Origin of the sequence: Streptomyces sp. NPDC048290 (assembly GCF_040652095.1) — a bacterium.
Classification (GTDB): domain Bacteria; phylum Actinomycetota; class Actinomycetes; order Streptomycetales; family Streptomycetaceae; genus Streptomyces.
On record NZ_JBEZLM010000002.1, the window covers coordinates 224,851 to 337,962 of the forward strand.

Genomic DNA, 113,112 nt, shown 5'->3' on the forward strand with positions numbered 1-113,112 from the left:
GCGGCGGGCGGCGCGGAACCCGTCCCGGAGCCGGTCCCCGGGTCTGGGGGGCTCGGGCGGCTCGACCGCGAGATGCTCGGCGAGTATCTGCCCCAGCACCCGTTCGACCATCGTCTCCGGGGCGTCCGGTCCAAAGGTGTCCAGGGAGCGTCCGAGGGAGCGCAGCTCCTCGGGCAGCCCCGGGGGCACCCCGCGTGCCGTACGTTCTCCGTCGTCCGCCCCAGGGGACCCGTCGTCGGTGTGTCCGGGCTCACTCATCCTCGTCACCTCCCCTCCCTGGCCGGAAGTCCGGCAGCAGTCGGCCCAGCTTGCACAGCGCGCGATTCAGCCGGGACTTCACCGTGCCCCGCGGCCAGTCCAGGATCTCGGCCGTCTCGGACTCGTCCATCTCCAGCAGATAGCGGTACGTGACGACCTGGCGGTGCTCCTCGCTGAGCTGCTCCATGGCGGCCAGCAGGGCGTCACGGCGCTCTGTCTCCAGCGTCGCCACCGCGGGGTCCGCCGACTCCGGTATCAACGGCTCGGCCTCCGCGAAGGCCGCCTCACGGCCGGCCAGCGTGCGCTGCCGGGCCGCCGTACGCACTGTGTTCCTTGTCTCATTGGCGACGATGGACATCAGCCAGGGCTTGAACGCCGAGCCGTCCTTGAACCGGCCCAGCGCGCAGTACGCCTTGATGAACGACTGCTGCACCACGTCCTCCGCGTCCGCGCCCGCTCCGAGCGCCGCTGCCGCCCGCAGGGCCGTGCCTGTGTGGGCACGGACCAGCTCCGCGTACGCCTCCTGCTCTCCGGCGCGTACGCGGGCGATCACCGCGGCCTCATCGACGATGCGGACCCCCTCCCGCGTGTTCACATTCTTGGTACACCGCCCGGCCCGGATCGGTTCCCATCACGGCACCACGGATTACGGGAGCCGCGAGGAGTGCGCGCGGGCTCAGGTCGGGAGGAGTGGAGCGGCCAGGGGCGTGCGGAGGGGGAGCACGGGGCGCACACCTACGGAGGAGGGGCGCGCGGCGGCCATCGAGCGCCGGATCATGACCGGAACGGCCGGCACCGGTTCATGACCGGAATCCCTGGGGGTCCGTGCCCGGAATCCCCCGGTGCCGGGCGGTCGCGGAGGGGCGCGGGAGGCCCGTGGTCCGTTCCTGACCGGTCCCGCGCACCTGAGAGAATGAGGGCATGGCCTCTGACAGTCCCCGCGTGCTCTCCGGCATCCAGCCCACCGCAGGCTCGTTCCACCTCGGCAACTACCTGGGCGCGGTGCGCCAGTGGGTGGCGCTCCAGGAGACCCACGACGCGTTCTACATGGTCGTGGACCTGCATGCGATCACGATCCCGCAGGACCCGAAGGAGCTGCGGGCGAACACCAGGCTGGCCGCCGCCCAGCTGCTCGCCGCCGGGCTGGACCCCGACCGCTGCACGCTCTTCGTCCAGAGCCATGTCCCCGAGCACACCCAGCTGGCGTGGGTCATGAACTGCCTCACCGGCTTCGGCGAGGCGTCCCGGATGACCCAGTTCAAGGACAAGTCCGCCAAGCAGGGCGCCGACCGCGCGTCCGTGGGCCTGTTCACGTATCCGATCCTCCAGGTCGCGGACATCCTGCTGTACCAGGCCAACGAGGTGCCGGTGGGCGAGGACCAGCGGCAGCACATCGAGCTGACCCGGGACCTCGCGGAGCGTTTCAACGGCCGCTTCGGCGCCACGTTCACGGTCCCCAAGCCGTACATCCTCCGGGAGACGGCGAAGATCTACGATCTCCAGGACCCGTCGATCAAGATGAGCAAGTCGGCGTCCACGCCGAAGGGCCTGATCAACCTGCTGGACGACCCCAAGGCCACCGCCAAGAAGGTCAAGAGCGCGGTCACCGACACGGACACCGTGATCCGCTACGACGCCGAGCACAAGCCGGGCGTCAGCAACCTCCTCACCATCCACTCGACCCTCACGGGTACGGGCATCGAGGAGCTGGAGAAGCAGTACGACGGCAAGGGCTACGGCGCGCTGAAGACGGACCTCGCGGACATCATGGTCGAGTTCGTCACACCCTTCCGGGAGCGCACCCAGCAGTATCTGGACGACTCCGAGACGCTGGACGCGATCCTGGCCAAGGGCGCGGAGAAGGCCCGCGCGGTGGCCGCCGAGACGCTGGCCGCGGCGTACGACCGGGTGGGCTTCCTGCCGGCCAAGCACTGAGCCCGCGCCGGGCGGGCACGGGGTCGGGCGCCGGGTGAGCGGGGCGTGTGCCCCTTACCCCCGCACAGCGCTGCATATCACCTTGCCTGCGCCTGCCCAGGGCCCCGCCGTGGTCGTACAGTCGATAGCCGGACGGCCGCGCGAGGGGCGGCCCCTGCGCGAAGAGACGGCACGGCGCGACCGGCAGCAGTATCCGATGTATCCGGCACGACGACAGGAGACGACGTGGGGACCGTAACGATCGGTGTGTCGATCGCGGTCCCGGAGCCTCACGGCAGCCTGCTCCAGCAGCGGCGCGCGGGCTTCGGCGACGCCGCGGCGCACGGCATTCCCACCCACGTCACCCTGCTGCCGCCCACCGAGGTGGACGGCGGGCTGCTCCCGGCGATCGAGGCGCATCTCGTCCAGGTCGCGGGCACCGGGCGCCCCTTCCCGATGCGGCTGTCCGGAACCGGTACGTTCCGCCCGCTCTCCCCGGTCGTGTACATCCAGGTCGTGGACGGCGCCGACACCTGCGCCCGGCTCCAGCAGCAGATCCGGGACGCCTCCGGTCCCGTCGCGCGCGAGCTGCTCTTCCCGTACCACCCGCATGTGACGGTGGCCCACGGCATCGACGAGGCCGCCATGGACCGCGCGTACAAGGAGCTGGCGGGTTACGAGGCGCAATGGCCGTGCACCGGCTTCGCCCTCTATGAGCAGGGCCCCGACTCCGTGTGGCGCAAGCTCCGCAAGTTCGCCTTCGGTACGCCGGTCGTGCCGCCGCAGGCGTCCGCCCCTGCCGAGCGGGGTCCCCTGCCCGCGCACTGACGGCGCCCCATGTGCCGCCTCCCGGAGCCGTGCCCCAAGGACCGGGATACGGAGGCCGGGACACGGAGGCCGGGGCGCGGGGTCAGAGCGGCAGCCTTCTGAAGGCGGCCCTGGGCAGATGCCGCAGCGCCGCCATCATCACCCGCAGCCCGCCCGGCACCCACACGGTCTCCGAGCGTCGGCGCAGTCCCCGTTCGACGGCGGTGGCCACGGCTTCCGGGGTGGTCGTCGGCGGGAGCGCCTCCCGCGCGGCGGTGGCTCTGGTCCGGACGAATCCGGGGCGTACGACCATGACGTGCACGCCGGTGCCGTAGAGGGCGTCGCCCAGGCCCTGGGTGAAGACGTCCAGGCCGGCCTTGCTGGAGCCGTAGATGAAGTCCGAGCGGCGGGCCCGCTCACCGGCGACGGAGGAGAGCACGACCAGGGAGCCGTGGGCCTGGTCCTGGAGGGCGCGGGCGCTGATCAGGCCCGCGGAGACCGCGCCGGTGAAGTTGGTCTGGACGACTCGTACGGCGTCGATCGGTTCGCGCTCGTCCCTGGCCTGGTCGCCGAGGACGCCGAAGGCGAGCAGCACCATGTCGACGGTGCCTTCCGCGAAGACCTTGCCGAGCACGGCCTCGTGGGAGGCCGGGTCCAGGGCGTCGAAGGCGACGGTGCGGACGTCCGCGCCGAGTGCGCGCAGAGCGTCGGCGGACTGTTCCAGTGACGGGGAGGGACGTCCGGCGAGCCACACCGTGCGGGTGCGGCGGGCGATCAGACGGCGGGCGGTGGCGAGCGCGATCTCGGACGTGCCGCCGAGCACGAGGAGAGACCGGGGAAGATCGGGGTTTTCCCTCATGAGGCTCCGGACGACGGGGAGACGCGCGGTGTCGGCAAGCATGTCGGTGACCGTATCGCCCTATATGCCGGAGTTCAGTTGGTCGACGCGGTGAACCATGACGCCCCTCCCCGAAACGGGTGATTAGTGGTACGTCCTTCCCTGTTCCCGGGGTTCGGGTGGCCCGTTTTCGGCGTGCTCGGACATCGGCCGCGTACAACGGGGGCAGAGTCGGATCATGGACTGGCTGAAAAAGCTCCCGCTCGTCGGGCCGGTCGTCGCGCGCCTGATGACCACGCACGCCTGGCGGTCGTACGAGCGGCTCGACCGGGTGAAGTGGACGCGCCTGGCTGCCGCGGTGACGTTCATCAGCTTCATCGCGCTGTTCCCGCTGCTCACGGTGGTCGCTGCGATCGCCGCCGGAACACTCAGCGCCAGTCGGCGGGCCGAGCTGGAGGAGAAGATCGCCGACCAGGTGCCCGGCATCTCCGACCAGCTCGACATCGGCAGCCTGGTCGACAACGCCGGCACCGTCGGGCTCGTCGCCGGTGCGGTGCTGCTGTTGACCGGGATCGGCTGGGTCGGCTCCACCCGGGACTGTCTGCGCGCGGTGTGGGAGCTGCCGGACGCCGAGGAGAACCCGATCCTGCGCCGCGGCAAGGACGCGGGGGTGCTGCTGGGGCTCGGCGGCGCGCTGCTGATCACCCTGGTCGCCTCCACCGTCGGCACCGCGCTGGTGGGCTGGATCGTCGACCATCTGGGCATCGACGAGGCGGGCTGGGGGAGTGTGCTGCTGCGCGTCGCCGCGTTCGCCGTCGCCGTCCTCGCGGACTTCCTGGTCCTGCTCTACGTCCTCACCCTGCTGCCCGGCGTCGAGCCGCCACGCCGCCGGCTGATCGAGGCGGCCCTGATCGGCGCCGTCGGCTTCGAACTCCTCAAGCTGCTGCTCAGCGGCTATATCCAGGGCGTCGCCGCGAAGAGCATGTACGGCGCGTTCGGTGTGCCCGTCGCCCTGCTCCTCTGGATCAACTTCACCGCGAAGCTGGTGCTGTTCTGCGCGGCGTGGACGGCTGCGCGGAACGGTGAGGCGGAGGCGCCGCAGGAGACGGAAGCGGCCCGCGAAGCAGGCACACAGGAAGGCGCAAAGGGAGAAGGCGCAGAGGAAGGCGCAAAGGAAGAAGGCGCAGAGGAGGGCGACAGTGAAGCCGCCTCCAAGGGGCCCGCTTCAGCCGAGCAAGAAGACGAGCAAGAAGACGAACAAGGCAAACAAGATGAACTAGGTAAAAGGGGTGAACAGGGCGAACAAGGGGGGTCGGAGTCGCCGAAAGGCCGGGACTGACCCGTCGGCCACCGCGCCCCCCGAACCCGGGCGGAGCCCCCGTCACCGCCTCCGGCGTACCAGCTCCGGCAGCGGCCAGCGGCGGGTCACCAGGAACGCGGCGCCGGCCAGGAGGGCGAGGACGCCGCCCGTGATGCCCAGGGCCACGCCCATGCCGCCCGAGCCGGTGCTCGCGGCGTCGGCGGCGACCGGGGCCCCGGAGGCGTCGCCGGTGCCCCCGGCCTCGCCCGAGCCGCTCCCGGCGCCGGACGCGGTCGATCCGGGCTGTGGCTCGGCGCCCTTGGGGGCGACCAGTTCGCCGATCGGCTGGACCTTGCCCGCCGCCTTGAAGCCCCAGTCGAACAGCTTCGCGGTCTCCTTGTAGACCTGGTTGGTCGCCTTGGTCTCCGGGTTCATGACGGTGACCAGCAGCACCCGGCCGTCCCGCTCGGCGACCCCGGTGAAGGTGGCGCCCGCGTTGGTCGTGTTGCCGTTCTTGACGCCCGCTATGCCCTCGTACTGGGGCAGGCCGTAGTCACCGGTCAGCAGCCGGTTGGTGTTCTGGATCTCGAAGGACCCCCGGGTGGTCTTGCCCTTCTTGTTCTTCTTCGTCTCGCCGGGGAAGTCGGCGGTCGCCGTCGCCGCGTACTCGCGGAAGTCCTTCTTCTGGAGCCCGGACCGGGCGAACAGTGTGAGGTCGTAGGCCGAGGAGACCTGGCCGGGGGCGTCATAGCCGTCCGGGCTGACCACCTGGGTGTCGAGCGCCTGGAGCTCCTCGGCGTGCTCGTTCATCTCCTGGACGGTGTTCTGCACACCGTCGTTCATCGCGGACAGCACATGGACCGCGTCGTTGCCCGAGCGCAGGAAGACACCGAGCCACAGGTCGTGGACCGAGTACGTCTCGTTCTCCTTGATGCCCACCATGCTGGAGCCCGCCCCGATGCCCGCCAGATCGGAAGGGACGACCTTGTGCTTCTCGTCCTTGGGGAACTTCGGCAGCAGAGTGTCCGCGAACAGCATCTTCAGCGTGCTCGCCGGGGCCAGCCGCCAGTGCGCGTTGTGCGCCGCGAGCACCTCGCCGGACTCGGCGTCGGCCACGATCCAGGACCGCGCGGAGACGTCCTTGGGGATCACCGGCACGCCCGGCGCCAGATCCACCTGGGTGCCGGGCCGGCCGAGCCGCTCGCCACCCACCGTGGACATGGTGGCCGGGGGCGTCGCCGACGGGGTGGCCGAGGGGCTGGTGGACGGACTGGGCGCCGCCACCGCCGCGGGTGCGGTCAGCGACAGGGTCAGCAGCGTGGCGGAAGCGACCAACAGGCTGCGCCTGGCGGTCGGCTGGTGAGCGGACACGACCGAGAACGTACAGGGGCGACCTGTGGAAGTCCCACCCCGCTCCTCACCCCGAAAACGGAACCGGACACCTGCCGGTGATACTGAACGTATGAAACTCAGCCGCCCCGTCTCCTGGTTCCTGCTCGCGTTCGGGGTGTGGAGCTGGTTCATCTGGGTCACTTTCGTCAAAAACTTGATCAACGACGGCAGCGGGCTCGCGTTCGACGACGGTCAGCCGACGGCGTACTTCTGGGTGCACCTGACACTGGCGATCGTCTCCTTCGTATTGGGGACGGTCGTCGGGGGGATCGGGTTGCGTTCGGTCCGCGCACTGCGTCACACGTCATAAGGCGCACGTCACAAGGGCCCCGCCCCCCAGCGGAAGAAGCCCCCCACCACCTCACAAGCGGCCCCCACCGCCGCTGAGCAGCCCCCTGCACCGCACAAGGAGCCCCCCCACCGCACCAGCGGCCCCCGTCACGGCACGAGAAGCCCGCCACCCCCGGCGTGCACGCACCACCGCCCCACCCTCATCAAGCGCCCCGACCGGCGCCGCACAGCAAGGGACAACAACAGCGTGGTCTTCGTCTTCGTGTTCGCCGTCGTGGGTGTCCTGATCGCGGCGAACTGGTATCTGTGGCGCCGCCTGGTGCGGGACACCACCAGCGGCCCCGGCTGGCTGCGCCGGGGCGGCGCCCTGCTGATAGCCGGGGGCTGGGTGCTGGCCATCGCAGCCCTGGTCGCCGAGCGCACCGGTGCCCCGTTCGTGGTCCAGCAGATCCTGGCCTGGCCGGGCTTCCTCTGGCTGGCGCTGTCGATCTATCTGCTGCTCGCGGTCCTCGTGGGCGAGATCGTACGGCCGCTGCTGCGCCGCTACCTGGAGCGGCGCAGGCCCGCCGCCGTGCCCGAGGCGGTACGCGACACCCAGCCCGTCCCGGCCACGGCCGCCACGCCGAACGACCCGCCCCGGTCCGTCGGCGACACGCCCGGCCTCCCCGAGGACGCCCCCGACGGCACCGGCGACACGCCGTCCCCGCGTCTGGTGGCCGCCCCCTCGCGCCGCCTGTTCGTCTCCCGTGTGGTCGCCGGTGCCGCCGCGGCGGCGGCCGTCGGGACCGTCGGCTACGGCACCTACGGCGTCCTGAACGGGCCGAGCATCCGCCGGGTCACCGTCCCGCTGGCCAAGCTGCCGCGGTCGGCGCACGGCTTCCGGATCGCCGTGGTCAGCGACGTCCACCTGGGCCCCGTACTCGGCCGCGGCTTCGCCCAGAGGGTCGTGGACACGATCAACTCGACCCAGCCCGATCTGATCGCCGTGGTCGGCGACCTGGTCGACGGCAGTGTCAAGGACCTCGGCCCGGCCGCCGCGCCGCTCGCCGGACTCCGCGCCCGCCACGGCACCTACTTCGTCACCGGCAACCACGAGTACTTCTCCGGCGCCGAGCAGTGGGTCGAGGAGGTCCGGCGGCTCGGTATGACCCCCCTGGAGAACGCCCGCACCGAACTGCCCCACTTCGACCTCGCCGGAGTCAACGACGTGGCGGGCGAGAGCGAGGGCCAGGGCCCGGACTTCGGCAGCGCGCTCGGCGACCGTGACCGCACCCGCGCCTGTGTGCTGCTCGCCCACCAGCCGGTGCAGATCCATGATGCCGTCGACCATGGGGTCGACCTCCAGTTGTCCGGCCACACCCATGGCGGACAGCTCTGGCCCGGCTCCTTCCTCGCCGCCGCGGCGAACCCGACGGTGGCGGGCCTGGAGCGGTACGGCGACACGCAGCTGTACGTCACCCGGGGCGCGGGCGCCTGGGGCCCGCCCACCCGGGTCGGCGCGGAGTCGGACATCACGGTGATCGAACTGGCGTCCCGCCAGGCGTGACCGGCGGTGGCGGGCGGGCCCGGCGACCGACGCCGCCCCGACCACCGGCGTCCCGCGCCCCGAGCCCGGCCGGAACTCGCCCGCACTGCCGTCGCCGCCCTGGTCCCGGTTGGACCCCCCGTCTCGCTATCGCCGTCCCGGTCCCGGTTGGCCCCCCCGTACCGCCGTCGCCGCCCCGGTCCCGGCTGGACCCCCGCACTGCCATCGCCGGCCCGGTCCCGGCCGCCCCCCGTACCGCCGTCACCGCCCTGGACCTGACCGGAACCCGCCAACACAGCCGTAGCCCCCGGCCTGACCGAAACGTGTCCCTGCCAACCGTCGCCGCACAGCCCGCTCACCGCTGATCCGCAATCGGCCCACCCTCGCCGCACAGCCCCGTCCGTGCCGCTCCGGGCGCCGCCCCAGGGTCCTCCTTCAAGTTTCTTCCATGCCACCCCGAAGACCCTTCCCCCGCCGGAAACCTCTGTGATTGGGTGACTTCGCCACCAGGGGAGGTGGCTTCTCGCTGAGGCTCTGGGGAGGGCTGGGCGATGCGATCCGTCCGGATGCGGATTCTCACGCTGATTCTCGTACTGGCCGCGGCCGGGGCCGCCGCCTGGCAGTTGGTGCCGTCGAATGAGGACCACGGCAGGACGATCACCGTCGGCACCACCGACGGGGTCACCTCACTGGACCCGGCCGGGGCCTACGACGCCGGGTCCTGGGCGTTGTTCAGCAATCTCTTCCAGTCACTGCTGACCTTCGATCCCGGCGGCACCGCGCCCGTCCCCGACGCGGCCGAGAGCTGCGCCTTCACCGACACCGGCCTCCAGACCTACCGCTGTGAGCTGCGCTCCGGGCTGACTTTCCCGAGCGGCCGGGAAGTGACCGCGGAGGACGTGAAGTTCTCCATCGACCGGGTGCTGCGGATCAACTCCGACGTCGGCCCCGCGCCCCTCTTCGAGACCCTGGAGGCGGTCGGCGCGCGCGGGAACACCGTCACCTTCCGGCTCTCCGCGGCCGACGCGACCTTCCCCTACCGGCTGGCGACCGGCGCCGGAGCCATCGTCGACCCCACCCGGTACCCGGCGGACGCGCTGCGCACCAAGCCCGGCGCCGACGGCACCGGGCCCTACCGGCTGAAGTCGTACACCAAGGACAAGAGCGCGGTCCTCACGCCGAACACCGCCTACCAGGGCGCGGTGGACGGCACCAGGCGCCCCGTCGAGGTGCGCTACTACACCGACTCCGCCGCCCTCGACCGCGCCTACAAGGCGCGCGAGGTACAGGTCGCCACCCGGCAGCTGCCGCCCGAGACGCTCGCCGGGCTGTCCGCCAGCGACCCCGACCAGCGGGTCTCCGAATCGGACAGCTCCGAGACCCGGAACCTGTACTTCAACACCCGTGACGGCTCCCCGCTGCACGATGTGCGGGTCCGCCAGGCGCTGGCCTGGCTGATCGACCGGGACCGACTGGCCGCCGGTGTCTACCAGGGCACGGTCGACTCGCTGTACTCGCTGATCCCGGCCGGGATCAACGGCCACACCACCTCGTTCTTCGACGAGTACCCCACCCAGGACCCCGGCAAGGCGCGGGAACTGCTCACCGAGGCCGGGGTCTCGCTGCCCGTCTCCTTCACCCTGTCCTACGGCCAGGGCCGGGGCGCCGCCGCCGAGGAGGCCGCCGAGCTGAAGCGGCAACTGGAGGCGGACGGGCTGTTCCGGGTCACGGTCAAGGGCTACGAGTGGACCGAGTTCCAGGAGCGCTGGGCGGACGGGAAGCTCGACGCGTACGCCGTCGGCTGGGTCGCCGACTATCCCGACCCGGACACCTTCGGCGCGCCGCTGATCGGCACCGGCTCGACCATGAACACCGGCTACAGCGACAAGACCGTGGACCGGCTGATCAAGGAGGGCCAGCGGTACGCCGACCGGGGCCGCGCCGCCGACGACTTCAGCGAACTCCAGGACCTCGTGGCCCGTGACGCGCCGGTGATCCCGCTGTGGCAGCGCAAGGAGTACGTGGTGACGGACGAGACGGTCGGCGGTGGCCAGGACCTCACGGACGGCACCGGGGCGTTCCGGCTGTGGCGCCTGGACTGGATCTGACGGGGCCGCCAGCCCACGTGACGGGGCAGGCCGCCCACGAGATGAGGCCGCCCGCCCATGTGACGGGGCAGGCCGCCCACGCGACGGGCCCGCCCGCCCACGCGATGGTGCCGCCCGCCCACGCGATGAGGCAGGCCCCTCCACCGCCGGGGCCGCTCACACCTCCGCCGGAACCCGCGCGGGCAGCGTCACCGTCACCGTCAGCCCTTCCCCCAGTGCCGTCCGCACGCCCACCTCCCCGCCGTGTGCCCGGACCACGCCCTGCACGATCGCCATGCCCAGACCGCTCCCCGCCCCGCCGCCCGCCCGGAAGAACCGGTCGAAGATCCGGGCCGCGTCGGCTTCCTCCAGCCCCGGCCCGTCGTCCGCCACGGACAGCCGCACCACCTCGCCCACCCGCTCCACCGCGAGCCGGACCGGCACCTCCACCGCGGTGTGTATCCGTACGTTGGCCAGCAGATTGCCCAGCACCTGGCGCAGCCCGGACTCGTCGGCGCGGACCAGCAGCGCGCCCTCGGCGACGACGGACACCGGACGCTCCGGCTGCTGCACCCGCAGATCCTCCGCCGCGTCCCGGACCAGCCGGCTCAGATCGACGTTCCTGAACCGGAGTTCGGGCCGCTGGTCGAGCCGGGCCAGGGTGAGCAACTCGTCCACCAGACGGCCCATACGGTCCGCCTCCGCCATCATCCGGTCCCACGCCCGTCTGCGGTCCTCGGGCGCCCGCAGCATTCCCTGGTCATACAGCTGGAGATAGCCGCGGATCGCCGCCAGCGGCGTACGCAGCTCATGTGAGGCGTCTCCGACGAAGCGGCGCAACTGGGCCGCGCTGTCCTCGCGGGTGCGGTACGCCGACTCCACCTGGTGGAGCATGGAGTTGAGGGCCAGCCGTAGCTGCTCGACCTCGGTGGTGGGATCGCGGCGGAAGGGGACCCGCCGGGTGAGATCGCCCTCGGCGATGGCCGTGGAGGTCTCCACCATGTCCTCAAGGGGCCGCAGATGGCGGCGCACCGACCACATCGTCCCGCAGGCCAGGACGGTCAGCAGCAGCGCCCCGACCGCGAGGTCCATCCGCAGGGCGCGCTGCATCCCGTCGTTGAGGGCCTCGACGGACATGGCCATCAGCACGACCGTGCCGTCGTCGAGCTGGACGCCGATCAGCCGCATACGTTCGCCGTCGACATCGAGATCGCGGGGGGTCGGGGAGGCGGCGACGGCGTTCGCGTCGGGCACGGCGGCGGCGATGGCGCGCTGGCGGGGCGTGGGCTCCAGCGGGCCGACGGCGACCGGCCGGCCCTCGGCGTTCACCACCACGAACACCGAGTTGGGGCTCGGCAGGGACTGCCGCTCCCAGGTGCCGCCGAACTTGTCCAGCGCGATGCCGACCTGGCTCAGCGACTCGATCTGGCGCAGGCTGAACCCGCCGGTCTCCAGCGACGCGCGCGAGTTGGTCAGCTCGGAGTCCACCTTGTCCAGCAGATAGTGGTGCGCGGTCTTCAGGCTGATGGCCGTCGCACAGGCGATGCCGAGGGCGAGCAGCAGGACACCGCCCACGGTCAGCTTCAGCCGCAGCGAGCGCCGGCCGTGGCGCCTGGGGCGCAGGAGAGCGCGCAGGATCAGGTTCCGTCCCGTCATGCCAGTCCGTACCCCACGCCCCTGCGGGTGGTGATCAGCGGCGGGCCCAGGGCGGCCAGTTTGCGGCGCAGATAGCTGATGTAGGTCTCCACGACCGTGGACTCCGGCGGGGTGTGCTCGTACTGCCAGACATGGCGCAGGAGTTGCTCCTTGGGGACGATCCGGCCCGCGTTGCGCACCAGGAACCGCAGCAGCGCGTACTCCGTGGGGGTCAGCTCGACGGTCCGGTCCGCGCGGCGCACCGAGTACGTCGTCTCGTCCAGCTCCAGGTCCCCGTACCGCAGGGGCGGGCGCTGGGGGAGGACGTCCACCGGGCGGGTGCGGCGCAGGACCGCGGTGATCCGGGCGACGACCTCGTCGATGTTGAACGGCTTGGTGATGTAGTCGTCGCCGAAGCCGAGGGCGCCGACGATCTCGGCCGGGGAGTCACGGGCGGTGAGGAAGACCAGGGCGAGATCGGGGCGGCGGGTACGCAGCTCACGGCCGAGGGCGCGGCCGTCGCCGTCCGGCAGCATCACGTCCAGCAGGGCCGCGTCCGGACGGACCCGCTCGGTGAGCGCGAGGCCCTCACGGACCGTGCCGGCCGTCATCACCTCGAATCCGTGGAAGCGCAGCGCTATGGCGAGGACGTCCGCGATGGATTCCTCGTCCTCCACGACCAGCACGGTGCCAGCAGCCGTCGACATGCCTCCCAGTATCGGCGGGCGCACTGACAACGGCCCCCGCCCGCGCTTTGGAGTTCCTTGAGAGTCATGGCCGGTTCATGTCGCCGGGCGCCGCCGCGGCCAATTCTGGTGCCGGGACCCGGGGGACAGACCGAGTGAAGGAGTGTGAGCGTGGCGGCATGGGCACGGTGGTGCTATCGACGCGGCCTGGTGGTCCTGGTGTTGTGGGTGGGCGGGCTGGTCGGCCTGGGCTTCGCGGCCACGGCGGCGGGCGCCGACTACGCGGATGTGTTCTCCCTCCCGGACACGGACTCCACGAAGGCCGTCCAGCTGATGGAGCGGGCCTTCCCGCAGACCGCGGGGGACACCGACACGGTGGTCTGGAAGACCGAGTCGGGATCGGTACGGGACGCGGACGTACGGGCCCGGATCGAGCCCGTGCTCGCGGAGATCGGCCGTATGCCGGGCGTCGGCGAGGTCGCCGGGCCCTACGACGGTGACCGGGGCGCGGCCCGGATCAGTGAGGACGGGCGGATCGCGTACGCCCAGATCACCTTCGCCGAGCTGGCGAACGCGATCCCCAAGAGCCTGGTCGAGGACGTGGTCGACACCGCGCGGTCGGCGGAACGCGCCGGGCTCCAGGTGGAGCTGGGCGGCCAGGCCGTCGCCCGGGTCCAGGAGCCGCCGACCGGCACGGCCGAACTGGTCGGGATCGCGGCGGCGGCGATCGTGCTGTTCCTGGCGTTCGGCTCGCTGTTCGCGATGCTGCTGCCGATCGTCGTGGCCATCGCCGGGGTCGGCACCGGCATGTTGGCGACGACGCTGGTCAGCCATGTCGTCGATGTGCCGGAGGTGGCACCGCTGCTGGGCTCGCTGATCGGGCTCGGCGTGGGCATCGACTACGCGCTGTTCATCGTCACCCGGCACCGGCGGGGCCTGCTGCGCGGGATGAAGCCGCAGGAGGCGGCCGTGACCGCGCTGAACACCTCCGGGCGGGCCGTGCTGTTCGCGGGCGGCACGGTGTGCATCGCGCTGGCCGGGATGCTGGTGATGAACATGCGGTTCCTGGACGGCGTCGTCGTCGCGACCTCCCTGACCGTCGTCCTCAGCGTCCTGGCCGCCGTCACGCTGCTGCCCGCGCTGCTGGGGATGCTCGGCACGCGGGTGCTCAGCAGGCGGCAGCGGGCGCGGCTCCGCGCGGCGGGCCCCGAGCCGGCCGAGGCCGGGGGACCGGCGGCGCGCTGGTCGGCGTATGTGCAGCGGCGACCCCGGGCGATCGCCGCCGGGGCGCTGGTGGTGATGGCGGTGCTGGCCGTGCCGGTGCTGTCGCTGCGGCTCGGCGCCACCGACCAGGGCAACCACCAGGACACCACGACCACCCGGCAGGCGTACGACCTGCTCGCCGAGGGCTTCGGACCGGGCTTCAACGGCCCGCTCCAGGTGGTGGTGGACGGCCCGGCGCCCGCCTCGCTCACCGAGGAGATCCGCGCCCTGGAGGGGGTCGCCCAGGTCGAGGCGGCGCCCCCGGCGAACGAGGTGACGGTCATCCAGGTGGTGCCGACGACCTCCCCGCAGTCCGAGGAGACGGACCGGCTGATCGATCTGCTGCGCGACGAGGTCATCCCCGCGTCCGGCGCCGAGGCACATGTGGGCGGGGTCACCGCCGTCTTCAAGGACTTCGCGTCGGTCACCGGGGAGCGGCTGCCGTACTTCGTGGCGGCGATCATCGCGCTGGGGTTCCTGTTGCTGATGGTCGCCTTCCGGTCCCTGGTGGTGCCGTTGACGGCGGCCCTCATGAACCTGATCGCGGCGGCGGCGTCCTTCGGCGTCCTGGTGGCGGTCTTCCAGTGGGGCTGGGGCACGGAGCTGCTCGGTATCGGCAAGGAGGGCCCGATCACCGCGTTCCTGCCGGTCATCATGCTGTCCCTGCTCTTCGGGCTGTCCATGGACTACCAGGTCTTCCTGGTCAGCCGGATGCATGAGGAGTGGGTGCACACCAAGGACAACGCCCGCGCGGTGCGGGTCGGGCTGGCCGAGACCAGCCGGGTGATCAACTGCGCCGCGCTGATCATGATCTGTGTGTTCTCCGCGTTCGTCCTCAGCGGTGACATGGAGGGCGCCATGGCGGGCATGGGCCTGGCGGCGGCGGTCGCCCTGGACGCGTTCATCCTGCGTACGGCCCTGGTCCCGGCGGCGATGCACCTCCTGGGCAAGGCCAACTGGTGGCTCCCGGCGGGTCTGGACAAGCGGCTCCCGCATCTCGCCGTCGAACCGCGCGAGGCCCCGCCCGCGGAGCAGCCTCCTGGTCCGCCCTCCGTGATCCACGGCTTCATCCGGGACGCGGACGGCGCACCGGTCACCGACGTGTCCGTCGCCCTGCTCACCCCGGGCGGCCGTCGGCTCGACCAGGTGGTGTCCCTGGCGGACGGCTCGTACATCGTGGCCGTCCCGGGCCCCGGCCCCTACCTCCTGGCCGCCACGGCGCCTTCGTACGCGCCCCACACCCGTCAGGTACGGGCCGGAGAGGGGCCCGTCGTGTTCGACGTCGAACTGTCCGAGGCGACGGACGACGAGACGGACCCGGTCGGCCACCGGGCGGGCGGCCGGCCCTGAACGGGGCGGCCGGCCCTGAACGGGGCGCGGGAGGGGCGGGACCGTCAGGTTGGCCCGTCCCGCGCGGGCTGGCGCCTGCGAGGCCGCCCGGCTGACCCCTCCCGCGCTACCTGGCGCCTCCGAGGCTGCCCCTGGCTCACCCCCTCCGCGCCCCCGCCACCGCCCCCACCGAGGCCGCCCCCCTCAGCCCCCCACCCGCCCCAGTTCAGGCCGCTTGGAGTAGTCCGTGAAGCCGATGACATTGCCCCACGGGTCGCCGATCTCCACCGTCCACCCCGTGGCCACCGGGAACGGCGGGTCCAGCGGTGCCAGCCCGGCCGCGGCCAGCCGGTCGGCGACGGCCCGCGCGTCCGGCACCTCCAGCCACACCCTCGGCGACGGCCACGGCGGCGGCCGGTGCCCCAGGCCCTCCTCGTGCCGCAGCAGCACCCCGGGCGCCTCGGCGCCCACCCTCAGCAGCGCGATCCCGGCCTCGTCGAAGCGGAACCCGACCGTGAACCCCGCGCGTTCGTAGAACGCCACCGCGGCGCCGACGTCCCCGACCGGCAGCAGGACGTTGTCGAAGCCGAGCAGCTCGTACGACTGGTTGTCTGACATACCGTCAGAGTAGGCCGATCATCGGCCGTCACCCGGGATTGTCAGTGCCGCCCCGTACTGTCGTCGGCATGGGAATGGTGACGTTCGTCGACGAGACGACGACAGGGGACCGTACGGCGTCCTGGGGCCTGGAGATCGCCGAGGAGCGGCTCACCGTGCGGGAGCTGATCCGGCGCCGGGTGTTCCAGGAGGTGGCCGAGTTCAACGCCCGCACACCGGGTGTCTTCCAGGGGCTGGTGCAGCCCACGGACACCGAGCGCGTGCTCAACGGCTACGCGCTGCGCACCCCCCGCCGGATAGATCCCGAGGCCCAGTGCGAGCTGGCCCTCACGGCGTTCGCGGGGAACGGTTTCCTGGTGCTGGTGGGCGACCGCCAGGTCACCGACCCCGACCAGGAGATCGAGCTGACGCTGGGCACGGAGGTCACGTTCCTGAAGCTCGTCCCCCTGGTGGGTGGCTGATGGCCAGGACACCCGGCCGCTTCGCCGACGAAGTCCGCCCCGCGCTGGACCTGATCACCGCACAGCGGCTGGACGGCCTGGTGCCCGAGCTGCTGCGGCTCGCCGCCGTGGTCGAGGACCACTGGGGCTGGGAGGCCGCCCATGTCGTACGCGCCCTCCACAGCGCCGACCAGCCGTTCCGCTCCGCCCTGGTACGCGAGCTGGCCGCCCGCTACCACGCCGCCAGTGCCGGCTCGGCCGACCAGCGCCACATCGTCGTCCTGCTCGGCAACTTCCGGGCCGCCGACCTCGTCGTCGACCAGCCGCTCGACACCCGCGAGGCCCTCATGGAGCTGGCCGCCCAGCAGGAGGTGAACTACGACACCGGCCATCTGGTCCGGCTCGCCGAGTCGGCGCTCACCGAAGGGCGCCCCCTGCCCGCCCTGTTCGTCGCCCTGATCCGCCGCTCCTGCCTGATGGTGTGGCAGGGGAGCAAGGAGCTGGGCCCGCTGGTCGAGCGCATCGCCCCCACCTCCCCGGTCCTCAACCCCGGCGAGGCATGGGCGGACCGGGCGCTCGCCGACCTCGCGGACCTCGGCGAGGACTGGCGCGGGCTGGTCGCCCACGCCACCACGGCCAACTCCGCCCGCCCCAACGCCAAGTGGGAGCGGACGGGCCGCGCCCTGATCGACGCGGTCGGCGCGGGCTCGATGGGCCGGGTCCTGGAGTGGCTCCACCTGGTGGGCCGCCCCCGTACGGTCCCGCTGCTGCCCGCGCAGTACGCGGGCGACCCCAACGCCGGATTCGACCCGTACAACGCGACCGCCCTGCGCGGCCTGATCTGGCTGCTCTCCTTCCTCCCGGTCCCCACGGACTCCGGGACGGTCACTCAGGACCCCGGGACGGCCGCCCAGGACCCCGCCTCAGCCACCCCCGCCGCCGACGCCACGGCCGCCACCACGAACGACCCCGCCCTCACCCCCACCCCCACCACCACCGCCCGCACCCTGGGCACCCTCACCGAGACCGCCCTACGCCGCGTCCCCGGCGTCGGCCCCGTCAACCCCAAGGTCGCCAACGCCGCCGTCAACGCCCTGGCCCGGATCGAGCACCCCTCGGCCCTCGCCGAACTGGCCCGGCTCACCACCCGCGTCACCTACAAGGGCACCCTGAAGATCGTGGACGCGGCCCTGGACACCCGCGCCCAGGCGCTCGGCCTCAGCCGCGAGGAGATCGAGGAACTCGCGGTCCCGGCCTACGGACTGACCGGCGTCGGCCACGCCGAGCACCACCTGGGAGAAGCCAAGGCCCTCCTCCGCGTCCAAGGCGGCAAATCCGTCCTGACCTGGTCCAACGCCTCCGGCAAGACCGTCAAGGCGGTCCCCGCCGCCGTCCGTCGCGACCACGCCGACGAGCTGAAGGAGCTGAAGGCGGCGGTCAAGGACATCGACAAGATGCTCTCCGCCCAGAGCGAGCGCCTCGACCGCCAGTTCCTCGCCCGCCGCACCTGGCCCTACGCCGCCTGGCGTGAGCGCTACCTCGACCACCCCTTGGTCGGCACCCTGGCCCGCCGACTCCTGTGGACCGTCGACGGCACCCCGGTCGGCTTCGCGGACGGCGAGCTGCGCACCCTCGCCGACACCCCCGTCACCGAGGGTCGCGAGGTGACCGTCTGGCACCCGGTCGACCAGGAGCCCGCCGCCATAGCCGCCTGGCGCGACTGGCTGGAGCGGCACGGCATCACCCAGCCGTTCAAGCAGGCCCACCGCGAGGTGTATCTCCTCACCGACGCCGAGCGCGCGACCGGCAGCTACTCCAACCGCTTCGCCGCCCACATCCTGCGCCAGCACCAGTTCCACTCCCTCACCGCGATCCGCGGCTGGCGCAACAAACTCCGGCTCTGTGTGGACGACGAGGCGCCGCCCGCCACCCGCGACCTCCCCGAGTGGGGCCTGCGCGCCGAGTACTGGGTCGCGGGCGACGGCATGGAGTACGGCACCGACACCACCGAGTCCGGCAGCTTCCTGCGGCTCCGTACCGACCAGGTCCGCTTCTACCCGATCGACGCCCCGCAGAACTCGGCGCACTGCTGCGGCGGCGAGTACCGCATGTGGCTGCACCAGGGCGAGGACCCGGTGGCGGCCCTGCCCCTCACCGAGATCCCGCCCCTGGTCCTCTCCGAGGTCCTGCGGGACGTCGACCTGTTCGTCGGCGTCGCCAGCGTGGGCAACGACCCGACCTGGCAGGACGGCGGCCCCGAAGGCCGCTACCGCGACTACTGGACGTCGTACGGCTTCGGGGAGCTGAACCAGACCGCCGAGACCCGCCGCGCCCTGCTGGAGCGCCTCATACCCCGCCTCGCGATAGCCGACCGCTGCCACCTGGAGGGCCGCTTCCTGCACATCAAGGGCGAGTTGCACACGTACAAGGTCCACCTCGGCTCGGGCAACATCCTGCGGACACCGAACGACCAGTACCTGTGCATCGTCCCGAAGAGCGCCGCGGCCACCCCGGACTCCGGCTATCTCCCCTTCGAGGGCGACCGGATGCTCGCCGTCATCCTCAGCAAGGCGACCCTGCTCGCCGCCGACACAAAGATCACCGACCCGACGATCCTCAGCCAGCTCTAGCGCCAGGAAACGGCGAAGGGTCCTGCCCCAAAAAGGAGCAGGACCCTCAGAATCAGCCGGTCACAGCCTCACCCGGAGACGGGCCCAGCAAAACCGTACGGAACGTCAGAACCGCTGACAGAACCTCAGAACCGCCGAGTGATCAGCGCCTTCTTCACCTCGGCGATCGCCTTGGTCACCTCGATCCCCCGAGGACACGCGTCCGTGCAGTTGAACGTGGTCCGGCAGCGCCACACCCCGTCCCGGTCGTTGAGGATCTCCAGCCGCTGCTCCCCCGCCTCGTCGCGCGAGTCGAAGATGAAGCGGTGGGCGTTGACGATCGCCGCCGGGCCGAAGTACTGCCCGTCGTTCCAGAACACCGGGCACGACGAGGTGCACGCCGCGCACAGGATGCACTTGGTGGTGTCGTCGAACCGCTCACGGTCCGCGGCGGACTGGAGCCGCTCACGCGTCGGCTCGTTGGTCTCCTTGGTGATCAGGAACGGCATCACGTCCCGGTACGCCTGGAAGAACGGCTCCATGTCCACGACCAGGTCCTTCAGGACCGTGAGGCCCTTGATGGGCTCGACCGTGATCGGCTTGTCCGGGTTGATGTCCTTGATCAGGGTCTTGCAGGCCAGCCGGTTCTTGCCGTTGATCCGCATGGCGTCCGAGCCGCAGATGCCGTGCGCGCAGGAGCGGCGGAAGGTCAGCGTGCCGTCGATGTCCCACTTGATCTTGTGCAGACCGTCGAGGACCCGCTCCTTGGGGTCGATCTCCAGCCGGAAGTCTTCCCAGACCGCGTCGGCCGAGACCTCGGGGTTGAACCGGCGGACGCGGAAGGTCACCGTGATGTACGGGGACGCGGCGGCCTCCGCCTCCACCTTGTCGAGAACGGGGGTTGCCATCAGTACTTACGCTCCATCGGCTGGTAGCGGGTCTGCACGACCGGCTTGTAGTCGAGCCGGACGGTCTCGCTGCCGTCGGCGCCGACCTCGCGGTACGCCATGGTGTGGCGCATGAAGTTGATGTCGTCGCGGTTCGGGTAGTCCTCGCGGTAGTGACCGCCCCGCGACTCCTTGCGGGCCAGCGCGGAGACCGCCATGACCTCGGCCAGCTCCAGCAGGTTGCCCAGCTCGATGGCCTCCAGCAGGTCGGTGTTGAACCGCTTGCCCTTGTCCTGGATCGAGACATTGCGGTAGCGCTCGCGCAGCTCCGCGATCTTCTCCACGGCCGTCTTGATGGTCTGCTCCGTGCGGAACACCATCACATTGGCGTCCATGGTCTCCTGGAGCTCCCGGCGCAGGACCGCGACCCGCTCGCTGCCGGTGGAGGTGCGCAGCCGCTCGATCTGCTCGACCACGAACGCCTCGGGGTTCTCCGGCAGCTCCACGTACGCGGCGCCCTGGCTGTACTCGGCCGCCGCGATCCCGGCCCGCCGCCCGAAGACATTGATGTCCAGCAGCGAGTTGGTGCCGAGCCGGTTGGCGCCGTGCACCGACACACAGGCGACCTCGCCCGCCGCGTACAGACCGGGGACGACGGTGGTGTTGTCGCAGAGCACCTCGCCTTCGACATTGGTCGGGATGCCGCCCATCGCGTAGTGCGCGGTGGGCTGGATCGGGATCGGGTCGGTGTACGGCTCGATGCCCAGATAGGTGCGGGCGAACTCGGTGATGTCGGGCAGCTTGGCGTCCAGCTGCTCCGGCGGCAGATGGGTGAGGTCCAGATAGACGTGGTCGCCCTCGGGACCGCAGCCGCGGCCCTCCCGGATCTCCGTGTAGATGGACCGGGACACGACATCACGCGACGCCAGGTCCTTCATCACCGGCGCGTACTTCTCCATGAAGCGCTCGCCGTCCTTGTTGCGCAGGATGCCGCCCTCACCGCGGGCGCCCTCCGTCAGCAGGATGCCCATGCGCCAGATGCCGGTCGGGTGGAACTGGAAGAACTCCATGTCCTCCAGCGGCAGCCCGCGCCGGAACACGGCGGCCTGGCCGTCACCGGTCAGGGTGTGCGCGTTGGAGGTCACCTTGAAGAACTTGCCGGTGCCGCCGGACGCGTAGATCACGGCCTTCGCCTGGAAGACATGGATCTCGCCGGTGGCCAGCTCGTAGGCGACCACACCGGAGGACCGCTTGACGCCGTCGACCTCGGTGATCAGCTGGTCCAGGACGTAGAACTCGTTGAAGAACTCCACGCCCTCCTTCACACAGTTCTGGTACAGCGTCTGGAGGATCATGTGGCCGGTGCGGTCGGCCGCGTAGCAGGACCGGCGGACCGGGGCCTCGCCGTGGTTGCGGGAGTGCCCGCCGAAGCGGCGCTGGTCGATGGTCCCGTTCGGCGTCCGGTTGAACGGCAGACCCATCTTCTCCAGGTCGAGGACGGCGTCGATGGCCTCCTTCGCCAGGATCTCGGCGGCGTCCTGGTCGACCAGGTAGTCACCGCCCTTGACCGTGTCGAAGGTGTGCCACTCCCAGTTGTCCTCCTCCACATTGGCCAGCGCGGCGGCCATACCGCCTTGCGCGGCGCCCGTGTGGGAGCGGGTCGGGTACAGCTTGGTCAGCACGGCGGTGCGGCTGCGCTTCGTCGACTCGATCGCGGCGCGCATCCCCGCGCCACCGGCGCCGACGATGACGGTGTCGTACTTGTGGATCTTCATAAGTCTCGTAACCCCGTGCCTAGCGGATGTTCGGGTCGAAGGTGAAGATCACCAGCGTGCCCAGCAGGATGGTGAACACCGTGGCGGTGTAGAGGAGGCCCTTCAGCCACAGCCGGGTGTTGGCCCGCTCCGCGTAGTCGTTGATGACCGTGCGCAGACCGTTGGCGCCGTGCAGCATGGCGAGCCACAGCATCAGCAGGTCCCAGACCTGCCAGAACGGGGACGCCCAGCGGCCCGCCACGAAGGCGAAGCCGATCTTGGAGACACCGCCGTCCAGCACGAGCTGGATCAGCAGGTGGCCGATGACCAGGACCACCAGCACGACCCCGGAGAGCCGCATGAACAGCCAGGCGGCCATCTCGAAGTTGCCGCGGGTCGAGCGCGGGGTCTTCCTGGTGCGCTGGCGCGGCGGCTCGATCAGCGGTGCGGGGTGGTCGACCGTGTAGACGGGGGCGCTCTCGACGGGGCCGATCCCGGAGGCGGACTTCTCAGTCGTGGACATACGCGTCAGCTCCCGAACACTTCACGAGCGGCGTGGCCGAGGACGGGGTAGATCGCCCCGAGCATCAGCACCACCCAGATGCCTACGACCGTCCAGAGCATCTGCTTCTGGTAGCGCGCGCCCTTCGACCAGAAGTCGACGGCGATGACCCGCAGACCGTTCAGCGCGTGGAAGAGGACGGCGGCGACGAGGCCGTACTCCAGCACGGCCACGATCGGCGTCTTGTACGTGGCCACGACGTCGTCGTAGGCCTCGGGGGAGACACGCACGAGAGCGGTGTCCAGCACGTGTACGAACAGGAAGAAGAAAATGAGGACGCCGGTGACTCGGTGAGCCACCCAGGACCACATTCCTTCCCGGCCGCGGTACAGCGTTCCAGCCGGCACGGAAGTTCCTCCGGGAGCGGGGATCGGGGCCTGCCGGCTTGTGCTGTCGGTCGGGCCCGGCCGGGTACGGTCCACCGGCCCCCAGCATGGTATCCACGGTTGCGCTCCGCGCTGAGCGGGGGTGTGGGTCTGTGATCAATGTGGCACGCGGATGGGGGATACGCGGCTAATGGGGCGGTGTGGCCGGTTGCGTGCCGGGTGCGGCGCCGTCGTGGTTGTTCGCGCGGTTCCCCGCGCCCCTCAGGGAGTCGCCGCTCAGGGAGTCGCCGCTGAGGAGTCTCAGGAGGCGGCCCCGGGCCCGCTGGCGGAGTTCGTCCGCCGCTGTCACCCGCTCGTCCTCGGGATCGTTCGTCAATCGTGATCGGATCGCGGCGAGCAGATGGTCCAACGCCTCGGCGGGCGGTACGTGGTCCAGGCAGACCACGAAGACATGGCCGAAGCGGGACTCGTACGCCGCGTGGGCCGCGCTCAGCGCGGTGTGGGCGGCGGAGTACGTGTCCTCGGGCAGGGTCGGCAGGGGCTCGCCCGCGAACGCCTCGTCGAGGTCGGCGGGGGTGAGGTCGTACGCCGCCTCGTCCGACGCGGCCAGCAGGGCGTCCACATCGGGATAGGGGCGGTGGGCCGCGATCCGCTCGGCCCAGCGGGGGCTGCGCAGACAGGTCAGCAGGGCACCGAGGGCGGTGTCGGACGGGGTGGTGTTGAAGGTCGCGAGCCCGCCGGGCGCGGTCGGCGCGGTGCGGGTCTGCTCGGGCAGTTCGGGAAGAAGGCGTGTCACGTCGTGTCAGGGGAGGGGGCGGTCGGCAGATGTAACGGTCAGGTGGAACGGTCGGCAGGTGGAACGGTCAGCAGGCGCAACGGCTGCGGCGGAAGGTGTGAAAGATGTGCCGTCACGTTATCGAGAGTGGTCATGTCGTGTCCGACGGTTATCCGAATGTCACTCGGACGGAAGAGTTTGAGAACGTGCGGTGGACGTGTCGGCACTAGGTTGACGATGTGGGCGAGCACCGACGCCGGACCCCGGCCGAGACGGAACCGCGGATCGTGCGGCGCAGGGCGCTGCTGATCGCCGCGGCCGTCGTGGTCTTCGGCGCCGGACTGGGCCTGTGGGCCTCCGGGGGCGCCGACCACCCGTCCGGCGATTCCGGAAGCGGCACGGACCTCTCCTCCCAGGTCGCGCCCAGCGCGTCGGCGAGCCCCAGCCCGACCCGTTCCTACCCGCTGTCCCAGGCCCCGCGGACCATACCCGCGGTCCGCTCCCACACCCCGGCACGCGGCCCCGGCTGGCGGCCCGGCGGCGGACACCGGGTCGTGGTCGACGACCCCGCGCTGGCCGACGAGGGCCGGCTGCTCGCCGGTGAGCTGGGCCTGACGTACGCGGGGGAGCAGGCCGACGCCCGCGCCGGGGACGTACGGCTGGCGCTGGACGGCGACGAGGCGGCGGACCCGGAGTCGTACACGCTGACCGTGGGCGCGGGGCGGGTGCTGATCAGCGGGCCCGGTGAGGCGGGGGTGTTCTACGGGACCCGGACGCTGAAGCAGTCGGTGGCGGACGGCGGTACGGCCCCGGAGGGCGTGGTGCGGGACGCCCCGGCCAAGCCGCGCCGCGGGTTCATGCTGGACATCGCGCGCAAGCCGTTCACCGCGGACTGGATCGAGGCCCGGGTGCGGGAGCTGGGCGATCTCAAGTTCAACGAACTCGGGCTGCACTTCTCCGACGACCAGGGCTTCCGGATCGCCTCCGACACGCACCCCGAGGTCGTCTCCAAGACGCATCTCAGCAAGGCCCAGGTCCGTGACATCGTCGCGCTGGCCGCGAGCCGGCACATCACCGTCGTACCGGAGATCGACTCGCCCGGACATCTCGGCGCGGTCCTCGCCGCCCACCCCGGGCTCCAGTTGCGCAACGCGAACGGGGTCGCGGCGACCGGCGCGATCGACATCGCCGACCCGGCAGCGGCGACGCTGGTCGACGAGCTGCTCGACGAGTACGCCGGACTGTTCCCCGGCACCCAGTGGCATCTGGGCGGTGACGAGTACCGGGCGCTGACCGTGGCCGACCCCGAGGCGTCCTACCCCGGGCTGGCCGCCGCAGCGCGCGCCGAGTACGGGCCGGACGGCACCGTCGCCGACCTCGCCACCGGCTGGCTCAACGACCGCGCCGCCACCGTCCGCGCCCATGACCGCACCCCGCGCGCCTGGAACGACGGCTTCTACCGGAACACCTCCGTCGCCCCCGACGACGACATCGTCGTCGCCTACTGGACCGGCAAGGAGATCGGCGCCCGCGCACCCGTGGAGTACCTCCGCGCCGGACGACAGCTGATCAACTACAACGACGAGTTCCTCTACTACGTCCTCGGCGAGCCGCAGACCTTCGTCTACCCGACCGGACAGCGGATCTACGAGCAGTGGAGCCCGCGCGTGCTGCGCGGCACCGGCGCGGTCGCCGCGCGCTACGAGGACCGGATACTCGGCGGCACCTTCGCCGTCTGGTGCGATCTGGCGAACTCCCAGACCCAGGACCAGGTGGCCGCGGGCATCCGGCTGCCGCTGCGGGCGACTGTGCAGAAGCTGTGGGACCCGGAGCGCCCGGACCTGACCTGGACCGAGTTCCGCGCGCTCGCCGACCGGCTCGGCTGAGCACCGGCGCACGACGCCCCACCGGCCCCGATTTGCCCGATCCGGCTGCGCCACCGCCCGCCGCTGGGCTGAGATGGACCCCGTACGGCACGACGTGCACGACCGAGTGGGGGAACACGGACATGGGCGGCTACTGGGGGTACTTCGTCGTGGGCCGCGGCGAGCGGCCCCTCGGGGAGTACGAGGCACTGGCGGGCGTACCGGAGCTGGCGCTGCGCACCTCGGCGCCGGACGGCTGGCAGGTGTGGGAGTACCCGGGCGGGGACGCCGAGATCGGCAGCATGAACGCCCTCGCCCTGGAGAGCGGGGCGCCCGCGCTCTTCGGATACGTCATGGACAGCGCCTGTGTGGTGGTGGAGGCGGCGGCGCCGGAGAGCGGGGCGTGGAGCAGTTGTCTGGTGCGGGCGGCGATGGCCGGGTATCTCGGCGCCGAGACGGAGGGCCTCACTCTGGAGGACTACTTCCTGGAGCCGCGTGACGCCGCCGAGCGGGCGGTGGCCTGGGCGCGGGAGGCCGGGCGGGTGGTCGCGGCGGAGGAGTTGGCGGAGGTGTTCGCGGCGGACACGGACGCGGTCTTCGACGCGGTCGCGGCCGGGTTGCCCACCGCGGTCTCCGACTGGATCTCCGATCCGGCTGCGGGGCCGGAGAGCGCCGACCCCGCCCCCGAGAACCCGGAGTTGGCGGAAAAGCTCTTCTTCCGCCTGCTCGACCGGCTCGGTGTCGTACCGCTGTGACACAACTCGCCTTTCGCACGCAGTAGAGCAGTAGGGGGAAATGCGGGCTCCGCGTGGGGCGGTGCCCCTGACCCGGAGGCGTGCATGAGCCTGGTGGAGCTGATCGCTCAGGCCGACGAACGCGGACTCGTCGTCAGCGGTCTGGCTTGTTTGGATCGCTGTGTACCGCTGCTCGGCGGTGACGACGACATCCTGCGCCCGCTGTGGGCGAACCTCGCCGACGACGGCGACACGAGCGCGAGCGCCTGGGGGGCGCTGCTGGACACCGCCCGCGACCGGCTCGGGGGAGCCGAGGTGGTGGCGGTGGTGGCCGCCGAGGACGAGGCCGCGCTGCTGGTCCGCCGGATGCTGGCCGCCGCCCCGGCCGTGCGGTCCGCCGCCGAGGCCCGGGTCTGGGCCGACGGCTGCTCGGTGGCCGCGCTCCAGATCCACCGGCTGCTCGACCCCGCCGAGGAGACCGGTTCCTCGCTCGCCGCCCGCCGCGAGGGCCGTACGGGCACGCTGTCCCCGCTCGTCGCGGCGGAGCTGCGCCGCCAGATCACCGTGCTGGAACTGCTCTCCGAGCACGGCACGGGCGGGCTGCGCCGGGCACACGAGGTGTCCACGGAGGGCCGGCGGGTGCTGCGCGCGGTGGTGTCCCGGCGAGCGCGGAAGGGGTAGCGCGGGTGAGGGGTGTGACGGTCTTGTGCGGGTTCCCGTCCGCTCCAAGATCACTGTGACGAAATGCCTGGCCGCAGCGCTTTTCTCAGTGTGATGAGTGAGATGAGCGAGAGGGACGGGACCGGTGCGAGCGGTGCGAGCGGTGCTGGGGGCGAGGCGGGTGCGGCGGCCCGGCCCCCCGCCGCCACCAGACCCGTACGGTGGGCCGCCGACATCGTGTCCGCGTTACGGGAGGGCGCCCGGCTGCGGCTGGACTACTCGGCGCAGTCCCTGTGGAGCGCGGACCGGCTGATCGCCGAACTGCGCCGGGAGGGCACGCCGTACGCCGCCGCCGGGCAGGTGCTGCGCGGGCTCGGGGCGTACGCCGGTGAGGTGATCGTGCGGCAGACCGGCGCCGAGTGGTGGGCGAGCGGCGGCGAGCACTGGGTCCGTACGCCCGACGGGCGGCTGTGGGACCCGGTCGGCGAGGCCCAGCGCTGCTTCGAGGGGGACGGCTCCCTCAGACTGCTGTGCCGGGACGCGACGACCGGGAGCTGAACCGTGCCCCTAGACGCCCTGCGCCTTGGCCAGTTCGGCGATCAGCGGGAGCTTGGGGTAGAGGTTGAGGCCGGGGCAGAGGGTGCTGTTGGTGTCCCGGTGCCCGAAGACCCGGGGCAGGGTGATGGACTCGCCCTTGGCGACCTTGTTGCCGTCCACGCCCTTGTCGATGCCCGAGGTCAGGGTGACCTGACCGGTCGGGTCGATGCCGTACATGCCGAACTTCCACGCCACGACCCGTGCGAGGGCGTCCAGCGCGGCCGGGCTGGGCTCCGCCGTCTCGAAGTTGCCGATGTACGACACACCGAGCGTGTTGGTGTTGAAGCCGATGTCGTGCGCGCCGACGACGGGCAGGTCCATTCCGCCGCTGCGCCCCTCGAAGATCTGGCCGCACTTGTCGACGACGAAGTTGTAGCCGACGTCGAAGTAGCCGCGTGCGAAGTGGCTCTGCTGGAGGGTGCGCATGTAGGCCGGGGAGTCGGCGCAGGACACGGTGTTGTCGAGGTCGCCGCCGGTGTGGTGGACGACGGCGGCCTTGATCTCCGTGCCGTAGCTGGGGGTGCCGTCGTAGTCGGTGGACGCGCCCCACTCCGCCTGGCTGATGACAGGCGGTTTGGCGACGGTGGACGATTCGTCGGTGGTGAACGCGGCCGGGTCCAGCACAGGTCCGGCGGGGACCGTTCCCGGGTCGAGCAGCTTGACATCCATCCCGGCGGGCTGGCCGGGCGCCTCGGTGCCGTCGGGGCGGACGAGCCGGACCTCGACGCCGTCGGCGGCGCCGGTCCACAGCGCCTCGGTGCCGCCGCGCACCGCCGCCCGCGTCCGCTCGGCGCCCTCGGCCTGGTTCGGCTCCTGCTCCAGCGGACGCCAGGCCGACCAGTCGCCCGAGTCGGCGTCCCGGGTACGGACCTCGGGGGTGCCCTCGGCTTCGACGCCAGGATCGTTCCAGGTCAGCTGTACCGCGCTGAACCGCTGGGTGGAGCGCCGGTCGAGCCCTTTGCGTCCGGCGCCCTCGTCGCTCAACTCCAGGGTGTGGACGGCCGGTTCACGGGTGCCGCCGTTGCCGTCCGCCGGAGGCACGGGCTCGTCGGCGACCGCGTAGGTGACGGCCCCCGTTCCGCTGAGCACGACCGCGCCGATGGTGAGCCAGACACGTCGCTTCAGGCTCAGCGGCTTGTACGCGTGGGTCCTGCGAGAACTCAACTACCCCACCTCTAGGTTCGGTTCAGTGGTGATGCGCGGGTCCGGCGGTCCGGATGGTCCCGGTGTGGTCCAGTCCGATGTGGTCCGGTGTCGGCACTGTCTCAACGGTCACGGCAGCCCCGCAGTTCACCGGCCGACGGCATCGGTCACTTCTGCAACGTCACAGCCGCGAAAGGGTGGCGGTGTTCGTGGATGCGGTTCGGGGGAGGGTGAGTTGCCCGCCCTGCTGGGCCACGTGCACTCCGCTCAGATCGACACATGGTTCGCCGGGGCGTACGTAACACCGGGGTCGTCATGACTCCCCGTCCACGAGCAACCCGTGCAACGCCACCTGGTCCGCCACCCGCGCGCGCAGCTCCGGCAGGCTTGGCGCGGTCACGGTGTGGGCGAGGTTCCAGGCGGGGTCACCGGCTCGGTCGGCACCGATGCGGTTCCGTAATGCGTCCACGTCGTACGGGGCCGTCGCGTACCAGTGCGGGGGCTCGCCGCCGTCGGACTGCGACCGGAACGACGTCCAGCCGTCCGGGAGCGCGGCTGAAGTGTCGCTTCCCTGGGCGGAACCGGCCTTGTGCGCGCGCTGGTCATTCACTGGATGCCTGGAGGCGGCTTTGGGCACTGTCGTCAACTCCTTGGTGGTTGGGGCAACGACCCCGGACGGTCGCCCGTCGTAGGGGTTCCTGTCGTCTCAAGAGCTTCGACCCGTGCAGAGGGGGTCAGGAACACTGAACGGGGAACCCCGCAAGCTCAATTGGGGAACCCCGCTGGGGTACGACGGATATCCTGGGCGGCAGATCACTTCCGCTCACACCAGGTGGGGTCCATGGCTGATCGATTGGCTAGCCGCTCCGGCTACTCACTGACGATCCCCGATTCTTTGTTGGACAGTGAGGCAATGCGCTTGGCCTGTGCGACCCGCGATTTTCAAGAGATTTTCCGTCTCGTAAACCGGCGTACCGGCTCCAGCTACGCGGTAATTGCGTCGGCAGTTGGCAAGATGACCAGTGGTCGAGTGAGTGACATCATTCGAGGCGTTCGCACCATTCGCGGCCAAGGCGTGATCGAACGCGTATGTGACGGGTTCGGGATTCCGGGGAAGATTCTGGGAGTTCCTGAGCGGTCTTGGGAGCGGGGAACCCCGGTTGCGGACTCCGTGATGGGGTGCACGGAGAGCTTCTTGGAGAAGGAATCGGGAAGCTTGGACTTGATTGCCGTTGCTAGTCTGCGACAGCGAATCCAAGGATTGGCGTCGCGCTATTCGACCGAACCTTCAACCGTGCTTGTTGCTGAAACTGGGAGACTCCTAGGAGCGCTTGTCCAATGGCTCGCTCGCAATGCACCCTATCCTATTGTCCGCGATTTGCAGGCTGCCGCGGCTGAAGCATCGACGCTGATGGGTCAATTGGTTTGGGATGCGTCAGGGAGAAATGCTCACGCCACAGCGCGCGGCTACTTCGATCAAGCCGTCAGTATCGCCCGCGAATTACGTGATCCAGTTGCAGAAGGACTGGCATTGCTCCGCATGTCATTTGTAGCCCTCTATGGAGAGAAGAACCCGTCCGCAGGCCTTCAGCTGACCCATCAAGCGGCAGCCAAGGCAAGGAATTCAAGTGGCGCGCTTAGCGGCCTCGCCTTTCTGCATTCTGCTGAGGCTCACGCAATGCTCCACCAGCGAAGCGAGTGTGAGGAATCGCTGCGCGAAGCAGAGAAGGCGTTCGCGCGAGCGAGTGAAAGCGATGCGGGAGCTTCGCTGCTGTCGCCAGGGCAGTTTGGTCGCCTAGCTGGCTCGTGCTCGCTTTTCTTGGGAGACGCTCCCAGAGCCGAGTCTCTCCTGCTGGAAACTGTGAGTAGAGTTCGCGAGGGGTCGAAGTCACAGGCGATCGTGCTGGGAAATCTGGCTCTGTCCCGTATCCGGCAGGGAAAGGTCGATGAAGCCGTTGGAACAGTCCACAAGGCCATCGAGATCGTAGAAGGAAACCGTGGTGGAGGGGGGATAAGCCTGATCTTTAGAGCAGGTCAGGAATTGCAACACTGGAACGACTCTTCAGATGTGAAGGATCTCAACAGTAGACTCTTTGGGCTGATCGCAGCCTAGGAAATGGTGTGGCTGATGAACATCGAAGCCGTCAAAAATGAGAAGCAGAAGATCCGGGAGCGAGTCTGGAACATTCTTGATCATGAAGATGCGACTTCAACCGGCTCTCATGGACGCATCCCCCATTTTATCGGCTCAGGTGCTGCTGCAGTCCTCCTTTCTGAACATCCCGCATGGCAAGAGTCCCATGTCGTCAAGGCCGTTCCGGACAGAGCTCAAATGCCGGTAAGGGAATTGGCTCTCAAGGCAGGAAAGATGCTGTACATGGCTGCACCGAAGCTTGCCGCCAGTAAGCCCTTCTATTTCATCAACCCTGAGACTCTCGCCGTGTCGCCCGAAGAGGCTGCGGAGAGACATGTAGCAGAAGAATACGCGACACCCGTGGACGTTCACGACATGCCTGCCGTGGATTTGGTTGTCTGCGGTAGCGTAGCCGTCAATTCTGAAGGGGCGCGACTGGGCAAAGGCGCCGGGTATGCGGATATTGAGGTTGCTCTACTCCAAGAGGCGGGATTGATTGGGCCGGACGTGCTCATCGCAACCACAGTCCACAAACTTCAAGTAGTCGATGCTGAGATTCCTGAGTCTTCGCATGATTTTAGGGTCGACCTCATTGTCACGCCGGAAAGGATCATTGAATGTCCGCCTCACGAGAGACCTCGCGGAATCCTCTGGGAGTCTCTGAAGGCTGAGATGATCGCGGAGATCCCAGTGCTGGCGAAGCGGAGGATGTGAACGGTAAGGGGCCCTGCCCCGCATGAAGGAAAGCTCCCGTGACGCATCGAGGGGCCCGCAAGCCGGTGTCCGGTATGGCTCGGGGCATTCGCCCGGCGAGGATCGCCTGAGGCACCTGACCTGATGGGCAAGGCACCGGTGCCGCTCCACATCCCACGGCCCGGAGTCGCCGGAACCGCGGAGACGACCGGGGCCGCCACCCCCCACAGGAGAGGCCCCGGCCGTCGCGCGGTACGGGCCGCGCGGCGACCCGTACTCCCTTCAGCGCCACCGACGCGTTTTCTGTCACACCCCCCGTCGTCACGAGTCAGTTGCATCTTCTGTGGACATGGACGGGGAACGGTTTCAAGACGTAACGTGCCTTTCGCGCCGATCGCCGGGGACCGCAGACCAAGGACCCACGCAACCGGCCGGGGTCCCGTACCGCGGCCCACCACCGACCACCACGAACGGCAAGCACCCGTACCGCCCGCACCGCACGGGCGGCGGCACGGGGCCAGGCGCAGAGAGGGCGCGCGTGTGCTGGGGGACGACGCCGAGCTGACGGCCGCCGTGCTTGCGGCACAGAACGGGGACGAGACCGCGTTCCGGACTGTGTACCGCACGGTGCATCCACGGCTGCTCGGATATGTACGCACACTCGTCGGCGATCCCGACGCCGAGGACGTGGCCTCCGAGGCATGGCTCCAGATAGCCCGCGACCTGGAGCGGTTCAGCGGCGACGCGGACCGCTTCCGCGGCTGGGCGGCCCGCATAGCCCGCAACCGCGCCCTGGACCACATACGTATGCGGGGCCGCCGCCCCGCGATAGGCGGGGACGAGACCGAACTCACCGGCCGACCCGCCGACTGCGACACCGCGGGCGAGGCCATCGAGGCCCTCGCCACCGACCGCACCCTCTCCCTCATCGCCCGGCTGCCGCAGGACCAGGCCGAGGCCGTCGTCCTCCGGGTCGTCGTCGGACTGGACGCCAAGACCGCCGCCGAGACCCTCGGCAAACGCGCCGGCGCCGTCCGCACCGCCGCGCATCGCGGTCTGAAACGGCTCGCGGAGCTGATCGGCGAGGACCAGGAGTCCGCCGAAGCCCTCGACGCCCTGCCCGCGCAGCGGGAACCGCACCCGCGCGCGGTGACGTCCGCGAGTGTGACGCATTCGCGATCGCGGACGCAGAAGGACATGTGATGGCGGACGAGCACCACCGATGGCTGGACCGCGAGACGGCGGAGCGCCTGCTGCGCGGGGAGCCACTGGATGCTCTCGACGACGACCTCCGCGACCGGGCCACACCGCTCGCCGACGCGCTGGGCGCCCTGTCCGTACCCCCCGCCCCGCCCACCGACGACGAACTTCCCGGTGAGGCCGCCGCACTGGCCGCGTTCCGCAAGACCCGCGCCGATCTCGCCGACGCCGACTGCCCCTTCGGCGCCACGCGCCCCTCCGCCTCCGACGCCGGGCTCGTCCGGATCGGCTTCGGCCGGTCCCCGCGCCGGGGCGCCCATCACGGCTCGCGCCGGGGACGTCCGGTCCGGCTCGGTCTCGCCGCGGCGCTGGCCGTCGTCATGGTCGGCGGGATCGCCGCGGCGGCCGGGACCGGGGTCCTCCCGACCCCGTTCGACGAGGTGACCCCGGCCGCCACCGCCCCTGTCCAGCCGCCCAGCGGCATCACCGATCCGTCGCCCTCCCCGACCCCCTCCGCGCGGGACGGCAAGGACATCCCGCGCTCCACCGGCCCCGGCGGCGCCCCGCCCGGCCGTTCCGCCGCGCCCCCGTCCGGCTCCGCCCCCGCCACCGCGGACGGTGCGGCCTGGAAGCAGGCGGCCAAGGCATGTCGCGATCTCGCCAAGGGCAAGCCGCTGAACGACGAGCGCCGCCGGGCGCTGGAGAGCGTGGCGGGCGGCTCGTCCCGGGTGGTCGACTTCTGCCGCGGGATGCTTCCCGAAGGCAACAACGGCAACGGGAAGAGCAAGGGCAAAGACAAAGACAAGGGCGACGGCGACGCGCAGGGCGATGCCTCCGCCGACGGCGGCGGGACGCCCACGGCGGGCAAGACCGACAAGGCCACACCGTCCCGTCCCACCAAGGGCGGCGAGGACGACGGGGACGAGCAACCGGGGCGCGGCCACGGCAAGGACCGGGGGCAGGGCAAGGGCAAAGGCAAGGGACCAGGGAAGGGCATGGGCCACGGCAAGGACGACGCCGGTCGCGGTCACGGTCACGGTCACGGCGACGAGACCACCTCTCCCCGCTGACCACGATCCCGTCCGCCGACCCTCCCCACCCCCCTGACCTGCGCATACCTCCCCACCGGAACGTTTCTCCTCCCCCGGTGTGACACTTTCGGCCAGCGGGACGCAGTACAAGGTGAGCCGACTGGTCATCGGCCCTTCGCACAGTGCCGGGGTTCCCCCCGTACCTGCGGCACGTGCACTCGGCGCGGGCGGGACACGTTCCCCCGGTCCCGTCCGCGCCCCATCTCCGTCCCGCCCCGCCTCACCAGTGGACGACGACCTTGTCCCCGTTCCGCACCTGGGCGAAGAGCTGGGCGATCAGGGTCTCGTCCCGGACGTTGACACAGCCGTGGGAGGCACCGGCGTACCCCTTGGCCGCGAAGTCCGCCGAGTAGTGGACGGCCTGGCCGCCGCTGAAGAACATCGCGTACGGCATCGGGGAGTCATAGAGCGTGGACACATGGTCGCGGGACTTCCAGTAGACCTGGAACACGCCCTCACGGGTCGGGGTGTACTCCGCGCCGAACCGGACCTCGGTGGTGGAGAGGGTCCGGCCGTCCACCATCCAGCGCAGGGTGCGGCTGGCCTTGCTGATGCACAGCACCCGCCCGGTCAGACAGCGCGGGTCGGGCGCGTCGGGCTCCTGGCCGCCCATCAGATACAGCTCCCACTGACCCGGCTCCTTGGTCATGGCCTGGAGCCGCTGCCAGGTGACGGTGTCCGTCTCGCCGGTGCGCGGCAGCCCCCGCTTGCCCTGGAAGCCCTTGACGGCCCGCGCGGTCAGATCGTCGTACGTCCCGGTCGGGCCGTCGAAGAGCCAGGCGACCTGGCGCAGCCGGGCCTGGAGTTCGCGGATGTCCCGCCCGCTGTCGCCGTGGGTCCACAGGACGGGGGCGCGGGTCGGGGCGGGGGGCGCCGGGGAGGAAGGGGAGGACGGGGCGGGTCTGTCGTCGGGGACGCCGGCCCGTACCGGGGCGGCCGGTTTGCCGTCGGTGTCCATCGGCTGGACGGTGCAGGCGGACCCGACCGTCATGAGCACCGCCGCCGGGGCGAGCAACGCCCACCCCCTGCCGTACCTCCGCATGTGCGGCCCCTTCGCTCCACTGCCTCTGCCGTCCACCCGGGTGTTCCCGGGTCACCTGAGATGTTCCCCGCGCACGACAGGCGGTGAACGGCACGGCATGGTGGGGAGCGGGGGGAACCACGCTTCTGGCGGGGCGGAAGGGGCGTACGGAGAGGTACAGGGACGTACAAGGGATGTGCGTAGGGACGTACACAGGGACGTACGGCGGAAGGTGAGTGGTGTGCGATGGTGCGCGAGTCGGAGTCCGGGCTGCCCGTCGAGCCGGTGTACGGGCCGCGGGCGCTCACCGGCTGGGACCCGGCCGTACGGCTGGGTGAGCCCGGCGGGTACCCCTTCACCCGCGGGATCTACCCCACGATGTACACCGGCCGCCCCTGGACCATGCGCCAGTACGCCGGGTTCGGTACGGCGGCCGAGTCCAACGCCCGCTACCGGCGGCTGATCGGACACGGCACCAGCGGACTGTCCGTCGCCTTCGACCTGCCGACCCAGATGGGCCACGACAGCGACGCCCCGCTCGCCCACGGCGAGGTCGGCAAGGTGGGCGTGGCCATCGACTCGATCGAGGACATGCGGGAGCTGTTCGACGGCATCCCGCTGGGCGAGGTCTCCACATCCATGACCATCAACGCCCCGGCGGCCCTGCTGCTCCTGCTCTACCAACTGGTGGCGGAGGAACAGGGCGTACCGGCGGACCGGCTCACCGGCACCATCCAGAACGACGTACTGAAGGAGTACATCGCGCGGGGGACGTACATCTTCCCGCCGAAGCCCTCGCTGCGGCTGACCGCCGACATCTTCGCCTACTGCCGGACCGAGCTGCCGCGCTGGAACACCATCTCCATCTCCGGCTACCACATGGCCGAGGCGGGCGCGTCCCCCGTGCAGGAGATCGCGTTCACGCTGGCCGACGGCATCGAGTACGTCCGTACGGCGCTCGCCGCCGGGATGGACGTGGACGACTTCGCGCCCCGGCTGTCCTTCTTCTTCGTGGCGCGGACGACCCTGTTGGAGGAGGTCGCCAAGTTCCGGGCGGCGCGGCGGATCTGGGCGCGGGTGATGAGGGAGGAGTTCGGGGCGCGCGATCCCCGGTCGCTGATGCTGCGGTTCCACACCCAGACGGCGGGCGTGCAGCTCACCGCCCAGCAGCCGGAGGTGAACCTGGTGCGGGTCGCCGTACAGGCCCTCGGCGCGGTGCTGGGCGGCACCCAGTCCCTGCACACCAACTCCTTCGACGAGGCCATCGCCCTGCCCACGGAGAAGGCGGCCCGGCTGGCGCTCCGCACCCAGCAGGTGCTGGCGTACGAGACGGATGTGACGGCGACCGTCGACCCCTTCGCCGGCAGCTACGCCGTGGAGAGCCTGACGGACGCGACCGAGACGGCGGTACGGGAGCTGATGGGCCGGGTCGAGGACATGGGCGGCGCGGTGGCGGCGATCGAGCGGGGTTTCCAGAAGGGCGAGATCGAGCGCGACGCGTACCGGATCGCCCGGGAGACGGACGCGGGGGAGCGGGTGGTGGTGGGCGTGAACCGGTTCACCCTGGACGAGGAGGAGCCGTACGAGCCGCTCCGGGTGGACCCGGCGATCGAGTCACGGCAACGGGAACGGCTCGCGCGGCTGCGGGCCCGCCGGGACGGGGCGGCGGTGACGGCGGCCCTGGACGCGCTGGTCGCGGTGGCCGGGGGCACGGGGAACGTGCTGTACCCGATGAAGGAGGCGCTGCGGGCGGGGGCGACGGTGGGGGAGGTGTGCGGGGCGTTGCGGGAGGTCTGGGGGGTGTACGAGCCGGGCGAGACGTTCTGAGCGGGTGCGGGCCCGAGGGGGCTTCTGAGCGCGTGCGGGCCTGAGCGGGGGCGTAAAGACCTTGAGGCGATGTCGTACCTCCGTGCGACACTCCATTCCATGTTCGGTGTCATCGACCTTCCCACCTATCTCGCGGGTCTCGTCCTGATCGTGCTGCTGCCCGGCCCCAACTCGCTGTATGTGCTGTCCATGGCCGCCCGCCGGGGTGTGCGGGCCGGGTACACGGCGGCGGCCGGCGTCTGGCTGGGGGACACGGTGCTGATGACGCTGTCGGCGGCGGGCGTCGCCTCGCTGCTCCAGGCGAACGCGGTGCTGTTCGGGATCGTGAAGTTCGCGGGCGCCGGTTATCTGACCTGGCTCGCGGTCGGGATGCTGCGGGCCGCGTGGGGGATGTGGCGCAGACGCGGGGAGCTGGCGGCGCAGGACGGCCCGGCGTCCGGTGCGGGCGCCGACAGCGACGGCCGCGCGTTCCGCACCGCGCTGCTGATCAGCCTCTTCAACCCGAAGGCGATCCTGTTCTGTGTCGCCTTCTTCGTCCAGTTCGTGGACCCGGGGTACGCCTATCCGGCGCTGTCCTTCGTGGTCCTGGGGACGTTCATGCAGCTGGCGAGCGTGCTCTACCTCAGCGCGCTGATATTCGGCGGCACCCGGCTGGCCGCCACCTTCCGCCGACGCCGCAGGCTCTCGGCCGGGGCGACATCGGCGGCGGGGGCGCTGTTCCTGGGCTTCGCGGTGAAGCTCTCCCTGGCGTCGAGCGCGTAGCACGTGTGGAGCGGGTAGCGCCCGCCGGGCGGGGTCAGCGCTTCCCGGCAGGCGTACGGGTCTTGCGCAGGGCCCGGATCACCGGCTGCGGCAGCAGCGCGTGGACGAGCCGCAGGGCACGGCTGCGGGGACGGTGGGGCGGGGGAGCGGGGCGGCGCTGCTGGGGAAGCCGGTCGGCGACGCGCACGTCGGTGTTCTGCCCCTCGGCGTCCCGCCCCTGCACCGGTTCCTGTCCGGCGTACCGCGAGGGCGGGAAGGCGGGGGCGGTCATCGAGCGCCGGGACTTGAGCCGGACGAGCCGGTGCCCGGCGGCGTGCTGGACGCTCAGCTCGCAGTCGTCCCGCCCCCGGACCATCGAGAGCAGCTCCTCCTGCACCGGCGCGGGGTCGCCCCAGGTGCCGTACAGCTTCTGGGTGGTGAGGCAGACCGGTCGCAGACCGTGGCTGAGGACGGCCTCCCAGGCGGCGACGGAGACACCGGGGGTGTGCTCGGAGCGGAAGTCGTCGAGGACGACGATCCCGTCCGGGACCAGCGCCTCCCGTGCCGCGCCGATGTCGCCGCGCACATGCTCGTACAGATGCGAGCCGTCGATGTGCACGAAGCGGCAGCTGGCCGGGGGGACCTCGCCGGGGACGACCGAGCTGGGCCCTTGGAGGATGTGGGGCAGCTCGTCGTGGAAGGCGAGGTAGTTGGTCTCGAAGGCGTGCCGGGTGAGCGCGGCGTAGGACTTGGTGGCCTCGGCCCGGTTCGCCCCGTCGGGGGCGTCCCCCTCGAAGAGGTCGCAGACGGTGTACGCCTCGCCGTCCTGCCGGTGCCGGCCCAGGAAGATCGCGCTCTTGCCGAGGAACACCCCGATCTCCAGGAGGTCGCCCCGCAGCCCCGTGCCGCGCTGCCGGTCCAGGAGCCAGGCGAACAGCAGCTGGTCGAGGACCGGGAACCAGCCCTTCACATCGTCCAGCCGCCGGGGCGGCGGGGGCACGGGTGCTGCGGGCGCGCTGGTTTCCGGGTGGGTCACGCCGTGTGGAGCCGTCATCGGGTGGTGCACTTCCTCGCGCGTACGTGGGGATACGGACAGCTCAGCGCATTCCCAGCCAGGTCACGCGGGACGGACGGCGGGATGAACAGCGGGTCAACGTCTCTCCGTGACCCTGTGAAGCCCCAGGTGACCCGGGACGTGCCCTCGGTGCCCGGTCACCGTGCCGTCACCGCACGCCGTGCAGTGCCTTCCGCAGCCACGGAGTGACCCGGCGCTCCACATACCGGTGCATCAGCCAGGCCAGCAGCAGCATCGCGCCCAGCGTGAGGGCCAGGGTCGCCCAGGACGGGACGCCCAGATCCTGGTGCAGCGCCTTGATGACGACCCAGCCCAGGTGCTCGTGGACCAGATAGAAGGGGTACGTCAGCGCGCCCGCGACCGTCAGCCAGGGCCAGCTCGCCCAGTCGAGCAGCCCGAGGGCGATGGCGAGGACGGCGGCGAAGCCGAAGGTGACGATCAGCACGATGACGGTGGCCGAGCGGTAGGAGAACTGACCGGGGTCGCTGCTGTGCCACAGGCCCTCGACCGCGTGGTACTGCCCGGTCAGCCAGCTCACCGCGACGATGCCCCAGGCGAGGGCGTCGCGGCGGTCGCGGTAGAGCAGATAGATGCCCATCCCGCCGATGAAGAAGGGGGCGTACTCGGGCATGAGGACGAGGGTGAGGGCCTCCTCGCCGGACGCCTGGGCGATCGCCGCGGCCAGCGTCCACACCGCGCAGAACAGCACCACCCGGCGCCGGTTCACCCCGGGCAGGACCAGGCACAGGGCGAACAGCGCGTAGAACCGGATCTCCACCCACAGGGTCCAGTCGACGCCCAGCACCCGGTGGGCGCCCAGCGGCTCCTGGAGCAGGGTCAGATTCAGCAGCGCCTCGCTCGGGGTCACCGCCGCGTACACCACACCGGGCAGCGCGAAGACCGCCGTGACCAGCACGACGGCCACCCAGTACGCGGGCATCAGCCGGGACGCGCGGGAGGCGAAGAAGGACCGCAGCGGGCGGCCCCAGCCGCTCATACAGATCACGAACCCGCTGATCACGAAGAAGATCTGCACACCGAGCGGGCCGTAGGCGAACCAGGAGTGCAGGGTGGGGAACTGGTCCTGCGGGGAGCTGCCCCAGGCGCGGGTGACATCACCGCCCCGGCCGCCGTAGTGGTAGAGGGCGACCATGAGGGCGGCGAGGAGACGGAGTCCGTCGAGGGCGCGGAGCCGTCCGCCGGACGCCGGTCTCGCGGACCGCTCCGGCGACGGTACGACGGGACCGGGCCGTACGTCCGTGCCGTCGGGCACGGTCGTGCCGGACCTCGGTTGCGCCGTGCTCACGACCGTCTCCGTCACGCTCTCACCCCTGGTGCTGCCTCCACGGCCCCGCCCGGCCGGGCGCACGGCATGGGGGCGCACCGGCCGGAGGGGAACTGACGTGCGTCAACACTAAGGGCGGGGAGTACCGCCATCCGGTGACCGCCGGGCCGATTCGCCCATCGGACGGCTGTGGTTCACCTGTGTGTCATACGAGTGGCTGATATGGGCGGAGTGGTGCGGGCGAATGTGTCCGGAGTCACGCCGGGGCGGTCCTGGGGTCCGGGAGCGCGTCGGGCCGGGATGGTCCTGGGGCCGGGAGGGAGTCAGGCCGGGGCGGTCCCAGGGTCCCGGAGCGCGTCACGCCGAGGCGATCCCGGGGTCCCGGAGTGCGTCACGCCGGGGCGATCCCGGGGTCCCGGAGCGCGTCACGCCGAGGCGGTCCCGGAGGCCGGGAGCGTGTCAGGTCGCCGTGCGCAGGAACGCCGAGTGGGCGGCCTTGCCCAGGTAGGTGAAGCGGGTCTCGCCGGTCAGATGCTTGTCCAGCGCGTCCTTCACCCCGGGCCACTTGGCGTCGCCGTAGTCGTCGAGGACGACGATCGCGCCGGGTGCGGCGATCTCCTCGGCCCACTCCAGGTCCGCCAGGACGCCCGCCGCCGAGTGGTCGCCGTCGATCACGATCACGCCGTAGCGCCGGTCCGAGACGGCCGCCCGGGTCGCCGGGTCCTCGGAGAAGCCGCGCTGGACACGGGCCGTGGCGCCCGCCGGTCCGGCCAGCGTCAGATTGGTGCGGACGGCGTGCTCGTCGACCGGTGCCCCGGTCGGATCGGAGCGCTCGGGGGTGCCCGGCTGGAGCTGGACGCCCGCGAACGGGTCGACGATGGTCACACTGGGGCTGCGGCCGTCCCGCTCCATCATCCGCAGCAGCCCCGCCGAGAACATGCCGTACAGCGTGCCGATCTCCAGGATGTCGTCGTTCGGCGGGTCCAGCAGGGGTATCGTCCCCAGCTTTCCGCAGATGTTCATGGTGCCCCCGGCGATCCGGCCGACGCCGAGCGACTCCATCGCCACCAGCAGCCGGTAGGCGGCGGCGACATTGCGCCGCGCGGCCTCCCGGTCGCCGACCAGCTCCTCGACCTCGGCGTGCAGCCGCTTCAGCGGGCCGTGGGCGACGATCCGGGAGAGTCCCCTTCCGCGCGGACCGAGCAGCAGTTCCACGGTGAGCTGATGCTGTTTCATCAGCTCGATCGCGTCATGGAGCTGATCGCGTTCGGCGGTCCGGGCCGCCGTCGCCGCGCGCAGACGCCGGTCGATGCGCTGGTCGATGAGATCGGCCACCGGGCGCAGCAGACGCCGGGATGCCGAACTGGTGAGCAGGGAGCGGCTGTTCATGGAACCGAAGACCTCGATCCGTCGGGTGTTCGAGTCGGAATGTGCGGCTCGCGGGTTCCAGACAGGCTAGGTCGGCGGTTCCCGGGGGAAAGGTGTGTCAGCTGAGCGAGGCGTTAACAGCTGCGGAACTCCCCATGGCGGAAGGGCGTGGTCCAGAGGCCCGGCACCGGGGGCATCGAACGTCAGCCCAGCCAGCGCCGCAGCTTCAGCTTCCCCCACAGCAGACTGGTCGCGAACGACAGCGCCATCACCACGGCGACCATCGCCACCAGCAGCGCCCCGGCCGCCACCGCGCCCAGGTCCGGCGACACCACCCGGCCGACGATCTCCTCCACGAACAGCACATGCACCAGATAGGCGCCCAGCGCGGCCCCGGCCAGCTTCTGGAGCAGCGGGCGGCGCTTCTCGGGGACACGGACCCGGCTGATCAGCAGCAGCACACTGATCGCCATGGTGGCGACGAACAGATGCGCGTTGGGGATCACATAGTGGACTTGCGTGTTGTACCAGAGACAGGCGAGGGCCGTGACGGGGAACAGCGCCAGCAGCGGCCAGCGCCAGCGCGGGGACCGGGCGGGCAGCGCGAACAGCAGCGCGCCGCCGACCGCGTACACCAGTGAGTAGGTGCCGAAGCCCCAGGCCACGGTGGGGGTCTCGATGTCGGTGACCTCGGTGACGGTGGTCATCACCGAGGGCAGCACCGCGATGAACAGCAGCGCCGCGCCCAGCCGCCACGGCCGCTGCCCGGCCTTGATCAGCAGGGCGAAGGCCAGCAGCACGATGATCGGGATGTAGTTGTACATGAACCACAGGTGGTACGCGGGCTGCACCGACCCGAACAGCGCGTCCACCGCCAGCTCGGTCATCGGCCGTTCGTTGCGGTCCCGCAGATACGCCCAGACCAGGTAGATCGCCGTCCAGGCGAACAGCGGCACGGTGTTGCGCACCACCCGCTGCCACATCCGGGCCCCGTCCTTGGGCGGGGCGCCGACGAGCACGGCCCATCCGGCGATGGCGAAGTACATCGGCACGGCGAACGGGTTGAGCGCCTCGGCCACATGACCGGCCCAGTACGCCCCGGCCCCGTTGTCCGGGTCGTTGCCGGTGGCGTGGATGAACTGCGCGCCGACATGGCCGAGCATGATGGTCGCGGAGCAGACCAGCCGCATCAGATCGACGTCGAAGCGGTGTTCGCGCCGGGGAGCGGTCCCGGCCGGCTCGGGCGAGGTACCGCGCTGCTGCGGCAGGCGTACCGCTGTCTCGTTCTGCACCGCGCGCCTTTCAGAGGGAACGGTCGGGGGGTCGTGCGGAGGGGTCGTGCGGGAGGGGTCGTGCGGGAGGGGTCGTGCGGGAGGGGGTGCGGCGGGGCGCCGGTCAGCCGTCGGCGGTCCGGCGCACCGCGCGGCGCACCACGCGCTTGGCCCGGCGGACCTGGTGCTTGGCGCGGGCCTGGGCGGTGCTGCCGGGCAGCCCCAGTTCGGCCAGGCGGGCTTCGGGGAAGTAGCCGCCCGGTACGGAGTCGAGGTGGGCGCGCAGCCAGTCGGCGGTCGGTTCGCGCAGTGCGGCGTAGGCGGTGGGCTGCATACAGAAGCCCATGGCCCGCACCAGCGGGGCGAGCGAGTCGGGGGCGGCGCCGACCGCCGCCGGACGGGCGCCGCGCTCCAGGTCGGCGACCAGGTGGTCGACGATCGCCAGCGGCACCCGGTTGCTGTTGGCGTAGGGCTTGAGCCGCCCCATGACCAGTCCGGTGCCGACCCGGCCGATCGGGATGTCGTAGTAGTGGGACGCGGTCACCATGGCGGTGGAGAAGCAGCCGACGACGAGTCCGGGACGGCAGTGGTGGTACAGGGTCTCGGCGAGCAGCGGCGCGTCCAGCACGGTGAGCCGGACGCCCGCCTCGGCCGCGGCCTCGGTCAGCGCCCGCGAGTAGCTGGCGGGGGCGGTGGGGTGCGGCTTGAACACCACCGATGTGTGCCCGGCCGCGGCGGCGCCGCGGAGCATCGCCAGATGGAGGGCCTCCTCCTCGTCCGCGCTCAGGATGTTGATGGCCGCGAGGTACTGGCCGAGCAGCACGGCCGTCGGCGCCTGCTCACGCACCTGCTCCAGCCGTGCGTCGTCGGCGGTGTCCTGGGATATCTCGTCCAGTACGGCACGGAAGGCGGCGTCCGGGACGATCTCCGGGGCGACCCCGTACTCGGAGAGCAGCAGCGGGGTGAGGCCGGGTATCAGATCGAGGTGCAGCAGCCGCTGGACCCGGCTGGAGATGGTCAGCGGGAGCCGGTCCCGGGTGGGGCCGTAGCTCATCAGCCCGTCGGCGTACACATGGACGGACGCCTCGGAGAAGATCGCGGCGAGCGCCCGGCCGGGGTTGACCTGGATCGACTCGACGGCCAGCTCGATCAGTTCCAGCTCGTCGATGTCCCAGGCCAGCCGGAACGCCTTCTGCCACAGTCCGACATCGTTGCCGCGCGGACCCCACAGGCTCGGGTGGTACGGGCGGATCGTGTGGTTCCAGCTGACGACGTCGTCGAAGCGGCTGGCTATCCGGGTGTAGCCGCGCATCTCGTCCAGGCGCAGCGCGGTCTCGGGGGTGCCCGCGTTGTTCGAGACCAGCAGGATGCGCCGGGCCGAGCCGCGCGGCCCGAACTGTCCGGCGTCCAGCGCGGCGGCGAGGGTGGCGGCTCCGTAGAGGGTGGAGACCTGGAAGATCTGGGTGGTGTCGCGCATGGTTCAGGCAGCCTTCCGCCCGTCGCGCAGCCGGCTGAGCAGCCTGCCCCGGGTGTCGTCGATGGTGCGGAGGGTCTCCTCCAGGGCCCGCTGCGGCATCCGGTGCAGGGCGTCGCGGGCCTCGCGGCGCAGCCGCTGGGCGGCGACCGGTTCGTAGTCGTCCACCTTGCCGAGGTGGAAGGCGATCATCGCGCAGTAGGTGCGGACGGCCTTGAGCAGGAAGCGGTCGGCCTCCGGGTCCTGGAGCACGTCCTGGATCAGGGTGTCGTAGGCCGGGATGAAGTCGAGTTGGCGGTCGTCCTTGACCTGGGTGAGCGAGGTGGCGACACCGCGGCGGTAGAAGACGCCGTTCAGGCCCAGCGAGGCATAGCTCTTCGCCTTCAGGTGCAGCCGCCAGATCCACAGCCGGTCCTCGGCGGTGCGCAGTTCGGTGGCGAAGCGCATCCCGCCGTCGTCGAAGAGATGGCGGGCGTAGATCCCGGCCCAGACGAAGGGGTAGTCGACCATGGTCTCGGTGTGCACGGGCATGATGCCGTCACGCGGGTCCATCACCCGGTCGCGCACCTTGGCCGGGGGGCGCCGGACGACCCGTTCGGTGCCGGTGGCCTGGACATGGTCGGTACGGGCGAAGTCGCAGCCCAACTCCTCGATGGCACACACCAGGTCGGGCAGGTGGCCGGGGCCGTACCAGTCGTCGCCGTCGAGGAAGGTGAGGTACTCGCCGCGCGCCGCGTCGATGCCGCTGTTGCGGGCCTGCGCTATGCCCATGTTCCGCTCGTGCCGGATCACCGTGGTGTGGGGCAGCCGGTCCGCCCAGCGGTCGATCACCTTCGGGGTGGAGTCCTGGGAGCAGTCGTCGACGAGCAGGAACTCGAAGTCGGAGTCCGCGTTGTTGGCGAGACTCCGCAGAGTGCTCTCGGCGAAGGCCCCCACATTGTGCATGGGGACCACGACGGACAATTTGGGCACGCTGGACGGCCTCTCGCGTTCGAAGGTTGCCGATGGGAACGAACAGGTTAACGAGGCTCCCGAGGTGGACGGTGGCAACGAGGGCGCGGAACGGTGAAGTCCATTCGTGGCCGAGATGAATTCTTGGTTCTCAGCCCCTGGTGAAGGTTTCCCTCAGCTCATCCATGTTCGATTGTGTGGTCTTCCACAGGAAGTCCTGGGCCGCGTGCACCTCGGCCACCGCCGCCGGATGGTCGTCGAGGATCGCCGTCGCCCGCTCCACAAGCCGCGCTCCCAACTCCCGGTCGTGCACCGAGACACCCCACTCCCGGCGGCCGATGTCCGACAGGAAGTAGGCGAGTTTGGGGTGCGACACCAGACTGAGGATCGGTGTCCCGCAGCCGAACGGGATCATCCCGGCGTGCCCGCGCATCCCCATCACCAGCCGGGTGGTGCGGTACAGGTCGCGGATCTCGTCGTTCGACCTCTCGTACAGCCGCTCCACCGGCAGGGTGAGGCCGTGCTCGCGCCGCAGATCGTGGACGAACTTCTCGTCGGCCGGCATGTGCGCCGCGTACCGCACGTCCGCCCGCTCCCGCAGGGTGCGGACAGCGTCCGCCATCTCCGCCAGGAAATGCCCGTAGTCATGGCCGAAACGCAGCCCCGAGCGGTCGTAGGCCGCGTTGACCAGCACACTGTCGGTACGGGTGACCGGGTCGGTCCAGCCGTCGATGAGATGCCGGGCCACCGTCGTCGGACAGGGCTGGTAGCGCACCCGGTCGCGCAGCTCCGCCGGGAGCAGCTCCCGCACCCGCTCGATCGACCCGTGGTTGCGCAGCCCGAAGAACGCCGACCGCTCCACCAGCGCGCGCAGGCTTTCCGCGAACCGGGTCCGCCGGTAGAGCTGCCCGTCGAACACGTTGTACCCGACGGCGAACACCGCCAGCGGCACGGTGATCCGGGCCAGCATCGCGTCGGGCACGTTCCACTGCCAGTGGCTGTTGCCGTTCGGGGAGGTGTCCGGCAGGAACAGCCCGCCGCCGCCCACGATCACCCCGCGCCGGGCGTTGAGCCGCTCCACCGCGGCCTCGTCCACCAGCCGGTGCACCGGCTGCTGATACCAGCGGTACGGCCCGGTGTCGGAGTCGAAGCACCTCCGCACGGCCTCCGGCAGCACCTTGTCCCCGGCGTTCTCGTTCCCGTCGGCGAACAACGCCACATGCGCGAACTGCTCCGCCGGGGGCGCGAACTGCCGTGTTCCGGACGCCCGTTCCGCCGCCGCGTCTGCCGCGCCCGCCGAGCCGGTCGCGTCCGCCGAGCCCGCCCCGCCCGCCGAGCCCGTCAAGCCCGCCGAGCCGGTCGCGTCCGTCCCGCCCGCCGCGCCCGCAGAGCCCGTCGCGTCCGCCCCGTCCGGCCGGGTCCGGACGAACCAGGCGTGGCAGCCCGCGTCCGCCGGATCGGCCTCCAGACCCTCCCGGGCGTAGGCGTGCGCGTCGTCCTCACGGCCCAGCAGCCAGGCCAGCCGGGCGAGCTGGGCGAAGGCGCGTGGCGCGGCGTCCGGCGCGGACGCCGAGAGCAGCAGATGTGTCTCGGCCTCCTCGTAGCGCGACAGCGCCATCAGGCACAGCCCGAGCGTCTCATGGCAGCGCGGCGCGTCCAGCCGCCCTTCCAGTACCGGCGCCAGCACCCGCACGGCCTCGTCGTAGCGGCCCTGCTGCCGGTACACGTCGGCGACCGTACGGGCCAGATCCAGCGAGGGCCGCTCGGTGAGCAGCGGCGGCGCGAAGTGGGCGAGCAGTTCCGGGTGCTTGCCTCCGGGCAGCGCGCGGTAGGCGGCCCGGAACTCCGCGTCGGACAGCTCGAAGCGGCGCCGGGCCGCCATCGCCGGACCGTACCCGGGCGTGTCCGCCGCACCGGTGAAGCGCAGCACCGCGACCCGCTCGGGCACCTCGGTGTCGTCGTACAGCCGCCAGGTGAGGAAGTCATGGCGGGCGTCGAGGGGCACCAGCACGCCCCGCAACTCCGCGTCGAGATCCCCCGTGTCCCCTGTGTCCCCCGTCTCCTCCATGTCCACCGCGTCCACCGCGTCCACCGCGTCCACCGCGTCCGCCAGCCGCCGGGCGAGCGTCTCGTCCACGTCGGCCCGCTGCACCACCAGCAGCCCGTCCGCCAGGACCCGCCGCTCCTGGCGCCCGCCGTCCCACACCAACTGCCGTACGGCAGCCACGCCGTGCCGCAGCCGGAGCAGTTCGCCGAGGCCGCCGAGGACCACCATCGACGGGTCCAGGGCTATGACGGTGTCGTAGCCCGCCAGCCGGAACAGCGCGCCCCGGCCGCCGTCCGCGTGCCGGGTCACCAGCCGCGGGTGCAGCGGGCGCAGCGCGTCGAACGCGCTGTCGGGCAGCCCGGGGTGCAGGACCACGACGTCCTCGCACACCCCCGGGTCGGCCAGCACCAGGCTCCGGATCAGCGTGGCCACATCCGGCAGCCGCGCCTCGTCCGTGTGGACGGCGAAGGCGATGCGCCGCTTGCCGGTGATGGTTCTGCGGTCGTCCGCGGAGGCCAGGGTCATCGCAGGGCGATCCTTATCTTGCGGTCGGTCTCGCTGTCGGTCTCGCTGTCGTCGGCCTGCACGGCACGGGCCCGGACCCACGCGGCCTCCTCGGGCCGCAGCAGGCCGGGCAGCCCCGGGCCGATCAGGTCCAGCCGGGGGGACACATCCAGGAAGTCCAGCAGCCGCAGCACGGTGAACGCGGTGGTCGTCGTCGCCGGGTCCCAGCCGGACTCGCCGAGCAGTGCCGGGTCGGTCAGCGGACGGCGCAGCGAGGCGTCCCCGACGTACTCCTGCGCGCCGGGCACCAGCCGCTGTCGTACCGCCCGCCGCCAGGACCCCGCCGGGTCCCCGAACACCAGCCGTACGCCCGTCCGCCGCCCCCACGCCGGACCCTCCCAGGGGGTCGCGCCGCGCAGGGTGAGGACGTGGACGTCGAGGCGCGCCCCGGAGGCGGGCGGGTCGCCCGGCACACCGTCGCAGCGCACCACCACGTCGTACGCGTCCAACCCGGCGTCCCTCCCGGCGTCCAACCCGGCGTCCTGTCCGGCGGCCAGGTCGCCGCCGCTGAGCACGCACACGCTGCGGCCGTCGAGCAGGGCGCGCAGCCCGGTCACCCCGAGCGGGGCGGTCCCGCCGACCGAGGACAGCGGCAGCCCGTCGCGCTCGGCGAGCCGCCGGTAGCCGCCGTAGAGCCGGGTCAGCCGCCGCACCTTGGTGTCGGCCGCGCCGTGCCGGTCGATCTGCGCCCGGACGAACCCGGCGAGTTCCGGGGCGAGAGCGGCGGCGGGCTGGTCGAGCCGGGGCGCGCCCGCGCCGGGGAACAGCGCGACGGCCTCGTCCAGCAGGGCCCGGCGGCGGCGCAGGGTGTCGATCCGGCGGGCGGTCTCGGGCGCGGGACCGCCGCTCTGGAGCAGCGCCAGATGACGGTCGTACGAGGTGAGAGCCTCGCTGTCGCGGCCCAGCGCGTCCAGCGTCCGGGCGTGCAGCCGCCAGGCGCCCTTGGAGCGCTGCCGCAGCCCGGTCGCCGCGGTGGCCAGATCCAGGGCGAGCGCGAGCGCCCGCGCGTCACCGGTCTCCAGCGCCCGTTCGCCCACCTTGAGCAGGGCGTCGAACGGATCGGCGGACGGGCCGTCGAGTGCGGTGGCGAAGGCGCCGACGGCCTGGGAGAGACGGAGCTGCCGGGCGGTGCACGGGTCGCCCTGCGCCGCGAGGTACTCCCCGCAGCGCCGCAGGGACCGGGCGAACAGGTCCCGTCTGGCGGCCTCTCGCTGCCGTGCCTTGAACAATCCCGCCAGCGGGTTCGTCATGCGCTGTTCCACCGTTCTCCGAATCGGAGGCCGAATGTGCCCGAACACGAGTGGTCACGGGTGGCTTCGGGGTGACCGGTGGATGAACTCTCCAGGACGGCTCGCTGGTCGGACGGGGCGCTCGGTGGACATGGGGGTGAGGTGGGGAGGCGGGTTGACGCGGTACGCCCGACCTGTGCCTTTTCCGCCAGGGCACGCCGAAGGGCGGAGGCCCTGTGTCGAAGGGCGGTGGCCCTGTGCCGAAGACCACCGCCCCGCCGGGAAGGCCGGGGACTAGACGCCCCCGCGCCACCACCGCATCCGCTCCGGCTACTTCCGTACCGCCTTCTTCAGCGCCCGCGCCCGCCGGACCACCCGGCGCGCGGTGGAGTTGTGCGGCAGGAAGGACAGCCGCTGCGGGATGCCGCCGGGCAGTCCGAGCATGGTCAGCCGGCGCCGCTTGAAGTAGGGCTGGAGCCGGGGGCTGTAGTGCTGGGCGAGGAATCGTTCAGCCGCTCCGCGCAGTTCGGGGTAGATCTGCGGCTGCATCGCGAAACTTATGGCCGCGATCAGCCCTTGCAGCAGCTCCGGCGGCAGGACCTCGCCGTCCTTCCCCTTGTCCTTCCCCTTGTCCGTCCCCTTGTCCGCCGTGTTCAGGTCCGGCACCAACGCATGTGCCAGAGCCACCGGCACCCGATTGCTGTTCTGGAACGGTGCCAACCGCTCCAGCAGCATCTCCGTGCCCACCCGCGCCACCGGCAGGTCGTAGAACGCCGACGCCGTGAACAGCGCCGTGGAGAAGCAGCCGACGACCAGTGCGGGCCGGGTCTTCTCGTACAGCACCTCCGCCAGGACCGGGGTGTCGACGACCGTCAGTTGTACGCCCAGCTTCGTCGCCTCCTCCTCCAGGGCGAGGCCGAAGGAGGCGGGCGCGGTCGGGTGGGGCTTGAAGACGAGGGAGCGGTGGCCGCGGTCGACCGCGCCGCGCATCATCCGGACATGGAGCTGCTCCTCCTCGGCGGAGGAGAGGATGCCGAGCGCGGAGAGGTACTGGCCGAGCAGCAGGGCGGAGTTGTCGGGGACGTCGGGGAGGTCGCCGGAGGTGAGTTCGCCGAGCACCTTGAGGAAGGCGGCGGTCGGGACGGTCTCCGCCGGGACGCCGAACTCGGTCAGCAGGGTGGGCTTCAGACCCGGCACCAGATCGAGGTGGAGCAGTCGCGGCACCCGGGTGCCGACCAGCGGGTCGATCTTGTTGCGGGTGGGGCCGTAGCTCATCAGCCCGTCGGCGTAGACATGCACCGGGCAGCCGGTGAAGATCTGCGCCAGCGACAGCGCCGGGTTGACCTGCAGGGACTCCATGACCAGCGTCACCTGGTCGTCCGTCATGTCCCACAGGAGCCGGAAGTAGCGCTCCAGCAGGGGCAGGTCGTCCTGGCGGGGCGCCCACGCGCCGGGGTGGAACGGCCGGATCGCGGCGTTGAAGTCGAGGACCTCGTCGAAATGCGGGCGCAGCGCGTCGAAGCCGGGCATCTGGTCGACGGCCGGTGTGGTCTCCGGGGTCGCCGAGTTGTTGAAGACCAGCAGCACCCGCCGGTCCGGCTCGGTGAAGCAGTCCGACTCGATCGCGGCGGCGAGGGTGGCCGCGCCGTACAGGGTCGAGACACAGAAGATCTGCGTGGTACGGGACATCAGGCAGCCGCCTTCGCGGAGGTGACCCGGCGCCGCAGCCGGCGCAGCTTGGTCGAGCGGTTCAGGTCCATGGTGTCGAGCACATCGCCCAGCATCTCCTGGGGCATCCGCTTTATGGCCGCCGCGCTCATCACCCGCAGCTGCTTGGCGACCGGCGGTTCGAACTTCTCGATCTCGGAGAGATGGTGGGCGATGATCGCCAGATAGGTGCGGACCGCCTTGGGCAGCAGCTTGGCCGCGTCGCGGTCGGCGGCGGTCTCCTCGATCACCTCGTCGAAGGCCCGGATGAAGTCGAGCTGGCGGACGTCACCGATCTGGGTGAGCGAGCTGGCCACCCCGCGGCGGTAGAAGACGCCCAGCAGACTGACCACGGCGAAGGACTCGGCCTCGCGGTGCAGCTGCCAGATCCAGGGCCGGTCCTCGGCGGTGCGCAGTCCGTCGGTGAAGTGCAGCAGGCCCTTGTCGAGCAGCCGGCGGTGGTAGGCGCCCGCCCAGGCGTAGGCGTAGTCGACGGAGGTGGTGCGGTCGGCGGGCAGGATCGCCTCGCGCGGGTTCAGCACCGTGTCGCGCAGCCCGACCGGGACCCGGTGCACGGACCGGGCGCGCGCTTTGGCCTGTACATGATCGGTCCGTACGAAATCGCAGCCCAGCTTCTCCAGGGCGCCCACCAGCTCGGCCAGATAACCCTGTGCGAGCCAGTCGTCACCGTCCAGGAAGGTGAGGTATTCACCGGTGGCGGCGTCGAGCCCGGTGTTGCGGGCGGTGGCGAGTCCGCCGTTCTCCTGGTGGCGAATGAATTTCACCTGGGCGACCGCGGAGAGGTCGTCGGCCGCCCGTTCGAGGATCGCCGGGGTCTCGTCCTTCGAACAGTCGTCGACAAGGACGAATTCGAAGTCGCTCCTGGCGTTCATACGAAGACTTCTGAGGGTGTCAGGGGCGTATTGCTGCACGTTGTAGAACGGCACGATCACGGAGAGCTTTGGCACCCGCGAAAGCCTAGAAGGCGGCCTCGCTGGGTAAATTTCCGGTGCGGGTACGGAGGGTGAACTCAATGTGTCGGAACGGTGCATCCCGTGTACTTTCTCGGCTGCGACGAGCCAGTTCGGCTTTCGGTGGGCTGCTGTTAACTTTTTGTTGAGTCGCGGTTCGGCTGTAACTCGCCCTTGCTTCCTAGCGTCTTGGCTGTGCCACCAAGTACGCCACTCAGTACAACGAAGCCCCCGCGGATCGCAGTACTCGCCGACTCGGACACCCGCTGGAAATGGGGTGCACTGACCGCGCGCCGTATCGCGCCGGGCGCGTCCATGGAAACCGCAGCCGGTGACGGGCCGCAAGTCCCGCCGGCCGCCCTGGACGGCTATCTGCTGCGGGGCCGCGCCACTCCCACGCCACGCCAGCTCGCCGAGGTCGGCGTCGACGCCGACTCGCTGCGCGAGGTCACGGCCGTGGAGTTCCTGCGGACCATGGCCCGCGAGTCGTACGACATCCTGGTGATCTCCCTGGTCGGCGGCGGTGTCCAGGCGATGCTGCACGGCCTGGGGCGGGTGTGGGAGGACCGGACCGACCGGCCCGTCGTCGTCACCGGCTATGTGGGCGTCGTCTACGAGAAGCTCGCCGACGGGCTGCTGCTGCGCCACGGCGCCGATCTGGTGCTGGCCAATTCCCGCCAGGACGCCGACCGGTTCCGCGCGGTGTACGAGGGCGTCGGCGCCGACGCCTCCTCCGTCACCGAGGTCGCCCTGCCCTTCCTCGGCGGCGCCCCCCACCCCGGCGACCACGACCCGTACACCGTGGTCTTCGCCGCCCAGCCGTCCGTCCCGGACAGCCGCCGTGACCGCACGTACCTGCTGGAGCGGCTGATCCAGCACGCCCGGCTGCATCCGGAGCGCCGGGTGCTGCTGAAGCTGCGCTCCAAGCCCGGCGAGCACACCACCCACATCGAGGAACACCCGTACCAGAAGCTGGCCCAGCGCCTCGGCGAACTGCCCGCCAACTTCGACCTGGTCTACGGCAACATGGGCGAGGTCCTGGACCGCTCCGACCTGCTGGTCACCATCAGCTCCACGGCCGCCCTGGAGTCGCTGCACCGCCGGATCCCCACCGTCGTCCTCACCGACCTCGGGGTGCGCGAGACCCTCGGCAACCATCACTTCGTCGGCTCTGGCTGCCTCGCCTCCTGGGACCAGCTCGACACCGGCCACCGGCCCGCCCCCGACCCGGACTGGGTCGCCCGGCAGGGCGTCTGCGCCGACGGCAGCTACCCGTACGCGTTCGACGCGGCCCGCGAGCGGATCGCGAAGCTGCTGGCCCGCCCCGGCGGGCTCGGCCCCCTCACGCCGTACTACACCCCGGCGACCGCGCCCGGCTATCTGCCCGGCATCCTCGCCCGCCACCACCTCGGGCCCGACGGCACCCCGCTGCCCGGCGCCCCCGCGCACGACAAGGACCCCGGCCCCGTCCGGCAGATAGTGCGCCGCGCCGCACGCGGCGCCTACCGGCACGGAGTCCAGCGCGTCGCTCCCGTCATCCGGCGGATGGGGGAGCTGTGAGCAGCACCGATCAAGGAGCAATTCCCATGTCCCAGGCACAGGCGGGCAACGGCGCGACGGTGCGCCGGGTGCTCGCGGTGATCCCCGCCCGCGGTGGCTCCAAGGGGGTGCCCGCCAAGAACCTCGCCTCCGTCGGCGGGGTCCCGCTGGTGGCCCGCGCGGTCCGCGAATGCGTCGGCGCCCGGCTGGTGACCGATGTCGTGGTCTCCACCGACGACCAGGCCATCGCCGCCGCCGCCCGCCAGGCCGGCGCCGAGGTGGTGCTCCGCCCGGCCGCCATCGCCGGGGACACCGCCACCTCCGAGGCGGCCGTGCTGCACGCCCTGGACGCCCACGAGGCGCTGCACGGCGCCCCCGTCGACGTCGTCCTGCTCGTCCAGTGCACCAGCCCCTTCCTGCTGCGCGAGGACATCGACGGTGTGGTCGGCGCGATCGTGCACAACGGCGCCGACACCGCCGTCACCGTCGCCCCCTTCCACGGCTTCATCTGGCGCAACGCCGACGACGAGGCGGCCGAGCTGGGCGCCGCGCCCACCGGCGGCTACGGCGTCAACCACGACAAGTCGTTCCGGCCCCGCCGCCAGGACCGCCCCCAGGACTTCCTGGAGACCGGCGCCGCCTACGCCATGGCCGCGCCCGGCTTCCGCGAGCACCAGCACCGCTTCTTCGGCCGCACCGAACTCGTGCGCACCGACCCCGCCCGGGTGCTGGAGATCGACGACCCGCACGAGCTGGCCCGCGCCCGCGCCCTCGCCACGCTCTTCGACGCCGACCGGCCCGGCGCCCTGCCGACCGCCGACGACATCGACGCCGTCGTCCTCGACTTCGACGGCACCCAGACCGACGACCGGGTGCTGATCGACGCCGACGGACGCGAGTTCGTCGCCGTGCACCGCGGCGACGGCCTGGGCATCGCCGCCCTGCGCAAGAGCGGCCTCAAGCTGCTCGTCCTGTCCACCGAACAGAACCCCGTCGTCGCCGCCCGCGCCCGGAAGCTGAAGATCCCGGTGCTGCACGGCATCGACCGCAAGGACCTCGCCCTCAAGCAGTGGTGCGAGGAACAGGGCATCACGCCCGAGCGCGTGCTCTACGTCGGCAACGACGTCAACGACCTGCCGTGCTTCGACCTCGTCGGCTGGCCGGTCGCGGTCGCCAGCGCCCATGACGTCGTACGCGGCGCCGCCCGCGCGGTCACCTCCCTACCCGGTGGTGACGGCGCGATCCGGGAGATCGCCGGATGGATTCTCGGTCCCTCTCTCGACACCCTCGACAAGTAAGGAAACCCCCACTGTCATGAGCAGTTTCTCCGCCCACTCCCGTGTCCGTTCCTTCGGTGAGCGTGAGGTCGGCCCCGGCAAGCCTGTCTACGTCTGCGGCGAGATCGGCATCAACCACAACGGCGACCTGGACAACGCGTTCAAGCTGATCGACGCCGCCGCCGAGGCCGGCTGCGACGCCGTCAAGTTCCAGAAGCGCACCCCCGAGATCTGCACCCCGCGCGACCAGTGGGACATCGAGCGGGACACCCCCTGGGGCCGGATGACCTACATCGACTACCGCCACCGCGTGGAGTTCGGCGAGGCCGAGTACCGCCAGATCGACGACCACTGCAAGGAGAAGGGGATCGCCTGGTTCGCCTCCCCGTGGGACACCGAGGCCGTCGCCTTCCTGGAGAAGTTCGACGTCCCCGCCCACAAGGTGGCCTCCGCCTCCCTCACCGACGACGAGCTGCTGCGCGCCCTGCGCTCCACCGGCCGCGCGGTGATCCTCTCCACCGGTATGTCCACGCCCCGCCAGATCCGGCACGCGGTCGAGGTGCTGGGCAGCGACAACATCCTGCTCTGCCACGCCACCTCCACCTACCCCGCGAAGGCGGAGGAGCTGAACCTCCGGGTGATCAACACCCTGGAGAAGGAGTACCCGAACGTCCCGATCGGCTACTCCGGCCACGAGACCGGCCTCCAGACCACACTGGCCGCCGTCGCCCTCGGCGCCACCTTCGTGGAGCGCCACATCACCCTGGACCGCGCGATGTGGGGCTCCGACCAGGCCGCCTCCGTCGAGCCGCAGGGCCTCCAGCGCCTGGTCCGCGACATCCGCACCATCGAGGCGTCCCTCGGTGACGGCGTCAAGCAGGTCTATGACTCGGAGCTGGGCCCGATGAAGAAGCTCCGCCGGGTGACGGGCGTCGTCGCCGAGGCGGAGATCGCGGCGGCGGCCGGCGAGCCGGTCACCGTCTGACCCGCCCCACCCCTGTGTCCTTACCCCTACTCCTCCTCCTGAACGGGACGGTCGTACGAGGATGAGCCCCCGCGCCAAGGTGCCCGGCCCCCGCTCCGCCGAGCAGTACCGCACACTCGCGTTCGTCGAGAGCCCGGTACAGCTCCTCAACGTGCTGGAGTGGGCCCACCGGCACGCGACCGGCGCGGGTCTCACCGTCGTCGTCCTGTCCCCGGTGGACCCCATGACCCGGGGCCAGCTGCGCCGGATGGCGGAGCTGGCCCGGGACGAGGGCCACGAGGTCCGCTGGGAGGAGGCGCGGGGCGGGAGCACGGCCCCCTTCCAGACGGTCGGGGGCCTCATGGGCTCCCTGCGCCGGGCGGACCGCATCGTCATGGGCGACCCGTTCTCCCGCTACGTCCAGCTCCTGCTGACCATCACCCGCGCCCGTGACCTGGTGGTGGTGGACGACGGCACGGCGACCATGGAGTTCGTCACCCAACTCGCCCGCGGTGAACGCCTGGTGCGCTGGCACCGCAAGGGCAGCCGCCAGGGCCCCCGGGACCTGATGTTCGCCCCCGTGTCCTCAGCGGCCCGCCGCAAACTGACCCCGGAACCCGACCGCCGGGTCACGATCTTCTCCTCCATGCCGATCGAGGAGACCCCGGACGGAGTCACGGTCACCGCCAACGACTTCGCCTGGACCCGCGCCCGCTTCGGCCCGCCCCGCATCACCAAGGGCGCCGACATGGTCGGTACGTCCCTGGTGGAGACCGGGGTCGTGGACGGCGAACGCTATGTGGACGCCGTCCGCTCCCTCGCCAAGACCCACCAGGCGGCCCGCTACTTCGCCCACCGCCGGGAGAGCGCCGAGAAACTCCACCGCCTCCATGCGGAGACGGGCCTGGAGATCGTCCGCCCCGAACTCCCCCTGGAACTCATCGCCCGCCGCGGGCCGGTGGGCCGGACCATCCTCAGCTTCCCGTCGACGGTCGTCCACACCCTCCCGCTCGCCCTGGCCGGTACGGAGGTCAGGGTCGCGGTCTGCGACATCGACCCGGCATGGCTGACCCGCAACGCCTCCCCGCGCGCCCAGGGCTTCCTGTCCGGGGTGACGGGCACGGCCCGGGACGTCCACCGCCTGTCGACGGAGGTCAGCCCGGCGTAACCGCTCCGTGCTCTCAGGGGCGCTGGGGGTACCCCCTCTGGGGGAGGAACTGCGCGATCAGTCCCCACGGCGCCGCACCCGGACCCCTGTCTCCGGCTGACGCTGATGCCGGTCGATCTCCCGCTCCGCCGCCCGGAACGTCTCCCGGTACCAGGCCCCCCGCCCCGCCGCCGACCACGCGTGGGACGCCAGCCGCTCCGCGCAGCGCCCGGTGAAGACGGGCATCACCTCGTCCAGGAACAGCGTGAGCGAGCGCCGGGTCGCGGAGTCGTCGGCGAAGTGGGTGATCTGCTGGAGGATCGCGCCGAAGCCGCCCGAGGCGTCCCAGTACCGCTCCAGCGCCTCCACCGCGTCGGCCGGGGTGCCCACGGTGACCCCCGGGGAGCCGGTGAACGCCTCGAAGTCCGGATAGCCGACGGTCGCCGCGCCCCCCTCGATCGTCCGGTCGGCATGGTCGGCCCAGCTCCGGAAACCGGCCTCGACCTCCTGGACCGCCTGATCGCGGGTCGGCGCGAGATGGAAGGGCGCCACCAGTCGCAGCGCGGACCGGTCCATGACCCGCCCGTGCTCCCCGGCGGCGGTGACGGCGTGCGCCCAGTTCACCGCGAGCACGTCGTTGCCGGGCCCGGTCGCCGACGCGAGACACAGCATCCCGATCCCGTACCGCCCCGCGAGCCGTCCGCCGGACGGTGTGATCGCGCTGGCGACGGCCAGTTCCGGCCGGGGCCGGGTGTACGGCCCGAGGTGGAGCCGCGCGTCCCGCAGGAGGTGCGGCCCGGCGCGCCCGGTCACGGTCTCCCCGTCCAGCAGCCGGACGACGACATCGAGCGCCTCGGCCATCCGGGCGCGCTGCTCCCCGGCGGGCACCCCGAACATATGGGCGTCGCCGGGCAGCAGTCCGGGCCCGAACCCGAACATCGCCCGCCCCCGGCTCTGATGGTCGAGCTGGACGATCCGCCCGGCCACGGTCAGCGGATGGTGGAACGGCAGTGAGATGACACCGGTGCCGAGCCGGATGCGCCCGGTGCGCTCGGCCGCCGCCGCGACGACCAGCTCCGGTGACCCGACGATCTCCATTCCGCCGGAATGGTGTTCCCCGATCCACGCCTCGTCGTAGCCGAGCCGGTCGAGGAAGGCGATGAGGTCGATCTCGCGGCGGAGGGCGAGGGTCGGATCGGAGGTCAGTGGAAGCAGCCAGGGCGGTGTGAAAACCCCGCACCGTACAAGTGATTTGTGCACGGTTCTCCAGCGTATCGACGCCGGACGAACGCAACAAGAGGGCCTTAATTCCGGTGAAGATTCCCGGTGGAAAGCGTGAAGCGTTCCGGCGCGAGGGATGATCACCACCCTTTTAGCGGCAGAAGAAGACCCGGGAGACCGGAGCGACGACCCACCTCCTGAAATCCCTTCATCACTTCATGCGACATTCCCTGCCGCGGTAGTCGTGCGTACACCCCGTCTCACTCCTCTGATCAGTATCTTTCTCCCTCCGGAGGACCCTGCTATGACGACGAAACCCGTGTTGTTCACCGGCGGACGCGCGCCCGGCGCGCTGCCGCTCGCCGGACACGCCGCCCCTCTCATGCGGAACGCGGTGGAATTCCTCGCCTCCCTCTCCGAGTACGGCGATCTGGTCGAGGTACGACTCGGCCCGACCCGGGCGTACGTACCGTGCCATCCGGAATTGGTCAGGCGCATTCTGGCCGACGACCATACGTTCGACAAAGGCGGCCCGTTCTACAAAAAGGCCCGGGAATTGTTCGGCAACAGTATCGGGACGTGCCCGCAGTCCGAGCACCGTCAGCAGCGCCGTATGCTCCAGCCCGCTTTCCACCGGAGCCGGATGGAGCGGTACGCCTCGGTCATGCAGGAGGAGATCGAGGAACTGACCCGGTCCTGGTCCGCCGGGGAACGCATCGACTCGTACGACACCATGAACCGGCTGACGCTGCGCACGATCATCCGGACCCAGTTCTCCGCGCACGCGGACGACGCCACCGTGGAAGACCTCCGGGACGCGTTCGAGACGCTGAGCGCGGGCTTCTTCCAGTGGATGTTCTTCCCGGAGGCCCTGTACCGGCTGCCGCTCCCGGCCCATCAGCGCCACCGCCGGGCGCTGGCCACCCTGCGCGGCACGGTCCGCCGGATCGTCGCGGACTACCGGAGCGACGAGCGGGACCACGGCGACCTGCTCTCCCTGCTGATCGCCGCCGGGCTCAGCGACCTGGAGATCGAGGAACAGATCATGACCATGCTGGCCGGCGGTTCGGAGACCGTGGCCACCACCCTCACCTGGGCGCTGTATCTGCTGGACCGCCATCCCGAGGTCGCCCGCCGGGTCCGCGCGGAGGCGGACGCGGTGCTGGAGGGCCGCCCGGCGGGCTGGGACGACCTCCCCGCCCTGCCGTACACCGAACAGGTCGTCCGGGAGACCCTGCGGGTGCAGACTCCGGCGTGGCTGTTCACCCGGGCGACGACCGCGCCGGTGGACTTCGGCGGGACCGGACTGCCGAAGGACGCCCCGATCCTGATCAGCCCCCCGGCGGTGCACCTCAACGCCCGGGTCTTCCCCGACCCGCGCCGCTTCGACCCCGACCGCTGGCTGCCGGAGGCCCGCGCGGCGATGCCGAAGGGGGCGTTCCAGGCGTTCAGTTCGGGCGCCCGCAAGTGCATCGGGGACGTGTACGGCATGACGGAGTCGGTCATCGGACTGGCGACGATCGTGAACCGCTGGAACGCGGCGGTCGCACCCGGCGCCGACCTGCGCCCGACGCCCCTGATGGCCCTGAACGTCCCCCGCAGGCTCCACTTCGACCTGACCCCGCGCACGCCACGATCTGCTCAGCAGCCCGCCCCGCAGCCCGCCCACCCGGCCCGGTGAGGGACCGCCGTCATGGTCGCCGTCGACGATGACCCCGGCGTGCTCTCCACCCTCCACACCCTCAGGGACGCCGTCGCCGACGAGATCGCCTGGCGCTGGCCCGGCGACCCGGACGGCATGGCCGCGCTCCACCACTACGTGATGCTCCCGCCGGGCAAACTGCTGCGCCCGGTCCTGCTGCTGTGCTCCGCCCTGGCCAGCGGCGCCCCGCTGCACCCCGTGGTCCCGGCCGCGGTCGGCGTCGAGGCGGTCCATGTGGGCAGCCTGCTCCACGACGACATCATCGACCAGGACGGGGAGCGCCGGAACCGTCCCGCCGCGCACACGGTGTTCGGCCCGGCGAAGGCGATCATCGCCGGGAACGCCCTGTACTTCGAGTGGTTCGCGGCGCTCACCGAGTGCGCCCGCCGCGGGGTCCCGGCCGACCGGGTCGCCCGCGCGATGCGGGTGCAGTGCACCGCCGGGGCACGGGTGTGCCGGGGCGCGTACGACGAGATCACCATGGCCGGGTGGATCGACACCCCAGTCGAGGACTATCTGCGGATGGCGGAGGGCAAGACGGCGGTGCTGATCGAGGCGGCATGCCGGGTGGGCGCGGTGCTCGCCGGGGCGGCGCAGCGGACGGTGGACGCGGTGGGCGCCTTCGGCCACCATCTCGGCGTCGCCTTCCAGCTCCGCGACGACCTCCTGCCGTACGACACCACGCCCGACGCGTCGGGCAAGCCCCCGGTGAGCGATCTGCGCAACCGGCGCCCGACGCTGCCGGTGCTGCTGGCGTACCGGTCGGCGGGCCGGGCGGACCGTGAGTCGATCCGCCGGACGCTCCTTGACCCGGCGGACCCGTCGGCGGCGCTGACCGCGATGCACGCCCTGGTCACCCGGCTGGGCGCGCTGGACGAGGCTCGGGCGATGGTGACCCGCGAGGCGGACCGGGCCTGCGCGGCCCTGGCCCGCGTGGACTCACCGGGGCCCGCGTACACGGCGGTCCTGCACCACACGGCCCGCCGTCTGACGACAGGGAACGACCAGGAGCCCGGCCGCCCCGAGACGGCGTTGGGAGACCCGAGCACATGACCCCCGCATCCCCCCACCCGATCCTCTCCCTGATCGACTGCCCGATCCCCCACACCCCCCCGACGCTCGCCCCCGCCATCGAGAAGCACACCCTCGACTGGTTCGCCCGCTTCGGCTTCGGCGGCGGCGAGGCGGAACGCCGGATGCTGGTGGCCTGCGCCCCGGCACACTGCGCGTGCATGTTGACCCCGGACGCCCCCGAGGAACTCCTGCGCTTCTCGTCGGCGTACATCGTCTGGGGCCTCCTCTTCGACACCTTCCTCGACCACGGCGACCTGGCCGACCGCAAACGCCACTACGCCCTGCTGGCCCCCCAGTTGGTCCGCACCCTGAACGACCCCTGGCGCCGCCCCGAGGGCCTGCACCCGGTGATCCTCCTGATGCGGGACATGCGCCTGTACCTGGACGACATGGTGGCCCGTGGCCAGGTCTCGGCGGCAAAGGTACGCCGCTGGGTGGACGCGCACTCCCGCTATATGACGGGCGTGGCAAGGGAGTTGCTGGACGCCGAACAATCCGTCCTCCCACCCCTCGACGACTTCCTCTACCTCCGCATGTACACCGCCGCCGGGGCGGCGGGCGCGGCCCTGGTGGACCTGTGCGGCGGCCCCGGAGCGGACCCGGCGGAACTGGAAACCCCGGAGATCCACGCCCTCACGGACGCGGCGTCCATCGTGATGTCCCTCTTCGGCGACCTGGGCTCCGCCCCCAAGGAGGGCCCCCTCGAGTACAACGTCGTGAACGTCCTCACCCGCGAACTGGACTGCACCCGCGCGGAGGCGATGACCCAGGCGGTCCACCTCTGCAACGGCATCGTGGCGTACTTCCACGAGGCGAGGGAGTCCCTGTCCCCCTCGGTGACCCCGGAGACCCGCGCGTACCTCACCGCCCTCGGCGGCCTGATCCGCGGGGTCCTGGACTGGTCGGAACTGGTCCCGCGCTACCGCGAACACCCGACGTCCGACCACCCCGACCTGTCCCGCCCGCCCCGCATCGACCTGCGCGACCTCCCGTCCATCGGGTGGTGGCCACCTCCGGTCCGCTAACCTCCGTGCTCCGCACCACCACACAGACAGCGGGAGACCGGTATGCCGCGATGGGCAGTCCTGCGCGCGAAGGGCGAGGCGGAGGCGTACCGCCACACCGTCCACCGTGAGTTCGAGGGCACGGAGACGGAGGCGATGGCGGAACTCTTCCGCCTGCTGGACACCTTCGAGGAACACCGCCGCCGCAGACGCGTGTACCGCATCTCGGAACGCTGCTACCTGGTCCGCGTGGAGGGCCGCCTGTTCACCTCGGAGGCCCGCTTCACCTTGGCGGAACTGGTGGTGGACACGGAGGATGTCGAACTGCCGGACGGGGCGGGGGAGTTGGCGGGGGGTGGGGGCTGAGCGGCCCGACTCCGCGCGCTCCGGTCCTCACTCGCCGTCGCCCCCACCGCCGTCCGCGTCCCCGCCCCAGTCGAGTACGTCGTCACCGCCCCGGCGCTCGCCGCTTGCCGCGCGCGTCGGCTCCGGGGGTCTCGGCCTGATCCGGTGGAGCCGGAGGGCCGCGAGATCCCGGGGAGGTGTGCGGGCCAGCACGGCGTCGGCGACGGCCGCGCAGTACCGCTCGAAGTCGGGCCAGCGCGGTGTGAACGAACCCGGCCAGGTCAGTGCCGCCCACAGGCACAGCACGGGCCAGCAGAACAGCGGCACGGCGGCCCAGAACTCCGCCTCCTCGATGCCACCGGGTGCGGGGGCGCCCGCGAGGCCGCCGTGGAGTCCGGTCCCGAGGGAGATGAGGAAGCCGAACCAGATCAGTCCCGTGCGCTGGCTGCCGTTGTAGCGCTTGAGGGGCGGCGCCCCGTCCAGCACACCCCTGCGGAACGCCTCGAACTCCGGCTCGCTCGCCACCTCGTACAGCGGTGTGGGCTCCGCCCGGTCGCGGAGTGCTTCGGCGAGCGCGCGGAGGGTCGGGTCGACCGGGAGGGGCGCGGATTCCTCGACGGTCACCAGTCCGTCGTCCGAGACCTGGGCGACACCGTCCGCGAGGAGCCCGGCGAGCGCGACCTCGGCGGCGTGCGGCATCCAGTGCGCCCGCTGGAACGCCGCCTGCACGGGGGAGACGCCGTCGGCCATGATCTGCCGGATGACGACCCGGTCCCGCCGACCGTCCCACCACCGGCTCACCCGCAGGGAGACGTCCACGACGAGAAACCCGACGAGCCAGCCGAGGATGATCAAGGGAGCCGGGCGCCCTTCAAGGCGGTGATGAAGGGGACGAAGGCGGTGACGGGGAAGGTGAGGGTGGCTCGGGTGGGGGCCTTGGAGTCGCGGATGGCTATGTGGGTCTCCAAGTCCGCGACTTCGAGGCAGTCATTGCCCTCGCCTCCACCGGAGTAGGACGACTTCTTCCAGTTGGGGCTTGTGGTCATGCTTGCCTCTTGAGGGCGTCGATGAAGGAGGCGAAGGCCCCCGCAGGAAAGGTGATGGTGGCTCGGGTGGGGCGCTTGGAGTCACGGACTGCTGTGCGGGTCGGGTCAGTGGCGATCTCCACGCACGCGTTGCCGTCGCCGCCGCCGGAATATGACGACTTGTGCCAGTTGGGCGCTGCGGTCACGGATGCCTCTTGAGGGCGTCGAGGAAAGCGGCGAAGGCCGTGCTGGGGACGGTGAGGGTGGCTCGGGCGCGGGCTTTGGTGTCGCGGATGGCTGTGTGGGTGGGGCCGGTGGCGACCTCCACGCAGTTGTCGCCGTCGTTGCCGCCGGAGTAGGACGACTTGCGCCAGTTGGGTGCCGGGGTCATGGCTGCCTCTTCACAGCTTCGAGGAACGTGGCGAAGGCGGTGGTGGGGAAGGTGAGGGTGGCTCGGGTGGGGGCCTTGGAGTCGCGGACGGCTATGTGGGAGGTGCGATCCGCGATCTCGACGCAGTTGTTGCCATCGTTGCCGCCGGAGTACGACGACTTGCTCCAGTGGGGCGCGGTGGTCATGGCTGCTTCTTGAGGGCTTCGAGGAACGTGGCGAAGGCCGTGATGGGGAAGGAGAGCGTGGCAACGGCGGGAGCTTTGGAGTCGCGGACAGCTGTGCGGGTGGAGCTGGTGGCGACTTCCACGCAGTTGTTGCCGTCGCCCCCACCGGAGTAGGACGACTTCCGCCAGTTGTCGAGGGCAGGCATCGCGGGCTCACAGCTCCTTGGACAGCGCGTGGATGATGTCACGCGAACGAACAGGGTCGGCCGACACACCTTCCACCCTGCGAAAGAGTGTTCGCAAGACATCCAGTTGAGCCTCGGAGTCGATGAGGCCGAGCCCGTGGGGTTCGTCGCGGGTCCCGGTGTCGAGCCTGGACACGGCGCCGCTGGCGAGCATCATCGGGGTCCAGGTGGCGCCGAAGCCGTCGATGTGGAAGGGGATGACCCGCACGGTGATGTGGTCCGACTCGGACAGCTCCAGCACCCGGACGAGTTGGGCTCGTGATGTCGCGCGGTCACCGACCCGGATGCGCAGGGCGGCCTCGTGGATGAGCGCCTGATAGGTGATCGGAGCGGGCCTGTCGAGGATGACCTTGCGCTGCACGCGGTGTCTGACGCGTAGATCCAACTCGTCTTCCGGAAGGTTCGGCACCCGGGAGCTGAACGTCGCGCGGGCGTAGTCCTCGGTCTGGAGGAGGCCCGGTATGACCATGAACTCCACGTCACGCCGGTACGTCGAGTGATGCTCCAGCTCCGCCAGGTCGAGGAAGGGCGTGGGCAGTTGCCCCCGGTACTCCTCCCACCACCCCCGCGTGCGGTCGGTCGCCATCGCCACCAGTGCGTCGATCAAGTCCGCGTCCATACAGGCGTAGTTGGCGGCCAGCCGCCGCACTCGTTGCTCGCTCACGCCCGCGATGCCGGACTCGATCTGACTCATCTGGACCGATGTCGTGCCGAGCAGTTCGGCGGCTTCGGTCGCCTTGAGGCCCGCGGCCTCGCGCAGGCGTCGTAGCTCCGTGCCGAGTCGTACCTGGCGTGCTGTGGGGTGCCGTCGTGCAGGCACGTGTCCTCTTTCTTCAACAGCGTTGAGATGGCGCCTCGTTCGGAGTCACGTTACGCGATCCGCTTGCCGCGAATGAAAATTATGCCCTACCGTCAGTGACGCAGCCACCGCGGAGCGGAAGCGCCCCCACCGCCTCCGCGCGCCCATTCGCCACCCCCCCCGGAGCTGATCCCCCATGCCCGAAACCGCCCCCACCCCCGATCCCGACACCTGGGAATACCTCCTCCACATCCCCCACGACCCCCGCGCCGTCCCCTTCTGCCGCCGTTCCGTCCGTCTGATCCTCACCCTGCACGGGCTCATCCGCCTGGTCGACACAGCGGAGCTGCTCGTCGCCGAGCTGGTCTCCAACGCCGTGCTGCACACCAAAGGGCCCGCCGCGCTGCGGGTCTGGCGGACGCCCTGGGGGACCGTCTGGCTCGGGGCCTGGGACGCCGACCCCGTACCGCCCGTCCTCCCGCTCACACTGGTCGACCTCGCCGGGGAGGCGGGGCGCGGGCTCGGGCTCGTCCGGACCTACGCCGATCAATGGGGCTGGCAGCCGTCCGGGCGGCTCGGCGCCGACGGCAAGTACGTCTGGTGCGAGCTGGCCGCCGCCTGATCCCGGCGCACGGTCAGGAAACCGGTCGCGCCGCCAGGACGAACGCCCGCGCTCGCACCTCCTCGCCGCCCGCCTCGCGGACCGTCCGCGCCCGTAGCTCAAGACCCGCCTTCGCCAGCGCCTCCGTCACGGAGCGGGTCGTCCGCAGGTAGTAGTCCAGCGCGATCCGACGACCGAAGCGCTCGCTCAGATGAACGTGCTCGTCCTCCTCACCCGTCTGGAAGGACAGGAGCACAAGTGCCCCGGGCCGCAGCACACGCCCTATCTCCTCGAACGCCCGTACAAGGTGGTCGTCGGGGATGTGGATGATCGAGTAGAGGGCCACCGCCCCGCCCAGCGTGCCGTCCGGGAGTTCGAGAGAGAGCATGGAGCCGATATGGAAGCGCAGGTCAGGATAGGTGCGGCGGGCGTGCTCCACCATCCTCGGGGAGACGTCCACACCGAAGACCGGGACCCCGAGGCCATGCAGGTGGGCCGTCACGTATCCCGGTCCCGACCCGAGGTCCGCCACCGGCGCGGGCGCCTGCGCCGCCGCCAGTTCCGCGAACGCCGCCACCAGGGCCCGGTCCAGCGGCTCGTCGTCCAGCCAGCGCGCGTGCGCCTCGGCGTACTCCGTTGCGATGGCGTCGTACGCCTGTGCGGTCCCCACCGCGAAGCCCTGCCGCGTCGTCGTCACACCGCCGCACGCTAGTGCAGTCGCCCCGCCCGCGTCCCGCCACCAGCGGTCCCGACAGATGAACGTATCGGCAAGACCCGGGGCAGGCGTGGTATGCGTGGAGTGTGGGGTTGTTTTCCGCCCTGCCGGGAGGCGGAAGCCCGGAAAAGACCGGGGAGCCTACCCATCCAAGTCCATAGCTATGCTCCGGACGGCCAGATTTTCTTGCCCTAACCGGCTGAAGTTTTGTTGATCGTGGGTCAGTTGACCGTCCGAGCGGCCTACCCTTCAGAGGGTGAAGCAATTGATGTCGCAAGAGTCCGAAGCGTCCGAGGTCGAAGCGTCCGAGGTCGAACTTCCCGGGGAAGCCCTTCCCGGCACCCTGCCGGAGGCACTGCGCGCGGAACTCGTCGCCTTCCGTCGCGACTTGCACATGCACCCCGAGCTGGGCAACCAGGAGTTCCGCACCACCGCCGCCATCAAGGCCCGGCTGGAGAAGGCGGGCCTCAAGCCCCGCGTCCTGGCCATGGGCACGGGACTCGTCTGTGACATCGGCGTACCGGACGACGGCCCCGCGCCCGCCGGGATGCTCGCGCTCCGCGCCGACATCGACGCCCTGCCCATCCCGGACGCCAAGACCGAGTGCGCCTACCGCTCCACCGTGCCCGACCGCGCCCACGCCTGCGGCCACGACGTGCACACCACGGTCGTGCTCGGCGCCGGGCTGGTCCTGGCCGACCTGCACCGGCAGGGGCGGCTGACCCGCCCGGTGCGGCTGCTCTTCCAGCCCGCCGAGGAGGTGCTGCCCGGCGGCGCCGCCGACGCCATCGACTGCGGCGTCCTGGACGGTGTCGCCCGGATCATCGCCGTGCACTGCGACCCCCGCGTCGACGTCGGCCGCATCGGACTGCGTACCGGCGCCATCACCTCCGCCTGCGACCGGCTGGAGATCTCCCTCGACGGACCCGGCGGCCACACCGCCCGCCCCCACCTCACCACCGACCTGGTCACCGCCGCCGCCCGGGTCGTCACCGACGTCCCCGCCCTCGTCGCCCGCCGCGTCGACACCCGCGCCGGGCTCGCCGTCACCTGGGGCCGCATCGAGTCCGGGCACGCCCCGAACGTCATCCCGCAACACGCCGAGCTGTCCGGAACCGTGCGCTGCCTGGACATCCATGCCTGGCGCCAGGCCCCCGACATCGTCCACGCGGCCATCGACGAGGTCGCCAACATGCACCGCGCCAAGTCCGAGATCACCTACGTCCGTGGCGTCCCGCCGGTCGTCAACGACCCCGCCGTCACCGAACTCCTCCGCGACGCCATGACCCTTCGCCGGGGCGCCGACTCCGTGGAGAGCACCGAGCAGAGCCTCGGCGGCGAGGACTTCTCCTGGTACCTGGAACACGTCCCCGGCGCCATGGCCCGCCTGGGCGTCCGCACCCCGGGAGAACGCACGGTCCGCGACCTCCACCAGGGCGACTTCGATGTGGACGAGCACGCGATCACGGTAGGTGTAGAACTCTTCACCGCCGCAGCACTGATCACCGGCTAGAGGACCCACTCGCCCGATAGGGGCGCGGGGAACTGCGCGACCAGCCCCCACCGAACCCGCACCCGCCCCACGCCCCCAAGCCGCCCCCCACCCCCCCCGCGAAATAACCCCCCGTACCCGATAAATCCCGATCAGTCACACCCCCGTAACCCCCCACCGGCACGAATGGATAACGGCCAGCGGCACCCCGTTCCCAGGATGGTCTACGCGCGTTAATGTGCGCCGAACTCAGCACCCACTGCGGGGCTTTGGAGAATGGGGAACTTCAGATGCGTCGGATATCCAAACTGACCCGCGTCGCGGTGGGGGTCGCGTCGCTCGCCCTCGCCGCCACCGCCTGCGGTGGAACCAGCAGCGAGAACAACGCCTCGGACGGCGAGTCGGCCAAGGAGGACCTCGGCCTCGCCATCGCGTACGACATCGGCGGCAAGGGCGACCAGTCCTTCAACGACGCCGCGTACGCCGGTCTGGAGCAGGCGCAGAAGGAGTACGGCTACAAGACGGCCGACGTCGAGCCCACCGAGGGCGAGACCGACGCCGACAAGGAGCAGCGCCTCGCCTCCCTCGCCCGCCAGGGCTACAACCCGGTGATCGGTGTCGGCTTCGCGTACGGCCCCGCCATGGAGGCCGTCGCCAAGGACTACCCCGACACCACCTTCGGCATCGTGGACTCCGTGGTGGAGGGCCCCAACGTCGCCTCCCTGGTGTTCGCCGAGGAGCAGGCGTCCTACCTCGCCGGGGTCGCCGCCGCCAAGGCCACCAAGACCAATGTCGTCGGATTCGTCGGCGGTGTGGACATCCCGCTGATCCACAAGTTCGAGGCCGGTTACCAGCAGGGCGTCGAGGACACCTCCAAGGGCAAGGTCACCGTCGTCTCGCAGTATCTGACGCAGACCGCCGAGGAGGGCGGCTTCTCCAGCCCGGACAAGGGCAAGGCCGCCGCCGAGGGGCAGATCGAGAAGAAGGCGGACGTGGTCTACCAGGCCGCCGGTCTGTCCGGACAGGGCGTGATCGAGGCCGCCGCCACCGCCAAGGTGTGGGCGATCGGCGTCGACTCCGACCAGTACGGGCAGGAGGCGCTGGCCGCGTACAAGGACTACATCCTGACCTCGGCGCTCAAGGATGTCGGCGGCGCGGTGTACGCCCTGGCCAAGTCGGTCGAGGACAAGAAGCCGCTGACCGGCACGCAGGTCTTCGACCTCAAGGTCGACGGCGTGGGCCTGGCCGACACCAACCCGAAGATGGCCGAGGTCGCGGGTCTGACGGACGCGGTCGCCGCCGCCAAGGCGGGCATCATCGACGGTTCGATCAAGGTCGCCACCGAGTAGAGATCGCCCCCGAGTAAAAATCTGGCAAAACGGTAAGAAGCCGTATCAAGCGGATGGAAGGTACGATCCTTCCATCCGCTTCGCCGTCCCACGGGCGATTCCCTAAGGCAACGCCCGTACGGCGCCCGTACGGCGCCCGTACGACCCCCGCGCACCGCCCCCGGAGGGCCCCGTACAGGCTTGGGCACGGCCGGATAACAAGGTGGACAGAAGGGGTTTTCAGGCCGGTCTACGCGCGTTAATCTGCGGCGAAACCTGCGCCGAAGCTGACCCTGGCTGAACCCTCACGGCGCATGTACGACAGGAGCACCACTCATGCGCCGGATTTCCCGGATCACGGTCGCGGGCGCGGCGACCGCCTCCCTGGCCCTCGCACTCGCCGCCTGCGGCGGGACCTCGACCTCCTCCTCCAGCTCGTCCTCGGAGTCGGGCGGCGAGGACAAGGGCCTCGCCATCGCCTACGACGTCGGCGGCAAGGGCGACCAGTCCTTCAACGACGCCGCGTACGCCGGTCTGGAGCAGGCGCAGAAGGAGTTCGGCTACAAGACCGAGGACGTCGAGCCCACCGAGGGCGAGACCGACGCGGACAAGCAGCAGCGTCTCGAGTCGCTGGCCAAGCAGGGCTACAACCCGGTCGTGGGTGTCGGCTACGCCTACGCGGCGGCCATCAAGGGCGCCGCCGAGAAGTTCCCGGACACCACCTTCGGCATCGTCGACGACGCCACCATCGAGGCGGACAACGTCGCCGACCTGGTCTTCTCCGAGGAGCAGGCGTCCTACCTGGCCGGTGTCGCCGCCGCCAAGAGCACCAAGAGCAATGTCGTCGGGTTCGTCGGCGGTGTCGACATCCCGCTGATCCACAAGTTCCAGGCCGGCTTCGAGCAGGGCGTCAAGGACACCAACCCCAAGGCCACCGTCCTGTCGCAGTATCTGACGCAGACGGCCGAGGAGGGCGGCTTCTCCAGCCCCGACAAGGGCAAGACCGCCGCCGAGGGCCAGATCGAGAAGAAGGCCGACGTGGTGTACGCCGCGGCCGGTCTGTCCGGTCAGGGCGTCATCGAGGCCGCCGCCGCCAACCAGGTGTGGGCGATCGGTGTCGACTCCGACCAGTACCAGCAGGAGGCGCTGGCGAAGTACAAGGACTCGATCCTCACCTCCGCCATGAAGGACGTCGCGAAGGCGGTGTACAACCTCGCGAAGTCCGTGGAGGACGGCAAGCCGGAGACCGGTATCGTCAAGGGCGATCTGAAGACCGGCGAGGTCGGACTGTCGGAGTCCAACCCGAAGTTCGCCGACGACGCCGAGCTCCAGGCAGCCATCGACACGGCCAAGGAGAAGATCATCAACGGCGAGATCCAGGTCAAGAGCAGCTGACCGGCGTCAGCTGTCCGAGCAGCGTGTAACCAGAGGGTTACGTCCGCTCAACGGGGTACGGGGAGGCTGTCTCCCGGTACCCCGTTGTCTCGGTGCGTCGCCCCTCCGTACCTTCGTATGCCGTAGGGGCGCTACGCGTGTAGATGACCCCCGACCCTCCGTCCACATGGGAGAGTGCGCCATCAACGCGTCCAGCAGCCCTCCGGCCGACGGCCCCGCCACAGCCGCGGCGGGCGGTCAGGCGACCGCCGTCGAACTCGCCGGGATCACCAAGCGCTTCCCCGGCGTCGTCGCCAACCACGACATCCATCTCACCGTCCGCAAGGGCACCGTCCACGCCCTGGTCGGCGAGAACGGCGCCGGCAAGTCGACGCTGATGAAGATCCTCTACGGTATGCAGAAGCCGGACGAGGGCGTCATCGCCGTGGACGGCGAGAAGGTCACCTTCTCCTCGCCCGCCGACGCCATCGCCCGCGGCATCGGCATGGTCCACCAGCACTTCATGCTGGCCGACAACCTCACGGTCCTGGAGAACGTGGTCCTCGGCAGCGAGAAGCTGCACGGCATCGGCGCCCGCGCCCGCCGCCGGATCAAAGAGCTGTCCGAGCGCTACGGCCTCGGCGTCCGGCCCGACGTCCTGGTCGAGGAACTGGGCGTGGCCGCCCGGCAGCGCGTGGAGATCCTCAAGGTCCTCTACCGCGGCGCCACCACCCTGATCCTGGACGAGCCCACCGCCGTCCTGGTGCCGCAGGAGGTCGACGCCCTCTTCGACAATCTGCGCGAACTGAAGTCCGAGGGCCTCTCGGTCATCTTCATCTCCCACAAGCTGGGCGAGGTGCTCTCGGTCGCCGACGACATCACCGTCATACGCCGCGGCACCACCGTCGGCTCGGCCGTCCCCGCCGAGACCACCGTCAAGCAGCTCGCCGAGATGATGGTCGGCAGCGAACTGCCCACCCCGGAGACCACCGGGTCCACGGTCACCGACCAGCCCGTCCTCACCGTCTCCGGGCTGCGCCTCGCCGCGCCCGGCGGCAAGGCCCTGCTGGACGACATCAGCTTCACCATCCACGCGGGCGAGATCCTCGGCATCGCGGGCGTCGAGGGCAACGGCCAGACCGAGCTGGTGGACGCGCTCATCGGCCTCAAGTCCGCCGACTCCGGCACCATCAGCCTGGGCGGCGAGGAGATCACCGCCTGGGCCACCCGCAAGCGCCGTGAGCACGGCATCGGCTATATCCCCGAGGACCGCCACCGGCACGGGCTGCTGCTGGAAGCGCCGCTGTGGGAGAACCGTATCCTCGGCCATGTCACCGAGGCCCCCAACGCCAAGGGCGTCTGGCTCGACCTCAAGGCGGCCCAGGCCGACACCCGCCGGATCGTCGAGGAGTACGACGTCCGCACCCCCGGTATCGACGTCACCGCCGCCTCGCTGTCCGGCGGCAACCAGCAGAAGCTGATCGTCGGCCGGGAGATGAGCCACAAGCCGCGCTTCCTGATCGCCGCGCACCCCACCCGGGGGGTCGACGTGGGCGCCCAGGCCGCGATCTGGGACCACATCCGCGAGGCCCGCCGCGACGGGCTCGCCGTGCTGCTGATCTCCGCCGACCTGGACGAGCTGATCGGGCTCTCCGACGTCCTGCGGGTGATCTACGACGGCCGGTTCGTCGCCGACGCCGACCCCGCCACCATCACCCCCGAGCAGCTCGGCTCCGCCATGACCGGCGCCTCCACCGGCCACCTGGACGAGGACAGCCCCGAGACGCTGGGCGACCCCGAGGCCCTCCGCGAGCCCGAGGTGACCGACGGCTCCGAGACGCCCGGTGACCCCGAGGTGTCCGACGGCTCCGAGACGCCCGGTGGCCCGGAGACTGCCATCGCCACCGGCACCGCCGCCGTCCGCGACCCCGAGACCCTCGGTGGTCCGGAGACCGATATCGCCACCGGCACCGCCGCCGTCCGCGACCCCGAGACCCCCGGTGGCCCGGAGACCGACATCGCCACCGGCACCGCCGCCACCGCCGCCACCGCCGCCACCGGCACGACCGGACCGTCCCCCGAGGCTCCGGAAGACGAGGCCCGCTGATGAAGAAGTTCGACAAGGAGCGGCTGCTCCTCACGGTGGCCGGACCGGTCATCGCGCTCGCCGTGGCCTTCGTGCTGATCGCCGTCGTGCTGATCGCCTCCGGCAAGAACCCGGTCGAGCCGTTCGTCCTGATGATCGAACAGGCCGGGTTCTCCGACATCCAGGTCCTGATCATCAACCAGGCGTCGATGTACTACATCGCCGCCCTCGCGGTCGCCATCGGCTTCCGGATGAACCTGTTCAACATCGGCGTCGACGGCCAGTACCAGCTCGCCGCCATGATGGCCGCCGTCGTCGGCGCCCATATGAACCTGCCCGCCGCGATCCAGATCCCGCTGCTGCTGCTGACCGCCGTGTGCACCGGCGCCTTCTGGGCCGGGATCGCCGGTGTCCTCAAGGTCACCCGCGGGGTCAGCGAGGTCGTCGCGACCATCATGCTCAACGCCATCGCCACCTCGGTGATCGCCTACATGTGGCTGCCGGACGTGTTCGGCGTCAAGGTCGGCAACAACAACACCACGGGCGAGATGCACGAGTCCGGCTGGGTCCCCGGCATCGACATGGGCGCCGCCGGAGAGATCTACGGCCTGGTGATCCTGGCCTTCGTCCTCGGCATCGGCTACTGGATCACCCTCAACCGCACCCGCTTCGGCTTCGATCTGCGCGCCTCCGGCGCCTCCGAGACCGCCGCCGCGGCCAGCGGCGTCAACCCCAAGCGGATGGCGCTCACCGCGATGCTGCTCTCCGGTGGCATCGCCGGGCTCGCCGGACTGCCCATCCTGCTCGGCGACACCCACACCTACAGCCTGAACTTCCCCACCGGCATCGGCTTCCTCGGTATCGGTATCGCCCTGCTCGGCCGCAACAGCCCGGTCGGCATCGCGTTCGCCGCCCTGCTGTGGGCCTGGCTCGACAAGGCATCGCCCGAGCTGGACTTCCACGGCTACGACAAGGAGATCGCGGTCATCATGCAGGGCCTGATCGTGCTGTCCGTCGTCGTCTCCTACGAGGCCGTCCGCGAATGGGGCCTGCGCCGCCAGCAGCGCCGGGTCGGCGCCGAACTGGCCGCCGGACTCGCCCTCGCCACCTCCGCCACCGACCAGACCACGAAGGAGGTGGCCGGCCGATGACCACCGTGACCGACCTCAACCAGCCCACGCTGCAACCCGCGGCGCCCACCGGCCGCCGTCTCACCCTGCCCGTGCTGATGCTGGTCATCGCCGGAGGACTGGCCCTGACCTCGCTGGTCCGGATCATCACCGGCGCCGACGGCATCACCAACGTCAGCCAGATGTCCACCGCCCTCCAGCTCGCCGTGCCCATCGGCCTCGCCGGACTCGGCGGACTGTGGGCCGAGCGCGCGGGCGTGGTCAACATCGGCCTCGAAGGCATGATGATCCTCGGCACCTGGTTCGGTGCCTGGGCCGGCTTCCAGTGGGGCCCCTGGACCGGTGTCCTCGTCGGCATCATCGGCGGCTGCCTCGGCGGACTGCTGCACGCCATCGTGACCGTCACCTTCAACGTCAACCACATCGTCTCCGGTGTGGCCATCAACATCCTCGCCCTCGGCGCCACCCGCTATCTCGCGCCGCTCGCCTTCGAGGGCCACCAGGGCGGCTCCAGCAAGCAGTCCCCGTCGGTCGAGTCGCTGGGGCACTTCACCGTGCCAGGGCTCTCCGACGCGCTCAGAGATCTCAACAACCAGGGCTGGTTCCTGATCTCCGATGTCGCCGGACTCCTCGGCGGGCTGGTCACCAATGTCTCCTGGCTCACCCTGATCGCCGTCGCCCTGATCCCCGCCACCTGGTGGATCCTGTGGCGCACCGGCTTCGGACTGCGGCTGCGCTCCTGCGGCGAGAACCCGGTCGCCGCCGAGTCCCTCGGCGTCAACGTCTACAAGTACAAGTACCTGGCCGTGATCATCTCTGGCGGGCTCGCGGGCCTCGGCGGCGCCTTCCTCTCCATCGTCGCCAACCCGTTCTATCTGGAGGGCCAGGTCAGCGGGCGCGGCTATATCGGCCTCGCCGCGATGATCTTCGGCAACTGGATGCCGGGCGGCCTCGCCCTCGGCGCGGGCCTGTTCGGCTACACCGACAGCCTCAATCTGCGCGGCGGCTCCGAGAACGTCCACGCCCTGCTGCTGCTCGCCGCGCTGCTGCTGATCATCGGCGCGATCTGGCTGGCCGTCCGCAAGAAGTATCTGAAGGCGGGCATCACGCTGGCCGTCGGCGCCCTGGTCTTCGCCTGGTACGCGGGCACCAACGAGGTCCCCAACCAGGTCGTCTCGGCCACGCCGTACGTCATCACGCTGGTCGTCCTCGCGCTCTCCGCGCAACGGCTGCGGATGCCGAAGGCGGACGGGATGCCGTACCGGAAGGGACAGGGCAAATGACCCCGGCCGCCGACTGGGACGCACTGCGCGCCCGTGCCCGCGAGGCGATGACCCGCGCCTACGCGCCCTACTCCGGCTACCCGGTCGGGGTCGCGGCGCTCGTCGACGACGGCCGCACGGTCTCCGGCTGCAATGTGGAGAACGCCAGCTACGGGCTGAGCCTGTGCGCCGAGTGCGGGCTCGTCTCGGAGCTCCAGCGCACCGGCGGCGGCCGGCTGACCCACTTCACCTGCGTGGACGGCAACGGCGACATCCTCGTCCCGTGCGGACGCTGCCGACAGCTGCTGTACGAGTTCGGCGGCCCCGATCTGCTGCTGGAGACCCCGGAGGGGGTCCTGCCCCTCTCGGCGATGCTCCCGCAAGCCTTCGGCCCCGGCCATCTGGTCGGTTAGCCCTCCCCGGCGGCCCCTCCGAGTCCCCCCGCTCGGACGGGGCCGCCCCCTTTTTCTCCCTCTCTCCCTGAAAGGAAGCCGAACATGGCCGCCATGGACGCCATCTCCGTCATCCGCGCCAAGCGCGACCGAGGGGAGCTGAGCGACGCCCAGATCGACTGGGTCATCGACGCCTACACCCGCGGCGAGGTCGCCGACGAACAGATGTCGGCGCTCGCGATGGCCATCCTCCTCAACGGCATGAACCGCCATGAGATCGCCCGCTGGACCGCGGCCATGATCGCCTCCGGTGAGCGCATGGACTTCTCCGCCCTGTCCCGCCCCACCGCCGACAAGCACTCCACGGGCGGTGTCGGCGACAAGATCACCCTGCCCCTGGCCCCCCTCGTCGCCGCCTGCGGCGCCGCCGTCCCGCAGCTCTCCGGCCGCGGCCTCGGCCACACCGGCGGCACCCTGGACAAGCTGGAGTCCATCCCCGGCTGGCGGGCCCTGCTCTCCAACGAGGAGATGCTCGCCGTCCTCGACTCCACCGGAGCGGTGATCTGCGCGGCGGGCGACGGCCTGGCCCCCGCCGACAAGAAGCTCTACGCCCTGCGGGACGTCACCGGCACCGTCGAGGCCATCCCCCTGATCGCCTCGTCCATCATGTCCAAGAAGATCGCCGAGGGCACGGACTCCCTGGTCCTGGACGTGAAGGTCGGCTCCGGCGCCTTTATGAAGACCATCGAGGACGCCCGCGAACTGGCCTCCACCATGGTCGGCCTCGGCACCGACCACGGCGTGCGGACGGTCGCCCTGCTCACCGACATGGCCACCCCGCTGGGCCTGACCGCGGGCAACGCCCTGGAGGTCCGCGAGTCCGTCGAGGTCCTCTCCGGCGGCGGCCCCGCCGACGTGGTCGAACTGACCCTCGCCCTGGCCCGCGAGATGCTCACCGCGGCCGGACTGCCCGACGCCGACCCGGCGAAGGCGCTGGCCGACGGCTCGGCGATGGACGTCTGGCGCCGCATGATCACCGCCCAGGGCGGCGACCCGGACGCCCCCCTGCCCGTCGCCCGCGAACACCAGGTGGTGACGGCCCCCGCCACAGGCGTCCTCACCCGCCTGGACGCGTACGACATCGGTGTGGCCGCCTGGCGGCTGGGCGCGGGCCGCGCCCGCAAGGAGGACCCGGTGCAGGCGGGCGCGGGCGTCGAACTCCACGCCAAGCCCGGCGACCTCGTCACCGAGGGCGCCCCCCTCCTCACCCTCCACACGGACACCCCGGACCGCTTCGGCTACGCCCTGGAGTCCCTGACGGCCGCGTACACGATCGAGCCCGAGGGCACCGCGTTCACCCCGACCCCGGTGGTCCGGGAACGCATCGCCTGACCGGAGATCTCCGCACGGGACCGGCGAAGGAGACTCCGCCGGTCCCGTTCCCCTGCCGGGAGAGGCGTCGGCCGAGCAGCTTCGGCGTGCCGAGGAGCGTGGGGTCGGCCGGGTCGGCCGAGGGGCTTCGGCGGGCCGAGGAGCGTGGGGTCGGCCGGGTCGGCCGAGCGGCTTCGGCGGGCCGAGGAGCGTGGGGTCGGCCGGGTCAGCCGGGTCGGCCGAGGGGCTTCGGCGGGCCCAGGAACGTGGCGGTGACCGGGTCAGCCGAGCAGCGCGGCGATCACCACCAGGACCGGCACTGACAACACCGTCGACAGCAGGATGGACTCCCGGGCCAGCACCTCCCCCACCCGGTAGCGGCTCGCGTAGGTGAACAGGTTCTGCGCGGCGGGCAGCGCCGACGTCACCACCACGTCCAGCAGAGCCGCCCCCTTCAGCCCGAAGACACCCGCCGCCAGCGCCCAGGCCAGCGCGGGCTGGGCAAAGGACTTCAGCCCTACGGCGAGCAGCACCGGCGTCCGCTCCGCGCCCCGCAGCGGCAGGGTGCTGCCCCGCAGGGAGATACCGAAGGCCAGCAGCACGGCCGGGACGGACATGTTCCCGATGAGGACCAGCGGATCGAGCACCGGCCCCGGCACCCGGACCCCCGTCGCCGACACCGCCACCCCCGCCAGCGACCCCACCGCTATCGGATTGCGCAGCGGGGTGAGCAGCACCTGCCACAGGGGCCGCCGTGTCCCGTCGCCGGTCGACAGATCCAGGATCGTCAGGGCGACCGGTGTGACCCCGATCAACTGGAACAGCAGCACCGGCGCCACCAGCGAGGCGTCCCCCAGCACATACACCGCGATCGGAATGCCCAGATTCCCCGCGTTCACATAACTAGCGCACAGCGCCCCGATCGTCGTACGGCCGACCCCCCACCGCCGGACGACGGCCACCGTCACGAAGACACCCGCCACCGCCAGAGTGCTCACCGCGGTCACCAGCAGCCGACTGGAGAAGATCACCGACAGATCGGCCGCCGCGAGCGTGGTGAACAGCAGGGCGGGGGAGGCCACATGGAACGCCAGCTTGGTGAGCACCTCGCGACCCTGGTCGCCCAGATGCCCCCGCAGATCGATCAGATACCCCACGACGATCACCACCGCGATCACCGCGAACCCGCTCAACACCCCCTGCACGGAGCCTCCTCGGCGAGGGCGAGGGCGCCTGTGCGGGCAGCGGATATCGCGGGCGGGTCTGATCCATGGGGCATACACCAACCCTCCGGGTCACAAGTCCCCAAGGTCAAGGTGGCGCCCGGCCCCGATCCACGGCCCCGATGCACCGCCCCGACACCCGGCCCCGACACCCGGCCCTGATGCACGTTCGGTCCCGCCACGGCCCTTCGGGCACACCGAAACCACACTCCGTGCCCTGCCCGGCCACACATGGCGAGCGGGCGCGATGAATTACGCCCGCGGCGCCGGTCTACCGCACGTGGACGCCAAGCCCCCTGCCGAGATCGTGCTCGCCGGACCTGTCACCCGGGACGAGGTGACGGGGCTGTGCGCCGAGGTACGCATACTGCTGGAAGCCTCGGGCGCCCCGGTGGTGGTGTGTGATGTCGCCGCGATCGGACCCCCGGGCCTGACGGCCGTCGATCTGCTGGCCCGGATGGAACTCACCGCCCGCCGGGCGGGCGGACGCATCCGGCTGCGCGACCCCGATCCCGCGCTACGCGCCCTCCTCGACCTGGTCGGCCTCCGCTTCGAGATGGAGGGGCAGTCCGAACAGCGGGAACCAGCGTGCGACATCGAGGAAGCAGTGGAAGCCGGTGATCCGCCCGGCTGAGATCTCCAGCACCTGCACCGCCCACGGCGAGAAGCCGCCCTTCTCCGGGTCGGGCTTGTAGTGCGCGAATCCCGGCAACCCATTGACCTGCACCGGACGCAGTCGCGAGTCCGCGCAGGCCGCTCCCAGCGTGGTCATGAAACCGGTGATGTCGTCCGTGCCGCGCAGCCACAGGTCGAACGGCGGCATGGTCATGATCGCGTCTTCGTGGAGCAGCGCGGTCAGGGCCGCCATGTCGTACCCCTCGAAGGCGGCGACATAGCGCTCCAGGAGTCTTTGCTGCTCCTCGTCCAGCGGGTTGGACACCGCCGCTTCGGCGCCCTCCTGCTCCCGATCGGCGAGCGTGGCACGGGCCCGCTGGAGCGCGCTGTTGACCGACGCCACCGTCGTCCCGAGCAGTTCGGCGACCTCGCTGGCCTTCCACGCCAGCACCTCACGCAGGATCAGCACCGCGCGCTGCTTGGGCGGCAACTGCTGGAGCGCCGCCATGAACGCCAGCCGCACCGACTCCTTGGCGACCGCCGCCTCCGCCGGGTCGGCCGTGGAGGGCAGCACCCGGGAGTCCGGCATCGGCTCCAGCCAGGTGTGGTCCGGACGCGGCGACAGCGCCGCCTGGGCCAGCGGGGTCGCCTCGGTCAGATCCATCGGACGGGCTCGCTTGTTCCCCGCGTTCAGCATGTCCAGACACACATTCGTCGCGATGCGATAGAGCCAGGAGCGGACGCTGGAGCGGCCCTCGAACTTGTCGAAACTGCGCCAGGCGCGGACCAGCGTGTCCTGCACCGCGTCCTCCGCCTCGAAGGACGAACCGAGCATCCGGTAGCAGTACCCGGTCAGCTCGACCCGGTGTTTCTCCAGCGTCGCGTCGAGGTCTGTCGTAGTCGCCGTGCCGTTGGTCATCGTCCACCCACCCCTGTGGCCGTTCAGTTCCGCCGCGGCGCCTCATTGCACCCAGCACCTTGGAAGCTACCGCAGCCCACTGACAATGACCCCTGGAGCCACCAAAACCCCAGGTCAGAGCCGACGTGAACATGTAATGTGCCCGCCCCTGACGCTGTAGGGGCGCTGGGGGTACCCCCTCTGGGGGAGGAACTGCGCGACCAGCCACACTCAACCCGCACCCGTCGACCGACCGATCCCCCCCCGGAACCCCTCACGCCACCCGAGGAACAACCCGAGCCGCCGCCCGAGACCCCACCACCGTGATCCCCACAACCCCCACCACCGCCAGCAACCCGACCCCCACAGTCCCGCCCCACCCACCCGCGTGGAACGCCACCGCCCCCACCGTGCTCCCCACACTCGACCCCACGTAATACGCGGACTGGTACAACGCCGACGCCTGCGCCCGCCCCACCGTCGCCGCCTTGCTCACCGCCGACGACGCCACCGCGTGCCCCGCGAAGAACCCCGCGGTGATCAGCACCAGCCCGCTCAGCACCAGCGCCAGCGACCCCGCCAGCGACAGCAGCAGCCCCGCCGCGGTCGTCCCCCCGGCCAGATACAGCGCCCCGCGCCGCCCGAGCCGCCCCACCAGCCGCCCGGCCGTGGACGCGGACACCGTGCCGACGAGATACACCAGGAAGATCGACCCCACGACCCCCTGCGGCAGCGAGAACGGCGCCTCGGTGAGCCGGTACCCGATCACCGTGTAGACCCCGCCGAACACGGTCATGAACAGCGCGCCGATCGCGTACAGCCGCCGCAGCAGCGGATCGGCGAGATGCCCCCGCACGGTCGCCACCAGCACCCGGGGCCGCAGCGAGCCCGGCGTGAAGTTCCGCGGCGCGGGCAGCAGCAGCCGGAACGCCACCGCGCAGCCCACCGCCATCAGTCCGAGCGCGCCGAGCGCGATCCGCCAGCCCCACTCCTGGGCGACCCAGCCGGTCAGCACCCGGCCGCTCATCCCGCCCACGCTGTTGCCCGCGACGAACAGCCCGATCGCCGTGATCAGCGCCCTGGGCCGGACCTCCTCCGCGAGATACGCGGTCGCCGACGCGGGCACCCCGGCCAGCGCGGCCCCCTGCACCGCGCGCAGCGCCACCAGCGCCGTCAGCGAGGGCGCGAACGGGATGAGTACGGCGACGCCCACCGCCACCGCCAGCGAGACGGTCATGACCGTACGCCTGCCGAACCGTTCCGACAGGGCGCTCATCGGGATCACGAACAGCGCCAGTCCGCCGGTCGCGGCGGCCACGGTCCAGCTCGCCTGGCTCGAGGTCACCCCGAAGTCGCCGGAGATCAGCGGCAGCAGCGCCTGCGTCGAGTACAGCAGCGCGAAGGTGGCGACTCCGGCGAGGAAGAGCGCGAAGCTCATCCGGCGGTACCCGGGTCCGCCGGGGGTGAGACGAGGGTCGGGACGGCGGTCGGCGGGAACGGCGGCGCCCAGCGTGCTGGACGCCCCGGTACTGGCGGGAGTCATGTCAAGAAGCGTGCTCCTCGTGCCGCTCATCCGTCCAATGCATGAACTCGCCATAATCGTTCCCATGACGCATCAGCACAGGCCACAGAGACGACTGTCACCGGGCAGTGACACAGAAGACATCGTCGCGTTGCTCGCCCCGCGCCTGGTCCACTTCGCCGGGGTCGCCCGCACGGAACACGTCACCCGGGCCGCCGCCGAGATGAACGTCCCCCAGTCCACGCTGTCCCGCTCCCTGGTCCGCCTGGAACAGGACCTGGGCGTAGAACTGTTCGCCCGCCGCGGCCGTACGGTGGCCCTGACCACCGCCGGTCACACCTTCCTCACCTCCGTGGAACGCGCCCTCGCGGAGATCGGGCGGGCCGCGGAGGAGGTCCGCGCGGACGCCGACCCGGCCACCGGCAAGGTCGCCTTCGGCTTTCTGCACACCATGGGCGCGGAGACCGTCCCGGGCCTGCTGCACGCCTTCCGTGCCGACCACCCGAGGGTCCGCTTCTCCCTGGTCCAGAACTACGGCGAGGCCATGCTCGAACGCCTGCGCGCCGGAGAACTCGACCTCTGCCTCACCTCACCGCTCCCGGACGCCCCCGACCTGGTCACCCGCCGCCTGGACGAGCAGAAGCTCCGCCTGGTCGTCCCCGCCGACCACCGCCTCGCCACCCGCAGACGCATCCGCCTGGCCGAGGCCGCCGACGAAACCTTCGTCACCCTGGAACCCGGCTACGGTATGCGCCGCATCACCGACGACCTCTGCCGCGAGGCGGGCTTCCGCCCCCGGATCGCCTTCGAGGGCGAGGAGACCGAAACGCTGCGCGGCCTGGTGGCCGCGGGCCTGGGCGTAGCCCTCCTGCCCCCACCGACGGTCCCCCGCCCCGGCGTGGTGGAACTGACGGTCACGGCCCCCAGAGCGGCCCGCCAGATCGGCGTGGCCTGGCTGGCAGACCACCCAGACACCCCACCGGTAGCCGCCTTCAAACACTTCCTACTGTCAAGAAGGGGAAACCTGCTCCCAACTTGAACAGCAACCCCCTCCAGGGGCGCTGGGGGCACCCCCTCTGGGGGAGGAACTGCGCAAGGGTTCACCAACGAGGCCCCACTGGCTCCCCACCTGAACAGGAACCCCCCTTAGGGGCGCGGGGAACTGCGCGCTCAGCCCCCACCCACCCGCACTCCGACCCCAACAGAACAACCCCCCACCTACCGATAAACCCGCCCAAACCCAGAAGCCAACGGCATCCGCAACCCCAACGGCGGCGGCGCGGCCAGCGCATCCCGCACAGGCCGAGCAAACGCCTTCCCGAACAACGTCCCCATCACAAAATTCGAGGACAACGCCAGCACTTCATCCCGGTACTGATGCAACCCATGCCGATCCGCATGTACTTCGAACCGACACACATCCCGGTTCGACTTCTTCGCCCGAGCCGCCAGCCGGAACGACAACTCCGGATCGTTCCGCTCGTCATTCGTGCCGTGCACGATCATCACCCGCCGCCCCACCAACTGCTTCACCGGTTCGGGCGACACCGCGACATCCTCCTCCGGCAGCCAGGGGGCGATCGCGAGCACGGAGTTGACGGCCTCATGCCCAGCCGCCCGCAACGCCGCCCGCGCGCCCATGTCGAACCCGGCAAGACAGATCGGCACGTCCCCATACCGCCGAACCACCTCGTCCGCGCCCCAGAGCGCGTCCTGCGCGAGCACCGCGTCCGTGCCGTTCCACCCCCGGTACCGGTAGTGGACGACATGCGCGGCCAGCCCCTCGTCGCGACCGGCGCGCAGCAGCTTGCGCCCGAGGGCGCGGACGGACGCCGTCGCCAACATGGGGGAGGGCCTGCGGGCTGAGGTCTCGTCACCGGTGGGGAGGAGCAGGACCACCGCGCTGACCGCCGCCGGCTCCGGGCCGAGGGCCCGTCCGAGACGGGCGCTGCGCAAGGGCGTCGCTTGCTGTGCCATGACAGAACAGTGTCAGAAGACCCGGTGGACTCGACCCGTCCGTGGGGTCACCGTTACGTATCGACGGAACTGTAGAGCGAGCGATCTACGCGCGTAGGAGTTAGAGTGCGAAAATGACGAGCCAGACTGACCGGAACCCGACGGAACGGAAGACGACCGTCCCCAGCCCGGACCAGATCCGCCGGGCACCCAAGGTGCTGCTCCATGACCACCTCGACGGCGGTCTCCGTCCCGGCACGATCGTCGACCTCGCCCGCGAGACCGGGTACACCGCGCTGCCCGAGACCGATCCCGACAAGCTCGGCATCTGGTTCCGCGAGGCCGCCGACTCCGGTTCGCTGGAGCGCTATCTGGAGACCTTCTCGCACACCGTCGGGGTGATGCAGACCCGCGACGCGCTCGTCCGGGTCGCCGCCGAGTGCGCCGAGGACCTCGCCGCGGACGGTGTCGTCTACGCCGAGGTGCGCTACGCCCCCGAACAGCACCTGGAGGGCGGGCTCAGCCTCGAAGAGGTCGTCGAGGCGGTCAACGAGGGCTTCCGCGAGGGCGAGCGGCGGGCGCACGCCGACGGCAACCGGATCAGGGTCGGCGCCCTGCTCACCGCGATGCGGCACGCGGCCCGAGCCCTGGAGATCGCCGAACTCGCCAACCGCCACCGCGACCGGGGCGTGGTGGGCTTCGACATCGCGGGCGCCGAGGCGGGCTACCCGCCCACCCGCCATCTCGACGCCTTCGAGTACCTCAAGCGCGAGAACAACCACTTCACCATCCACGCCGGAGAAGCCTTCGGACTCCCCTCCATCTGGCAGGCCCTCCAGTGGTGCGGCGCCGACCGACTGGGCCACGGCGTACGGATCATCGACGACATCCAGGTCGCCGACGACGGAGCCGTCACCCTCGGGCGGCTCGCCGCCTATGTCCGGGACAAGCGCATCCCCCTGGAGCTGTGCCCCAGCTCCAACCTCCAGACCGGCGCCGCCGCCTCGTACGCCGAGCACCCCATCGGGCTGCTGCGCAAGCTGCACTTCCGTACCACCGTCAACACGGACAATCGTCTTATGTCGGGCACGAGTATGAGCCGGGAATTCGAGCATCTCGTCGACGCTTTCGGATACACGCTCGATGACATGCAATGGTTCTCCGTCAATGCTATGAAGTCAGCATTCATTCCTTTCGATGAACGACTTGCCATGATCAATGACGTGATCAAGCCTGGTTACGCCGAGCTGAAATCCGAATGGCTGTTCCGGCAGACCGCCTCCACCAGCGGTTCTACCGACGGTTAGGGCCGAACGGGGGATGTGACGGACCCTGGGATGCGGGCGGGTGTTCACCACTCGTCCGCATTTCGATGTTTGCGGCGGAGGGTCCCGCGTGTTTACGTTCGTGGACCGCTCCCGATCCCCGTTCCGTTCATTTCAAGGACGCATTCATCATGAAGCAGTCTGCTGCCAAGACCCTCGGTGTCGCCGCTCTCGGTGCCGCCTTCGCCGCGACCGGCGCGGGTGCCGCCAACGCCGCCCCGGCGGCCGGTCCGGACGTCGCCCAGGCGCTGGACGCCGTCACCCGCACCCTCCCCGCCGAGAACGTCTCCCAGGCGCTCCCCGGCACCGCCGAGGCGCTGGCCCAGGGCCAGAACGCGCTGGGCACCGGCCTGGCCGCCGCACAGCCCGCCGCCGAGCAGGTGCTCGCCCAGGGCCCGACCGCTCCCGCCGCCGGTCTGCTCGGCGGACTGCCCGTCCAGGGCCTGCCCACCCACGGTCTGCCGGTCAACGGCATCCCGCTGGGCTGATCCGGAACCAGCCCGCGAAGAGCGCCGGGGCGCACCCCACACCCAGGGGGTGCGCCCCGGCGTCGTCGTACTACCAGGTACTACCAGGCCGTCCGGGCGGCCTTCTCCTCGGACGGGACGAATATCCACAGGCCGAGGTAGAGCAGGAACTGCGGGCCCGGCAGCAGACAGGACAGCAGGAAGATCACGCGCATCGTGGTCGCGGAGGTGCCGAAGCGCCGGGCCAGCGCGGCACACACACCGCCGATGACGCGGCCGTTGGTGGGGCGGGCGAGGCGGGACATGGCTGCTCCTTCGTGAGCGTCGCTCGGGGCCTCCGGAGTGGTGGCCCCATCTGATGTCCACCGTACGGAGACGAACCCTCCCAAGCGTCGCTCTACGGGGCGATCCCGACCCTGGTAATCGTCGGGGTGGGACCCTGAGCGGCCTCGTCCTGAAGGAGGGGCGCGTTCTCCACCCGGCCGGACGGAACCGGACGCGCGGCGCGCCGACGCAGCCGCGCGCGGGCCGCCGGGACGACCGCGACATGCGCCACCAGCACCCCCAGGGTGTTCAGCAGCAGCGAGTCGACGTCCGTCACCTGGCCCGGAACCCCGGTCTGGAGCAGCTCGATGGTGAGCGAGATCAGCGTCCCGGCGGCGATCGTGCGCAGCAGCGACGCGAGCGGGGAGCCCCACAGCCGACCGCCCACGGCGGGCAGCAGCACCCCGAGCGGCGCCAGCAGCGCGAAGCTCTCCCCGAGCCGGATCCCGGCGTCCGGCCAGCCCAGCGCCAGATCGGCGCGGATACGGGCCAGTGGCTGAAGATTGGCGGGAGCGACCCAGGGGACGTCGAGCGGACGCATCGTCAGCCAGCCGACGAACGCGAGGTGTACGACGAGGAGGACGGCTCCTGTCGCCCGGATACGGAGGGCGGGGCCGCTGCCGCCGCCCATCGAGCCTTGACGCTGCACGACCCCGTAGACGCGGTGCGCGGCGGGAACGGTTCCGGCGCGGGACCCGTCGGGGGGTGAGGCGTGGGACACATCCCGGTCCGGGGATGAACCGCTCAGCCGGACGTGACGTCCTCCGACGGCGGCGCCTGCGCCCCCGGGTCGGTGCGGACCTCGTCGGTGCAGTCGTAGCGGCGCAGCGGGGTGCCGTCCGGACCGCCCAGGATGACCGAGCCGTCGCCCTCGGCCGCCTCCGAGTCGGAGAACGTGCAGACGATCTGCGCGAGGGCGTAGGTGGTGAGGTCGGTGGGGGCGACGCTGAGCCGCAGTGTGTCGTCGGGCTCGTCGCCCCGCGGACCGGTGACGGTCAGGCCGCGGCGGACGTCCGTGGTGTAGCCCGCCTCCTTCTCCGTGTCCGACGGCTCCTCGGCGAGCTGGTCCAGCAGGCCCTGGGCGACCTGGACGCGGCGCGCCGCCGCCCCCGACTCCGGCACCAGCTCCACCAGCCGGTCCAGCGCGACCAGCGACGACCCGCACAGCAGGAACACCTGGGCCGGGAGGCCGAGCGGGGTACGGGAGGTGATGTCGTCGCCGGTCACCGAGCAGTGCGCCCGGGAGGGGGCCGGCCCGAAGTCGGTGGGCACCTCGGTCGCCCGGATACCGCACCCGGTCAGCAGCGCGCCGAGCAGCGGGACACAGAGCAGCCGGAGAGGGGGCAGCCGGAGAGGGGGCAGCCGGAGAGAGGGCAGGGCCCGTCGTACATTCATCCGCTCATCCGTTCGCACCCGTGATGCCTGCCGTACGTACCCGCCGTACCCGCTCTGTCCGTCACGCCTCGGTCCCCTGGTCCTGCGGGTGGTCCTGCGGGTGGTCCGGCGGGTGGTCGTCGTCGTCCTCCGGGCCGGGTGGGGACGAGCCGTCGCGCGGCAGGCGCAGGGTGAACACCGCGCCGCCCTCGGGCGAGTTCTCGGCGATGATCTCGCCGCCGTGGATGTGCGCGTTCTCCAGCGCGATGGACAGACCGAGGCCGCTGCCCTCGGAGCGCGGCCGGGAGGCGCTGGCCTTGTAGAACCGGTCGAAGACATGCGGCAGGACGTCCTCGGGGATACCGGGGCCGTGGTCACGGACCCGGATCACCACCTCGTCGTCCTCCTCGCGCACCGCCACCCGCACCGGCGAACCGCCGTGCTTGAGGGCGTTGCCGATCAGATTGGCGAGGATCACGTCCAGGCGGCGCGGGTCGAGCTGGGCGTGGATGCCACGCGCGGCGTCCAGCTCCACCGCGTCCAGCCAGGCGCGGGCGTCGATGCAGTGGGTGATCTGGTCGGCCACGTCCACATCGTCCAGGACCAGCCGGGCGGTGCCCGCGTCGAAGCGGGTGACCTCCATCAGATTCTCGACCAGGTCGTTCAGCCGCCGGGTCTCGCTCACCACCAGCCGTACCGCGGGCTCGATCATCGGGTCGATCGTGCCGTCCTCGACGTCCAGCTCCTCCTCCAGCACCTCGGTGACCGCGGTGATCGCGGTCAGCGGGGTCCGCAGCTCATGGCTCATGTCCGCGACGAACCGGCGGGACGCCTCGTCCCGCGCCGCCATGTCCGCGACCCGCTTCTCCAGCGCCGCCGCCGCGTTGTTGAAGGTCCGGGAGAGATCGGCGAGTTCATCGGTGCCGGAGACCCGCAGCCGGGTGTCGAGCCGGCCCTCGCCGAGCCGCCGCGCCGCGACCCCGAGCCGCTGCACCGGCTTGAGCACGGTGGTGGCGGCGGCCTGCGCGAGCAGCGCCGAGCCGATCAGCGCGAGCCCGGTGGCGATCCCCAGCGACCAGGCCAGCGAGTTGAGGTCCTTGGCCTCCGGCTCCAGCGACTTGAGCATGTACCCGGTCGCCCCACCGCCGATCACCCGCGTCCCCGCCACCAGATAGGGCGTCCCGTCGTCCACGATCCGCTGCCAGTACAGGTGGTACGGCGAGCTGTTGCCGTCGGTGGTCGGCTGGCGCTTGTCCACCGCCGTACGCAGCGACCGCGGTACGTCCTGGAGGCTGAAGCCGCTCAGTCCGCCCGAGCTGCCGGAGACGGTCCGGCCTTCGGCGTCCTCGGCGACCAGCAGCACCGTGAAACGCTGGCTGCTGTTGGTGGCCATCTGGCCCGCGGTGAGCTGCAACGCGCTCTGGGCGGGGCGTTCGGGCAGCGAGCCCGCCCGGTTCTGCATCTCCTGCTGGAAGTCGCGCAGCACCGCGTCCTGGGTCCGGGTGAGCACCGCCTCCCGGTTCAGCCAGTACGCGATGGCGGACGCCGACACCGCGGCGGTCAGCGCGACCAGCCCGAACACCACCACCAGACGCAGCCGCAGACTGGTGAAGCGCAGCCCGGACAGCACCGCCCTGCGGGCCCCGGCCCAGCCGCGGTCCCCCCGTTCCCGTTCTGTCACTGAGGCGGGTCCAGCCGGTAGCCGACACCTCGCACGGTACGGATCAGCGACGGGGACGACGGCACGTCCTCGACCTTGGCACGCAGCCGCTGCACACAGGCGTCCACCAGCCGGGAGTCACCGAGGTAGTCGTGCTCCCACACCAGCCGCAGCAACTGCTGGCGGGACAGCGCCTGACCGGGCCGCCGGCTCAGTTCCAGCAGCAGCCGCAGCTCGGTCGGGGTGAGCTGGAGGTCCTCGCCGTTCTTGGTGACCGTCATCGCCGCCCGGTCGATGACCAGACTGCCGAAGGTCGCCGCGTCGTTCGCCTCCCGCTCGCCCCGGCGCAGCACCGCGCGGATCCGGGCGTCCAGCACCCGGCCCTGCACGGGCTTGACGACATAGTCGTCGGCGCCGGACTCCAGGCCGACCACCACATCGATGTCATCGCTGCGCGCGGTCAGCAGGATGATCGGCAACTGGTCGGTGCGCCGGATACGACGGCACACCTCGAAGCCGTCGATGCCGGGCAGCATCACATCCAGCACGATCAGGTCCGGCCGCTGCTCACGGAGCAGTTTCAGACCGTCCTCACCGCTGGCAGCGGTCGCCACCCGGTGTCCCTGGCGCGTCAGTGAGAGCTCCAGGGCCGTTCGGATGGCGTCGTCGTCCTCGATCAGCAACAGGGAAGGCACGGCCTCATTCTGGCCCATGAGGGGTTCGGTGTTCGACCTGTGGGTGCGGATCAGGTGCGGATCGGGTGCGGATCGGCGGCAGTCCCCAGCTCGGACGCATATCTGAACCCTGTGCGCGATCTTGGAATCACGGGGCGATGACAGGTCGCGGACCCCTGTGACAGGTCTGTGACACATGGCGGACACGGCGATGAAGGTGGCCCGGCAAGCTCTTGGTCACGCGAACGGGACGACGGCCTGACCCAGGCCGAAATCCACGCAAGACCGAACACCGGAAGTCCACGACGGGGGGCGCGAGATGAACACGCTGCACACCAGCAACAGCGCAGTGATCACGCGCCTGCACGACGTGAACGGGGGCCGGGGTTCCGAGAAGTCCGGTGCCGTGAGCGGGCGGGGGTGCGCTCGCGGCGCCGGACGTCAGCACACCGCGTACATGACGGTGGTTGACGGACACACGGGGGAGACGCACGGGGGAGCCGCGTACCGGGAGGAATCGGGGGAGCGGCGCTCACTGTCGGAGGTGGAGTTCACCGCCTACGTCCAGGAGCGCCGCGCCTCCCTGTACGCCACCGCCTACCACCTGACCGGTGACCGGTTCGAGGCCGAGGACCTGCTCCAGAGCGCGCTGTTCTCGACGTACCGGGCCTGGGACCGGATCAGCGACAAGGCGGCGGTCGGCGGATATCTCCGCCGCACCATGACGAATCTGCACATCAGCGCCTGGCGGCGGCGCAAGCTCAACGAGTACCCGACCGAGGAACTGCCGGAGACGCCCGGCGACACGGACGCCATGCGCGGCACCGAACTGCGCGCGGTCCTGTGGCAGGCGCTCGCCCGGCTGCCCGAACTCCAGCGCACCATGCTGGTCCTGCGCTACTACGAGGGCCGTACGGACCCGGAGATCGCGGAGATCCTCGACATCAGCGTCGGCACGGTCAAGTCCAGCATCTGGCGCTCGCTGCGCCGGCTGCGCGACGACGAGGTCCTCAGCTTCGGCCGTGACCAGGAGGACGCCTTCGGCGAACTGGTCGCCTGACGGACCGGTCGCCCGGAGGTTCGGGGGAGGGGAAGAAAAAAAGACCCTCGGGGGGTGTATCAGGGGGACGATACGGGGGTCTTGTCTACAGGGCCCGGGGGAAGCACCTGGCAGTAAGGGCCCTGGGGGGAAGCACGGGGGAGCAAGGTACGGGGGAGCACCACCGGGGGGACACGGGGGAAGCACGGGGGATGCAGGAGAAAAGAGAATAGAGGGAACACGGGGGAGCACCGCGGAGAGCGGGACTGGAGGGCCGGGGGGTCCGTCCAGTCCCGCTTTCTGTTGTCCGGTCCATGTGCCAGGGGTGACTACGGTGTGCTGCGCGCGCCCGCGCAGCGGCCCGCCGCCGCTGCCGCCAGGCGGCCCATCGCCTCGTCCCGGTCGCAGGGATGGGCGCCCAGACCGGTCTGGCGGGCGATGATCGAACGCTCGGTGCGCATCAGCCGCCAGCCGCGGCGCAGCAGGAACGCCACCGACTTGCGGCCCTCCCGCAGATCGCGCAGGAAACGGCGGCGGAACGTCTTCACCGGGCCCCGGTTCAGACAGAGCGCGTCGGCGAGCACCCCGAGATCCTGGCAGCGCCGCACTATCTCGGCGGCGAAGATGCCCTCCGCCACGAACAGCGGGGTCCGGCCGATGTCGACGGGGTCCTCGCCGGTGCGGGCGCTCAGCGCGATGTCGTAGACCGGGACCGTGGTACGGCCGGTGCGGCAGAGGTCGGTGATCGCGGTGACGGCCGCGTCCGCGTCCCAGGAGCCGGGGTCGTCCCAGTCAATGTCGGAGCTTCCCAGCACCTGCGGCAGCGTCGGGTCGTCGCCCTCCTTGTAGAAGTCGTCCAGGCGCAGCACCGGGAGGCCGGAGCGCTGTGCGAGCAGGGACTTGCCGGAGCCGGACGGGCCGCAGAGCAGCACGACGCGGGTGGGTATGGGCGGATGGGAACTCACGGGTCACCAGTCTGCGGCACGAGGGGGCGGTGAACGAGCCCGCGGGTCGGCTTTGAAGCGCGCGTCACACCTCAACTACCCTTTGTGTGGAAATGATTACTCTGGGTGAATGAAGGTGGTTGTGGTGTCTCTGCGTCAGACTTCGGTGGCGGTACTGGCCCTGGCGGGCGCGGTGGTGGGGGCGGCGCCGGGTGCGGCCGTCGCCGCGGGGGGTGAGCCGGTGCTGGACGTGATGCGTACGCGGCCGACCTCGCTGGGGAACGTGGACCCGGAGGCGGGGCTCACGGCGGCGGTGGGGGTGCTGCCGTATGTGACGGGGCCGGTGGCTGGGTTGAAGCCGAATCCGTTGGCGGGGACGGGGGTCGATCCTCTCGACAACGGGGTGGGGACTCAGCTGGCCGATTTTCAGCCGGTGACGTCGAAGATGCTTACCGGGCCGGTGGCGCAGGCGCCGTCTGTGGGGGGATTGCCGGTGGTGGGGCCGCTGCTTGGGGGTTAGTGCGGCGCCGTTGTGGCTGGTCGCGCAGTTCCTCCCCCAGAGGGGGTACCCCCAGCGCCCCCAAGACGCGGCCTACGGCCGCATTGGGGGCGCGGGGGACGGTTTTCAGTACGACGAGCCCGTCGCTCCCAGGGCTCCCGTCGGGTGCCAGACCGTCTTTGTTTCCAGGAAGGGGGTCATGCGGTCGATGCCCGGGGGTTCCGTGTAGTCCACGGGGTGGGGGCGCAGGACGCGTTTCAGGTTGTCGGCCGCCGCGATCTCCAGGTCCTTCGCGAGGGCGGGGTCCGCGCCTGCCAGGTCGATCGCGTTGACGTCCTGGTGGGTGGCGAGGGGCGTGGCGATCTCCGGTGTGCGGCCGGAGAGGATGTTGATCACTCCGCCGGGGACGTCGGAGGTGGCCAGGACCTCGGCCAGGGAGAGGGCCGGGAGCGGGGACTTCTCGCTGGCCACCACCACCGCGGTGTTGCCGGTCGCCACCACCGGGGCCACCACGCTGATCAGGCCCAGGAAGGACGAGTCCTGGGGGGCTACGACCGCTACCACTCCCGTCGGTTCGGGGGAGGAGAGGTTGAAGTACGGGCCCGCCACCGGGTTGGCGCCGCCGATCACCTGGGCGATCTTGTCGGTCCAGCCCGCGTACCAGACCCAGCGGTCGATCGCCGCGTCCACCACGGCCGCCGCCTTCGACTTGGACAGGCCCTCGGCCTGGGCGACCTCGCGGACGAACTGGTCGCGGCGGCCCTCCAGCATCTCGGCGACGCGGTAGAGGACCTGGCCCCGGTTGTAGGCGGTCGCGCCGGACCAGCCGCCGAACGCCTTGCGGGCGGCGACGACCGCGTCCCGGGCGTCCTTGCGGGAGGAGAGCGGGGCGTTCGCCAGCCATGCGCCCTTGGAGTCCGTCACCTCGTACACCCGGCCGCTCTCGGAACGCGGGAACTTCCCGCCGACGTACAGCTTGTAGGTCTTGAAGACAGACAGGCGATCAGACATCGAGGTATGCCTCCAGGCCGTGTCGGCCGCCCTCGCGGCCGTAGCCCGACTCCTTGTAGCCGCCGAAGGGCGAGGTCGGGTCGAACTTGTTGAAGGTGTTGGACCAGATCACGCCCGCGCGCAGCTTGTTCGCGACCGCGAGGATGCGGGAGCCCTTCTCCGTCCAGATGCCCGCCGACAGGCCGTACTGGGTGTTGTTCGCCTTGGCGACGGCCTCGTCGGGGGTGCGGAAGGTGAGGACGGACAGCACCGGGCCGAAGATCTCGTCGCGGGCGATGGTGTGGGCCTGGGTGACCTGGGTGAAGAGGGTCGGGGCGAACCAGTAGCCGGAGGAGGGGAGGTCGCAGGGGGCCGTCCAGCGTTCGGCGCCCTCGGCTTCGCCGGTGGCCGCGAGGGTGGTGATCCGGGCCAGCTGTTCGGCGGAGTTGATCGCGCCGATGTCGGTGTTCTTGTCCAGGGGGTCGCCCAGGCGCAGGGTGGTGAGGCGGCGCTTGAGGGAGTCGAGGAGTTCGTCGTGGATCGACTCCTGGACGAGGAGGCGGCTGCCCGCGCAGCAGACCTGGCCCTGGTTGAAGAAGATGCCGGTGACGATGCCCTCGACGGCCTGGTCGATCGGGGCGTCGTCGAAGACGATGTTGGCGCCCTTGCCGCCCAGCTCCAGCGTGAGCTTCTTGTCGGTGCCCGCGACCGTGCGGGCGATCTCCTTGCCGACCGCGGTGGAGCCGGTGAACGCCACCTTGTTCGCGTCCGGGTGGGCCACCAGGGCGGCGCCCGCGTCGCCGTAGCCGGGGAGGATGTTGACGACGCCCTTCGGCAGGCCCGCCTGGCGGCAGATGTCCGCGAAGAACAGGGCCGACAGGGGGGTCGTCTCGGCGGGCTTGAGGACCACCGTGTTGCCGGTGGCCAGCGCCGGGGCGATCTTCCACGCCAGCATCAGGAGGGGGAAGTTCCACGGGATGACCTGGGCGGCGACGCCCAGGGGGCGGGGGGCCGGGCCGAACCCGGCGTGGTCCAGCTTGTCCGCCCAGCCCGCGTAGTAGAAGAAGTGCGCGGCGACCAGGGGGAGGTCCGCGTCCCGGGTCTCCCGGATCGGCTTGCCGTTGTCCAGGGTCTCCAGGACCGCCAGCTCACGGCTGCGCTCCTGGATGATCCGGGCGATCCGGAACAGGTACTTGGCGCGCTCGGCGCCGGGCAGCGCCGACCAGGTGCCGAACGCCTTGCGGGCCGCCTTCACCGCCCGGTCCACGTCCTCCGGACCGGCCTGGGCGATCTCGGAGAGCACCTCCTCGGTGGACGGCGACACGGTCTTGAAGACCTTGCCGTCCGCCGCCTCGGTGAACTCGCCGTCGATGAACAGGCCGTACGAGGGGGCGATGTCGACGATCGCGCGGGACTCGGGCGCCGGTGCGTACTCGAATGCGGAAGCCATGGTGATCAGTCCACCGTCACGTAGTCGGGGCCGGAGTAGCGGCCGGTGGCCAGCTTCTGGCGCTGCATCAGCAGATCGTTGAGGAGGGACGAGGCGCCGAAGCGGAACCAGTGGTTGTCCAGCCAGTCCGGGCCCGCCGTCTCATTGACCAGGACCAGGAACTTCACCGCGTCCTTGCTGGTCCGGATGCCACCGGCCGGCTTGACGCCGACCTGCGTCCCGGTCTGCGCCCGGAAGTCCCGGACCGCCTCCAGCATGAGGAGGGTGTTGGCGGGGGTGGCGTTGACCGCGACCTTGCCGGTGGAGGTCTTGATGAAGTCGGCCCCGGCCAGCATCCCGAGCCAGCTCGCCCGGCGGATGTTGTCGTACGTCGACAGCTCGCCGGTCTCGAAGATGACCTTGAGGCGGGCCGTGCCGCACGCCTCCTTCACGGCCGTGATCTCCTCGTACACCTTCAGGAAGTGCCCGGCGAGGAAGGCGCCGCGGTCGATGACCATGTCGATCTCGTCGGCGCCCGCGGCGACCGCCTCGCGTACGTCCGCCAGCTTCACCAAGAGCGCGGCGCGGCCCGCGGGGAACGCGGTGGCGACCGAGGCGACCTTGACGCCGGAACCGGCCACCGCCTCCTTCGCGGTGGTCACCATGTCGGGATAGACACAGACCGCGGCCGTCGCCGGGGCCGTACGGTCCGTCGGGTCGGGGCGGACCGCCTTGGCGCCCAGCGCCCGGACCTTGCCGGGGGTGTCGGCGCCTTCCAGGGTCGTCAGGTCCACCATCGAGATCGCGAGGTCGATGGCGTACGCCTTGGCGGTGGTCTTGATGGAACGGGTGCCGAGCGAGGCGGCGCGCGCCTCCAGACCGACGGCGTCGACGCCGGGCAGCCCGTGCAGGAACCGCCGCAGCGAGCTGTCGGAGGCCGCCACGTCCGTGAGGGTGTGTGCAGTGGTGGGCATGGTCACCAGACGAGCATATCTACGCGCGTAGCGGCTGTATAGCCCGGGGACGGGACTTCGGCCGCTGGCCGGAGGGGTGAGGGGGCGGGGTGCTGGGCGGGTGGTGCGGATCGGCCGTGGGGCAGAATCTGACCCATGACCTCCACCAGCGACCGCATCTACCGCTCCCCGATGGCCCTGGTCGGCGGCGTGCTGCTGCTCGCCCTCGCCCTCTGGCTCGGCATCGACGCGATCGTCAACGGCGAGGGCCGCACGCCCTGGCTGGCGCTCGCCGCGCTGCTGGTCTTCGTGCCGGTCGTCACCGCGTTCACGCTGCGCCCGGCGGTGTACGCGGGCGAGGACCGGCTGCGGGTGCGCAATCCGCTGCGGGTGATCGTGCTGCCCTGGGGCGAGGTCGCCTCGCTGCGGTCCGGCTACACCAATGAGGTCGTCGCGAACTCGGGCGCCAAGTTCCAGCTCTGGGCGATCCCGGTGTCGCTGCGTGGGCGCAAGCGGGCCGCGCGGCGCGAGGACCGGCGCCAGGCCGAGCGGGCGGCGGCGGCCAGCGGCAAGAAGGTGCGCGGCGGGCTCTTCGGGGGCGGCGGCTCCGGTGCCGGGTTCGGCGGGGTCGACCCGAGGGTCGTCGACGACGGGGCCGGGCTCGCCGAGGGCGACCGGATCATGGCCGAGCTGCGGGAGATCCGCGAGGCCCGGGAGAAGGCGGCCGGGTCGCAGGGCGAGGTGAGCGTGCGGTGGGCGTACGAGGTCGCCGGGCCCGCGCTCGCGGGGGCGGTGCTGTTCGTGGTGCTGCTGGCGACGGGGTGACCCGCTCGTCCGGTCGGGGGGCGTACGACGCCGGGGCCCCGTCGGGCGCCGACGCCGTACGGCCTGGGGGAGACGGGTCAGCGGACGTCGACGTGGTCGCCCTCGGAGAGCGCGGCGGCGGTCGTGTCGGAACCGGCGTACGACCAGCGGTAGGTGCCGTCCTGGAACGCGCGGACCGTGGTGTTCAGAGTGCCGTCGGCGGCGGTCTGGACGGTCTTCACCGTCTTGAAGTCCCGGCAGCCCGGCTTGCGGAACTGGAGCTTCACCGGCTGTCCGGCCGCGGCGCCGCTCTGGCCGCCGGTCGCCCAGTCGGCGTGCCGCACGGCACCCGTGACGGTGAGGAGACGGCCCCGGCGGACCGGCTCGGGCGTGGCGTCCACCGTGACCGCCGTCGACCGCTTGACCGCGAACGTGGCCGCGCTGTCCTTGAAGACCGCGTCGCTGTCGGGGGCGATGGCGTAGGCGCTGACCCGCCAGGTACCGGCCTGTGCGGTGGTGGCCGGGGCGGTGCCCGGGGTGAGGGTGAAGGTCAGGGAGCAGGTGGTGGTCGTGGCCGTGGTCGGGCCGCAGGCGGTGGCCGGGGCGACCGAGACCTCGGGGGCGTCGATCGTGCCGCGGTACAGGGTGGCGTTGATCTGCTCCAGGCCGGACGGGTCGGTGGCGGTGATGTCGACGGTCACCGTTCTCGCGGTCGTGCCGACGACGACGGGCTGACCGCCGTTGACCGTGACGCCGGTGATCTCGGTGTCGCCGAACTGCTCGTCCGCGTGTGCGGCCGGAACGGCGAGGGCGGACAGGGCGACGACGCCACACGCGGCGGCGACAGCGGAGCTCATGCGCATACGAATTCCCCAATGTGAATGCACGACGTGAATGCACAACGGCCCGCCGAAAATCCCCCTGGCTGGCCGAATTGACGTGGGCAGCGTACTCATGCCGTGGAGATTTCGGAATCTTTTTGTGAGTGGGGGTGAGGGGTGCCTGCATTTCCTGATCCGGGAATGCGCGCGGAATATCCGGTGGGTCGATCCGGTGGAAAACCTAAGGGGAAATTCGGACCGAATTTCAGCGGACCTGGCGCCCACCTACGCGTACCGGTGCGCTTCGGCCAGCGGCAACGCGCCAAGAACAGCCTGGACATGAACAAGGGGCAACATTCGCATGAAGCATGCCGGATGCCGTTACCGAGGGCGATCGAGTATCACTCCCGTCTCACTAACCTGCCTGTGCCGCACGGCCGATGATTCGGCGTTGACTCGTGCAGCTTCCTGAAGTCGGGAACAGTCGGGAATCAGGGGAAACGCAGGGGTGGGGATGGATGGCGGGAAGAAAGGGCGGCGCTGCCGCTCCCGGCACGCGCTGTCATATAGACATCGGGGCAGACGGGACGTACGCATGGCGTCTGACGGCCACGAACGGACGGGTGATCGCCGTGGCGGCCCGGACGTACCGGGACTATGCCGAGTGCCGGGCCGCGTTCGAGCGGCTCTGTCTGGACGTCGCGGATTTACCGGGCGCGGTGCACCACACGACGGAGGGCAGCGGCTGGGTCTGGCGGCTGCGCGACCCGGGGGGCGGGGCGCTCGCCGTGTCGTCCCGGGCGTACGAGCGCCACTCGACCTGCCAGGCCGCGTACGAGCGGTTCCGGGCGCTGCTGGGTGAGCTGGGTTCCGGCGGGGCGATCTGCTGGGACGACATGGGGTAGGCGGGCGGGATCGTCCGTCAGGGGCGGGGCGCGATGCCCTGTCCGCGCGAGGGAGTGAGGAAGGGCCGGAGGCCGCCGGTAGGGGCGGGTCCGGTCCTTCACGCGTTCCCGGGCGGCACCGGCCGGTGCCGCGGCGGGTTCCCGACCCCCGGCGGGCGCGGTGTGCACGGTGTGTGTGTACGCCGCGTTCACGTCAACACCGGAAGTTGCCCCTCGGGGTGCTCCAGTTCACCTTTAGGGGCGCAGGTGTCCATCGGGCCTCAGGAGCGTCGACCCATGTGACGACGCGAATGGATGAGCGAGCGGTGGTGCCGGCGGACGACGGGCCGAGACGGCTGCACGTCGACCCCGGTCTGCCCGACCGGGTGTTCCGGGGCGTGCTGCGCGGCGGGGGCACCCTGGTGCTCGCGATCATGCTGCTGGTCGGCGGGTTCCTCACCTACCGCGCCTGGCAGGCGCTGGAGGTGGCCCGGTGGGGGTTCCTCACCACCGAGGCGTGGGAGCCCGAGGGCGGCAACTTCGGGATCGCGGCCGTACTGGTCGGCACCATCCTGATCGCCCTCGTCGCCATCGCCTTCGCCGTACCGCTCGCGCTCGGCACCGCGCTGTACATCTCCGAGTACGCGCCCGCCCGCATCAGACAGACCCTGATCAGCGTCGTGGATCTGATGGCGGCCGTGCCGTCCGTGGTCTACGGGCTGTGGGGGCTGTTCTTCTTCCAGGGGCATGTCGTCACCGTCTCGCGCTGGCTCTCCACGTACCTCGGATGGATACCGCTCTTCACGGTCGACGGCAGCGACCCCACCGACCCGCTGGCCACCGCGACCGTCTTCACCTCGTCCACCTTCATCGCGGGGATGGTCGTCTCGCTGATGGTCGCGCCGATCATCTGCTCGGTGATGCGGGAGGTGTTCTCGCAGGCGCCGGTCGGTGAGCGGGAGGGCGCCTACGCGCTGGGCGCCCATCGCTGGGGCATGATCCGCAGCGTCGTCCTGCCGTTCGGCAAGGGCGGCATGATCGGCGGCACCATGCTGGGCCTCGGCCGGGCGCTCGGCGAGACCATCGCCGTCTATCTGATCATCTCGCCGGTCTTCGAGATCCAGCCGCACCTTCTCCAGAACGGCACCAACTCGGTCTCCGCGCTGATCGCCCTGCGCTACGGCGAGGCCACCGAATTCGGCATGTCCGCGCTGATGGCCGCCGGCCTCGCGCTGTTCCTGATGACCCTCGTCGTCAACTTCGCCGCGTCGTCGATCGTCGCCCGCAGCCGCTCCGGCGCGGCGAGCGACTCCTGAGGAGACCGAGCCAGATGACCGTCACCACCGCGCAGAGCCCACCGGGCGGCACCCCCGAGCAACGGGACGCCCCCGCAACCGCGGCCACCGTGCTGCCCGCCCGGGAACGCGCGGGCCGCGCCCCCCGCGCCGAGTCCCGCCGCAACCTGGCCTCGCTGCGCGCCACCGATGTCTACGCGCTGCTCGGCGCGGGCGCCGCCGCGCTCTGTCTGACCTGGCTGCTGTTCGACCGGCTGCTGCCCTTCGACGGCGCCCTCGGCTTCGTCGTCATCGCGTACACGCTGTTCCTCGCCCTGTACGCGCTGCTGGTCTCGTTCGACGAGGACGGGCCCGCGGTCCGCGACCGGGTCGCCGCCGCCGTCGTGCAGAGCCTCGGCATCCTGATGCTGGCCGCGCTCGCCTTCGTGGTCGTCTACACGCTCTACGAGGGCCGTGAGGCGCTGCCGCATCCGAACTTCTACACCGAGTCCATGGCGGCGGCCGGTCCGCTGGAGCCGCTGGGCGTCGGCGGCATCCTGCACGCCGTCGTCGGCACCCTCTGGCAGATCGGTATCGCGCTGGTCATCTGCATCCCGGCCGGGCTGGTGTGCGCGGTGTTCCTGAACGAGATCCCGGGCCGGTTCAGCCGGTTCGTGCGGACCATCGTGGAGGCGATGACCGCGCTGCCGTCCATCGTGGCCGGGCTGTTCATCTACGCCACCTTCATCCTGGCGCTCGGCTTCGACCGGTCCGGGCTCGCCGCCGCGCTCGCCATCTCGGTGATGATGCTGCCGATCATCATCCGGGCGGCGGACGTGGTGATCCGGCTGGTGCCGGGCACCCTGCGGGAGGCGTCGTACGCGCTCGGCACCTCGCGGTGGCGGACGGTCTGGCATGTGGTGCTGCCCACCTCCCGCTCCGGGCTGACCACCGCCGTCATCCTCGGCACCGCGCGCGGGGTCGGCGAGACCTCGCCGGTGCTGCTGACCGCCGGATACACCGCCGAGCTGAACACCAATCCGCTGAAGGACCCGATGGTCTCGCTGCCGCTCGCCGCGTTCGAGCTGGTCAAGTCGCCGGAGGCCACCTATGTCGCCCGTGGGTTCGGGACCGCCGCGGTGCTGCTGGTGCTGGTGCTGATCCTGTTCGTGCTCGCCCGCTTCTTCGGCGGACGCGGTCCCGGACAGCTGACCCGCCGCCAGGAACACCGCCGGGTACGGGCCTCGCGCCGGGACGCCCGGCGGTTCGGCGCCCCCGGCGGCTCCTCCGGAGCCCGCGCCGCGACCTCCGGCGGCTCCTTGGCAGCCCGCGCCGCGGCCCTCGCCCGCGCCGGAGCCCGCCCCGACGCCCCCTCCGTACCGCCGTTCGGCACCACCACCGCACCGACGAGGAGCACCCCGTGATGTCCCCGACCGTCCGTCGTCCACGCGCGTCGCGCGGGTACCAGGCGCTGGCGCTGGCCGTCGCCCTGGTGTGCGTGCTGCTGGCGCTGAATCCGCCCCTCGCCCAGGCCGCGACCTACACCAAGATCAGCGGTTCCGGGTCGACCTGGAGCGCCAACGCCATCGAGCAGTGGCGGCGCAACGTCCGCCAGCAGGGCATGACGGTGAACTACGCGTCGGTCGGCTCCACCATCGGCCGCAACCAGTTCCGCGACGGCACCTCCGACTTCGGTGTCTCGGAGATCCCCTACGGGCTGACCGACCTCGGCAACACCGACGCGCCGCCGTCCCGGAAGTACGCGTACATGCCGATCGTGGCCGGTGGTACGGCGTTCATGTACAACCTGAGGATCGGCGGCCGGAAGGTCACCAATCTGCGGCTGTCCGGCGAGGTCCTCGCCAAGATCTTCACCGGCCGGGTCACCCTGTGGAACGCCCCGGAGATCAAGGCCGACAACCCGAAGCTGAACCTCCCGGCGCGCAAGATCGTCCCGGTCGTCCGGTCCGACGGCTCGGGCACGACCGCGCAGTTCACACTGTGGATGTCCAAGCGGCACGGGTCGCTGTGGAACGACTACTGCCGACGCGCGGGCAAGCCCACGCCCTGCGGTCTGACCTCGTACTTCCCCAACATCCCGGGCTCCGGATTCGTCTCCCAGTCCACCTCGCTCGGCGTCGCGGGCTACACCCGGCAGCCGCAGGCCGAGGGCGCGATCACCTATGTCGAGTACTCCTACGCGACCAACGCCGGGTTCCCGGTGGCCAAGGTGCTCAACGAGGCCGGTTACTACGTCGAGCCGACCGCCTCCAGTGTGGCGGTGGCGCTCACCAAGGCGAGGATCAACGACGATCCGCGGTCCTCGTCCTATCTGACCCAGAACCTGGACAGCGTCTACACCTTCGGCGACCGCCGCACCTACCCGCTCTCCAGCTACAGCTACATGATCATCCCGACCAAGGAGGAGATGGGCTTCACCAAGGCCAAGGGCCGTACCCTCAGCGCCTTCACCCACTACTTCCTCTGCGAGGGCCAGCAGCAGGCGGACCGGCTCGGGTACTCGCCGCTGCCGAAGAACCTGGTCGAGGCCGGGATGGAGCAGACCCGGAAGATCCCCGGCGCCGAGACCGAGTCGATCGACATCGACAAGTGCAACAACCCCACCTTCTCCGGGGGCCGCAACGTGCTGATCGAGAAGGCGCCCTACCCGCCCGCCTGCGACAAGCGGGGCAGCGATCAGTGCGCCACCGGCACGGGCGGCGCGAAGCAGCCGACGAACACCTCCTCGGGCGGCTCGACGGGCGGCTCCGCCAGCACCGGCGGGTCCTCCTCGACGGGCGGCTCCGCCGCGTCGGGCGGCGGCTCGGCGGCGACCGGAGGGTCCGGCTCGGGCGGTTCCGGCGGCACGACGGGGGACACCGACGGCTCTACGGGCGGTACGACCACCGGGGGCGCCGGGGACACGACGGGCGGTTCCGTCGTCGACCCCGACACCGGCGAGGTGATCAGCGGCGACCAGGCCACCGGGGACGCCTCGGTGGTCGCCGCGCCGGTGTCGCTGGGCACGGGGGACTCCCCGGGGCTGCGGACGGCACTGATGGCGCTGTCCGCGGTGCTGCTGGTCGGTGTCGTCGTGGGGCCGCCCGCGGTGGCACGGGCGCTGGCGGGGCGGGCGCGGCGCAAGGAGCGGTCGTGATGGGGGGACGGGGTGTGGGGACGGGACGTACGGGGGGCTTGGGGATGCGGCGCAGGGGGCTCGCGGGGATGCGGCGTACGGGGCTTGCGGGGCGGGCCCTGGCGGGGCTCTCGGGGATGTCCCGGAGGGGGAATTCCCTGAGGGTGATGTCCCTGAGGGTGATGTCCCGGACGGGGTTCTCGGGGGTGCGGCCCACCGGGCTCGCGGGAGCGTCCCGGACGGGGCTCCCGCTGACGCGGCGTACCGGGCCTGACGGGGCGGGTCCGGCGCGGAGCGCCGAGGTGACGGTGCCGGTGCCGGCGCCGGTCCCGGGGCCCGTGCGGCGCCGCCCCCGGCTGGTCGCCGCCGTGGGGGCGCTCCTCGCCGCGACCGTCGTGGCCCTGGTGCCGTTGCCCCCGGCCGGGTCCCCGGCGATGGCGGCTCAGGCGCCCGAGCCGTCGTCGGCGGTGACCAAGAGCGGCACGAAGGGGAGGTACGACGACTTCTCCGATCTGAAGGTGACGGTCCACCAGACCGAGGGGCTGCGCTCCCAGGGCGTCCGGGTCAGCTGGGAGGGCGGACGGGAGACGCTCCCGGGCAACGGGGCGTTCAATGTCAACTACCTCCAGATCATGCAGTGCTGGGGGGACGACCCGAGCGGACCCGACCCGGAGCAGTGCGTCTACGGCGCCTCCGAGAGCGTGGTGGCGGACGGCAAGGGCCGGGTCCTGGAGGTCGCGCAGGACCCCGCCGTCGGCGACCGCACCTATGTGCCGTTCCGCCCGGCCAACGGGGAACCGCCCACCAAGTCCGCCTACGACTACACCTACTTCGGTCCGCTGGACACCAATGAGCAGCCCGCGAACCTGACCTTCTCCGGCGGCACCGGCGAGACCGTCTTCGAGATGCAGGACGGCATCCAGTCCGACTACCTCGGCTGCGGGGTGAACACCGCGCCCGAGGGCGGCGCGCCGGATCCGCGCGGCTGCTGGCTGGTGGTCGTGCCGCGCGGGGTCCACCAGGCGGACGGCACCGAGGTCACGGCACCGAGCAGCGGCAAGCTCATCACCTCGCCGCTCTCCCCGGCCAACTGGGCCGGGCGGATCGTCTTCCCGCTGGAGTTCCTCCAGGTCGACCAGTTCTGCCCGGCGGGGCAGGTCGAGCGGCCGACCATCGGCTCCGAGCTGGTCACCGACGCCCTGACGTCCTGGCAGCCCAGGCTGTGCACCTCGACCGGCAGCACCTTCGGCTTCACCACCGCCGGTGAGGAGCTGGCGCGCAACCAGGTGCTCGGCACGACGGCCGAACAGCCGACGCTGGGCTTCACCGTCGACCCGGTGGAGCCGCCCGAGGGCGCGCCGGACGTGGTGCACGCCCCGGTCGCGGTGTCCGGGCTCGCCATCGTGTTCTTCATCGAGGGACCGAACGGTGTGTTCAAGGAGCTGAAACTCACTCCACGCCTGGTCGCCAAAATGCTCACCCATTCGTACCGGAACGATGTGGCGTTCGCCCCGCCGCCCGAGCATCTCAAGGACAATCCGGCGAACTATCTGGACGACCCGGAATTCCTTGCGTTCAATCCTGAATTCCGGGACATCGCCCGCCAGCCGATGAGCCTGATCGTGCCGCTGGTGAACTCGGACACCAGCCGGGTGGTCTGGAACTGGCTCCAGGCCGACCAGGAGGCCCGTGACTTCCTCGCCGGGAAGCCGGACCCGGACGGGATGAGGATCAACCCGTACTTCGGCGAACTGGAGCTGGCCACCAACACCACCCTGAACGACTTCCCCAAGGTCGACCCGACGAAGGGCGTCGCCTCCGGCATCGGAGCCGAACTCCCCTACACGATCCTGGACATCGCCCCGTACGCGGCCGATCTGCACGACGCCACCGTGCGCGCCCGGCGCGGCAACAACAACCGGACCATCACCTATCAGCTGGACAGCACCACCAGCCGGCCCAAGCTGGCCAACGACCCGCCGTGGCCGGGCCGCCGCGCGGTGATGGCCATCGTCGACATCGCCTCCGCGGACCGCTACGGACTGCCCACGGCCAGTCTGCGCAACGCCGGCGGCACCTTCGTGAAGCCGTCCTCAAGCGCCCTGCTCGCGGCGGTCGACGGTATGCGGCCGACGGCCGGCGACCCCGGGGTGCTGAAGCCCGACCCGGCGCGGGTCACCGGCCAGGCGTACCCGCTCACGGCGGTCGCCTACGCCGCCGCCTCGGTGGACCAGGACAAGAAGGCCCGCACGGCGTACGCCGAACTCATCCGGTACGCGGCCGGTCCGGGGCAGACGCCGGGGCTCTCCGCGGGGGAGCTGCCGCACGGGTACGCCCCGCTCCCGGCCGAGCTGCGCACCCGCGCCCGGACGGCCGCCGACGACCTGGAACGCGGGGCGGCCTCCGACCCCTCGGGCACCCCGGACCCCGGTGACCCGGGCGGGTCCGGCGGCGCGGCGGGCGGTTCCTCCGAGACCGGGGGCGGCACCGGAGGCGGCACGGGCGGCACAGGCGGCACGGACGGCGGCGGCACGACCGGCGGGGACGGCACCGACGACCCCTCGGCGTCCGCCCCGGCCGCCGCGGACGGATCGGCGCCGCCCTCCGCCGGACCCCGGCAGAACGTGGCCGACTCCCCGGGCGGATTCACCCCGGGACAGATTCTGGGAATTGTCCGCTGGGTTCTTCTCGCCGTTCTCATTCTCGGCGGAACGGCCGCGCTTTCCGGTCCCATAATGCTGCGCCTCGCCCATCGCCGGACCCCATAGGAGACACCTAGGAAGCCTGCTCGTAACCTTTCCCTCGCTGGGAATTGGTGGCCCCCGAAGCGGAATCTTGGAAATGTATGCGGTGGTCGATCGACGGGTCGGCAGCAATGAAATCCGGATTTGCTTGAACGTCCAGTCTTCGAAATCCGAAACAGGGAGATCAGAAGTGAACGTCAAGTCTCGCGCCAAGGTCGGCGCCGCGGTTCTCGGTGTCGCGGCCCTCGGTGTCGGTGTCCTGTCCACCCCGGCCGCGGCGGACTACACCACGCCGCCGTTCCGCCCGCTGGCCGGTGTCGGCTCCGACACCACGCAGTATGTGCTGAACGGCCTGGGCGATGTCGTGCTGAACACCAGCGGCGGCAAGATCGTCGGTTCCTGGAACGCCACCGGCTCCGCCACGATCACCCCGAAGGACGCCACCGTCGCGGCCACCGCGCACTGCGGCGGCATCAACCGCCCGAACGGCTCCTCGGCCGGCATCGACAGACTGATCCTCGATGTCAACAACACGGCCCAGGCCGACTGTGTGGACTTCGCCCGCTCCTCGCGCGGCCCGGTGACCGCCGGTCCGAACCTCACCTGGATTCCGTTCGGCAAGGACGCGGTGACCTACGCGACCGACCTGGGCAGCACCCTGCCGACCAACCTGAGCGTCGCCCAGCTCGCGTCGATCTACAAGACCTGCACCTTCGTGGACGCCGGTGTCACCAAGACCGTGTCCAAGGCGCTGCTGCCGCAGGCCGGTTCCGGCACCCGCACCTACTGGCTCCAGTCCATCGGTGTCACCGAGACGGAGATCACCGCCGCCAAGGCGGCCGGCTGCGTCGACGACTCGGTCCAGGAGCACGACGGCATCGCCATCGCCAACGGCACCCAGATCATGCCGTACTCGGTCGCCCAGTGGATCGCCCAGGGCAAGGGCTTCGCGGACGTCCCCAACCGCCGCGGCGAGTCCCGGCTGCGCAACATCGCGGGCGTCGCCCCGACCACCGGCTCCGGCACCACGCTGGCCCTGAACCCCAACTTCACCTTCGCCCGGGACGTCTACAACGTCGTCTCCAGCGCCCGCCTCAGCGACCCCAACATCCAGCGCGCGTTCGTCGGCGCGAGCTCCCAGGTCTGCCAGAACCTCGCCACCATCAAGAACTACGGCTTCGGCGACCTGGCCGCCGACTCCGCGCCGTCCAACTGCGGTGACACCAACACCACCGGCAACCGGTAGGCACTGATCGCCCTCCGACCCACCCCGTGACGGCCGGGCACCCACCAGGTGCCCGGCCCGACGCGCTGCCGCCGTTCCTCCGTCCTCCCTTCGATCTCCCTTCCAGGTTCCATCCGATCTCGACGCCCCCGGGGGCCCAGCAGATGACCGTGCGTCAACCCTTCCGAAGAGCAGCCGCGTTCCTCGCCGTCTGCGCAGTGCTCGCCGCGGGCGTCGTGGCACTGATCGCGTCCCAGACCCAGCCCGCCCGCGCGGACTCCCTCGGGGAGTTCACCCTCGCGCCGAGCGGTTCGCTGTCCGACCCGGAGCCGTTCGGCGCGGAGCTCGGCATCCCCGGCACCTGCCCCGACTACACGGTGGAGGACATCAACTGGAACACCAACCTCAACCTGTACGCCGTACAGGCGGACGGCACGGAGGTCGCCACGCTGGTCGGGATCACCGAGGGCGGCCCGTACACCGGGGCCGCCGAGGGCATCTCGCTGAAGGCGGCGGACAACCCGGGCATGGCCGTCCACGACCCCGCCGCCGTCCTGACCGGTGACGGGACCTACGAGCTACGGGTCTACTGCGTCGACAGCTGGGGCCTGGAACGGCCCACCGAGGAACAGGTGCCCGGCAACCCCTACTGGTCCCAGAAGATCACCGTCACCGGCACCACCTGGGTGCGGGGCGAGGGCGCGCGGGCGACCACCACCCAGATGACCTACAGCCCCACCACCGTGGAGCCCGGCGGGACGACCAAGCTGACCGCGACCGTCGCCCCCGGCGAAGCCGTCGGCAGTGTGACCTTCCTGGACGGCGAGACCAGCCTCGGCCAGGCGGCCGTGGCCGACGGCAAGGCCGAACTGACCACGTCGGCCCTGACCGAGGGACGGCACGACTTCAGCGCCCGGTTCGTCCCGGCCGACAGCGGCACCTGGGGCGCCTCCCAGTCGGAGAGCCTCCCGGTGGTCGTGCAGGCGCCCCGGGTCGAGTTCCAGAACGCGCGGGGCGAGCGGCTGCCGGGCGTGCCCCGGCTGGAGCGCGGCCAGCAGGTGAAGCTGATCGTCCGCGGCTGCGAGGCGGGCACCGGCTACCCGCTGACCCTGGCGAACCACGACGCCGAGTTCCCCGACGGCACCGCCGACGCGGGCGGCACGGTCACCTGGGACTCCCTCACCATCCCCGAGGACGGCGTGGCGGGGAACAACGCCTTCAACTGGACCCCGGCGTGCGCCGCCGGAGCCGCGAGCCAGGCGCCGTTCACCCTCGCCGAGCCCTCCGACTCCCCGAGCCCCACCGACGACCCCTCCGGCGACCCCACCGACGACCCGACGGACGACCCCACGGACGACCCGACGGACGACCCGACCGACGACCCGACGGACGACCCGGGCGGCGACACCTCCGGTACGACGTCCGGCGCCACCGGCGGCGACAGCACCGGCGGCTCGACCGGCGGCGGCTCCCCGCAGGGCGGTCTCGCCTCCACGGGTGCGCAGGTCGCCCTGGTCTCCGGCATCGGGGCGGTCGTCCTGGTCGCGGCCGGGATCTTCGCCGTCCGCTTCGGCCGCCGCAACGGGCTGCTGCACTTCGGCGAGAACCGCGGCTGACGCCCACCGCACCTTGCGCGCGGGCGGCGGGCCCCCACCCCGCCGCCCGCGCGCGTCCCCGTCCACGCCCGCCCACTCCCGAGGAGCGCACCCCGTGACCGTGCTGTCCCCGCCCCCGCCGGCCGTGGCGCCACCGGCCCCGGCGCCCCCGCCCGAGCCCGTGCCCGGCGCCGGACCGCCGTCCGCCGACCGCGCCGGGTTCGCGTTCGCCGGGGCCGCCCTGTGCGTGCTCGCCGCCCTGCTGCTCGGCTTCGCCGCCCACCTCACCGTCGTAGGGCATCTCCAGCACACCCGCGACCAGCAGACGGCGTACGACGAGTTCCGCCGTCAGCTCGCCCTCGGGATCGCCCCGGTGGGACAGCGGACGTACGAGGGTGAGCTGCTCGCCCCCGGTGCGCCCGTGGCGCTGCTGCGCATCCCCGCGCTCGGGCTGGAGGAGGTGGTCGCCGAGGGCACCACTTCCGGAATCCTGATGTCCGGACCAGGGCACCGGCGGGACACCCCGCTGCCCGGACAGGCCGGGACCAGCCTGATCATGGGCCGCCAGTGGGGATTCGGCAGCCCGTTCAACGATCTGCGCCAGCTCCCGCCCGGCACCGAGATCCGGCTGACGACGGGCCAGGGCACCGCCACCTACGAGGTGACCGCGCTGCGCCGGGCGGGCGACCCGCTGCCGCCCGCCCTGAGGGAGGGCGAGGGACGGCTCACGCTGATCACCGCCGACGGCGGGCCGTACACGCCCTCCGGGACCCTCCGGGTCGACGCCGAACTGACCAGCGAGGTCCAGCCCGCGCCGCCGCGTCCGCTGGCGCCCGGCTGGATCGACGGGTCCGAGCAGGCCATGGGCACCGAGAGCGCCGCCTGGCTGCCGGTCTTCCTCTGGTCGCAGGCGCTGCTGATCGCCGCCCTGCTCACCATGGCCGCGCACCGCGTCTGGGGCCGCTGGCAGACCTGGATCACCGGGGTGCCCGTGCTCGCCGCGTTCGGTCTCGCCGTCTCCGGCGCCGCCACCCGTCTGCTGCCCAACCTGCTCTGATCCCCGAGGAGTCCCACCGATGTCCGACACCACCGACACCACCCCCCTCCAGGCCGCCACCGCCCTCGTCGACGAGATCGCCGACCCGACGCGGAAGCTGCCGGCGGTCACGCCCCGCGGGGCCGGGGCGAGCACGGCGCGGAGCGACCCCGCCACGCTGGAGGCCGACGCGGTCTCGGCGTGGTTCGGCACCCACAAGGTCCTGGAGCAGGTGTCCCTGGCCATGCCCGCCCGGCAGGTCACCGCGCTCATCGGCCCGTCCGGCTGCGGCAAGTCCACCTTCCTGCGCATCCTCAACCGGATGCACGAACTGGTCGGTTCGGCCGCCCTGTCCGGCCGGGTCCTGCTGGACGGCGACGACATCTACGACCGGGGCCGCCGCATCACCCACGCCCGCCGGAACATCGGCATGGTCTTCCAGAAGCCCAACCCGTTCCCCGCGATGTCGATCTACGACAACGTCACCGCCGGTCTCAAGCTCAGCGGCGTCAAGGCGGGCCGCGACGACAAGGACCGGCTGGTCGAGGAGTGCCTCACCAAGGCGGGTCTGTGGAAGGAGGTCCGCGACCGGCTCCGCCAGCCCGGCGGCGCCCTCTCCGGCGGCCAGCAGCAGCGGCTGTGCATCGCCCGCTCCCTTGCGGTACGGCCCCGGGTGCTGCTCATGGACGAACCCTGCTCGGCGCTCGACCCCACCTCGACCCGCCGGATCGAGGAGACCATCCACGAGCTGAAGTCCGAGGTGACCATCGTCATCGTCACCCACAACATGCAGCAGGCCGCCCGCGTCTCCGACCAGTGCGCCTTCTTCCTCGCGGAGCAGGGCACGCCGGGCGTGATCGTCGAACACGGCGGTACGGACGCCATGTTCCACAGCCCGCGGGACCCGAGGACGACGGACTACGTCAACGGCCGCTTCGGCTAGCCCGCGAGTCCCCCCGTATCTGTCCCCTCCGTATCCCGCCCCGCCCGTCGCAAGGAGTCGCCGTCATGTCCCGTCCGCCGACCGGACCCCTCCGCCGGACGCGCACCCGGCGTGGCCTGCGCGGCGCCTGTGTCGCGACGGTCGCCACCGTCGCCGCGGCCCTGCTCACCGCCGGTTCCCAGGCACCGGGAGCCCCCGGCGCCGCTCCGGCCGCGCGGGACGACGGCACGGGCGTGCCCGGCGGTTCGGTCCCGCCGGACGCCCCGCTGCCGGACGTGCCCTCCCAGGGCGACGGCTCCTACCACGTCGAACTCCCGCCGCTGAAGGACGTGGCGGCCGTCGAGCGGGCCGCCGCCTCCGGCGCCCCGGCTGGGCGTGTCGCCGCCGAGGCCGGGCTCCCCGTCACCGTGTCCGCCGCATACCAGCGAGCCGAGCGGTCCGTCGGCCGTACCGACCCGGGCTGCGGGCTGCGCTGGGAACTCCTCGCCGCGATCGGCAAGGTCGAGTCGGGCCACGCGGGCGGCGGCGCGGTGGACGCCGACGGGACCACCCTCACCCGGATCACCGGGCCCGCCCTCGACGGCGACGGCTTCGCGCTGATCCTGGACAGCGAGGGCGGCGCCTGGGACGGGGACACCGTCTACGACCGGGCCGTCGGGCCGATGCAGTTCCTGCCGACCACCTGGAAGACCTGGGGCGCCGACGGCAACGGCGACGGCGTGTCCGACCCGGACAATGTCTTCGACGCCGCCCTCGCCGCCGGGCACTACCTCTGCGCCGGTGACCGGGACCTGGGCACGGCGGACGGCCTGGAACGCGCGATCCTCAGCTACAACCACTCACGCGACTATCTGCGCCTCGTGCTCGGCTGGACGGAGTTCTATCTGCGGGGCGTGCACACCGTCCCCGACGGCACCGCGCCCGTCCCGGCCAGCCCCGGCGCGGGCAGCGGCACGCCCGCCACCGGCCGGGTCGGCGAGAAGGACACCGGCACCGGGCGCGCCGCCACCGACCGGCCGACGCCCGCACCACCACGCCCGGTGACACTCACCCCGGTCGACCCGACCCCGACGAGCGCCCCGACGACCCCCGCCCCGCGGCCGACCCCGACCCCGACCCGGACCCCGACAGCCACGCCCAGCCCGACCCCGACGCCGACCCCGGACCCCGAGCCGACGCCGAGCCCGGAACCGACCCCGACGCCGACCCCGACGCCCACCGAGTCCCCGGCCCCCTCACCGACCCTGACCCCGGACCCGGAGACGGAACCGGAGGCGACAACCCCCTCCAACACCCCGTCCCCGAGCACCGGCTGAGCGGCCCTCAGCCAGCCGCCGCGCCACGGCGTCAGATCCCGGCCGCCGCCGCCAGATCCCGCTTCAGCGCCGCCAGCCGCTCCTCGGCCCGCGCCCGTGCCGCCGCCAGCCCGGTATGTCCGTCGACCGGCTCGACGACCTCCAGATAGCACTTCAGCTTGGGCTCGGTCCCGCTCGGGCGGACGATCACCCGCGCCCCGTCCAGCGTGTAGCGCAGCCCGTCCGTGGGCGGCAGCGCCGCCGTGCCCTCGCTCAGATCCTCCGCCCGGGTGATCGCCAGCCCCGCCAGCGCCGCCGGGGGCCGCTCGCGCAGCCGCCGCATGGCGTCCGCGATCACCGACAGGTCCCGCACCCGCACCGACAACTGGTCGGTGGCGTGCAGCCCGTGCTCGACGGCCAGGTCGTCCAGCAGGTCGAGCAGCGTCCGGCCGCTCTCCTTCAGCTCCGACGCCAGCTCGGTGACCAGCAGCGCGGCCGTGATGCCGTCCTTGTCGCGGACCCCGTCCGGGTCGACGCAGTAGCCGAGGGCCTCCTCGTAGCCGTAGCGCAGGCCCGGTACGCGGGCGATCCACTTGAAGCCGGTGAGGGTCTCCTCGTAGGGGAGTCCGGCCTTCTCGGCGATCCGGCCGAGCAGCGACGACGAGACGATCGACTCCGCGAACGTGCCGCGCGCCCCGCGCCGGACCAGATGGGCGGCGAGCAGCGCGCCCACCTCGTCGCCGCGCAGCATCCGCCAGCCGTCGTCGCCGACGGGTACGGCCACCGCGCAGCGGTCCGCGTCCGGGTCGTTGGCGATCACCAGATCGGGCCGGGTCTGGCGGGCCCGCGCGAAGGCGAGGTCCATCGCGCCCGGCTCCTCCGGGTTGGGGAACGCCACGGTGGGGAACGCGGGGTCCGGGTCGGCCTGCTCGGCGACCAGCACCGGCGCCGGGAACCCGGCCCGCGCGAACGCGGCCAGCAGGGTGTCCCGGCCGACCCCGTGCATCGCCGTGTAGACGGTCCGGGCGGTGCGCGCGGAGCCCGGCGCCAGCACGGCGTCCGTCCGGGCGAGATACGCCTGGAGCACCGAATCGTCCAGCGTCTCCCAGCCGCCCTCCGGACGCGGTACGTCGGCCAGCGCGGCGACCGCCTCGATCTCGGCGGCGATGTCCGCGTCCGCCGGGGGCACGATCTGCGAGCCCCCGCCCAGATACACCTTGTAGCCGTTGTCCCGGGGCGGGTTGTGGCTGGCGGTGACCTCCACACCCGCGACCGCGCCCAGATGCCGGACGGCGAAGGCGAGCACGGGCGTCGGCAGCGGACGGGGCAGTACGGCGGCCCGCAGTCCGGCGCCGGTCATCACGGCGGCGGTGTCCCGGGCGAAGTCGGCCGACTTGTAGCGGGCGTCGTAGCCGATGACGACGAGCCCGTCGCCCTGCCCCCGGGCCCGCAGATACCCGGCGAGTCCGGCGGCGGCGCGGATCACCACCGCGCGGTTCATCCGCATCGGACCGGCGCCCAGCTCACCGCGGAGCCCGGCGGTGCCGAACTGGAGGGTGCCGGAGAAGCGGTCGGCCAGCGCCTCGGTGTCCCCGGCGTCCAGCAGCGCGGCGAGTTCCGCGCGGGTGTCGGGGTCGGGGTCCTCGGCCAGCCACGCCTTGGCCCGTGCGGAAAGATCGTCGTGCACGTTCGGTCAGCCTCTCGTGATCGGACTCTGCTGGGGTGTGCGCCGACCGGTGCCGGCCGGTGCCGGACGCCGCCGGTCAGATCCTGCCGAGGACCTGCGTCAGCAGCGCGCCCATCCGGGCGGCCGAGTCCCGGCCGGCCTGGAGGACCTCCTCGTGGTTCAGCGGCTCGCCGGTCATGCCCGCGGCGAGATTGGTGACCAGCGAGATGCCCAGCACCTCGGCGCCCGCCTCGCGCGCCGCGATGGCCTCCAGCACCGTCGACATGCCCACCAGGTCGGCGCCGATCACCCGGGCCATCCGGATCTCGGCCGGCGTCTCGTAGTGCGGGCCGGGGAACTGCGCGTACACGCCCTCCTCCAGGGACGGGTCGATCTCCTTGCACAGGGCGCGCAGCCGCGGCGAGTAGAGATCGGTGAGGTCGACGAAGTTGGCGCCGACGATGGGGGAGGTGGCGGTGAGGTTGATGTGGTCGCTGATCAGCACCGGCTGACCGGGCCGCATACCCTCGCGCAGCCCGCCGCAGCCATTGGTCAGCACGACGGTCTTGCAGCCCGCGGCGACCGCGGTACGCACCCCGTGCGCCACGGCGGCCACGCCCCGGCCCTCGTAGTAATGGGTGCGGCCCAGGAAGACCAGGGCGCGCTTGTTCCCGACGGCGTACGAGCGGACCGTGCCGCCGTGGCCCGCGACGGCGGGCGGCGGGAACCCGGGCAGCTCGGTGACGGGGAACTCGGCGTCGGCGGCGCCGAGCGCGTCCACGGCCGGTGCCCAGCCGGAGCCCATCACGAGAGCGACGTCGTGGGACTCGGCGCCGGTCAGTTCGCGCAGCCGCGCGGCGGCGGCGTCGGCGGCGCGGTAGGGGTCGCCCTGGAGGTCGTCCGGAAGAAGAGATGCGTTCACGCGCATGAGGGTAGCCGGTCATGGCCTACGCGCGTAGATGACGGACCTCACGGTTCTGCGATCGTTGTCTTGTCGTTTCCCGTGAAGCGGCGGTGAGGGGCCGGGTCCCCGACCGGCGGGCGCGGCTCAGCAGGGCCGCTTGCGCAGCTCCATCACATAGTCGTGGGGCGCGCCCGCCGACTCCGCGGCGTCGGCGATCTCCCCGAGATAGCGGGCCGACGGCAGCCCGCCCTCGTAGGCGTTGAGGACATACGTCCAGGCTGCCGCCTCGCCCTCCAGGGTGTGTACCCGGACCCGCAGTCTGCGGTAGATGTCCAGGCCGAGACCCTCCCAGCGGTCCAGGGCCTCCTCGTCCATCGGCGCGATGTCGTAGAGCGCCACGAACACCTGGGCGAGCGGGTCCTCGACCAGCGTGGCGACGGAGCCCTCCCAGCCGAGGTGCTCGCCGCCGAAGGTCAGCCGCCAGCCGTTCAGCCACCCGGTGGCGCGCAGCGGCGAATGGGGGGCACGGCGGGACATCAGCCGCGCTTCGAGGTTGCTCGCGTAGGCGGCATAGAGCGACATGCGACGAGAGTACGGCAGCCGGAACGGCCGTCACTGCCGTCACGGGAGTCTCCACGGGGCCCCGGGGCGCGGGCACTCTGATGTGTGCGGGACAATGGGGTACGTGACTCGGATCGTGATCATCGGTGGCGGACCCGGCGGCTACGAAGCGGCTCTGGTGGCCGCGCAGCTCGGCGCGGAGGTGACCGTCGTCGACTGCGACGGTCTGGGCGGGGCGTCGGTGCTCACCGACTGCGTGCCGTCGAAGACGCTCATCGCGACGGCCGAGGTGATGACCACCTTCGACTCGTCGTACGAGGAGCTGGGGATCATCGTCGCCGACGACACCCCCCATCTGGAGCAGGCCGCCCGGGTGGTCGGGGTGGACCTCGGCAAGGTCAACCGGCGGGTGAAGCGCCTCGCGCTCGCCCAGTCGCACGACATCACCGCCTCCGTGACCCGCGCGGGCGCCCGGGTGCTGCGCGGACGCGGCCGTCTGGAGGGCATGCAGTCCCTCGACGGCTCCCGCAAGGTCGTGGTCCGGGCGGCGGACGGCAGCGAGGAGACGCTCACCGCGGACGCCGTGCTGATCGCCACCGGCGGTCACCCCCGCGAGCTGCCCGACGCCCAGCCGGACGGCGAGCGCATCCTGAACTGGACCCAGGTCTACGACCTGACCGAGCTGCCCGAGGAACTGATCGTGGTCGGCTCCGGTGTCACCGGCGCCGAGTTCGCCGGTG

At 71.3% G+C, this 113,112-nt stretch carries 104 protein-coding genes and 1 pseudogene (2 of these 105 cut by a window edge); 54 read left to right on the forward strand and 51 right to left on the reverse strand.

All coding sequences use genetic code 11. The annotated features are described in order from the left end of the window. Positions 1–258 carry the 5' end (the start) of a hypothetical protein gene (locus AB0D49_RS03250; protein WP_362749838.1) on the reverse strand. It extends 651 nt beyond the left edge of the window, so 258 of the gene's 909 nt are visible here — the first part of the coding sequence; it begins with the start codon at positions 256–258; its stop codon lies off the left edge, out of view. Further along, positions 251–853: a sigma-70 family RNA polymerase sigma factor gene (locus AB0D49_RS03255; protein ID WP_362749841.1), complete on the reverse strand. Its 603-nt coding sequence runs from the start codon at positions 851–853 to the stop codon at positions 251–253. Before AB0D49_RS03255 ends, AB0D49_RS03250 begins: the two co-directional genes overlap by 8 nt. A 326-nt stretch (positions 854–1,179) precedes the next feature. Between AB0D49_RS03255 and trpS the strand changes: the two genes are divergently transcribed. Further along, on the forward strand, positions 1,180–2,193 hold the full coding sequence (trpS, locus tag AB0D49_RS03260) for a tryptophan--tRNA ligase (protein WP_362749844.1): 1,014 nt from the start codon (positions 1,180–1,182) through the stop codon (positions 2,191–2,193). 225 nt (positions 2,194–2,418) lie between these two features. Then, the gene (locus AB0D49_RS03265) at positions 2,419–3,000 is read left to right on the forward strand and encodes a 2'-5' RNA ligase family protein (protein WP_362749847.1); all 582 of its coding nucleotides are present in this window, start codon (positions 2,419–2,421) and stop codon (positions 2,998–3,000) included. A gap of 82 nt (positions 3,001–3,082) precedes the next feature. Here the strand turns inward: AB0D49_RS03265 and AB0D49_RS03270 are convergent, their stop codons facing one another. Next, on the reverse strand, positions 3,083–3,838 hold the full coding sequence (locus tag AB0D49_RS03270) for an SDR family NAD(P)-dependent oxidoreductase (protein WP_362750747.1): 756 nt from the start codon (positions 3,836–3,838) through the stop codon (positions 3,083–3,085). A 217-nt stretch (positions 3,839–4,055) separates the two neighbouring features. Between AB0D49_RS03270 and AB0D49_RS03275 the strand changes: the two genes are divergently transcribed. Further along, positions 4,056–5,156 carry a YihY/virulence factor BrkB family protein gene (locus tag AB0D49_RS03275; RefSeq protein WP_362749850.1) on the forward strand — a complete coding sequence of 367 codons (1,101 nt, stop codon included), beginning with the start codon at positions 4,056–4,058 and terminating at the stop codon, positions 5,154–5,156. A gap of 42 nt (positions 5,157–5,198) precedes the next feature. Here AB0D49_RS03275 and AB0D49_RS03280 read toward each other — a convergent pair whose 3' ends face one another. Further along, positions 5,199–6,488: a D-alanyl-D-alanine carboxypeptidase gene (locus AB0D49_RS03280; RefSeq protein ID WP_362749853.1), complete on the reverse strand. Its 1,290-nt coding sequence runs from the start codon at positions 6,486–6,488 to the stop codon at positions 5,199–5,201. A 91-nt stretch (positions 6,489–6,579) separates the two neighbouring features. On the opposite strand from AB0D49_RS03280, the gene AB0D49_RS03285 reads away from it, so the two are divergent. The 3 genes from AB0D49_RS03285 (at position 6,580) to AB0D49_RS03295 (ending at position 10,433) form a co-directional block, all read left to right on the forward strand. Next, the gene (locus tag AB0D49_RS03285) at positions 6,580–6,819 is read left to right on the forward strand and encodes a hypothetical protein (protein ID WP_362749855.1); all 240 of its coding nucleotides are present in this window, start codon (positions 6,580–6,582) and stop codon (positions 6,817–6,819) included. A gap of 228 nt (positions 6,820–7,047) precedes the next feature. Beyond that, positions 7,048–8,346, forward strand: a complete 1,299-nt coding sequence (locus AB0D49_RS03290) for a metallophosphoesterase (RefSeq protein WP_362749858.1) — start codon at positions 7,048–7,050, stop codon at positions 8,344–8,346. 545 nt (positions 8,347–8,891) lie between these two features. Beyond that, on the forward strand, positions 8,892–10,433 hold the full coding sequence (locus tag AB0D49_RS03295) for an ABC transporter substrate-binding protein (protein WP_362749861.1): 1,542 nt from the start codon (positions 8,892–8,894) through the stop codon (positions 10,431–10,433). 156 nt (positions 10,434–10,589) lie between these two features. On the opposite strand, the gene AB0D49_RS03300 is transcribed toward AB0D49_RS03295, so the two are convergent. After that, entirely contained in the window at positions 10,590–12,068 is a 1,479-nt protein-coding gene (locus AB0D49_RS03300) for a HAMP domain-containing sensor histidine kinase (RefSeq protein ID WP_362749864.1), read from the reverse strand. Beyond that, positions 12,065–12,754 carry a response regulator transcription factor gene (locus AB0D49_RS03305; protein ID WP_362749867.1) on the reverse strand — a complete coding sequence of 230 codons (690 nt, stop codon included), beginning with the start codon at positions 12,752–12,754 and terminating at the stop codon, positions 12,065–12,067. The genes AB0D49_RS03300 and AB0D49_RS03305 overlap by 4 nt, the downstream gene beginning before the upstream one ends. Before the next feature lie 150 nt (positions 12,755–12,904). Here AB0D49_RS03305 and AB0D49_RS03310 point away from each other — a divergent pair, with 150 nt between their 5' ends. Further along, positions 12,905–15,346, forward strand: coding sequence for an MMPL family transporter (locus AB0D49_RS03310; protein ID WP_362749870.1), 2,442 nt, complete (start codon positions 12,905–12,907; stop codon positions 15,344–15,346). A gap of 183 nt (positions 15,347–15,529) precedes the next feature. On the opposite strand, the gene AB0D49_RS03315 is transcribed toward AB0D49_RS03310, so the two are convergent. Beyond that, a complete protein-coding gene (locus tag AB0D49_RS03315; RefSeq protein WP_362749873.1) occupies positions 15,530–15,943 on the reverse strand; it encodes a VOC family protein in 414 nt (137 codons plus the stop codon). A 68-nt stretch (positions 15,944–16,011) separates the two neighbouring features. Between AB0D49_RS03315 and AB0D49_RS03320 the strand changes: the two genes are divergently transcribed. Together AB0D49_RS03320 and AB0D49_RS03325 are read left to right on the forward strand one after the other, a co-directional pair. After that, positions 16,012–16,404, forward strand: a complete 393-nt coding sequence (locus AB0D49_RS03320) for a hypothetical protein (RefSeq protein WP_362749876.1) — start codon at positions 16,012–16,014, stop codon at positions 16,402–16,404. Next, a complete protein-coding gene (locus AB0D49_RS03325) occupies positions 16,404–19,013 on the forward strand; it encodes a DUF4132 domain-containing protein (RefSeq protein WP_362749879.1) in 2,610 nt (869 codons plus the stop codon). The genes AB0D49_RS03320 and AB0D49_RS03325 overlap by 1 nt, the downstream gene beginning before the upstream one ends. 125 nt (positions 19,014–19,138) lie before the next feature. Here AB0D49_RS03325 and AB0D49_RS03330 read toward each other — a convergent pair whose 3' ends face one another. The 5 genes from AB0D49_RS03330 to AB0D49_RS03350 form a co-directional block, all read right to left on the reverse strand. Continuing rightward, positions 19,139–19,900 carry a succinate dehydrogenase iron-sulfur subunit gene (locus AB0D49_RS03330; RefSeq protein WP_362749882.1) on the reverse strand — a complete coding sequence of 254 codons (762 nt, stop codon included), beginning with the start codon at positions 19,898–19,900 and terminating at the stop codon, positions 19,139–19,141. Beyond that, positions 19,900–21,654: a succinate dehydrogenase flavoprotein subunit gene (gene sdhA, locus AB0D49_RS03335; RefSeq protein ID WP_362749885.1), complete on the reverse strand. Its 1,755-nt coding sequence runs from the start codon at positions 21,652–21,654 to the stop codon at positions 19,900–19,902. Before sdhA ends, AB0D49_RS03330 begins: the two co-directional genes overlap by 1 nt. A gap of 19 nt (positions 21,655–21,673) precedes the next feature. Then, complete coding sequence (locus AB0D49_RS03340; RefSeq protein ID WP_362749888.1) at positions 21,674–22,156, reverse strand: succinate dehydrogenase hydrophobic membrane anchor subunit; 483 nt, start codon at positions 22,154–22,156, stop codon at positions 21,674–21,676. 5 nt (positions 22,157–22,161) lie between these two features. Then, positions 22,162–22,542, reverse strand: a complete 381-nt coding sequence (sdhC, locus tag AB0D49_RS03345; protein ID WP_362749891.1) for a succinate dehydrogenase, cytochrome b556 subunit — start codon at positions 22,540–22,542, stop codon at positions 22,162–22,164. A 166-nt stretch (positions 22,543–22,708) separates the two neighbouring features. After that, positions 22,709–23,296 carry a 2-oxo-4-hydroxy-4-carboxy-5-ureidoimidazoline decarboxylase gene (locus tag AB0D49_RS03350; protein WP_362750750.1) on the reverse strand — a complete coding sequence of 196 codons (588 nt, stop codon included), beginning with the start codon at positions 23,294–23,296 and terminating at the stop codon, positions 22,709–22,711. A 239-nt stretch (positions 23,297–23,535) separates the two neighbouring features. On the opposite strand from AB0D49_RS03350, the gene AB0D49_RS03355 reads away from it, so the two are divergent. The 4 genes from AB0D49_RS03355 to AB0D49_RS03370 all read left to right on the forward strand — a co-directional run bounded on the left by AB0D49_RS03355 (position 23,536) and on the right by AB0D49_RS03370 (position 27,113). Next, positions 23,536–25,182 (forward strand): glycoside hydrolase family 20 protein, encoded by a 1,647-nt coding sequence (locus AB0D49_RS03355; protein ID WP_362749893.1) that lies wholly within the window; start codon positions 23,536–23,538, stop codon positions 25,180–25,182. 122 nt (positions 25,183–25,304) lie between these two features. Further along, positions 25,305–25,916 (forward strand): hypothetical protein, encoded by a 612-nt coding sequence (locus tag AB0D49_RS03360; RefSeq protein WP_362749896.1) that lies wholly within the window; start codon positions 25,305–25,307, stop codon positions 25,914–25,916. Between the two features lie 84 nt (positions 25,917–26,000). Continuing rightward, positions 26,001–26,576, forward strand: coding sequence for a hypothetical protein (locus tag AB0D49_RS03365; RefSeq protein ID WP_362749899.1), 576 nt, complete (start codon positions 26,001–26,003; stop codon positions 26,574–26,576). A 102-nt stretch (positions 26,577–26,678) separates the two neighbouring features. Then, entirely contained in the window at positions 26,679–27,113 is a 435-nt protein-coding gene (locus AB0D49_RS03370; RefSeq protein WP_362749902.1) for a hypothetical protein, read from the forward strand. Between the two features lie 9 nt (positions 27,114–27,122). Here AB0D49_RS03370 and AB0D49_RS03375 read toward each other — a convergent pair whose 3' ends face one another. Continuing rightward, entirely contained in the window at positions 27,123–28,316 is a 1,194-nt protein-coding gene (locus tag AB0D49_RS03375; protein ID WP_362749905.1) for a peptidoglycan recognition protein, read from the reverse strand. Positions 28,317–28,608: 292 nt separating this feature from the next. Continuing rightward, complete coding sequence (locus tag AB0D49_RS03380) at positions 28,609–28,905, reverse strand: hypothetical protein (protein WP_362749908.1); 297 nt, start codon at positions 28,903–28,905, stop codon at positions 28,609–28,611. Positions 28,906–29,136: 231 nt separating this feature from the next. On the opposite strand from AB0D49_RS03380, the gene AB0D49_RS03385 reads away from it, so the two are divergent. The 4 genes from AB0D49_RS03385 to AB0D49_RS03400 all read left to right on the forward strand — a co-directional run bounded on the left by AB0D49_RS03385 (position 29,137) and on the right by AB0D49_RS03400 (position 33,392). Further along, positions 29,137–30,408, forward strand: a complete 1,272-nt coding sequence (locus AB0D49_RS03385; protein ID WP_362749910.1) for a transcriptional regulator — start codon at positions 29,137–29,139, stop codon at positions 30,406–30,408. 15 nt (positions 30,409–30,423) lie between these two features. After that, positions 30,424–31,143: a 5-formyltetrahydrofolate cyclo-ligase gene (locus AB0D49_RS03390; RefSeq protein ID WP_362749913.1), complete on the forward strand. Its 720-nt coding sequence runs from the start codon at positions 30,424–30,426 to the stop codon at positions 31,141–31,143. Between the two features lie 519 nt (positions 31,144–31,662). Beyond that, a complete protein-coding gene (locus AB0D49_RS03395) occupies positions 31,663–32,325 on the forward strand; it encodes an RNA polymerase sigma factor (protein ID WP_362749916.1) in 663 nt (220 codons plus the stop codon). After that, on the forward strand, positions 32,325–33,392 hold the full coding sequence (locus AB0D49_RS03400; RefSeq protein ID WP_362749918.1) for a hypothetical protein: 1,068 nt from the start codon (positions 32,325–32,327) through the stop codon (positions 33,390–33,392). Before AB0D49_RS03395 ends, AB0D49_RS03400 begins: the two co-directional genes overlap by 1 nt. Before the next feature lie 241 nt (positions 33,393–33,633). On the opposite strand, the gene AB0D49_RS03405 is transcribed toward AB0D49_RS03400, so the two are convergent. Further along, the gene (locus AB0D49_RS03405; RefSeq protein ID WP_362750753.1) at positions 33,634–34,404 is read right to left on the reverse strand and encodes a L,D-transpeptidase family protein; all 771 of its coding nucleotides are present in this window, start codon (positions 34,402–34,404) and stop codon (positions 33,634–33,636) included. 276 nt (positions 34,405–34,680) lie between these two features. Here AB0D49_RS03405 and AB0D49_RS03410 point away from each other — a divergent pair, with 276 nt between their 5' ends. Both AB0D49_RS03410 and leuE read left to right on the forward strand, forming a co-directional pair. Continuing rightward, complete coding sequence (locus tag AB0D49_RS03410; protein WP_362749921.1) at positions 34,681–36,261, forward strand: methylmalonyl-CoA mutase family protein; 1,581 nt, start codon at positions 34,681–34,683, stop codon at positions 36,259–36,261. A gap of 99 nt (positions 36,262–36,360) precedes the next feature. Further along, complete coding sequence (gene leuE / locus AB0D49_RS03415; protein WP_362749924.1) at positions 36,361–37,023, forward strand: leucine efflux protein LeuE; 663 nt, start codon at positions 36,361–36,363, stop codon at positions 37,021–37,023. Between the two features lie 34 nt (positions 37,024–37,057). Here the strand turns inward: leuE and AB0D49_RS03420 are convergent, their stop codons facing one another. The 10 genes from AB0D49_RS03420 to AB0D49_RS03465 all read right to left on the reverse strand — a co-directional run bounded on the left by AB0D49_RS03420 (position 37,058) and on the right by AB0D49_RS03465 (position 50,941). Beyond that, positions 37,058–38,056: a class I SAM-dependent methyltransferase gene (locus AB0D49_RS03420; protein ID WP_362749927.1), complete on the reverse strand. Its 999-nt coding sequence runs from the start codon at positions 38,054–38,056 to the stop codon at positions 37,058–37,060. Between the two features lie 169 nt (positions 38,057–38,225). After that, entirely contained in the window at positions 38,226–39,383 is a 1,158-nt protein-coding gene (locus AB0D49_RS03425; protein WP_362749930.1) for an acyltransferase, read from the reverse strand. Positions 39,384–39,821: 438 nt separating this feature from the next. Beyond that, positions 39,822–40,751 (reverse strand): class I SAM-dependent methyltransferase, encoded by a 930-nt coding sequence (locus AB0D49_RS03430; protein WP_362749932.1) that lies wholly within the window; start codon positions 40,749–40,751, stop codon positions 39,822–39,824. A 182-nt stretch (positions 40,752–40,933) separates the two neighbouring features. Next, entirely contained in the window at positions 40,934–42,022 is a 1,089-nt protein-coding gene (locus tag AB0D49_RS03435; protein WP_362749935.1) for an acyltransferase, read from the reverse strand. A 103-nt stretch (positions 42,023–42,125) separates the two neighbouring features. Beyond that, entirely contained in the window at positions 42,126–43,478 is a 1,353-nt protein-coding gene (locus tag AB0D49_RS03440; protein WP_362749938.1) for a polysialyltransferase family glycosyltransferase, read from the reverse strand. Between the two features lie 3 nt (positions 43,479–43,481). Further along, positions 43,482–44,447, reverse strand: a complete 966-nt coding sequence (locus AB0D49_RS03445; RefSeq protein WP_362749941.1) for a glycosyltransferase family 2 protein — start codon at positions 44,445–44,447, stop codon at positions 43,482–43,484. A gap of 130 nt (positions 44,448–44,577) precedes the next feature. Next, positions 44,578–46,998, reverse strand: coding sequence for a CDC27 family protein (locus AB0D49_RS03450; RefSeq protein WP_362749943.1), 2,421 nt, complete (start codon positions 46,996–46,998; stop codon positions 44,578–44,580). Continuing rightward, on the reverse strand, positions 46,995–48,287 hold the full coding sequence (locus AB0D49_RS03455; protein ID WP_362749946.1) for a hypothetical protein: 1,293 nt from the start codon (positions 48,285–48,287) through the stop codon (positions 46,995–46,997). The genes AB0D49_RS03450 and AB0D49_RS03455 overlap by 4 nt, the downstream gene beginning before the upstream one ends. Positions 48,288–48,596: 309 nt before the next feature. After that, positions 48,597–49,955, reverse strand: coding sequence for a polysialyltransferase family glycosyltransferase (locus tag AB0D49_RS03460; RefSeq protein WP_362749949.1), 1,359 nt, complete (start codon positions 49,953–49,955; stop codon positions 48,597–48,599). Continuing rightward, positions 49,955–50,941 carry a glycosyltransferase family 2 protein gene (locus AB0D49_RS03465; protein ID WP_362749952.1) on the reverse strand — a complete coding sequence of 329 codons (987 nt, stop codon included), beginning with the start codon at positions 50,939–50,941 and terminating at the stop codon, positions 49,955–49,957. The genes AB0D49_RS03460 and AB0D49_RS03465 overlap by 1 nt, the downstream gene beginning before the upstream one ends. A 198-nt stretch (positions 50,942–51,139) precedes the next feature. On the opposite strand from AB0D49_RS03465, the gene AB0D49_RS03470 reads away from it, so the two are divergent. From AB0D49_RS03470 to AB0D49_RS03485, 4 genes are all read left to right on the forward strand, one after another. After that, entirely contained in the window at positions 51,140–52,504 is a 1,365-nt protein-coding gene (locus AB0D49_RS03470) for a DUF6716 putative glycosyltransferase (protein ID WP_362749954.1), read from the forward strand. Between the two features lie 26 nt (positions 52,505–52,530). After that, positions 52,531–53,781, forward strand: coding sequence for an N-acylneuraminate cytidylyltransferase (locus AB0D49_RS03475; RefSeq protein WP_362749957.1), 1,251 nt, complete (start codon positions 52,531–52,533; stop codon positions 53,779–53,781). A 16-nt stretch (positions 53,782–53,797) separates the two neighbouring features. Continuing rightward, positions 53,798–54,745 carry an N-acetylneuraminate synthase family protein gene (locus AB0D49_RS03480; RefSeq protein ID WP_362749960.1) on the forward strand — a complete coding sequence of 316 codons (948 nt, stop codon included), beginning with the start codon at positions 53,798–53,800 and terminating at the stop codon, positions 54,743–54,745. Positions 54,746–54,806: 61 nt separating this feature from the next. After that, positions 54,807–55,892 (forward strand): hypothetical protein, encoded by a 1,086-nt coding sequence (locus tag AB0D49_RS03485; protein ID WP_362749963.1) that lies wholly within the window; start codon positions 54,807–54,809, stop codon positions 55,890–55,892. A gap of 57 nt (positions 55,893–55,949) precedes the next feature. Here AB0D49_RS03485 and AB0D49_RS03490 read toward each other — a convergent pair whose 3' ends face one another. Continuing rightward, entirely contained in the window at positions 55,950–57,131 is a 1,182-nt protein-coding gene (locus AB0D49_RS03490; RefSeq protein ID WP_362749966.1) for an LLM class flavin-dependent oxidoreductase, read from the reverse strand. Positions 57,132–57,396: 265 nt separating this feature from the next. On the opposite strand from AB0D49_RS03490, the gene AB0D49_RS03495 reads away from it, so the two are divergent. From AB0D49_RS03495 to AB0D49_RS03510, 4 genes are read left to right on the forward strand one after another with little or no spacing between them, the layout of a single operon-like run. Then, complete coding sequence (locus tag AB0D49_RS03495; protein ID WP_362749969.1) at positions 57,397–58,773, forward strand: cytochrome P450; 1,377 nt, start codon at positions 57,397–57,399, stop codon at positions 58,771–58,773. Between the two features lie 12 nt (positions 58,774–58,785). Beyond that, on the forward strand, positions 58,786–59,847 hold the full coding sequence (locus AB0D49_RS03500; protein ID WP_362749971.1) for a polyprenyl synthetase family protein: 1,062 nt from the start codon (positions 58,786–58,788) through the stop codon (positions 59,845–59,847). Continuing rightward, positions 59,844–60,893, forward strand: a complete 1,050-nt coding sequence (locus tag AB0D49_RS03505) for a hypothetical protein (RefSeq protein ID WP_362749974.1) — start codon at positions 59,844–59,846, stop codon at positions 60,891–60,893. The genes AB0D49_RS03500 and AB0D49_RS03505 overlap by 4 nt, the downstream gene beginning before the upstream one ends. Before the next feature lie 42 nt (positions 60,894–60,935). Then, entirely contained in the window at positions 60,936–61,238 is a 303-nt protein-coding gene (locus AB0D49_RS03510; protein WP_362749977.1) for a hypothetical protein, read from the forward strand. 27 nt (positions 61,239–61,265) lie between these two features. On the opposite strand, the gene AB0D49_RS03515 is transcribed toward AB0D49_RS03510, so the two are convergent. The 7 genes from AB0D49_RS03515 to AB0D49_RS03545 are packed head-to-tail and all read right to left on the reverse strand — an operon-like array spanning position 61,266 to position 63,862. After that, on the reverse strand, positions 61,266–62,072 hold the full coding sequence (locus AB0D49_RS03515; RefSeq protein WP_362749980.1) for a hypothetical protein: 807 nt from the start codon (positions 62,070–62,072) through the stop codon (positions 61,266–61,268). After that, a complete protein-coding gene (locus AB0D49_RS03520) occupies positions 62,069–62,263 on the reverse strand; it encodes a DUF397 domain-containing protein (RefSeq protein WP_362749983.1) in 195 nt (64 codons plus the stop codon). The genes AB0D49_RS03515 and AB0D49_RS03520 overlap by 4 nt, the downstream gene beginning before the upstream one ends. After that, a complete protein-coding gene (locus AB0D49_RS03525; RefSeq protein ID WP_362749985.1) occupies positions 62,260–62,448 on the reverse strand; it encodes a DUF397 domain-containing protein in 189 nt (62 codons plus the stop codon). The genes AB0D49_RS03520 and AB0D49_RS03525 overlap by 4 nt, the downstream gene beginning before the upstream one ends. Then, positions 62,445–62,633 (reverse strand): DUF397 domain-containing protein, encoded by a 189-nt coding sequence (locus AB0D49_RS03530; RefSeq protein WP_362749988.1) that lies wholly within the window; start codon positions 62,631–62,633, stop codon positions 62,445–62,447. Before AB0D49_RS03530 ends, AB0D49_RS03525 begins: the two co-directional genes overlap by 4 nt. Then, positions 62,630–62,818 (reverse strand): DUF397 domain-containing protein, encoded by a 189-nt coding sequence (locus AB0D49_RS03535; RefSeq protein ID WP_362749990.1) that lies wholly within the window; start codon positions 62,816–62,818, stop codon positions 62,630–62,632. Before AB0D49_RS03535 ends, AB0D49_RS03530 begins: the two co-directional genes overlap by 4 nt. Next, positions 62,815–63,003, reverse strand: a complete 189-nt coding sequence (locus tag AB0D49_RS03540; protein WP_362749993.1) for a DUF397 domain-containing protein — start codon at positions 63,001–63,003, stop codon at positions 62,815–62,817. The genes AB0D49_RS03535 and AB0D49_RS03540 overlap by 4 nt, the downstream gene beginning before the upstream one ends. Before the next feature lie 7 nt (positions 63,004–63,010). After that, the gene (locus AB0D49_RS03545; RefSeq protein WP_362749996.1) at positions 63,011–63,862 is read right to left on the reverse strand and encodes a helix-turn-helix transcriptional regulator; all 852 of its coding nucleotides are present in this window, start codon (positions 63,860–63,862) and stop codon (positions 63,011–63,013) included. 175 nt (positions 63,863–64,037) lie between these two features. Here AB0D49_RS03545 and AB0D49_RS03550 point away from each other — a divergent pair, with 175 nt between their 5' ends. Then, positions 64,038–64,463: an ATP-binding protein gene (locus AB0D49_RS03550; RefSeq protein ID WP_362749998.1), complete on the forward strand. Its 426-nt coding sequence runs from the start codon at positions 64,038–64,040 to the stop codon at positions 64,461–64,463. Between the two features lie 13 nt (positions 64,464–64,476). Here the strand turns inward: AB0D49_RS03550 and AB0D49_RS03555 are convergent, their stop codons facing one another. Continuing rightward, positions 64,477–65,139: a class I SAM-dependent methyltransferase gene (locus tag AB0D49_RS03555; RefSeq protein ID WP_362750001.1), complete on the reverse strand. Its 663-nt coding sequence runs from the start codon at positions 65,137–65,139 to the stop codon at positions 64,477–64,479. Between the two features lie 286 nt (positions 65,140–65,425). On the opposite strand from AB0D49_RS03555, the gene AB0D49_RS03560 reads away from it, so the two are divergent. From AB0D49_RS03560 to AB0D49_RS03595, 8 genes and pseudogenes are all read left to right on the forward strand, one after another. Then, on the forward strand, positions 65,426–66,670 hold the full coding sequence (locus AB0D49_RS03560) for a M20 family metallopeptidase (protein WP_362750004.1): 1,245 nt from the start codon (positions 65,426–65,428) through the stop codon (positions 66,668–66,670). A gap of 269 nt (positions 66,671–66,939) precedes the next feature. Continuing rightward, positions 66,940–67,998, forward strand: a complete 1,059-nt coding sequence (locus tag AB0D49_RS03565) for a BMP family ABC transporter substrate-binding protein (RefSeq protein ID WP_362750007.1) — start codon at positions 66,940–66,942, stop codon at positions 67,996–67,998. 315 nt (positions 67,999–68,313) lie between these two features. Next, positions 68,314–69,372: a BMP family ABC transporter substrate-binding protein gene (locus tag AB0D49_RS03570; RefSeq protein ID WP_362750010.1), complete on the forward strand. Its 1,059-nt coding sequence runs from the start codon at positions 68,314–68,316 to the stop codon at positions 69,370–69,372. Positions 69,373–69,538: 166 nt separating this feature from the next. After that, positions 69,539–71,125 (forward strand): annotated as a pseudogene (locus AB0D49_RS03575) (ABC transporter ATP-binding protein); the annotation flags it as partial. 332 nt (positions 71,126–71,457) lie between these two features. Beyond that, positions 71,458–72,588: an ABC transporter permease gene (locus tag AB0D49_RS03580; RefSeq protein ID WP_362750013.1), complete on the forward strand. Its 1,131-nt coding sequence runs from the start codon at positions 71,458–71,460 to the stop codon at positions 72,586–72,588. Next, positions 72,585–73,850 (forward strand): ABC transporter permease, encoded by a 1,266-nt coding sequence (locus AB0D49_RS03585; protein WP_362750016.1) that lies wholly within the window; start codon positions 72,585–72,587, stop codon positions 73,848–73,850. Before AB0D49_RS03580 ends, AB0D49_RS03585 begins: the two co-directional genes overlap by 4 nt. After that, the gene (locus AB0D49_RS03590) at positions 73,847–74,242 is read left to right on the forward strand and encodes a cytidine deaminase (protein ID WP_362750019.1); all 396 of its coding nucleotides are present in this window, start codon (positions 73,847–73,849) and stop codon (positions 74,240–74,242) included. The genes AB0D49_RS03585 and AB0D49_RS03590 overlap by 4 nt, the downstream gene beginning before the upstream one ends. Positions 74,243–74,335: 93 nt before the next feature. After that, the gene (locus AB0D49_RS03595; RefSeq protein ID WP_362750756.1) at positions 74,336–75,613 is read left to right on the forward strand and encodes a thymidine phosphorylase; all 1,278 of its coding nucleotides are present in this window, start codon (positions 74,336–74,338) and stop codon (positions 75,611–75,613) included. Positions 75,614–75,873: 260 nt separating this feature from the next. Here AB0D49_RS03595 and AB0D49_RS03600 read toward each other — a convergent pair whose 3' ends face one another. After that, entirely contained in the window at positions 75,874–76,797 is a 924-nt protein-coding gene (locus AB0D49_RS03600) for an AEC family transporter (protein WP_362750022.1), read from the reverse strand. Positions 76,798–77,062: 265 nt separating this feature from the next. Here AB0D49_RS03600 and AB0D49_RS03605 point away from each other — a divergent pair, with 265 nt between their 5' ends. After that, the gene (locus AB0D49_RS03605; RefSeq protein ID WP_362750025.1) at positions 77,063–77,449 is read left to right on the forward strand and encodes an STAS domain-containing protein; all 387 of its coding nucleotides are present in this window, start codon (positions 77,063–77,065) and stop codon (positions 77,447–77,449) included. Here the strand turns inward: AB0D49_RS03605 and AB0D49_RS03610 are convergent. Together AB0D49_RS03610 and AB0D49_RS03615 are read right to left on the reverse strand one after the other, a co-directional pair. Then, a complete protein-coding gene (locus tag AB0D49_RS03610; RefSeq protein WP_362750028.1) occupies positions 77,333–78,349 on the reverse strand; it encodes a sigma-70 family RNA polymerase sigma factor in 1,017 nt (338 codons plus the stop codon). The two genes, AB0D49_RS03605 and AB0D49_RS03610, sit on opposite strands and share 117 nt — an antisense overlap. A 253-nt stretch (positions 78,350–78,602) precedes the next feature. Continuing rightward, positions 78,603–79,871: an MFS transporter gene (locus AB0D49_RS03615; protein WP_362750031.1), complete on the reverse strand. Its 1,269-nt coding sequence runs from the start codon at positions 79,869–79,871 to the stop codon at positions 78,603–78,605. 64 nt (positions 79,872–79,935) lie between these two features. Between AB0D49_RS03615 and AB0D49_RS03620 the strand changes: the two genes are divergently transcribed. Continuing rightward, a complete protein-coding gene (locus tag AB0D49_RS03620) occupies positions 79,936–80,889 on the forward strand; it encodes a LysR substrate-binding domain-containing protein (RefSeq protein WP_362750034.1) in 954 nt (317 codons plus the stop codon). A gap of 179 nt (positions 80,890–81,068) precedes the next feature. Here AB0D49_RS03620 and AB0D49_RS03625 read toward each other — a convergent pair whose 3' ends face one another. Continuing rightward, positions 81,069–81,827 carry an alpha/beta hydrolase gene (locus AB0D49_RS03625; protein WP_362750037.1) on the reverse strand — a complete coding sequence of 253 codons (759 nt, stop codon included), beginning with the start codon at positions 81,825–81,827 and terminating at the stop codon, positions 81,069–81,071. Between the two features lie 113 nt (positions 81,828–81,940). Between AB0D49_RS03625 and AB0D49_RS03630 the strand changes: the two genes are divergently transcribed. Both AB0D49_RS03630 and AB0D49_RS03635 read left to right on the forward strand, forming a co-directional pair. After that, complete coding sequence (locus tag AB0D49_RS03630; RefSeq protein WP_362750040.1) at positions 81,941–83,113, forward strand: adenosine deaminase; 1,173 nt, start codon at positions 81,941–81,943, stop codon at positions 83,111–83,113. 149 nt (positions 83,114–83,262) lie between these two features. Further along, positions 83,263–83,619 carry an ATP-binding protein gene (locus AB0D49_RS03635; RefSeq protein WP_362750043.1) on the forward strand — a complete coding sequence of 119 codons (357 nt, stop codon included), beginning with the start codon at positions 83,263–83,265 and terminating at the stop codon, positions 83,617–83,619. 80 nt (positions 83,620–83,699) lie between these two features. On the opposite strand, the gene AB0D49_RS03640 is transcribed toward AB0D49_RS03635, so the two are convergent. The 5 genes from AB0D49_RS03640 to afsQ1 all read right to left on the reverse strand — a co-directional run bounded on the left by AB0D49_RS03640 (position 83,700) and on the right by afsQ1 (position 87,651). Beyond that, positions 83,700–83,903, reverse strand: a complete 204-nt coding sequence (locus AB0D49_RS03640; protein ID WP_362750046.1) for a PspC domain-containing protein — start codon at positions 83,901–83,903, stop codon at positions 83,700–83,702. A 92-nt stretch (positions 83,904–83,995) separates the two neighbouring features. Beyond that, a complete protein-coding gene (locus AB0D49_RS03645; RefSeq protein ID WP_362750050.1) occupies positions 83,996–84,571 on the reverse strand; it encodes a VanZ family protein in 576 nt (191 codons plus the stop codon). A 95-nt stretch (positions 84,572–84,666) separates the two neighbouring features. After that, a complete protein-coding gene (locus AB0D49_RS03650) occupies positions 84,667–85,317 on the reverse strand; it encodes a hypothetical protein (RefSeq protein WP_362750053.1) in 651 nt (216 codons plus the stop codon). Positions 85,318–85,378: 61 nt separating this feature from the next. After that, positions 85,379–86,977 (reverse strand): HAMP domain-containing sensor histidine kinase, encoded by a 1,599-nt coding sequence (locus tag AB0D49_RS03655; protein WP_362750055.1) that lies wholly within the window; start codon positions 86,975–86,977, stop codon positions 85,379–85,381. Continuing rightward, entirely contained in the window at positions 86,974–87,651 is a 678-nt protein-coding gene (afsQ1, locus tag AB0D49_RS03660; RefSeq protein ID WP_355737772.1) for a two-component system response regulator AfsQ1, read from the reverse strand. The genes AB0D49_RS03655 and afsQ1 overlap by 4 nt, the downstream gene beginning before the upstream one ends. Before the next feature lie 298 nt (positions 87,652–87,949). Between afsQ1 and AB0D49_RS03665 the strand changes: the two genes are divergently transcribed. Continuing rightward, complete coding sequence (locus tag AB0D49_RS03665) at positions 87,950–88,690, forward strand: SigE family RNA polymerase sigma factor (RefSeq protein ID WP_362750058.1); 741 nt, start codon at positions 87,950–87,952, stop codon at positions 88,688–88,690. A 308-nt stretch (positions 88,691–88,998) separates the two neighbouring features. On the opposite strand, the gene AB0D49_RS03670 is transcribed toward AB0D49_RS03665, so the two are convergent. Continuing rightward, complete coding sequence (locus tag AB0D49_RS03670; protein ID WP_362750061.1) at positions 88,999–89,634, reverse strand: uridine kinase; 636 nt, start codon at positions 89,632–89,634, stop codon at positions 88,999–89,001. A gap of 109 nt (positions 89,635–89,743) precedes the next feature. Between AB0D49_RS03670 and AB0D49_RS03675 the strand changes: the two genes are divergently transcribed. Beyond that, on the forward strand, positions 89,744–90,133 hold the full coding sequence (locus AB0D49_RS03675) for a hypothetical protein (RefSeq protein WP_362750065.1): 390 nt from the start codon (positions 89,744–89,746) through the stop codon (positions 90,131–90,133). Between the two features lie 105 nt (positions 90,134–90,238). Here the strand turns inward: AB0D49_RS03675 and AB0D49_RS03680 are convergent, their stop codons facing one another. From AB0D49_RS03680 to deoC, 3 genes are read right to left on the reverse strand one after another with little or no spacing between them, the layout of a single operon-like run. Continuing rightward, complete coding sequence (locus tag AB0D49_RS03680) at positions 90,239–91,123, reverse strand: aldehyde dehydrogenase family protein (RefSeq protein ID WP_362750068.1); 885 nt, start codon at positions 91,121–91,123, stop codon at positions 90,239–90,241. Next, positions 91,116–92,552 carry an aldehyde dehydrogenase family protein gene (locus AB0D49_RS03685; RefSeq protein ID WP_362750071.1) on the reverse strand — a complete coding sequence of 479 codons (1,437 nt, stop codon included), beginning with the start codon at positions 92,550–92,552 and terminating at the stop codon, positions 91,116–91,118. Before AB0D49_RS03685 ends, AB0D49_RS03680 begins: the two co-directional genes overlap by 8 nt. A gap of 5 nt (positions 92,553–92,557) precedes the next feature. Then, complete coding sequence (gene deoC / locus AB0D49_RS03690) at positions 92,558–93,505, reverse strand: deoxyribose-phosphate aldolase (RefSeq protein WP_362750759.1); 948 nt, start codon at positions 93,503–93,505, stop codon at positions 92,558–92,560. Between the two features lie 135 nt (positions 93,506–93,640). Here deoC and AB0D49_RS03695 point away from each other — a divergent pair, with 135 nt between their 5' ends. Continuing rightward, positions 93,641–94,309 carry a PH domain-containing protein gene (locus AB0D49_RS03695; RefSeq protein WP_362750074.1) on the forward strand — a complete coding sequence of 223 codons (669 nt, stop codon included), beginning with the start codon at positions 93,641–93,643 and terminating at the stop codon, positions 94,307–94,309. Between the two features lie 77 nt (positions 94,310–94,386). Here the strand turns inward: AB0D49_RS03695 and AB0D49_RS03700 are convergent, their stop codons facing one another. Then, complete coding sequence (locus AB0D49_RS03700; RefSeq protein ID WP_362750077.1) at positions 94,387–95,145, reverse strand: calcium-binding protein; 759 nt, start codon at positions 95,143–95,145, stop codon at positions 94,387–94,389. A gap of 482 nt (positions 95,146–95,627) precedes the next feature. Between AB0D49_RS03700 and AB0D49_RS03705 the strand changes: the two genes are divergently transcribed. The 10 genes from AB0D49_RS03705 to AB0D49_RS03750 all read left to right on the forward strand — a co-directional run bounded on the left by AB0D49_RS03705 (position 95,628) and on the right by AB0D49_RS03750 (position 109,262). Then, on the forward strand, positions 95,628–96,014 hold the full coding sequence (locus AB0D49_RS03705) for a DUF1508 domain-containing protein (protein ID WP_362750080.1): 387 nt from the start codon (positions 95,628–95,630) through the stop codon (positions 96,012–96,014). Between the two features lie 278 nt (positions 96,015–96,292). Further along, on the forward strand, positions 96,293–97,309 hold the full coding sequence (pstC, locus tag AB0D49_RS03710) for a phosphate ABC transporter permease subunit PstC (RefSeq protein ID WP_362750082.1): 1,017 nt from the start codon (positions 96,293–96,295) through the stop codon (positions 97,307–97,309). A 14-nt stretch (positions 97,310–97,323) separates the two neighbouring features. After that, positions 97,324–98,691, forward strand: a complete 1,368-nt coding sequence (gene pstA / locus AB0D49_RS03715) for a phosphate ABC transporter permease PstA (protein ID WP_362750085.1) — start codon at positions 97,324–97,326, stop codon at positions 98,689–98,691. After that, positions 98,691–100,424: a phosphate ABC transporter substrate-binding protein PstS gene (gene pstS, locus AB0D49_RS03720; RefSeq protein WP_362750088.1), complete on the forward strand. Its 1,734-nt coding sequence runs from the start codon at positions 98,691–98,693 to the stop codon at positions 100,422–100,424. The genes pstA and pstS overlap by 1 nt, the downstream gene beginning before the upstream one ends. A 281-nt stretch (positions 100,425–100,705) precedes the next feature. Further along, positions 100,706–103,171, forward strand: a complete 2,466-nt coding sequence (locus AB0D49_RS03725; RefSeq protein ID WP_362750091.1) for a hypothetical protein — start codon at positions 100,706–100,708, stop codon at positions 103,169–103,171. Positions 103,172–103,337: 166 nt separating this feature from the next. Next, a complete protein-coding gene (locus AB0D49_RS03730) occupies positions 103,338–104,393 on the forward strand; it encodes a hypothetical protein (RefSeq protein WP_362750094.1) in 1,056 nt (351 codons plus the stop codon). 149 nt (positions 104,394–104,542) lie between these two features. Beyond that, positions 104,543–105,988, forward strand: coding sequence for an Ig-like domain-containing protein (locus AB0D49_RS03735; protein WP_362750097.1), 1,446 nt, complete (start codon positions 104,543–104,545; stop codon positions 105,986–105,988). A 94-nt stretch (positions 105,989–106,082) separates the two neighbouring features. Then, positions 106,083–107,024: a class E sortase gene (locus tag AB0D49_RS03740; RefSeq protein ID WP_362750100.1), complete on the forward strand. Its 942-nt coding sequence runs from the start codon at positions 106,083–106,085 to the stop codon at positions 107,022–107,024. Between the two features lie 19 nt (positions 107,025–107,043). Continuing rightward, positions 107,044–107,946, forward strand: a complete 903-nt coding sequence (locus AB0D49_RS03745; protein ID WP_362750103.1) for a phosphate ABC transporter ATP-binding protein — start codon at positions 107,044–107,046, stop codon at positions 107,944–107,946. A gap of 65 nt (positions 107,947–108,011) precedes the next feature. Beyond that, positions 108,012–109,262 (forward strand): hypothetical protein, encoded by a 1,251-nt coding sequence (locus tag AB0D49_RS03750; protein ID WP_362750106.1) that lies wholly within the window; start codon positions 108,012–108,014, stop codon positions 109,260–109,262. Positions 109,263–109,293: 31 nt separating this feature from the next. Here the strand turns inward: AB0D49_RS03750 and AB0D49_RS03755 are convergent, their stop codons facing one another. From AB0D49_RS03755 to AB0D49_RS03765, 3 genes are all read right to left on the reverse strand, one after another. Beyond that, positions 109,294–110,928, reverse strand: a complete 1,635-nt coding sequence (locus AB0D49_RS03755) for a phospho-sugar mutase (protein WP_362750109.1) — start codon at positions 110,926–110,928, stop codon at positions 109,294–109,296. A 76-nt stretch (positions 110,929–111,004) separates the two neighbouring features. Then, positions 111,005–111,829 carry a purine-nucleoside phosphorylase gene (locus tag AB0D49_RS03760; RefSeq protein ID WP_362750112.1) on the reverse strand — a complete coding sequence of 275 codons (825 nt, stop codon included), beginning with the start codon at positions 111,827–111,829 and terminating at the stop codon, positions 111,005–111,007. 126 nt (positions 111,830–111,955) lie between these two features. Next, a complete protein-coding gene (locus tag AB0D49_RS03765; protein WP_362750115.1) occupies positions 111,956–112,393 on the reverse strand; it encodes a gamma-glutamylcyclotransferase in 438 nt (145 codons plus the stop codon). Between the two features lie 94 nt (positions 112,394–112,487). Here AB0D49_RS03765 and AB0D49_RS03770 point away from each other — a divergent pair, with 94 nt between their 5' ends. Further along, positions 112,488–113,112, forward strand: partial view of an NAD(P)H-quinone dehydrogenase gene (locus AB0D49_RS03770; RefSeq protein ID WP_362750118.1) — the start only. Its footprint extends 824 nt past the window's final position; the window shows 625 of its 1,449 coding nt (coding positions 1–625); its start codon is at positions 112,488–112,490; its stop codon lies beyond the right edge, outside the window.

Excerpts from the sequence above, each read along its gene's own strand:
- trpS (WP_362749844.1), top strand. The coding sequence starts at position 1,180 with ATGGCCTCTGACAGTCCCCGCGTGCTCTCCGGCATCCAGCCCACCGCA.
- AB0D49_RS03270 (WP_362750747.1), bottom strand. The coding sequence starts at position 3,838 with ATGAGGGAAAACCCCGATCTTCCCCGGTCTCTCCTCGTGCTCGGCGGC.
- AB0D49_RS03275 (WP_362749850.1), top strand. The coding sequence starts at position 4,056 with ATGGACTGGCTGAAAAAGCTCCCGCTCGTCGGGCCGGTCGTCGCGCGC.
- AB0D49_RS03285 (WP_362749855.1), top strand. The coding sequence starts at position 6,580 with ATGAAACTCAGCCGCCCCGTCTCCTGGTTCCTGCTCGCGTTCGGGGTG.
- AB0D49_RS03295 (WP_362749861.1), top strand. The coding sequence starts at position 8,892 with ATGCGGATTCTCACGCTGATTCTCGTACTGGCCGCGGCCGGGGCCGCC.
- AB0D49_RS03300 (WP_362749864.1), bottom strand. The coding sequence starts at position 12,068 with ATGACGGGACGGAACCTGATCCTGCGCGCTCTCCTGCGCCCCAGGCGC.
- AB0D49_RS03305 (WP_362749867.1), bottom strand. The coding sequence starts at position 12,754 with ATGTCGACGGCTGCTGGCACCGTGCTGGTCGTGGAGGACGAGGAATCC.
- AB0D49_RS03315 (WP_362749873.1), bottom strand. The coding sequence starts at position 15,943 with ATGTCAGACAACCAGTCGTACGAGCTGCTCGGCTTCGACAACGTCCTG.
- AB0D49_RS03320 (WP_362749876.1), top strand. The coding sequence starts at position 16,012 with ATGGGAATGGTGACGTTCGTCGACGAGACGACGACAGGGGACCGTACG.
- AB0D49_RS03325 (WP_362749879.1), top strand. The coding sequence starts at position 16,404 with ATGGCCAGGACACCCGGCCGCTTCGCCGACGAAGTCCGCCCCGCGCTG.
- AB0D49_RS03330 (WP_362749882.1), bottom strand. The coding sequence starts at position 19,900 with ATGGCAACCCCCGTTCTCGACAAGGTGGAGGCGGAGGCCGCCGCGTCC.
- sdhA (WP_362749885.1), bottom strand. The coding sequence starts at position 21,654 with ATGAAGATCCACAAGTACGACACCGTCATCGTCGGCGCCGGTGGCGCG.
- AB0D49_RS03340 (WP_362749888.1), bottom strand. The coding sequence starts at position 22,156 with ATGTCCACGACTGAGAAGTCCGCCTCCGGGATCGGCCCCGTCGAGAGC.
- AB0D49_RS03360 (WP_362749896.1), top strand. The coding sequence starts at position 25,305 with ATGGGCGGCTACTGGGGGTACTTCGTCGTGGGCCGCGGCGAGCGGCCC.
- AB0D49_RS03365 (WP_362749899.1), top strand. The coding sequence starts at position 26,001 with ATGAGCCTGGTGGAGCTGATCGCTCAGGCCGACGAACGCGGACTCGTC.
- AB0D49_RS03370 (WP_362749902.1), top strand. The coding sequence starts at position 26,679 with ATGAGCGAGAGGGACGGGACCGGTGCGAGCGGTGCGAGCGGTGCTGGG.
- AB0D49_RS03385 (WP_362749910.1), top strand. The coding sequence starts at position 29,137 with ATGGCTGATCGATTGGCTAGCCGCTCCGGCTACTCACTGACGATCCCC.
- AB0D49_RS03390 (WP_362749913.1), top strand. The coding sequence starts at position 30,424 with ATGAACATCGAAGCCGTCAAAAATGAGAAGCAGAAGATCCGGGAGCGA.
- AB0D49_RS03400 (WP_362749918.1), top strand. The coding sequence starts at position 32,325 with ATGGCGGACGAGCACCACCGATGGCTGGACCGCGAGACGGCGGAGCGC.
- AB0D49_RS03405 (WP_362750753.1), bottom strand. The coding sequence starts at position 34,404 with ATGACGGTCGGGTCCGCCTGCACCGTCCAGCCGATGGACACCGACGGC.
- AB0D49_RS03410 (WP_362749921.1), top strand. The coding sequence starts at position 34,681 with ATGGTGCGCGAGTCGGAGTCCGGGCTGCCCGTCGAGCCGGTGTACGGG.
- leuE (WP_362749924.1), top strand. The coding sequence starts at position 36,361 with ATGTTCGGTGTCATCGACCTTCCCACCTATCTCGCGGGTCTCGTCCTG.
- AB0D49_RS03420 (WP_362749927.1), bottom strand. The coding sequence starts at position 38,056 with ATGACGGCTCCACACGGCGTGACCCACCCGGAAACCAGCGCGCCCGCA.
- AB0D49_RS03430 (WP_362749932.1), bottom strand. The coding sequence starts at position 40,751 with ATGAACAGCCGCTCCCTGCTCACCAGTTCGGCATCCCGGCGTCTGCTG.
- AB0D49_RS03440 (WP_362749938.1), bottom strand. The coding sequence starts at position 43,478 with ATGCGCGACACCACCCAGATCTTCCAGGTCTCCACCCTCTACGGAGCC.
- AB0D49_RS03450 (WP_362749943.1), bottom strand. The coding sequence starts at position 46,998 with ATGACCCTGGCCTCCGCGGACGACCGCAGAACCATCACCGGCAAGCGG.
- AB0D49_RS03455 (WP_362749946.1), bottom strand. The coding sequence starts at position 48,287 with ATGACGAACCCGCTGGCGGGATTGTTCAAGGCACGGCAGCGAGAGGCC.
- AB0D49_RS03460 (WP_362749949.1), bottom strand. The coding sequence starts at position 49,955 with ATGTCCCGTACCACGCAGATCTTCTGTGTCTCGACCCTGTACGGCGCG.
- AB0D49_RS03475 (WP_362749957.1), top strand. The coding sequence starts at position 52,531 with ATGTCCCAGGCACAGGCGGGCAACGGCGCGACGGTGCGCCGGGTGCTC.
- AB0D49_RS03480 (WP_362749960.1), top strand. The coding sequence starts at position 53,798 with ATGAGCAGTTTCTCCGCCCACTCCCGTGTCCGTTCCTTCGGTGAGCGT.
- AB0D49_RS03485 (WP_362749963.1), top strand. The coding sequence starts at position 54,807 with ATGAGCCCCCGCGCCAAGGTGCCCGGCCCCCGCTCCGCCGAGCAGTAC.
- AB0D49_RS03495 (WP_362749969.1), top strand. The coding sequence starts at position 57,397 with ATGACGACGAAACCCGTGTTGTTCACCGGCGGACGCGCGCCCGGCGCG.
- AB0D49_RS03500 (WP_362749971.1), top strand. The coding sequence starts at position 58,786 with ATGGTCGCCGTCGACGATGACCCCGGCGTGCTCTCCACCCTCCACACC.
- AB0D49_RS03505 (WP_362749974.1), top strand. The coding sequence starts at position 59,844 with ATGACCCCCGCATCCCCCCACCCGATCCTCTCCCTGATCGACTGCCCG.
- AB0D49_RS03510 (WP_362749977.1), top strand. The coding sequence starts at position 60,936 with ATGCCGCGATGGGCAGTCCTGCGCGCGAAGGGCGAGGCGGAGGCGTAC.
- AB0D49_RS03520 (WP_362749983.1), bottom strand. The coding sequence starts at position 62,263 with ATGACCACAAGCCCCAACTGGAAGAAGTCGTCCTACTCCGGTGGAGGC.
- AB0D49_RS03530 (WP_362749988.1), bottom strand. The coding sequence starts at position 62,633 with ATGACCCCGGCACCCAACTGGCGCAAGTCGTCCTACTCCGGCGGCAAC.
- AB0D49_RS03535 (WP_362749990.1), bottom strand. The coding sequence starts at position 62,818 with ATGACCACCGCGCCCCACTGGAGCAAGTCGTCGTACTCCGGCGGCAAC.
- AB0D49_RS03540 (WP_362749993.1), bottom strand. The coding sequence starts at position 63,003 with ATGCCTGCCCTCGACAACTGGCGGAAGTCGTCCTACTCCGGTGGGGGC.
- AB0D49_RS03550 (WP_362749998.1), top strand. The coding sequence starts at position 64,038 with ATGCCCGAAACCGCCCCCACCCCCGATCCCGACACCTGGGAATACCTC.
- AB0D49_RS03560 (WP_362750004.1), top strand. The coding sequence starts at position 65,426 with ATGTCGCAAGAGTCCGAAGCGTCCGAGGTCGAAGCGTCCGAGGTCGAA.
- AB0D49_RS03565 (WP_362750007.1), top strand. The coding sequence starts at position 66,940 with ATGCGTCGGATATCCAAACTGACCCGCGTCGCGGTGGGGGTCGCGTCG.
- AB0D49_RS03570 (WP_362750010.1), top strand. The coding sequence starts at position 68,314 with ATGCGCCGGATTTCCCGGATCACGGTCGCGGGCGCGGCGACCGCCTCC.
- AB0D49_RS03580 (WP_362750013.1), top strand. The coding sequence starts at position 71,458 with ATGAAGAAGTTCGACAAGGAGCGGCTGCTCCTCACGGTGGCCGGACCG.
- AB0D49_RS03585 (WP_362750016.1), top strand. The coding sequence starts at position 72,585 with ATGACCACCGTGACCGACCTCAACCAGCCCACGCTGCAACCCGCGGCG.
- AB0D49_RS03590 (WP_362750019.1), top strand. The coding sequence starts at position 73,847 with ATGACCCCGGCCGCCGACTGGGACGCACTGCGCGCCCGTGCCCGCGAG.
- AB0D49_RS03595 (WP_362750756.1), top strand. The coding sequence starts at position 74,336 with ATGGACGCCATCTCCGTCATCCGCGCCAAGCGCGACCGAGGGGAGCTG.
- AB0D49_RS03605 (WP_362750025.1), top strand. The coding sequence starts at position 77,063 with ATGAATTACGCCCGCGGCGCCGGTCTACCGCACGTGGACGCCAAGCCC.
- AB0D49_RS03610 (WP_362750028.1), bottom strand. The coding sequence starts at position 78,349 with ATGACCAACGGCACGGCGACTACGACAGACCTCGACGCGACGCTGGAG.
- AB0D49_RS03615 (WP_362750031.1), bottom strand. The coding sequence starts at position 79,871 with ATGACTCCCGCCAGTACCGGGGCGTCCAGCACGCTGGGCGCCGCCGTT.
- AB0D49_RS03620 (WP_362750034.1), top strand. The coding sequence starts at position 79,936 with ATGACGCATCAGCACAGGCCACAGAGACGACTGTCACCGGGCAGTGAC.
- AB0D49_RS03625 (WP_362750037.1), bottom strand. The coding sequence starts at position 81,827 with ATGGCACAGCAAGCGACGCCCTTGCGCAGCGCCCGTCTCGGACGGGCC.
- AB0D49_RS03630 (WP_362750040.1), top strand. The coding sequence starts at position 81,941 with ATGACGAGCCAGACTGACCGGAACCCGACGGAACGGAAGACGACCGTC.
- AB0D49_RS03635 (WP_362750043.1), top strand. The coding sequence starts at position 83,263 with ATGAAGCAGTCTGCTGCCAAGACCCTCGGTGTCGCCGCTCTCGGTGCC.
- AB0D49_RS03640 (WP_362750046.1), bottom strand. The coding sequence starts at position 83,903 with ATGTCCCGCCTCGCCCGCCCCACCAACGGCCGCGTCATCGGCGGTGTG.
- AB0D49_RS03650 (WP_362750053.1), bottom strand. The coding sequence starts at position 85,317 with ATGAATGTACGACGGGCCCTGCCCTCTCTCCGGCTGCCCCCTCTCCGG.
- AB0D49_RS03665 (WP_362750058.1), top strand. The coding sequence starts at position 87,950 with ATGAACACGCTGCACACCAGCAACAGCGCAGTGATCACGCGCCTGCAC.
- AB0D49_RS03675 (WP_362750065.1), top strand. The coding sequence starts at position 89,744 with ATGAAGGTGGTTGTGGTGTCTCTGCGTCAGACTTCGGTGGCGGTACTG.
- AB0D49_RS03680 (WP_362750068.1), bottom strand. The coding sequence starts at position 91,123 with ATGTCTGATCGCCTGTCTGTCTTCAAGACCTACAAGCTGTACGTCGGC.
- AB0D49_RS03685 (WP_362750071.1), bottom strand. The coding sequence starts at position 92,552 with ATGGCTTCCGCATTCGAGTACGCACCGGCGCCCGAGTCCCGCGCGATC.
- deoC (WP_362750759.1), bottom strand. The coding sequence starts at position 93,505 with ATGCCCACCACTGCACACACCCTCACGGACGTGGCGGCCTCCGACAGC.
- AB0D49_RS03695 (WP_362750074.1), top strand. The coding sequence starts at position 93,641 with ATGACCTCCACCAGCGACCGCATCTACCGCTCCCCGATGGCCCTGGTC.
- AB0D49_RS03700 (WP_362750077.1), bottom strand. The coding sequence starts at position 95,145 with ATGAGCTCCGCTGTCGCCGCCGCGTGTGGCGTCGTCGCCCTGTCCGCC.
- AB0D49_RS03705 (WP_362750080.1), top strand. The coding sequence starts at position 95,628 with ATGGCGGGAAGAAAGGGCGGCGCTGCCGCTCCCGGCACGCGCTGTCAT.
- pstA (WP_362750085.1), top strand. The coding sequence starts at position 97,324 with ATGACCGTCACCACCGCGCAGAGCCCACCGGGCGGCACCCCCGAGCAA.
- pstS (WP_362750088.1), top strand. The coding sequence starts at position 98,691 with ATGTCCCCGACCGTCCGTCGTCCACGCGCGTCGCGCGGGTACCAGGCG.
- AB0D49_RS03745 (WP_362750103.1), top strand. The coding sequence starts at position 107,044 with ATGTCCGACACCACCGACACCACCCCCCTCCAGGCCGCCACCGCCCTC.
- AB0D49_RS03750 (WP_362750106.1), top strand. The coding sequence starts at position 108,012 with ATGTCCCGTCCGCCGACCGGACCCCTCCGCCGGACGCGCACCCGGCGT.
- AB0D49_RS03765 (WP_362750115.1), bottom strand. The coding sequence starts at position 112,393 with ATGTCGCTCTATGCCGCCTACGCGAGCAACCTCGAAGCGCGGCTGATG.